Raw genomic sequence first — 113,502 nt, forward strand, 5'->3', positions numbered from 1 at the left:
CGAGGCCGTCGTCGCGCTGCAGGCCGTCATCGGGTTCGTCATGATGTTCACCTCGGACCGCGAGATACACCGGCTGACATTCGGGTCCTACCTCGTCGGGCTGCTGTTCCTTCTCCCACTCGGCACGTGGTGGTCTCTGGGCGACCGCTCCCGCGGCGGCACTGCCGTACTCCTCGTTGCCGTCCTCACCCTCGCGGCCATGGTGCTGCGCCTGAGCCAGATTTGGGCCGGATATGCCTGACAACCTCCAGCAAGCGACGCGCACCGGATTCGGGCGCTTCCTCATCGCCGTCTACGCCGTGTTCGCCGTCGCCGCGACATCACGCTCGATCGTGCAACTCACCACGCGATTCGACGACGCACCGGTGGCGTACCTGCTCTCGGCGTTCGCTGCTGTGGTCTACATCGTCGCCACGGTAGGACTGGCCCGAGCAACAGAAGCGTCTCGACGAGTGGTGACGGTCTCCTGCATCATCGAACTCGTCGGAGTCATCGGCATCGGCACGCTCAGCTACATTCAGCCCCAGGACTTCCCGGAGCCGACGGTGTGGTCGCACTTCGGGTCCGGATACGTCTTCATCCCGGTGGTGCTCCCCATCGCGGGACTGTGGTGGTTGCGAAAGACCCGACAGCTCTAGGGGTCTGTTCTGAATTTCGCCCAATTGGCGTAAGTCTCAATACTCGACATCCCGTGCCACTGACGTCGACAACTGATCTGGATGCAGTCTGGCCATGAAGGCGAGTCCTCCGATCATCGCGGCCGACCTCTCGCTTTCGATCTCCACTCAGGGCTCCCGCGACGATCGGTCTCGCCGTCGACGACATGGCGAACGGGCGAGTCGGCCATTTACGATGCAGGAGGCCGGCCGATGGGTACAAGTTGATGCACTGCTGTCCGTCGACATCGGTTGGGAAGTCGAGATATTCGACGCGTTGCTCGTGACCGGAACCTGAGCCACGGCGACCATCATCCTGAAACGCGCGCGGCCGCACCTATCACACACCACTGACAGGTTTTCGATCACGAATAGCCAAGTAGCGCAATAGTTTTCGATTCAACGAAGGTTGTCAGTCGAACGCACGTTCGATACACTTGCTCCCATGACCGCAGCGATCTGGCAACTGAGCGAGAGCGAACTCCTCGCCGACGCCGCCGCGGTCTCCCACCAGATCCAACTGCTCGAAGCCCGGCGCATCGCCCTCGTCGCAGAGATCGACACCCGCGTGAGCCGGGAGAAACTCGGCTTCCCCGGCCCCGCCGGCTGGCTGACCTCCACCACCCTGCTCTCGCCCACCAAAGCGAACAAGATCGTCGCCCTCGCCCGCGGACTGAAGAACTTCCCCGACATCGCCGACGCCGTGAACGCCGGCGTCATGACCATCGACCACGCCGCCTTGATCCTCACCTTCGCCGAAACCCCACCCAAGAACCTGCCGCAAGAAGGCCAGGACATCGCCCGTAAGGCGATGATCACCGCCGCCACCGGGACCGGAGCCCGCACCGGCCGCATCCGCGAAGCGATCACCAAACTCCACGACACCTACGGCGGCAAGACACCACCCGCCGACGACACCGACCGCAACGAACTCTTCGCCTCCAGAACCCTCAACGGGCGACTGTCGCTGAAAGGTGACTTCGACGCAATCACCGGAGAAAAACTCCTCACCGCACTCTCCCCGCTGACCGAACCCCGCCCCGACCCCAACGGCACCCAAGACGATCGCAGCCCCGCCCGGCGCAGAGCCGACGCCTTCGGACACATCCTCGACCGATACCTCGCCTCGAGTGATCGACCCATCGAAGGCGGCGAACGCCCGCACCTGAACCTGCACATCACCCTGCGCGATCTCACCGACCTCCGCGACAATGCCGACAGTGCTGACGTCGATGACATCGCCGACGACGAAACCACCCGCGCGGCAGCCGAATCCGACACAGATCCAGTTACCGCCGACCGCGGCGCATACCGGGACCTGTTCGGCGACGGCACCACCGTCGGGTGGCTACCGTGGATGGGACCGCTCTCGCGCAACACCTCCCGGCAACTCGCCTGCGACTGTCTTCTCACCGCCATCGTCATGGACGAGCACGGTTCCCCGATCAACCTTGCTCGCACCGCACGCACCGTCACCGCCAAACAACGCAAAGCCCTCATCGCGAGAGACCACACCTGCGCTTTTCCCGGCTGCGGCAAACCCGCCGCCTGGACAGAGGCGCATCACATCCGGCACTGGGCCGACGGTGGCCCCACCGACATGAACAACCTCGTCCTCCTGTGCGGATTCCACCACCGACTCCTCCACCACAGTGACTGGGAAGTGTTCATCGGCACCGACAACCACCCATGGTTCATCCCACCGGCCACCGTCGACCCGTACCGACAACCCAGACCATCCCACGCCCGAGCAGGCCCCCACATCGCCTGAGCCTTCCCACTCGAACCGCAAAAACAATCCAGCCCCGCACCGAGAACACGGTGCGGGGCTGGAAGAGGTTGTTGTGCAGCTAGTTCGACGACAATCCGTCAGCTCAACGCCGCCAGGTTCGCAACGGATTTCTTCACATCGGTATCGAGTGCTCGCGCCACCACCGATCCCACCGGACCGAACAGCACACCCCCGCCGAACTTCGCATCGAGCGTCAGCTCCGATCCACCCTCGGCCTCACGTACATGGACCGTCAGAGAGATTCGCACTCCACCCTTACCTCGGCCGGACATCTCGATCAGCTTGGGTTCGTCGTACTCCGTGAAGGTCCAGTTGATCGTGTTCTTGAAGCCCTTCACCTTCACCAGCGACTCCACTTCGGTGCCCTTGCCGACCTTCTTTGGCGGTGGGCTGCACCATCCACCGTGGATGGTCATCCACTCGTCGAACCGATCGAGTGCGGAAGCTTTGTCCCACGCACCCTGCGGATTCTCGGGCATCTGTACTGAGACACTGATCGTCGCCATAAGAAAAGAGCCTGTCACAACTCCCCCGCATCTTCAGACGGCGGCCGTTAACCTGAGACGATGGCCACCCTCGAGATCGATGGTCGCAAGGTCTCCGTCACCAACCTCGACAAAGTGCTGTTCCCCGAAACGGGGACCACCAAGGGCAACATCATCGAGTACTACGTTGCCATCGCGCCTGCGATGCTTCCTCACCTCGTGGGCCGAGCGGTGACCCGTAAGCGTTGGCCCAACGGCGTGGACCAGTCGTCGTTCTTCGAGAAGAACCTCGCCGCCTCCGCACCCGACTGGCTCGATCGGCGTTCGATGCAGCATTCCGACCGCGTCGTCACCTACCCATTGTTCTCCACTGCAGCCGATCTGGCCTGGCTCGGTCAACAGGCGGCCATCGAAGCGCACGTGCCGCAGTGGCGGTTCGACGGCACCGAAGCCGGACCTGCCACCCGCATGGTCTTCGACCTCGATCCCGGCGACGACGTGGATCTCGCGCGATGCGCCGAAGTAGCCTGCGAGATAAGGGATCTGATCGGCGATATCGGGATGACCGCATATCCGGTAACCAGCGGCAGCAAGGGAATCCACCTGTACGTGCCGCTCGAGAAACCGCTGTCGACCTCCGGCGCGTCCACGGTCGCCAAACGTGTTGCCACGCTGCTCGAAGAGCGCTCGCCGGACCGGGTCACGGCCACGATGGCAAAGGCGAAGCGAACCGGGAGGGTATTCGTGGACTGGAGCCAGAACAACGGCAAGAAGACCACGGTCGCCCCGTACTCTCTCCGTGGACGAGCGCTCCCCACGGTCGCGGCACCACGCACCTGGGACGAGCTGGAAGCATCGGGGCTGCAACAGCTTCGATTCGAAGAGGTCCTCGAGCGATTCCAGGACCTCGGCGATCTTCTCGCAGAGCTGGACCCCACCGTCGACTCGGCACCCGAAAGTAGTTCTGCCACGGACAAACTCGTCAAGTACCGCAGCATGCGTAGCGCCGACAAGACCCCCGAACCGATACCGACCGCCACCGAACCGCAGGGCAACAACGACACGTTCGTGATCCAGGAACACCATGCCCGACGGCTGCACTACGACTTCCGACTCGAGCACGACGGCGTCCTGGTCTCGTGGGCCGTCCCGAAGAACATCCCGGTGGACCCGAAGCAGAACCGGCTGGCGGTACACACCGAGGACCACCCACTCGAATACGCGTCGTTCTCCGGTCGGATACCCAAGGGCGAGTACGGCGGCGGCGACGTCTCGATCTGGGACAGCGGAACCTACGAACTCGAGAAATGGCGAGAGGACGAGGTCATCGTCGTTCTGCACGGAAAGAAGGCGACCGGGCGCTTCGCCCTGATCCGCACCAAGGGCAATCAGTGGCTCATGCATCTGATGAAGGACGCACCCGACAAGCCCGAGCCGAAGAACATCTCGCCGATGCTCGCCACCGCGGGCGACATCCTCGATCTCCCGGACGACGAGTGGTCGTTCGAGGGCAAGTGGGACGGGTTCCGCATCATCGCAGAACTGACGCACGGTTCGATGACGCTGCGCACGCGAAGCGGTAACGACTACACCAAAAAGTTCGGCGCACTCCAATCTTTCGCGGATGACCTGGCCGAGCACGACGCCATCGTCGACGGAGAAGTCGTGGTATTCGACGACGACGGGGTCAGTAGCTTCGAGAAACTGCAGAACGCCACCCGTGACCAGATCCGATTCATCGCGTTCGATCTGCTTCACCTCGACGGCACGTCACTGCTGCGCAAGAAGTACTCGGATCGACGACGGTTGCTCGAACTACTGACCACCGGACTCGACTCGGTGCTGGTGCCACCGCGGCTGACGGGGACCGCTGCGGACGCCATCGCCGAAAGCAGAGAACGAGGCTGGGAAGGCGTCGTCGCCAAACGAACCGACTCCGTCTATCAACCCGGCAAGCGCGCCCACACCTGGATCAAGCACAAGAACCGGCGGACTCAGGAGATCGTGATCGGCGGGTGGCGTCGGGGGCAGGGTCGTCGTTCCGGTGGGTTCGGCTCACTCCTGATGGGCATTCCCGACGGGGACGGATTGCGATACGTAGGGCGCGTCGGAACCGGGTTCGACGACCGTGCGCTCGACACGCTCGCTGCCCTCCTCGCGCCACTCGAGGCGTCGGACAGTCCCTTCTCCTCGGTGCTGCCCGCGGCCGATCGGAACGGAGCGGTGTGGGTCGAGCCGGTGCTCGTCGGCGAGGTGCGGTACTACGAGGCCACGGAATCCGGCCATCTGCGGCATCCGAGCTGGCGCGGTCTCCGCCCGGACAAGGAACCGAAGGCAGTGCATCGGGAATGACGAGAAATGCCTCGGGCGAAAAACTTGGACCCGGTCGGAAAAACCAGGATAGGTAACGTTCGGTTGCCATAAAATGAGCCGATGCGTACCGTTGCGCCCATCGTTTCCGGGGGGAGCGTAACAACTCGAGCATCATCAGCTATAACGGTTTGCGGGCCGGCTCTACGGGGGCTTGCCAGATCGCCGCAGCGCTCGTCGCTTCGGTTCAGGCACGGAGGGGTTTACCACATGCGGGTTCTCAAGTTGGCAGGCGCTGTCAGCATGACGGCGGTTGCAGTTCTGTGTTCGTCACTCGTCGGCGCAGGTCAAGCTGCTGCTGCGCCGCTGTACCCGACGCCGATCGCCGACGGCTTCTACGCGCCGCCAGCCGATCTCGATGCGCTCGCTCCGGGCGACGTGATCTCCAGCCGCCCGATGCCACCGCCGCCCGGATTCTTCGGCGTGGACGTGTGGCAGTTGAAATTCCGCTCCACCAATTCGGCCGGCGATCCCATCGCCGCAATCAATACCGTGTTGGTTCCACAAAACAAAGCACCGAACGGCCCTTTACTTTCTTACCAACACATCATCAATGCACTCGGTCTCGAATGTGCACCTTCACAAGCGCTCTGGACCAACGATCCCAATTTGATGATTCGTGAGGCGCCTGCTCTGAACGCAGTACTGCAGCGCGGGTGGACGGTCGTCATCGCCGATCACCTCGGACCCAACAGCGCCTACGGTGCCGCCAAGCTCGGCGGGCAGATCGTGCTCGACAGCATTCGCGCCACTCAGCGCTTCGATCCCATCCAGGTTCAGCAGAGCCCCGTTGCGTTGGCCGGCTACTCCGGCGGCGGAATGGCCACGGCATGGGCAGCCGCGCTTCAGAACGACTACGCGCCCGAGCTGAACATCGTCGGCAGCGCGAACGGTGGCGCTCCGATGAACCTCGAGCGGATGGCCCGCGATCTCGGTTTCGCCCCGCACCCCATGTTCGGTCTGGCGTTCGCTGCCGCGCTCGGTATCGAACGCGAGTACCCCACCCGCATCCCGATCAGCTCTCAGCTCAACCCGCTCGGCAAGGAGATCGAGAACAAGATCCAGAACGGGTGCACCAACGACATCATCGCCGCGGGCGCGGGTAAGAGCGCCATGGAGGTCGCAGGCACGCTGGACCTGATCAACAGTCCGGAAGCGATCGCCGCCGTCAACGACAACAGCGTCGAGCTGTATCCCGGTGTACCGAAGGCACCGTACTTCGAGTGGCACAGCCCCACCGATGCGTTGATCCCGGTCAGCGCCATCGACAACACGATCGCCCGATACTGCCGCGCCGGAGTGCTCGTGACCGAGGTGAAGGTGCCCAGCAACGATCACCTGACCGCTGCCGTACTCGGCCTGCCACAGGCCCTCGAGTGGATCGACCAGCGATTCGCGGGAGTGCCGGCCACGACCAACTGCTGATCGCGCCGCCCGACCCCCTTGCACATGATCGACGCATCGGTGGGTCGGTTAGGCTAACCTCGCTAAGTTCAGTAGCGAGGAGATCACATGAAGAAGACCGTCCAGCTCGTGGCCGCCGGTGCGTCCGTCCTGGCACTGGCAGCCGGCTGTTCGTCCGATGCCGACACCGACGCATCCGGTGGCCCCGGTAGCGCCGCCGGCTTCCCCGTCACCATCGAGCACCGTTTCGGTGACACCGTCATCGACGCCGAACCCACCCGTGTCGTGACGATCGGCTTCAACGAGCAGGACTTCGCACTCGCGCTGGGCGTCAAGCCCGTCGCGACACGCGGCAACCTGAGCTACGACTACCGACAGCGCCCGTGGGCTCGAGCAGCCCTGGGCGGAATCGAGATTCCCGAAGTCGGCAGTACCGACCTCGAGCTGGAGCAGATCGCGGCGCAAGCACCCGACCTGATCCTCGGCCCGTACTCCTTCATCGACCAGGGCCAGTACGACACCCTGTCCGGGATGGCCCCCACGATCGCCGACATCGGCGGCTACGACGACGTACCCGCCGCAACCTGGCAGCAGGAGTTCGCCGTGGTCGGCGAAGCCCTCGGCAAGTCGCAGGAAGCCCAGGATCGAACGGCCGAGCTGGAGCAGAAGTTCGCCGACACCGAAGCCGCGAACCCCCAATTCACCGGCAAGTCACTGTCTCTCGCGTTCGTCATGGACGACGGCAGCTACCTGCTTCTCGGCAAGGACGACATCCGCGCCCTGTTCTTCACCGACCTCGGATTCGAGATTCCCGACGCCTCCGAGACCATCAGTGCGGAGAACCTCGATCGACTCGACACCGACGTCCTCGTCATCGCCGGCCAGAGCCGCGAGCAGCTGCAGGCCAACCCTCTGCTCGCCGCCCTCGACGTCGTCCGGCAGGACCGGACCGCGTACATCGGCTCCTTCAGTACGGACCTACCCTCGGCCCTCGGATACTCGAGCCCACTGTCGCTGGACTACGCGATCGACGGATTCACCCCGATGCTCGCCGCCGCAACCGACGACGACCCAGCAACCGTGGTCCCGGACCCGGTTTCGTAGGGTCACTCCGCAGGCTCCGATCCCGGCTTCGCAGGCTCACTCCGCCTGTGCGAATTGCGTCCGATGCAGCTCCTCGTAGCGGCCTCCTGCTGCGAGGAGCTCGTCGTGGGTGCCGCGCTCGGCGACTCTTCCGTCCTCGATCACCAGGATCACGTCCGCAGCTCGGATGGTCGACAGCCGGTGCGCGATGACAACCGACGTCTTGCCTTCCAGCGCCTCGGCCAACGCTGCCTGCACCGCGGCCTCCGACGTCGAGTCCAACGATGCCGTTGCCTCGTCGAGGATGACCACTCGCGGCTGTGCGATCAGCAACCGCGCGATCGTCAGGCGCTGACGCTCACCACCGGAGAGTCGATACCCGCGCTCGCCGACGACGGTGTCCAGACCGTCGGGCAGGGAGCGAACGAGGTCCGCGAGCCGCGCCCTCGAGAGCGCGTCCCACAGTTCGCCGTCGGTGGCGTCGGGACGCGGCAGCAGCAGATTCGACCGAATGCTCTCGTGGAACAGGTGCCCGTCCTGAGTCACCATTCCCACTGTGCCGCGGACGGATTCGGCCGTCAGGTCCCGCACATCGACGCCGCCGAGCCGGACCGAGCCGCCGTCGACGTCGTAGAGCCGTGCGATCAACTGCGCGATCGTGGACTTGCCTGCACCGGATGTGCCGACCAGCGCAACCATCTGGCCGGGTTCGGCTCGGAACGACACACCGTGCAGAACCTCCTCTCCCCCGCGCGAATCCAAGGTGGCGACCTCCTCGAGCGAGGCGAGCGATACTTTGTCCGCGGACGGGTACGCGAACCTGACATCATCGAGTTCGACGGCCACCGGCCCGGGCGGTAGCGCTGTCGCGTCGGGCTTGTCGGCGATCAACGGAACGAGGTCGAGGACCTCGAATACTCGCTCGAAGCTCACCAACGCGCTCATGACCTCCACGCGGGCGCTGGCCAGCGCGGTCAGGGGTGAGTACAGCCGGGCCAACAGAAGTGACAGTGCCACAACCGAACCCGGGTCCAGAGTCCCACGGAGGGCGTAGAAGCCGCCCAATCCGTACACCACGGCGAGCGCCAGTGCCGAGACCAGTGTCAGCGCGGTGACGAACACCGTCTGCACCATGGCACTGCGCACTCCGATATCGCGCACCCTGGCCGCCCGGACCGCGAACTCGACCGATTCCTGTTCGGGATGCCCGAACAACTTCACCAGGGTTGCTCCCGGTGCCGAGAAACGCTCGGTCATCTGCGTACTCATCGCCGAATTGTGCGCTGCCGCTTCCCGTTGCAGCCGCGCGAGGCGTCGACCCATCCGGCGCGCAGGAAGTACGAACACCGGCAGCAGGACCAGTGCGAGAAGGGTGATCTGCCAGGAGATTCCGATCATGACCACCAACGTCAGTACCAGGGTCACGAGATTGCTGACGACACCGGACAGGGTGGTGCTGAATGCGCGCTGCGCTCCGATCACGTCGTTGTTGAGTCGACTCACCAACGCACCGGTGCGGGTTCGCGTGAAGAATGCGATCGGCATCCGTTGCACGTGGTCGAACACTGCCGTCCGCAGATCCAGGATCAGGCTCTCGCCGATGTTCGCCGAGAGCCATCGGTTGATCAGACCGACCACAGCGTCCACCAGAGCGATCCCTGCGATCGCCGATGCAAGCAGTACCACCACGCGTAGCTCTCGCCCGTCGACGATCGCATTGACCACCCGCCCCGCCAAGACCGGTGTGGCCACCGCGAGAACGGCCAGAGCCACGCTGAGCACCAGAAACCCGCCGAGTGCGCGGCGATGCGGTGCCGCGAACGTCAGGATCCTGCGGGCCGTCTCCTTCGAGAACGACGACTGGGTGTCGGGCCTGTTCATCGTGCGATACATCTGATTCCAGGCGGTCATCTCCATGCTCATCCCACCAACGTAGAACCTCGACACGACTCGAGGTCAAGCGCGGCACCCGAGACCGACGGGAGGGGCAGGCGGCCGAGCCACCTGCCCCTCTCACGACGATCACCGCGGCGCTATGCCGCAGCAGTTGCCGTCGCCGGCTCCAGTGCGAGCGCGAGAATATCCGCGACGTCGGTCATCGGACGAACATCCAACGCCTCCAACACCTCTGCGGGTACGTCGTCCAGATCCGGCTCGTTGCGCGCCGGAATGAACACGGTCTTCAGTCCCGCACGCTGCGCAGCCAGCAACTTCTGCTTCACCCCGCCGATCGGCAGCACCCGACCGTTCAACGTGACCTCACCGGTCATGCCGACATCCGAGCGCACCGGACGCCCGGTGGCCATCGACACCAGGGCGGTCACCATCGTCACACCGGCCGAAGGACCGTCCTTCGGCACCGCGCCCGCCGGAACGTGCACGTGAATTCTCCGATCCAGAGATTCCTGCGTGACGCCGAATTGCGCTGCGTGCGAGCGCACGTAGGACAGAGCGATCTGTGCGGACTCCTTCATCACGTCGCCGAGCTGGCCGGTGAGCTCGAGCCGGGAGTCGCCTTCGGTCGCCGCAGCCTCGATGAACAGCACATCTCCGCCGAGTCCGGTGACCGCGAGACCCGTTGCCACTCCTGGTACTTCGGTGCGCTCGTGCGCCTCGGGTGTGAACCGCGGGCGACCGAGGTACGGCACCAGGTCCGGCTCGTCGATCTTCAGGACACCGGTGGTGCCCACCAACTTCGTCGCCACCTTGCGAAGCGCCTTGGCCAGCAATCGCTCGAGTTGCCGCACGCCCGGCTCACGGGTGTAGTCGGCCGCGATCTTGCGCAGCGCGGCGTCGGTGACCGTCACCTCCTCGGATGTGATTGCCGCCCTGTCCATCTGACGGGGAAGCAGGTAGTTCCTGGCGATGACGACCTTGTCGTCCTCGGTGTAGCCGTCGATGGTCACCAATTCCATGCGGTCGAGCAACGGTCCGGGAATCTGGTCGATCACATTGGCGGTAGCGAGAAAGACCACGTCGGACAGGTCGAGGTCCAGATCGAGATAGTGATCACGGAACGTGTGATTCTGCGCCGGGTCCAGCACCTCGAGCAACGCAGCACTGGGGTCGCCGCGATAGTCCGAGCCGACCTTGTCGATCTCGTCCAGCAGGACAACCGGATTCATCGATCCCGCCTCGCCGATGGCCCGCACGATCCGGCCCGGCAGTGCGCCGACGTAAGTACGACGGTGCCCACGGATCTCGGCCTCGTCGCGGACGCCGCCGAGAGCGACACGTACGAACTTCCGACCGAGTGCACGTGCGACCGACTCACCGAGTGAGGTCTTGCCGACTCCGGGCGGACCTGCGAGCACCATGACGGCACCGGACCCACGCCCACCGACCGACTGCAGTCCGCGTTCGGAGCGACGGGCCCGGACGGCCAGGTATTCGACGATACGATCCTTCACGTCGTCGAGTCCGTGGTGGTCGGCATCGAGAACCGCACGCGCCGAATCGATGTCGTTGTTGTCGGTCGTGGTGTTGTTCCACGGCAGATCCAGCACGGTATCGAGCCAGGTGCGGATCCAGCCCGACTCGGGGCTCTGATCGCTGGACCGCTCGAGTTTGCCGACCTCACGCAGCGCCTGTTCGCGCACCTTCTCGGGTAGATCCGCTGCCTCGACGCGGCCACGGTAGTCGTCGGCACCGTCGGGCTCGTCCTCGCCGAGTTCCTTGCGGATGGCCGCCAACTGCTGCCGGAGCAGGAACTCCTTCTGAGTCTTCTCCATGCCCTCGCGGACGTCACCGGAGATCTTGTCGTTGACCTCGACTTCGGCGAGATGAGCCTTGGTCCACTCGATGAGTGAGGTCAGACGCGTTGCCACGTCCGGGGTTTCGAGAAGGTCCCGTTTCTGCACGTCGGTGAGGTACGACGCGTAGCCGGCCGTGTCGGCGATCGCGCCCGGGTCGGTGAGCTTGTTGACCGAGTCGATCACCTGCCACGCATCTCGGCGCTGCAGCATCGCAACGACGAGTTGCTTGTACTCGGCCGCCAGGGCTTTGAGGTCGTCACTCGGGGGCACATCTGCAACGGTCTCGGCCTCGACCCACAGGGCGGCACCGGGTCCGCTGACTCCGTGGCCGATGTGCGCGCGGCGCGTGGCCTTGATGACAGCGGCCGGGCGGCCGTCTGCGAGGCGTCCCATCTGCACGATCGTGGCGAGGACTCCGTATGCGGCGTAGCGGTCCTCGAGACGCGGCGCGACGAGCAGCGTGCCGTCGTTGCTCGCCTTTGCGGCGTCGACGGCGGCACGCGCTGCCTCGTCGAGTTCTACGGGCACCACCATGCCGGGCAGGACGATCGGGTCGGTCAGGAACAGTACGGGGACACGAACGGTTTCGGTCACTTCTCCTCCAAAGGATTGAGCTATAGGGGCTCAACTTCGAAAGCAGTAGTGATGTTCCCGCCGATGTTCCTTGTTCTCCGTGGGCAGAACGCCGACCGCCCCGCACCGGTTACTTCAGCGCGCTGACCAGCTTCTCCGCGAGGGGACGCGTCGACGCCGGGTTCTGACCGGTGTACAGGTTCCGGTCGACGACGACCTTCGGTGCCCACGCGTCGGTGGAGTCGAACTTCGCGCCGTTCTCGCGCAACCGGGACTCGAGCAACCACGGGGCCTTGTCGGCGAGACCTGCTTGGGTCTCCTCTTCGTCGGTGAATCCGGTGAGCTCGTACCCGTCGAACGCCCAGGTTCCGTCGCTGCGGACGGCGGGGAGCAGGGCGGCAGGCGCGTGGCACACCGCGGAGACCACCTTGTTGGAGTCGAGGAAGTCGATCACCAGTGCCCCGAAGCTCTCGGAGACGGCGAGGTCCTCCATCGGCCCGTGACCACCGGGCACGAAGACGACGTCGAAGTCGGACGCCTTCTGCTCCTCCAGCTTTGCGGGCGAGGACAGGATCGACTCGATGGAGGCGAGGTAGCTCTTCTGATCCGCCACCTTCTCCTCGTCGCCGCCGTTGGCATCGACGGCCAAGCTGCCCTCGTCGACGACCGGAGCCTTACCGCCCGGCGTCGCGACCGTGATGTCCCAGCCTGCGTCGACGAACGTGCGATGGGACTCGACGAGCTCCTCGGCCCAGTACCCGGTGGGGTGCTTGCTTCCGTCGTTCAGGGTCCAGTGGTCGGCAGCGGTGACTGCGAACAGCAATGTTGTCATGGTCGAACAACCTTTCGTCGTCGGTATCTGGTCCTGCATGCCACGCGGGAGCCCGATCGAAACCCTCACCGACTCGGAGTCGAACCGATCACCACGACGGCATCGAGTGCCTCGGATTTGTCGATGTGACCGGTGAAGCCGGCGTCGACTACAGCCCGTAGCGTCGAATGTGCCAGTGCTGCACTGGTTTCGATGAGGAGGTAGCCGCCGGGAGCCAGCCAGTGCGGCGCACCGACCGCGACCCGACGATGAATCCCGGCACCGTCCGAACCACCGTCGAGCGCGATGTGCGGCTCGTGGATGCGCGCCTCTCGTGGCATCATCCCGATGTCGGCCGTCGGAACGTAGGGCGCGTTGACGACGATCGCGTCGAATCTGCCGCGCATCTCCGGCGGCAGGGCGTCGTACAGGTCGCCGCGATGTACGTGACCGACCGGTGCCGTGCCCACGCCTGCGGCGACATTGCGCGATGCACACCGAACCGCCACCGCGTCGACATCGGCAGCATGCAACTCGGTGACACCGTCGACCGACAGGCCAATCGCCCCGGATCCACAGCACAGGTCCAGTAACACCGAAGGATGCAGCGCTGCAGCACATTCGACGAGAAATTCGGTTCGCCGGCGAGGTACGAACACGCCCGGTTCGACGGCGATGCGTCGACCACAGAACGCGACCCAGCCGACGACATGCTCGAGCGGTTCGCCGGCGACGCGGCGTGCGAGCATTGCGGTCAGCACCGCCGGGGTCGACGCGGACTCGACGAGAATGTCGGCTTCCTCTTCGGCGAACACACATCCGGCTCTGCGCAGCGAGGACACCACCTCGCCATACTCGAGTTCCGACATCGACCGTGCCTTCCGGAGTGCTTTCCGCCCGCCTGCCCGCCCGCTGAAATACTGTAGTCCGGTATGTCGCACGACAGGACGAACTGGGAAGCCGCTGTTCGACGGATGTGCTTGGCCCTGCCCGAGACCTACGAGGAGCAGGCATGGGTCGGGACACGCTGGCGAGTTCGCGGGCGCACCTTCGCCCACGTTCTCGAGATCCTCGACGGCGCCCCGCCTGCATCCGCCGCAGCTGCCGGCACCGACGGTCCGGCTCACGTGCTGATCTTTCGCTCCAGCGGAATCGAACTCGACGCACTGTCCGCCCGTGCCGGGTTCTTCAAGCCCGGATGGGGTCCGCAGATCATCGGAATGCTGCTCGACGAGTCCGTGGACCGGACCGAACTCGGCGAACTGATCACCGAGAGTTACTGCGATCGCGCCCCGAAGAAGCTCATCGCACTGCTGAATCGACCGGAGTGACTGCCGCGAACAAACTCGCTTGACGCTGCCTCGCGTCGGGGGACAGAGTGGCCGCATGCGCGCGCCCGAGAACTTGCTGGCCGATTGCGGCAGTTGTTTCGGACTCTGTTGCGTCGCTCTGCCCTTCGCGAAGTCGTCGGACTTCGCTGTCGACAAGGCCGCCGGCGAGCCGTGCCGGAACCTCCTCGGGGACTCGCGGTGCGGCATTCATTCGACGTTGCGGGAGAAAGGCTTTCGCGGTTGCGCGGTGTACGACTGCTTCGGTGCGGGCCAGAAGGTATCGCAGTCCACGTTCGCCGGACGCAACTGGCGGCAGCAACCGTCGAACTCGTCGGAGATGTTCGCGGTGTTCCCGATCATGCGTGATCTGCACGAACTGCTGTGGTACCTCGCGGATGTGCGTGACCGGGATTCGACTGCGCCGCTGCACAATCGGATCGGCCACGAGTACGACGAACTGGACGCGCTGACCGAGTCGGCTCCCGAGGTTCTACTGTCGGTCGACGTCTCCGGGCTGCGTTCGCAAATCAACGAGTTGCTGATCGAGGCAAGCGATCTGGTTCGAACCGAAGTGAAGGGCAAGAAGAAGAACTACCGCGGCCGCGACCTGATCGGCGCACAGCTTGCCGGCGCGGACCTGCGCGGAGCGAGCCTGCGCGGTACGTATCTCATCGGGGCCGACCTGCGCAGGGCGGACCTGCGTCTGGCCGACATGATCGGCGCGGATCTCCGGGGTGCCGACCTCCGCGGCACGGACATGCTCGGCAGCATCTATGCCACGCAGTTCCAGATCGGCGCGGCACGTGGTGACCGAGCAACACGGCTACCCGAATCCTTGGCCCGTCCCAGTCATTGGGCCTGAACGTCAGCCGAGCGAACGACCGGTCTGCTCCAACGCCGCTTGGACGACCGTCAACGCCTTGGGACCGACACCGTGCAGTTTCTTCAGCTCGGCCGCGGGCACCCCCGCAAGATCGTCCAGGCACATGTATCCCGCCGCGCGGAATGCCCGAGACGCAGGATTTCCGGTGCCCTTCGGAAATTCCGGACGTTCGTCGGCTTCTGCTCTGCTCACGGGCAAAGTGTAAAACAGACCGGTAACCTGGCGGCGTGCCCGAAAACAAGCAGAGACGCGTTGTCATCACCGGTGCGAACACCGGTATCGGCTACTACACCGCCCTGGAGTTGGCCAAGCGCGGCGACCACGTGACGCTCGCGTGCCGCAACAAGGACAAGGCCGATGCCGCCGCGGCCAAGATTTCGGCGGAGGCACCCCGCGGAACCGTCGACACCGCCACCCTGAACCTCGCGGACCTGGCCTCGGTGCGTGAATACGCCGCGTCGGCACCGGAGTCGATCGACGTGCTGATCAACAATGCGGGCGTCATGATGCCGGCAATGCGGACCGAGACGGCGGACGGCTTCGAGCTCCAGCTCGGCACCAATCACCTGGGCCACTTCGCCTTGACCGGCCTGCTGTTCCCCAAGCTCGCTGCGGACGCCAAGATCACCACGATCGCATCCGTCGCACACCGGCAGGGACCCAAGCTCGATTTCGACAATCTTCAGCTCGAGCGTGGGTACAACCCTCAGCGTGGATACGCCAATTCCAAGCTTGCGAACATCCTGTTCGCTCTGGAACTCCAGCGCCGGATCGACAAGGCCGGACTGAAGATCACCAGCAATGCCGCGCACCCCGGAATCTCGGCCACCGAGCTGTACTCGAGCCCCGACGGGCTGGGCAGCAACAAGATCCTGTCCACCCTCGCTCCGATCGGACTGAAGATCTTCTCGCAATCCGCCAGTGCCGGAGCACGTCCCACGCTCTACGCCGTCGACGTTGCGGGTGGCGGCACGTACAGCGGCCCCAAATCCCTGTTCGAGACGCGCGGCAAGCCGGGCCCGGCGAGCATGACCAAGACCGCACAGGACCCGGCTCTTGCCGCGAAGCTGTGGAACGCCAGCGAGAAATTGACGGGAGTCGGCTACCCGTTCTGACGGGGAACCGTCACCGGGCGGGTTCGGGCAGAGAAAGTCCGCGCTCGCTCATGACGGCACGAGCGAATTGGGCTCTACATCGTCTCGAGCATCGTCCGATTTCCACCGTCCGCTTTCGCTCGGTACATGAGAGAGTCCGCCGCGCGCGTCGCGTCGTTGACCACATCGACCCCTGATGACCATGCCTCCGAATCAGGAGCGATCACGACAGCGCCGGCACTGACCGTGACCGGTATCGGATCCGAGCAGTCCGTCAGCGTGCCGCTCACGTCGAGCACCAGGTCACACAACTGTTCTGCCTCGCCGACGAGGACGGCCACGAACTCCTCGCCCCCGGTTCTCGCCACCACCCCCACCTTCCCGAGGTGGTCGCGGAGTCGGTCGGCAACGAGGACGATGACGGCGTCGCCCTGGTCGTGTCCATAGCGGTCGTTGACGCTCTTGAACCGATCGATGTCGACCAGAACGAGAACGAAAGCCAACTGCTCGCGATGGGCAACCATGCGCAGATCTTCGATGGCATTCTGCAATCCGCGTCTGTTCTTCATTCGGGTCAGCGGATCGATCTCGGACTGCCGCGCATCCTCGCACACCAACGACCAGGCGATCTGGGCGAAGATCGGGACACCCGACGTCGCCCCTGCGGCCACCAGCACGGCGGCGATCGCATCCCACGGACCCCACAAGCCCTGCACATACGCGGCCGCCCCGATGTAGACGATCACCAGATTGGCGAACACCAGGTGCGCGACGAGCAGTCTCGGACCGAGGAAGAAGGTGCACATCGACCCGGTCAGCGCGAAGAGGAACGTGCCGATCAGCGCCGACGTGGGGACATCGAGAAGAATCACCGACGCAAGACCGACGTCGCCGAAAACCAGGAAAGCCACCAGTTGCCACTTGCGGTCCGGTAGCGGCCCGACCAGCAACCACAGGATCGCGGCGAACTGCAGAACCAGGATGAAGATCACGTAGGCAACCGGACCCGATCCGGTCGGCCCGTTCGGTGACGCCAGCATCAACATCGACACGGCGGCGTACAGAGCCACACAGCTCGCGAACACGACTCGGATCAGCCGGTGCAGCGGACGAGTCGACTTGTGCACGAAAATCCAGTCGAAATCGTGCGGGGCAGCGAACCAGTGGCGAAGAACCTGAGCCGCACTGGGCTGAGGTCCGAGCGGCGGAGCGGTGATACTCGAGATCGACCTCGGCGGCGAGGGCGTGCTCGACCGTTTGCGGTGCCGACTACGCGCCTGCCCGTGCGCCCGCGTCGAACGTGGTTGTACCGACGCATTCGATCGCTCGCCGTGCCGCGATGCGGGCGATCGAAAGTCTTCGTACATGAGGCTCCCTCGAGAAACGACCTGCCCAGGTCCGAAAGCGTACCGATCACCGTTTCGACTCGCCGGAAATCTTCCGATCCGGTCTCGGGCGGCGGATCTGGTGGAGCCGAGGGCATCCATCACGATGTGGACGTCTACCCACACACAAAAAGGGAGACACCCACTACTGACGGCGGTCGGGGGCGACAGCAGTAGCGGGTGTCTCATTGAGCATTCGCAGCCCCTCTCGAGGTGGATGGGTGCCGGATGAGAAATCTTTTCGAAGTTTTTCCACCACCCGGGGAATAGCCTGTGACCATGCCTTTCACCGCAGCGAATCACTACGACTTCACCGGCGACGACATCACCGGGACCGTCGATGCCCATCGATCCGCAGGCGTCTGGGCGGCGCAGCTCGTCCTGAGCGGACAGACGTTCGAGTCCACCGACGTCACCCGATCGGACCTGGGTTTCGAGATTCGCACCGTCGTCGACAATCTTTCGGACGGAAACCGGACCCACCTGCTTGTCGTATTGCCACGCGTGGCCGTCGACTCCGACGACAACCAACCCGTCACCTTCACCTCCTACGCGGTGCTCTACACGGTCCACGGTGGATCGACCGAGGTGCACGGTGCGGCCGAGTCCTACGACGTGCGGCTGCTCAGCGGAACCGCGTCCCTCGTCGGTTAGTCCGGACCGGGAACAGCCCTCGTCGCATTCGGGTTGTTCCACGTAGTCGATTCGAGCGCCAAGACTTTCGTGCCATCAGGAGCAGACGTGATCGAAATTCTCACCCCACGCGAGGTTCCTCTCGGCGGCCCGCGCGCCCTGAAGGTTCGGCGCACGCTCCCGCAGCGGCAGCGTTCACTGATCGGCGCGTGGTGCTTCGCGGACCACTACGGCCCCGACACCTCGTCGATGGACGTGCCACCCCATCCACACACCGGACTCCAGACCGTCAGCTGGTTGTTCTCCGGCGAGATCGAACACCGCGACAGCGTCGGATCACATGCCATGGTGCGGCCGGGTGAGCTGAATCTGATGACGGCCGGCTACGGCATCAGTCACTCCGAGACCTCCACCCCGGAGACCGAGATTCTGCACGGCATGCAGCTGTGGGTTGCCCTGCCGGCTCGATCGCGCTTCACCGCGCCCACTTTCGAGCACCACGTGCCACCGACCCACACGAGCCAGGGGCTGACCGCACGAGTGTTCCTCGGCTCGCTGCTCGGTGAGACCTCACCGGTGGAGACGTTCACCCCGCTCCTCGGAGCCGAACTCGTGCTCGACGCCGGAGCCCGCGTCACCCTCGACGTCGACTCGACGTTCGAGCACGGCGTCATCGTCGATCAGGGCACCGTGACGATGGACGAGACCGTCCTTGCAGCAGCCGAATTGGGCTACCGCGAACCGGGCAGTTCGACGCTCGATCTCCACAACCCGACCCGAGAGCCGGTGCGACTGCTGCTGCTCGGTGGACCGCCGTTCGGCGAGCAGATCGTCATGTGGTGGAACTTCGTCGGCCGCAGCCACGAGGACGTCGTCGAGTACCGGGCCGCCTACGAGCGCGAGAGCGAGCAGTTCGGCACCGTCGAGGGGTATCCGGGATCTCGACTGCACGCGCCACCTCTGCCCAACAGCCGGATGCAACCTCGCGGCTGAATCACATTGCTATGCAGCAGGAGCCGTGGGTAGTACCCGCTTGATGACGTCGGTGAGCGTGACGATGCCGAGGAACCGTCCACCGGTCTCCACGACCGCGAGCTGAACGCTGCGGTTGCGCATCTGCCGTAGCAACTCGTACACCGGTGTCGATCCGTCGACCGTGTAGGCCTCCCGCGCGTAGTCGGCCGCCGGCTCCCCGACGTCGGCCAGCAACGTGTCTCTCACGTGCACGACGCCGGGCGTCGCGCCGGAGCTGTCGGTGAGCAGAACCCGAAGGTGACCGGAACGCAGTGCGGCCGCCTGCACATCGGAGACGGTGGCACCGTGCGGCACCGAGGTCGCCTCGGAGTCGGGCACCGTGATCGTCACGACGGTCAGTGTCTCGAGTTCGATCACCCGGGTGATCTGGGTTTGCAGTTCCGGTTCCAGTACACCGACCTGCGACGAGTACTCGACGAGATTGCGGATGGTCTCGGCGTCGCGTCCGCCGACCGCGGCGCTCTCCACCGGCTCCACTCCCGACCGTTCGACGAGCTTGTTGGCGATCTTGTTGACCCACACCAGGAACAGCCGGAAGGGGCGGATGAACGCCCGAGACGGTAGCCCGATGATGGTGGCAGCGAGTTCGGGATGCGCGATGGCCCAGGACTTGGGGGCCATCTCACCGATCACCAGATGCAGGAACGTGACGAGCAACAGCGACAGCGCGAACGCGGCGGTTCCGGCCAACCAACCCGGCACACCCCACGAGGTGAACACCGGCCCCAGCCAGGAATCGACGGCGGGCTTGGTGACGGCACCGAGAGCGAAGGTGCAGGCAGTGATGCCCAGCTGCGCGCCCGCCAACATGATCGTCAACTCGTTCATTCCGCGCAGCGCCGCCCGCACCGATCGGCTCGTTCCGGCTTTCTCCTCCAGTCGGTGCCTTCGGGCGCCGAGCAGAGCGAACTCGATGACGACGAAGAACGCACTCAGCGCGATGAGCGCGACCGTCACGGCGACGACGACCCATGCGTTCATCGGTCCGTCTCCTCGTCCGACTCCTGCGAATCCTCGCTGCCGTCCGGCAAATTCTCGTGGAGTCTGATTCTCAGCTCACTCGGCACGTGCCGATCGACCTCGAGCACCTCCACCTCCAACGACGGACGCGGCGGCACCTCTTCCATGAGGTCGGCCCCGAACACCGCGAGGTCGATCCGCACCGTGTCTCCGACCTCGGGCAGATTTCCGCCCTCTGCGATGAGCAGGCCGGCAAGTGTCTCGTAATCGCCTCGCGGCAACAGCATGTCGCGACCGATGGTGCGTTCGACCTCGTCGACATGGACGTCGCCGTCCATGAGCCACACTCCGTCTTTCCGAACCTCCACGCCGACGATGTCCTCGTCGTGCTCGTCGGTGATCTCGCCGACCAGCTCCTCGGCGAGATCCTCGATGGTCAGCACACCGGCGAATCCGCCGTATTCATCGATCACGCATGCCAATTCGTTCTTCGTGCTCGACAACAGCTCCAAGGCATCCTCGAGCGGCATCAGCTCGGGCACGATCAGCGGTGCTCGCATGATCTCGGTGACCGAACGGCTGTCGTCGGGGGCAGCGGCCAACACCTCGGCCAGCTGCACCACACCGATCGGCTCGTCACGGTCGCCGATCACCGGGTAGCGCGTGTGCGCACGCACCATCCGCGCCCGCATCTCGCCGATGGCGGTGGCGGGGGTCACTGCGTCCACCCGACTACGCGGGATCATGGCGTGCTCGACGTCGCGTTCCGGAAAGTCCAGGATGCGGTCGAGCAGCAACGACAGATCCTCGGTGAGATCCCCGCTGGCCCGGGAATCGTCGATGATGCTCTCGAGATCCTTGGCGGTGGCACTGCTGTCCACGTCGTGCACCGGTTCGACGCGCAGCAGACGCAGCATCGCGTTGGAGGACTTGTCGAAGAAGGTGATCAGCCAACCGAACGCGGCCAGGTAGATCAGCGTCGACCGGGCGAGGCGTCGGGACAGCGGATCGGGGTTCGCAATCGCGAGATTCTTCGGATAGAGCTCGCCGAAGATCATCTGCACGACGGTCGCGAGCACGAGGGCAGCCACCGTGCCGATCGAAATACCCACCGCGATGGGAACTCCGGCGCTGCTCAGCAGCTCGCCCAGCGATTCGCCGATGAACGGCTCGGCCACGTAGCCGACCATCAGACCGGTGACCGTGATGCCCAGCTGCGCGCCCGACAGCATGAACGAGGTGCGCTTGGTGACCTTCAGTGCCCGCTCGGCCGACGCGTCGCCCTTCTCGGCTCCGGTACGGAGCGTCGCCCGGTCGACGGACATGTAAGCGAACTCCTGAGCCACGAAGTATCCGTTGGCCGCGATGATCGCGGCGGTGAGTACGAAGCCGAGGAGCAACGACAGTAGGGCGGTGATCACCATGCGATCACTCGAAAACGGACGGCCGAAGCAGTGACCTCGGATGGAGCAGCGGCCACGGGCGGCCCAGGGGGATCTATGCAGTGCACAGTGCTCTCGACGCCTCCGGTATCGGACAATCCCGAAATGAGTGGAATGTCGCGATCCTACCGAGTACCGGGGGAGGATTCCGACGTCCAGGCGAACGAGCGATCAGAACAGAGTGGGAACCGCGTCGTCGGACGTCGACGTCTCACGCGCAGCCGGGGCCTGGACCGGAGACGAGGGAACTGCATCCGCCGGGGCCGGTGTCGATTTGTCGGTCGCGTTCTCGGCCGGCGCTGTCGGACCGCCTGCGGCCACGGCGCGTGCCGCCTCCCCTGCCAAGGCGTCGGCTGCTTCGTTGAAGTGATTGCCGACGTGTCCGCGGACCCACCGGAACCGGACCGGACCTTCGCGTTCGGTGATGGCTCGCTCGATGCTCTGCACGAGCTCGAGGTTGCGTACCGGGGAACCGCCCGCAGTTTTCCAGCCCTTGCGCTTCCAGCCTGCGAGCCACTCGGACGCGCACTTGATGGCGTATTGCGAATCGGATTCGATCAACAGCGGCTCGGGGCCGGGGTGCGCCAGCACCGCCTCCAGCAGGGCCCTGAGCTCGGCGACCTGGTTGGTGCCCGAGGGCTCACCGCCGGAGTTGCTCGGCCCCGTGTGGTTGACCCACGCCCACCCGATTGCTCCGCCGGGGTTACGCAGACACGAGCCGTCCGTACTCACGATGATCACGGTCTCAGACCCTACGTCGGGGCACCGACAAAGCCCGGGTGACTCGCGCACGAACGCCGCGGGACTTGCCCGATGGGTACGAGGCACGACCGCCCCCGCGTATCAGGGCACGCGAGCGACCCGCGATTTCCTACCGTCCACGGTGAGCAACACGAACGCCAGTCCGGCCAACACGGCGATCACGGCCGAGAACAGTACCCCCGCCGCCACCAGTCCCCACTCGCTCGCCGCAGCTCCCGCGCCGATGACCGGGACCGAAATGGCGACGTAGAGCACCACGAAGAACGTCGACGTCACTTCTGCTCGACGATGCGGCGGAAGTTCCGCGTCGACGGCCGACATGCCGTTGCTGAACGTCACACCCTGCCCCACTCCGCACAGCACAGCCGCAACGATCAGCACCGTCAGCGACGCCACCAGCAACGACACTGCCAGGCACACCAGTCCGAGCATCAGGACCACGCAACCCCACCGCTGCGCCGACGTCGGGTCGGCCTTGCGCACGGTGATCTGCGCGGTCGCCGATGCGGCGAAGACTGCGAACACCACGGCACCCGTCACCGCGTGGTTGTCGATCTGCAGCACGCCGGCGATGAATCCCGGTGAGACCGCGGTGAACAGTCCGAGTACCGCGAACCCGGCGAAGCCACCGATCGAGGCGCGCAGAAACGTGCCGCGGACATCCGCCGGTACGGACAAGCGCTGCATGTGCGGCCGGGCACCGCGTGCGACCCTGACGGTCTCGGGCGCGAGGAACACCGCCACCGCTGCCACGACGAGTAGGACGATATCGACGAAGAACGTCAGGCGCAGCGGTTGGGGAAGGTACTCGGCCAACAGTCCCGCAACCAACGGACCGAGGCCGAGTCCGCCGATGTTGGCCGCGGTGGCGATGGCCGGGGCTCGGTCGCGCCACTTGTCCGGTACCACTTCGATCAAGGTCACCGTCGCGGTGCCCACGAAGATGCCTGCCGATATTCCGGACAGCAGGCGTCCGATCACCAGGGCTGTCAACGACTCGGCGAACACGAACACCACGGCGCTGACCAGTCCGAAAGCGATGGCGGCCAACAGCATCGGCCGACGCCCGAGCGAATCGGACCAGCGGCCGAAGGCCAGCAGAGCACCGAGTACACCGACCGCGTACGCCGCGAACACCAGGGTGACGACGAACACGGAGAAGCCGAACTCGATCTCGTACAGCGCATAGAGCGGCGTCGGCATCGTCGTGCCCATCATCGCCACGACGAACGCGTAGGCAACTCCGACGAACGCGGCTGCGCGCGATCGAGTCACGAAGAACCTCCTGATGGTGTCGATGGAACCGGACGCGGCGAGGGAGTCCGTGCGGTGATCCCGCGTTCCGCGGGGCACTATGTATCTTGCCGTCGGTACTGCGATCGTGCCGATCGACGCCCCGCCGAGGACCCATTCGGGCCACACGGCCACGACCCTTCGGAGGTGAAGAACCGATGCCCGACGACGCCGGTTCCGACGGGGTGGTCCGACTCGTCACCTCCGAACAAAGGATCGACGTTCGGATGTCGGTGTCGCCGCTGCGTCGGGGCCGAGGTGATCCCACGTACGAGTCGACGCCGGACGGCGGGATCTGGCGCACGTCGCGCATGAGCTCCGGTCCGGTGACGTACCGCCTGACCCAGACCTCGCCGACGAGTGCCCAGGTTCGAGCGTGGGGCCCCGGTGCACCCGACCTGTTGGACGCGGCACCCGCGCTCCTCGGAGTGGACGACGATGCCTCCACGTTCGCACCCGAGCACCCGATTCTCCAGGAAGCCCACCGGCGGCTGCCGCACCTGCGACTGGGTAGAACGGGGCTGGTGCTCGAGGCCCTGATCCCGGCGATCATCGAGCAACGAGTACACGGACTTTCGGCCTTCGGGTCGTGGCGTTACCTGGTGACCAAGTTCGGTGAGAAGGCACCGGGTCCGACGCCGAAGCCGATGTTCGTCTTCCCGACACCCGACGTGTGGCGCCGCATCCCGTCGTGGGAGTACCACCGCGCCAACGTCGACCCGGCCCGGTCCAAGACCATCGTCCGCGTTGCCTGCGCGGCCGGTCGTCTGGAGGAGGCGTCGGGAATGACATCCGAGGACGCTGCGCGCAGGCTGCGGGCCATCCCGGGCGTCGGCGTCTGGACGGCGGCCGAGACCGCGCAACGCGCCCTCGGGGATCCCGACGCATTGTCGGTGGGCGACTATCACCTGGCGTCGGTGGTGGGCTGGTCGCTGTTGGGTAGGCCGATCGACGACGCGGAGATGGTCGAGTATCTCCGGCCCCTGACACCGCACAGACATCGCGCGATCCGGCTGCTGTATCTGAGCGGCAAGGCCACCAAGCCCAAGTTCGGTCCGCGCACCGCGCTGGTGGATCACACGTGGCACTGAGCCTTCACTGCTCGTACAGTCGAGTTGTTCGCCAACGTAAGGAGTTTGTCTGTGGTTGCCATCGGTAGTTCCGATCTGGAGATCTTTCCGCTCGCTCTGGGCGGGAACACGTTCGGCTGGACCAGCGACGAGGCCGAGTCGTTCGAGATCCTCGACGCGTTCACCGCAGGCGGAGGCAACTTCGTCGACACCGCAGATTCGTACTCGGCATTCGCCGACGGCAACTCCGGCGGTGAGTCCGAAACGATCATCGGCAAGTGGACCAGAGCCCGCGGAAACCGGGACGATGTCGTCATCGCCACCAAGGTCAGCCAACATCCCGACTTCCGCGGACTGGCCCCGGAGAACATCCGTGCCGCCGCAGACGCGTCGCTGGCTCGGCTGCAGACCGACCGAATCGACGTCTACTACGCGCACTACGACGACGAGAAGACTCCGCTGGTCGAGTCCCTCGCCGCGTTCGACGCACTGGTACGGGCAGGCAAGGTGCGGTACGTGGCCATCTCGAACTACACCCCGGCGCGGGTGCGTGAATGGCTCGACCTCGCCCGAGACAACGGTTTCGCGGCACCGATCGCACTGCAGCCGCACTACAACCTGGTCGCCCGCCGTGACTACGAAGGCGAGCTGCAGAATCTGGCCGTCGAGAACGATCTCGGCGTGTTTCCCTACTTCTCCCTCGCCGCCGGATTCCTCACCGGTAAGTACCGCACCCGAGAGGACCTGGCCGGCAAGCAACGCGAACGTCTGACCACGGGCTACTTCTCGGACGCCGGTCTCGACGTGGTGCAAGGCCTACGTGAGATCGCCGAATCACGTTCGGCGGAGATTTCGAGCGTGGCCCTCGCGTGGCTGCTCGCGCGACCGGGCGTCACCGCCCCGATCGCCAGCGCGAGCAAGATCTCCCAGCTACCGGCTCTGCTCGACGCACCCGCATTGCCTCTGACCAGCCAGGAAGTGAAGAAGCTGACCGTACTGTCCGACGCCGTGGCATAGGACACGAAAGTTGTAGTCAGCAACCGGGAACAGAACGAGTACCCCGGTTGCTGAACGTCGGGTGGCCCAAGCACCGAACACGACAGCAGCCGAGACACCCGTAGCACCAGCGACGAACACCTCTCCCGAGCCGACGTCGAAGGAACGCCTGCGGGTGATCCTGGTTCTCGGCGCACTCATCGCGCTCGGTCCGCTGACCATCGACATGTATCTGCCGGCTCTTCCGGCCATCGCCGACGACCTGAACACCCCGTCGTCGGCGGTGCAGCTCACCCTCGCAGGCACGTTGATCGGCCTCGCCCTCGGTCAGCTCGTCATCGGGCCGCTCTCGGACATCGTCGGCCGACGACTACCGCTCATCGTCGGTACCGGAGTGCACATCCTGGCCTCCGTCGCCTGCATCGTGGCTCCCAACATCGCCGTTCTCGGTGGCCTACGCGTCGTGCAGGGTCTCGGTGCCGCCGCCGCTGCAGTGGTCGCGATGGCCATCGTGCGAGACCTGTTCAGCGGCCGCGCGGCCGCAACCGTGCTGTCCCGGCTGATGCTCGTCATGGGCGTCGCACCCGTGCTGGCACCCTCGCTCGGCGGTGCCGTGCTGCTGGTGGGATCGTGGCGTCTCGTGTTCGCCGCGCTGGCGATCATGGGCGTCGCCCTGATGACACTGGCAATCGTGTCGCTACGCGAGACGCTGCCGCCCGAGCGTCGTCGCGCGAGCGGAGTCATGCCGGTGTTGCGCACCTACCGCTCTCTGCTGCGCGACGCACAGTTCGTGGTGCTCGTTCTCGTCGCGGCCCTCGCGATGTCCTCGTTGTTCGCGTACATCGCCGGTTCGTCGTTCGTTCTGCAGGAGGAATTCGGCCTCGACGAGCAGCAGTTCGCCATCGTCTTCGCCGCCGGTGCGATCTCGCTCATCGGTGCATCTCAGCTCAACGTCCTCCTGCTCGGACGCTTCGCTCCGGTGCAGATCGTGCTGGCGGCACTGTCGTTCGCCGTGCTCGCGGGCGGCGTCATGGCCGTGCTGGCGATCGCCGAGATCGGTGGGATGGCCGGCTTCGTGATTCCGCTGTGGTTCGTGCTCGGTGCCGTCGGATTCGTCATGCCGAACGCACCTGCGCTCGCGCTGTCCAGGCACGGTGAGGCCGCAGGCGGTGCCGCTGCCCTTCTCGGAGCAGCTCAGTTCGGGCTCGGTGCCATCGTTGCGCCGATCGTCGGTGCCCTCGGAAACGACGCCGTTGCCGTGTCCACCACGATGGTCGCGACCTCTGCCGCCGCACTGGCAGCTCAGGGTGTCGTCACCGCACGCACGTCGTCGCGACTGTGAGCTCGGAGCGGGCCACCACCCGCTAGGGTTTCCGCCATGGCCGAACGTGAACGTGATGCGCACGGTAAGCCCCTGAACGCCAGGCCTCGGGACGGTCTCGGGCGGCCCCTCGCTCGCGGCGGCAACGGAACCCCACGCGTGCCCGACGACCTCCGGCTTCCGCCCGCCGCCGCACTCGTCGAAGCCCAGAGATTCCTCGACGCGAACATGCCGTTCCATGCGCACGAGGTACTGGAAGGCACGTGGAAGAGCTGCTCGCCCGACGAGCGTCCGTTGTGGCAGGGCCTGGCCCAACTCGCCGTCGGTTTGACCCATCTGATGCGTGGCAACCGCGTCGGTGCCGGTTCGCTGCTCCGGCAAGGACACGACCGGCTCATCGGTTTCGAGGCCGACCCTCCGCATCGTGTCGATGTCGCCGGTCTGCTGACCTGGTCCGAGGGCCTGCTCGGCGAGCTCGAGACCGGAAGGTTACCGGCCTCTCCCGGCATTCCGGCGCTGCGCACCACCGACCGAACCGATCCCGACGGGGGCGTCCTGGCGTCCGATTCCGGCTCGAGCTAACCTGAGCAAGGTTAGGTAAGGCTAGGACAATCCGATCGGAAGTGGGGTCGCCGGCATGAGCGTGTTCGGACCGCTGAGACTCGTGCACCGCGAGACGATCAGCCCGGCCCAGCTCGGACGCACTCTCTGCACCGAGGTAGCCGAACAGGTCCCGTACTGGGTCGCCGTCCTGACCCCGGCGGAGCGACCGTTGCTCACCGAACAGTTCACGAGATTCGAGCAGACGTCGATGACGTTCGCACTGCCCGACGGTCCGCATCGCCGCCGCGTTCTGCTGCTGGCCGCCCTGGGCTCGGCCGTATCCACGTGGCAGAGAAACAACCGTCGCGGCTCCTCGGCCGGCGCGCTGGTCGACCTCGATCTCGATCGCACCGGTGCCGTTCACCCGGTCCGACTCCCCGCGGTCCACACCGACGCCCTCACCGTGCCCTCCCACGCCGAACACCTTCTCGACGATGTCTCGAGGCGGCTCTCCTCGGTGCCGAACGCCGGCCGCGACTATGCGCTGACCCGCAACTATCCCGCGCTGGCCTGCCGCGCGGGAGCGCAGATCGTCGTCCGCGACTCTGCCCTGGCCGAGCCCAGCCGCGACCACGCCATCGACATCGGAATCACGGTGACGGACACAGGCATTGCCCTGGCACGAATCACCTGGGCGCACGGCCTGCGGGGAGCCGACGAGCTGATCCGACTGTGGTCGGACACCGTTCGCCAGTTGGCGACGACGACGCCCGCTGCTACAGGCTCTTCAGCAGCCTGACGTCGTCTTCGATCCCCTCGGGCGGAGTCTCGAGTATCACCGGCGCGTCGGCCGCCAGCGCGACGGCCGTCAGGATCTCGGCGTCGATCGTTCCGGTGCCCAGATTCGCGTGCCGGTCTCGCGCCGAGTCGAATTCGTCGCGTGAATTGTTCAGATGCACCAGATCGATTCGTCCGGTGATGGCCTTGATTCGGTCGACCACGTCGACCAGATCTTCGCCCCCGGCCCACGCATGGCAGGTGTCCAGACAGAATCCGGCACCGAATTCACCGATCGCGTCCCACAACCGGGCGATGTCGTCGAAGTGGCGTGCCATCGCGGAGTCTCCGCCCGCGGTGTTCTCGACGAAGATCGGCACGGCGAAGCCACCCTGCTCCGCCTGGCGCTCGAACAGCTTGCGCCAGTTGTCGATTCCCTTCGCGGTGTCCTCGCCCTCACGAACGTGGCCGCCGTGGACGACCAGACCGATGGCCCCGATCTCGGCCGCAGCAGCAGCCTGCTCGACGACGGCCTTGCGCGAGGGAATGCGGATCCGATTGTTCAAACTCGCCACGTTGAGCACGTAGGACGAGTGCACCACCACGTCGACGTCGCCGGTCAACAACGCCTCGCCCTGGGGGTGCGGGGAAAGTTTGTTCCACTTCTGCGGATCGGTGAGGAACATCTGGACGAGGTCGACGCCGAGCGCCTCGGCCGTACCGAGAGGGTCGCTGCTGTCGCGGACGTGGGCTCCGATGCGCATGACGCCCATCATAGGGGTGGTGTTCAGGGTCTCCCCTGATAGCGACGGGCGCGGAACGCTGGAACACTGGCACGCATGAGCGACATTGCCGCACGTGCGGTCGACGTATCGAAGGTCTACGGATCCGGGGACACCCAGGTTCACGCACTGTCGGGGGTGAGCGTCGACTTCGCGCGCGGCGAATTCACCGCCATCATGGGACCGTCGGGTTCGGGCAAGTCGACGCTGATGCACTGCCTGGCCGGATTGGACAACGCATCCTCGGGCACGGTGACCATCGGCGACACCGAGTTGACGGCACTCTCCGACAAGGAGATGACCGGATTGCGCAGGGACCGAATCGGATTCGTGTTCCAGGCGTTCAATCTGGTGCCGACACTGACCGCGCTGGAGAACATCACGTTGCCGCTCGACATCGCGGGCCGCGCAGCGGACCAGGCCTGGCTCGACACCGTGGTCGACAAATTGGGCCTGCGCGATCGCCTCGATCACCGTCCCAGCGAACTCTCGGGCGGGCAGCAGCAGCGAGTGGCGTGCGCGCGTGCTCTGGCGGGCAGGCCCGACATCGTGTTCGGCGACGAGCCGACCGGTAACCTGGATTCTCGCTCGTCCGGCGAGGTGCTGTCGATTCTGCGCACTGCCGCAGACGAATTCGACCAGACCGTCGTCATCGTCACGCACGATCCACGCGCGGCCAGCTACGCCGACCGCGTCGTGTTCCTCGCCGACGGTGCGGTCATCGATCAGCTGAACTCGCCCACGGCCGACGCCGTACTCGAGCGGATGAAGAAGCTGGAGACGGTCCGATAATGGCGCATTCCGTTTCCAACAAACCTCCTCGGCAAAAGCCGTCGGGCAATCCCATGCGCAAGGTGTCGTTGAGAAACCTTGCAGCACACAAGGTTCGGTTGGCGTTGACCGTGCTGTCCGTCGTGCTCGGCACGGCGTTCGTCGCGGGCTCGTTCGTCTTCACCGACACCCTCCAGCGCACCTTCTCCTCGCTGTTCGCCGACACCGCACAGGGCGCGGACGTTCGAGTGAGCCCCGAGGACGCGCGCTCTTCCGGCGTGCCGAACGAGGACATCGCAGCGATCTCGGCGTTGCCGAACGTGCGCGCCGTGTCCCCGTACGTCGGCGGACAGTTGGTACTGCTGGGCTCGGACGGTGCCGCCGTCCAGTCCGGCGGCGCACCGACCATCGGTGAGTCGTACCTCCCGGACGACCAACGACTCGGCGATCCGACCACCTTCGTCGAGGGTTCGGCTCCCACCGCTCCCGGTCAGATCGCCATCAACGCCGGTGGCGCCGAGCGCGCAGGCCTGAAAGTGGGTGACGCCACCCAGGTCCTCGTGCCGTCCAAGGGCATCACCGACGTCACCGTCAGCGGAATCTATTCCACGGCAACCGAATCCGGCGGCTACATCGGAATCCAGTTCGTGCAGAGCCAGGCGAACGAGCTGTTCACCGACGGCGCTCACGTGCAGTACATCGACGTCGCGGGCAACGATCTCGCCGCACGTGGATTGGGTCAGAGCGATCTTCGCGACGAGATCGCCGCGGCATTCCCCGATCTGAAGGTCCAGACCGCCGCGGACGTACAGGCCGAGACTCAGGCCGAGGTCGAGTCCGCGCTGTCGTTCATCAACTACTTCCTGCTCGCCTTCGGCGGGATCGCCCTTCTGGTCGGCACCTTCATCATCTACAACACGTTCTCGATGATCGTCGCGCAACGCGTCCGCGAACTGGCACTGTTGCGCGCCATCGGAGCCAGCCGAGGACAGGTCAGCCGATCGGTCGTCCTCGAAGCCCTCGTCGTGGGCGTCATCGGCAGCGTCCTGGGCTTCGTCGGCGGAGTCGGGCTCGCCTACGGCCTACGGGCACTGCTCAACGCCTTCGACCTGGGCCTGCCGTCGGGACCGCTGGCACTGGAGCCGCGCACCGTTGTCGTCGCCTTCGCCGTCGGCATCCTCGTCACCGTGCTGAGCGCGTACGCACCGGCCCGACGAGCGGCCAAGATTCCGCCGGTCGCCGCGATGCGAGAGGAGTTCGCCTCTGCGGGCGACACCCTGCGCACCCGGACGTTCGTGGGCGTCGGCCTGGGAATCGCAGGCGCAGCCGCACTGATCATCGGCGCGCAGTCGACCGGCGGGGCTGCCGCTGCCACGGTCGGCGCGGGAGCCGTCGCGCTGATCGTCGCCACCGCACTGGCCGCACCGTCGCTGTCACGGCCGGTGGTCGGCGCGCTGGGTGCCGTCATCACCCGTCCGTTCGGCGCGATCGGGCGCTTGGCCAGGACCAACTCGGTACGCAACCCGCGACGCACCGCGGCCACCGCCTTCGCCCTGATGCTCGGACTGATGCTCGTCACCGTCATCGGCGTGCTCGGATCCACCGCCAAGGCCAGTGTCGACTCACTCGTGGACACCGGCGTCGAGGCGGACTACATCCTCTCCGGTCCGCAGTCGATCGGTGTTCCGACCGGTGCCACGACTGCAGCACAGCAGGTGACCGGCGTGGACCGCACAGCGGTACTGCACCCGGTGTTCGTCACCATCGCCGGCCAGGAGGAGTACGGCGCCGCCATCGACGGCTCACCCGAGGGACTGCTCGAGCTGTCGATGGTTCAGGGCACTGCAGACCTCGACAGCGACGGATTCTCGGTGTCCGAGACCGAAGCGGCGACGCGCGGGTGGACGGTCGGAACCGAGGTCACCTTCGACACCGTGGACGGGGCGTCGGTCCCGGTGACCGTCACCGGCGTGTTCACCGACAATCCGCTCATCGGGAGTTGGATCGTCTCGGGCGACATCTACCAGGAGGTGACGCCGTCCATCACCCGGTCCGACATCCTGGTTCTGGTCAAGGCCACGCCCGGTACAGACCTGGACACGTTGCGGACCGACCTCGAGGCCGCGACCAAGCCGTTCGTCGTCGTCCAGGTCCAGGACGTGGAGGAGTTCAAGGGTAGCCAGGGTCAACAGATCGACACCCTGCTCGCCGTTCTGTACGGATTGCTGGCACTGGCCGTCGTCATCGCCGTGCTCGGCATCGTCAACACGCTGGCCCTGTCGGTCGTGGAGCGGCGTCGGGAGATCGGCATGCTGCGTGCGATAGGCATGCAGCGGCCTCAGGTCCGACGCATCATCTATCTCGAGTCGCTGCTCATCGCCCTGTTCGGCGCGATAGTGGGCGTCGTCCTCGGCATCGCGTTCGGGTGGGGATTCGTGCAGACTCTGCGCGACGAGGGCCTGGGCACCATGACCGTGCCGTGGGGCCAGGTGGTGGCGATGCTGCTCGGATCCGCTGTCGTCGGTGTGTTGGCGGCGCTGTGGCCCGCCGTCCGAGCCGCACGCACGAAGCCGCTCGAGGCCATCGCGGACCTGTAGGGGCGTACCCGAAACCGACCGGACATTCCGCAACGTCACCCGATTGTTGCGGAATGTCCGGTTTTCCGCTTGCGTAAAAAGGCTGTTCACGTCTACCTTTGGAGCGGTAAAACAGTCTCGAAGCCGGTTTAGAGGTATCAAACCGACTTCGCAATCACGGCTCGGGCTCGTGCAAGGAGAATCATGTCTATTCAGGACATCGATGCGCCGACCCGACTGTCGCTGGCCCCGCTGTGTCGGCCGGAACGTCGTGACACCCTGATGGCCCGCTACCGCGAGGTGGCCCACGCTCTGCCGCACGCCACCGCACTCGACGTGGACGGCACCTCGCTCACCTTCGACGAGCTCCTGCATCGCGCCTACTCCTCGGCACGGAAGATCGCCACGCTCTTTCCCACCGATTCTCGGCCGCTCGCCGTGGAGACCGACGCGACGACGCATTCGATCGAGCTGATGCTCGCCGTCGTCGCAGCGGGCCATCCCCTGGTTCCACTGGACCCCATGCTTCCCGCCGAGCGCCGCGCCACGATCATCGACCAGGCCGGCGCGACAGCGTTGGACCCCGCCACCGTCGCCGCAGCCATCGACTCCTGTGTTCCACTGCCGACGCTGTCGGGCGACCACACTGCGGTGATCAACTACACGTCGGGATCCACCGGCACCGCCAAGGGTGTGATCCTCAGTCACCGCATGTGTCTGACCAAGGCATACGAGGTCGCCACCGCGTTGGCACTGAGCCCACACGACCGCGTCGGAAACTCCCTTCCGGTCAGCTTCGGTGCCGGCTTGAACACCCTGTTCGCGGGCTTGCTCAGCGGTGCCGCCGTGTACTGTCGCGACCCCAGGTCCGGTGTCCCCAGCAGCACCGTCGAGTGGGCAGCCTCGCATTCCCTGACCACGCTGCACTGCTCGTCGTCGCTGCTGCGCGCAGTCTCCGGAGCCGATCACGGACCCATCGGGCGCGGGGCCGTGTCCACGCTGCGGGTGGTCGTCACGTACGGGGAATCCCTGCACTCCGACGATGCCGACGGCTTTCGGCGGCGATTCGACAGCCGCGCCACGGTGGTCAACTGGTACGCGACCACCGAAGCCGGTGCCGTCGCGTACAGCGAATACCCGCCCGAACGAGCGCTGCCGTCGGGCTTTCTGCCTGCAGGCAGGCCCATCACGGGCAAGCTCGTCGAAGTCGTGACCTCCGACGGTTCCACGTGTGCACCGGACGTGATCGGCGAAGTACGGGTGACGGCGAGCTGCCTGGCCGACGGCTACCTCGGCGGCGCCGGTCTGGACTCCCAACGATTCACCGCCCTCGGCGACGGTCTGTTCCGGTATCGCACCGGCGATCTGGGCCGACTCGACGACCACGGGACGCTGCACCTGGCCGGACGCATCGACGACGCGATCAAGGTGCGCGGATACCTGGTGGAGCCGGCCGAGGTCGAGGCAGCACTGCGCGCCATGCCGGAGATCGGCGACGCAGCGGTGATCGGTCGGACCTCCGGCACCGACACCGACCTGGTCGCCTACGTGTGCTCGGCTCGTTCCGGTCGGCGACCCTCCGTGGGCGAGATTCGAGCGTCGCTGCGCCGGACGCTGCCGGAATGGATGGTCCCCACCCACATCGTCGCGCTCGACGCGATGCCGCGAAACGAGCGCGGCAAGCTCGACCGAAGTGCACTGCCCGAGCCCGCCGATCGACGCGTCGAGCGCACGGCGGTCGGCCCGACCGAGTACATCGTGGCCGAGGCCGCGCGCACCGCGATCGGGCTGGACACCATCGGCCGGGACGAGGATTTCCTGGCGCTGGGCGGCAACTCGCTGACCACAACGGCGATGCTGGCTCACCTTCGTGAGAGCCTGAAGATCGATCTGACGCCGGAGGACGTGTTCACGGCGACCACCGTTCGAGCATTGGCCTTGACAGTCGATGCTCGCCTGGAGGAAGCAGCGACTGCGCGTCGGCGCACAACCGGCGAACACGATGTCCTCGTGCCGCTGCGCACCGAGGGCAGCAAGGCACCGATCTTCCTGATCGGCGGTGCAGGCGTCGGTGCGATGGCCTTTCTCAACCTCGTCAAGCACATCGACGATGACCGCCCGGTGTATGCGCTGCAGGCGCACGGCCGAGGCAAGCGCGGACGCCCGGACCGAACGATTCGGCGAACCGCGAAGCGCTACGTCGACGCTGTTCGGACGGTCCAACCCGAGGGCCCGTTCCATCTGGTCGGTCACTCGCTCGGCGGCTGGATCGCCATCGCGATGGCGGAGGAGATCCGAGACTCCGGCCTCGGCTCCCCGCACCTGCTGCTTCTCGACACGCGGCTGTTCCGGCATCTGCTGGACAGGTTGCCCGGTGGTACCGAGGTTCCGGCTGCGCCGCCTGCTCGTACGCGAGAAGAAGCAGGCTTTCACCTCGGTCGCATCGGCACCGCCGCCCTCTGGGTGCGGATGCAGTTCGCCGGGCTGCTGCGGTACCCGACGACAATGGAATGGTTGGTCTTCGCAAGCATCGGGTACGTGGCGTTGAACAAGCACGTGCCGACACCGTGGTCGGGTTCGATGACCGTGGTTCGCACAGCGGAGAACGTGAAGGATCTCAGGTCGTGGCAGGCGGTCGGCCGTGGTGAGCTGAGCTTCGTCGACATCCCCGGAGATCACGTCGACATGTTGCGCGAACCGATGGCCGAACACTTGGCCGAGACGATCGCGAACACCTTCGACGAGGCGGGGCTCGCGCGCTGACCGAGGGTCTGTCGCAGTGTCGGCTCAGCTTGTACGTTTGTGCCAGCGGCTCGCCGAGCCACGCGAGGACCCGGGAATCACACGACGAGGAGGTCGACCATGAGTTCATCGTACGAATTGCAGTCGGTAGAACTACACAAGGACGTCCTGCGATACGTGGACATGGGCGACGGCCCTCCCGTGATTCTGGTGCACGGCCTGCTCGGATCGCATCAGTCCTGGGGCACGCAGCTCGAGCGTCTGTCGCAGAAGTATCGGGTCGTCGCGCCCGACCTGTTCGGCCACGGTGAATCCGACAAGCCCACCGGCGACTACTCGCTGAGTTCGCACTCGGCCACCATTCGCGACCTCATGGATCACCTGAACATCGACTCGGCCCCGATGGTCGGTCACTCGCTCGGCGGCGGCATCGTCATGCAGCTGACGTACCTCTTCCCCGAGCGGGTCGATCGGCTGGCGCTGGTCAGCAGCGGCGGCCTCGGCCCGGAAGTGAGCCTGCTCCTCAAGGCCGCGACGCTGCCCGGCAGTGAGCTGGTACTGCCACTGCTCGCATCGGACTGGTTCCGCAAGAACACCGAGGGCGCGCTTGCGCAGCTGGGCAGATGGGGTCTGCCGGTCAAGCCGGGTCCCAGCATGGCCGAGACCTGGCGGTCGTTCCGGTCCGTGGCCGACCGCTCCACCCGCGGCGCATTTCTGGCATCGACGCGTGCCGTGGTGGGCCCGCGTGGTCAGACCGTCAGCGCCAAGCAACATTTCGAGAAGTTCGAGTCGATTCCGTCGCTGCTCGTCTGGGGCGGCAAGGACCGGATGATTCCAGCCAAGCACGCCGACAACATTCGACGCGAGGTCCCGAACAGTCGCGTCGAGATCTTTCCCGACGCCGGCCACTTTCCCCAGCTCGACGAGCCGGACTTCTTCTTCCGACTGCTCGACGAATTCCTGGACTCCAACCGGACCGAGAAGAGCGCAGCCGAGGCGATCGCCCCGGCGGCTGTTCCGTTGCAGCACCCGTGAGCGTGACCCCGATGTTCCCGCTCGGCAGCGTGCTGCTCCCCGGCGAACGTCTGCCACTGCACATCTTCGAGCCGCGCTACCAGGCTCTGGTGCACGACTGCCTGAAGCAAGAAGATCCGAGCTTCGGTGTGGTGCTCATCGCGCGTGGGCACGAGGCCGGCGGCGGCGACGTACGGCACGACGTGGCGACGACCGCACACATCATCGGGCACGAGTCCATCGGCAACGGCCGATATCTGCTCGAGTGCGTCGGCGGTGAACGGATCAGGATCGACGCCTGGCTGCCGGACGATCCGTACCCACTGGCCGACGTCCGAGCGTGGCCGGACGAGGACACCGACGCGGTGATCGCCGACACCGAATTCGACGCCACCTGGGCGCGGGTCGAAGATCTCTACGAGCTGATCGGTCGACTCGAATCGGCGGAAAGCGTTGTCACACCCGGTGTTCCGGACTTCCTGGGCCTGCCCATCTCGGCCGCCGAGAAAATCTGGTCGCTGGCAGCACTGATTCCGATGGGGCAATCCGATCGACTGGACATCCTGTCTGCGCCGGACGCCCGAGCACGCATGACCGCTCTCGACGACGCCATCGAGAATGTGACCGCTGTCGTGCAGTTCAGACTGCAGCCCTGATCGACGAACCCCGCGGCACCACAGACGAGGACAACACAGACGAGTCAGGCCCGACATCATCGATGTCGGGCCTGACTCGCGTAGTAGCGGGGACAGGATTTGAACCTGCGACCTCTGGGTTATGAGCCCAGCGAGCTACCGAGCTGCTCCACCCCGCGTCGGGTGTTCACCACGCTACATGCCATCTCGGCAGTCTCCCAATCGCCTGGTCAGCCGCACGCTCTACGGTTCAGGTATGCCCACCGAGCCTTCTCCTGTCCTGACCTTTCCGCACGCGGCGGTCGCCCAGATCACCTTGAGCAACCCGCCGGTGAACGCGCTGACCCGACCGGCGACGCGTCGACTGCGCGCCGTCCTTCGAGAGTTGGCCGACAGTGCCGCGGTTCGGGCGGTCGTTCTCACCGGCGACCGGGTGTTCAGCGCCGGTTCGGACATCACCGAGATGCCCGAGATGCAGAACGACGGTGACGTGCTGGCCCGCAAGAGCAATCTCGAGAACGCCACCCTGGAATTGCTCGACGATCTGCCGCTGCCCACCGTCGCGGCAATCGGCGGATTCGCGTTGGGCGGCGGTCTCGAGCTGGCGCTGTGCTGCGACCTCGTCGTCGCCGACGCGGGAGCTCGACTCGGACTCCCGGAGATCGACCTCGGTGTGATCCCCAGCAGCGGCGGCTCCATGCGTGCGCTGCGTCGGGTGGGTCAGGCCCGCGCCGCCGAGCTGGTGTTGCTCGGCGAGCCCGTATCGGCCGAGACTGCTCTGGAGTGGGGCCTGATCAATCGTGTCGCTCCGCGTGGACAGTCCTTGTCGATGGCCCTGGACTTGGCGCAGGCGCTGGCGCGAAAATCCCGCTCTGCTGTTCGGGCGAACAAGCAGGCCCTCGCGCTCACGTTCGGAGAGTCCCCCGGCCTACCGGCGCGACGGGCGTTGCCGGTGTTCGAGGAGGCGTTCGAGTCGGCGGACGGCAGGGAGGGTGTGCGCGCGTTCCTCGCCAAGGAGTCACCCGACTTCGGATAGGCGGCGCTTGGCCAGAATCGTTGCGCCGGTGACGATCTCCCATCCGATGATGGTGTAGACCGAAATGCGCTCGAATGTTCCGCCGCCGAGGATTCCGGTGTCGGCGAGGAACAGGGCCAGCCCCACCAGGCCTGCCACTCCTGCGGTTGCACTGCTCACGGTGTACCAACGCGGCGCGCCGACGCGGCCGCCGTATCGGCCCGCCGCCAGCAGTACCAGATTGCCGCCGACGATCGCCATGCCCGCACCCACCGCATGGGGCGTCGAGGCCCCGTCGACGGAGGCGTGAGCGAGCCCGACGACGATGCTGCCGACACCGTGCACAACGGAGGTGCCGGCCACGATCCACCGCGCGCGGCCCTCGAAGAGAACCGCCAGTCCCAGCCCCGCCAGGACGAACAACGTGCCGTCGACGACGAAGCCGGTGTTCATCACCGCGTGCAGCGGCGAGATGTCCGGGATACCGAGGTCGCTGATGTTGTTGCGGGCGTAGCTGTACGGCCGATCGGTCCACCCCAGCGCGGCGACGGCCTCGGCGGCCAGATAGGTCACCCCGCCGACGAGGAACGCACCAGCGGCCAGGACGGTCGTTCTCTTCACAGCTGTTCGACCCATCTCGGCTCGACCCCGATGGGTCATTTCGCAGGCTCCACTCCCGGAGCCCCGATACACCTGGCGTGTACCGATTGGTACAGTACCGGCTCATGAGCGATCGCCACAACGTGGTGCCGATACTCGCAGGGGTGTTCCGCGACCACGGATTCGACGGATCGTCCCTCGCGGTCATCAGCAAACGGACCGGCCTGGGGAAAGGCAGCCTCTACCACTACTTTCCGCGGGGAAAGCAGGAGATGGCCGAGGCCGTCCTCGACGACGTCGAACTGTGGTTCCACCACAACGTGTTCGAGCCGTTGCGACACGGCACCGATGCCGCGTCGACCACCCACGAGATGTTCGAGCAGACCGCCCGATACTTCCGGTCCAATCGACTGGTGTGCCTGTTCGGAGCGTTCACACTCGGTCTCGACCGTGCCGTGTTCTCGGGCCGCGTCGCAACGCATTTCACCCACTGGATCGACGCACTCACTCCGGTACTGAGCCGTCTGGGACACGGCGACTCGGCCGCCGAACTGGCCGAGGAGATCGTGGCCGGAATACAGGGCGCGTTGGTGCTCTCGCGCGCCTCCGACGACGCCACCCGGTTCGATCGACTGCTGGCGCGCCTGGAAGCCTCGGCGGCGCGGGTTCCTGCTGGGGTGAACGCATGACGCCCGAGCCCCTGACACCGAAGCCGGCACCCGAGCTGAGGAAGTTCGGGGTACGAGAACTGTTGCGGCTCATCGTCATCGGCTCGGTGTTGGCGTACTTCCAATTCGTCGCGATCGGCCGCTGGGTGCGCGCGCCGCGGCGCGGGTGGCCGCTGCACGCCTCGGAGGCCGTCGTCGACGCCTTCTTCGTTCTCGGTCCCACCTTCGTCAAGGTCGGGCAGTTGATGGGGTCCTCACCGGGGCTGTTTCCCAAGGTCCTCGCCGACACCTGTCTGCGCTGCCTCGACGAGGTGCCACCGTTCCCCGGGGCACAGGCGCGCGCCGTGATCGAGGCCGATCTGGGCCGCGGAATCGACGAGCTGTTCTCCTCGTTCGACGACGTGCCGCTCTCGTCCGCCTCGGTCGCTCAGGTGCATCTGTGTGTGCGCCGCGACAACGGCCGTGAAGTGGTCATGAAGGTGCAACGACGAGGCATCTACCACCGAATGAAGATCGACCTGCGTATCGCGTACCTCATCGCCCGCGGACTCGAGAAGTTCATTCCGTTCTTCGCCACGGCCAACGCGTCGGCCATCATCGTCGACCTGCACGCTGCCACGTTCGCCGAACTCGACAGCGCCGTGGAAGCCAAGCGTCAGGACAGCTTTCGCGCGGCAATCGGCGCGTTCGGCGACAACGAGCACGTCACCGCTCCCGAGGTTTTCCTCGACTACTGCGGTGGCCGTGTCATCTGCATGGAGCGCATGCACGGTTCCCCGCTCGACCGCTACGAGCCGGGGGATCAGTCCGAGCTCATCGTTCGTCGCGCAGCCAAGGTCTGGATGGAAGCCCTTGTGCTGCACGGCCTGTTCCACGGCGATGTGCATGCGGGCAACGTCTGGGTTCTGGACGACGGCAGGGTGGCGTTCCTCGACTTCGGAGTCATGGGCGAGGTGGACGAGCAGTGGCGCGCGCTACTGCTCGACCTGTTCCACGCCACCGTGATCGACGGCGACTTCACCCGGCTCGCCGGCACTGTCAAACGGCTGGGAATCGTTGCCCCCCAGATGGGTTCGGACGCCGAAGTCGGCGCGATCCTACAGTCGGTCTTCGCTCCGATGCTCTCGGCAACCCTCGCGCACTTCAGCCTGGCGGACTTCATTCGAGCGCTCGTTGGCATGGGCAAGCAGTACAAGACGTCGAGCCCGGAGGAGTTGATCCTGGTGGCCAAGCAGCTCGGCTACTTCGAGCGGTACGCAATCGAACTCGCGCCCGACTGGGCTCTGGGAACCGATCCGTTCGTGTTCAAGAACGTCTTCCCTGCCGAGATCGCAGCCCTGGCCGAGGCAAGAGGCGTCGAGCTGCCGGAGTGAACCGGCAGCCCGACCGCAACTCAGCGCGTGAAGTCGAGCACCACTTTGCCTGCGGCAGTGCGGTTCTCCAGTGACGCGATAGCGGCGGCAGCGTCGGCGGCCGGGAACACCGACGGCTCGGGTGCGCTGAGCGATCCATCGGCGAGCAGCGGTTCGATCTCGGCCCACTGCGTGGCGAGGTAGCCCGGGCGCGTCATCCACCATGCACCCCAACCGACTCCGACGACGTCGACGTTGTTGAGCAGCAATCGGTTGACCTTGACCGTGGGGATCTCGCCACCGGTGAAGCCCAGCACCAGGATTCGGCCCGACGGCGCGAGCGAGCGAATGCTGTCGGTGAACCGGTCACCGCCGACCGGGTCCACCACGACGTCGACGCCACGGCCGCCGGTCAGTTCCTTGACCGCGTCCTTCCACCCGTCGACGAGCACCACGTCGGTGGCTCCGGCGGAACGGGCGATGTCGGCCTTGGCCTGCGAGCTCACGACGGCGATGACGCGAGATGCCCCGAGTACCGGAGCCATTCGCAGTGCGGAGGTTCCGATGCCCCCTGCTGCGCCGTGCACCAGGACCGTCTCGCCCGCAGCCAGACGGCCGCGTTCACGAAGCGCGAAGTGCACCGTCAGGTCGTTGAACAACAATCCTGCCCCCGCGGACAGGGACACCGACTCGGGTAGCGCGAAGACCGTGTCGGGTGAGACCACGGCGACCTCCGCCATACCGTCGCTCAGTCCCGTCAGCGCCGCGACGCGATCCCCGGCCGAGAAGCCGGACTCCGGCGGTGCCGACCGAACGATGCCGGCGATCTCGCTGCCGGGGACGAACGGCAACTCGGGCTTGTACTGGTAGAGCCCGCGGGTGAGCAACGCGTCGGGAAAGGCGACGCCGGCGGCATGAACCTCGATGACCACCGATCCGTCGCGCGCGGCAGGCTCGTCGACGTCGACCACGGTCACCGAATCGGGTCCGTCGAGGCTGGAGATCTGTACCGCACGCATGAGTCGTCCTCTCGGTCGGGATCGTTCCCTGCACGCCACCGTACAAAACAGCGAGTCCGACCGACGCTACCGGCATGTACTACGTGCTGGCCGAATGGGTCGTTCCGCAGGCTTCACTCCTGCTGTGCTCCAATCGAGGGATGAACACCACTCCCCTGACCGTCGTTCGGCCCGATGGTGATGCCCGCGGCGGCGTCATCGTCATCCAGGAGGCCTTCGGGGTAACCGACCACATCGTCGACGTCTGCAATCGCGTCGCGGCCGCAGGGTGGGTCGCGGTCGCCCCGCACCTGTTCCACCGGCAGGACGGCGTCACCGTGCTCGACTACTCGGACATGGATTCGGCCATGGCGGCCATCGGAGAACTCGAGGCGGACGAGGTGGACGCCGACGTGGACGCAGCGGCGACCGCACTGGCCGAACTCGGCTTCGAGCCCTCGTCCATCGCGATCGTCGGCTTCTGCATGGGTGGCAGTGTGGCGTTCCAGACCGCTGTTCGACGCCCCCTCGGTGCGGCCGCGACATTCTACGGCGGCGGAATCACGCAGGGCCGCTTCGGCTATCCCGCGATGACCTCGGTGGGCGACGCACTCCAGACGCCGTGGCACGGGTTCTTCGGGGATCTGGACGAGGGCATCCCGTTCCAGGATGTGGAGACGCTGCGTGAGATCACCGCGACGGCACCGGTGGCCACCGAGATCACTCGCTACGCCCATGGCAAGCACGGATTCCACTGCGACGACCGCCCTGCCGTGTTCGACGCCGACGCCGCCGCCGATGCCTGGGGCAAGACTCTCGCGTGGTTCGACGCCCATGTCGCACGCTGAGCCGCCACGCTCCGACGCCGAACTTCTCGACGAGACCGAACGGATCGTCGCCTTCTGGACCGAGCTGTCCCTGCCCGGCCTCTTCGACGTCCACACGCACTTCATGCCGAAGAACGTGATGGACAAGGTGTGGAGCTATTTCGACAGTGCCGGCCCACTGACCGGCAGTGTCTGGCCCATCTCCTACCGGTTCGCCGAAGAACAACGGCTGGAGGTCATTCGGGGGTTCGGAGTACGGCGGTTCACGTCGATGATCTACCCTCACAAGCCGTCGATGGCGGCCTGGCTCAACTCGTGGGGTGCCGACTTCGCGGCCCGGACCCCCGACTGCCTGCAGACCGCCACCTTCTATCCCGAGGACGGGGCCACCGAGTACGTCGAGCAGGCGTTGACGAACGGTGCTCGAATCTTTAAGTCGCACATCCAGGTCGGCAACTACTCACCGAACGACCCCTTGCTCGACGGCGTCTGGGGTGCCATCTCGGATGCGCAGGTGCCCGTGGTGATCCACTGCGGTTCGGGCCCGGCACCGGGCACCCATACCGGACCGGAACCCATTGCCGCACTGCTGCAGCGGTTCCCGACGCTTCCGCTGATCATCGCGCACATGGGCATGCCGGAGTACAGCGACTTCCTCGATCTGGCCGATCGCTACCGGAACGTGCGGCTGGACACCACGATGGCGTTCACCGACTTCTCCGAGGCGGGCGCGCCGTTCCCCGAACACGAGCGGCCGCGACTGCTCGAACTGCAGGATCGCATTCTGTTCGGCAGCGACTTCCCCAACATCCCGTACCCGTATCTGCATGCGCTGCAGGCCGTGAGCCGACTCGATCTCGGTGACGACTGGGTGCGTTCGGTATGTTGGGGAAACGGCGCTGCACTGTTCGGCTAGAGGGGTCCTCTAGACCCAGAACTCGGCGATGCGTTCTGCGATGGCATTGCCCTGTGCTCGTCCGGCCACGGCTGCAGCCGATCGAACCGCGATGTCGGTGGCATCGGGGCCGATGGCGGCCGACGAATCGGCGTCGGGGGCAACGACCTCCACCTTCGAGCCACCCTTGATCAGCCGCTCTCGTTCGACGTCGAAGGGGTCGTGCTCCAGATCGAGGGCACCGACCCTGAACACCAGCACCTTCTCGAAACCGACTGCCAGATCGGCGTTCTCGCTCGCCCGGATACCGCCGTCGACATAGCGGTGATCGCCTATGGTCACCGGCGGCCACATTCCCGGGATAGCGCAGCTCGCCGCCACGGCGTCGATCAGCTGGACGCCCGAGCCACGATCGAGTACCCGATGCCGACCGGTCACGGCATCGACGGTGACGATCCGTAGATCGCGATTGGGCCACGTGTGCGACGGCAGCCGGCGTTCGATGATCGCCCTGCGCTCGCGCTCGGAGATCGTCGAGGCCGCCAGAGCTTCGGTGCCGATACGCCGACGCGTGTCGATCGCACTGCCGTCCGAGTTCTGGGCCGCCCGAGCCAGCATGGCGACCAGCTCGTCGATCGTCGCCTCGGCATGCGGTTCGTGGTCCTGCTTGGCCTCGTCCGCCTGACGCTCGAACAGCTCGGCCAACGTGGCTCCGCTCGAGATCTGGGCTGCGACCGAGGACCCCGCCGAGGTCCCCAGCAGCATCTCGGCGTCGCTGACGTCTGCTCCCGATTCGGCCAATCCCAGTAGGACACCCGTCTGCCACGCAATACCTGCGACTCCGCCGCCGCCCAATACGAGTGCTCGCCTGGTCATGGTCGTACCCCCTTCTTCGAAAGATCCGTCAGGAACTTACAGCGCCGGTGTGTACACGGGGACGTAGCCAAGCGATGAGGTCGTCGAGTACGCGCTCCTTCTCCGGTTCGTTGAACACTTCGTGGAACAGTCCGTCGTACTTCTTCAGGGTGAGGTCGTCGGATCCGGCGCGCTCGGCGATCAGTTCACTGCCCGAGACATCGGCCAATCGGTCTGCAGTTCCGTGCTGCAGCAGCACGGGAATCCTCAGCGCAGGCAGTCGCGTCGGGAAGGTCTCACCGACGCCCAGCATGGCTGCGGCCAGGCCGGCCGAAACCGCGCCGTGGTAGCCCAGCGGATCGGCGACATAGGCATCGACGACGTCGCGATCGCGGGAGACGAGAGCGGGGTCGAGCTTCAGCACGGGAACTGCCGGTAGGAAACGTCCGAGGACCTTACCCACGGCCACCAGGGCTTTCGGCTGACCGACACTGGGGGCTACCGCGGGCCCGGACAGCATCAGGCCGTCGAGGTCGTCTTGGTGGTCGAGGGCGTACGACAGTGCGATGGCGCCACCCATGCTGTGGCCGAGCAGGAAGGTGCGCTGATTCGGATGCTCGGCGGCGGCGATGCCGAACAGTGTGTGCAGGTCGTCGGTGAAGTCGGACCACTTCTCCAGCGACACCCGTTTGCCGCCGGATCGTCCGTGGCCGCGGTGGTCGGGTGCATAGACGACGAGCCCGAGGGAGCCGAGTCGTTCGATGACGTGCCGGTACCGGCCGGCGTGCTCGGCCAGGCCGTGAGCCAGCACCACGATCCCGGTCGACGTGGTCTCCGGTGTCCAGACGTCGTAGACGATTCGGGTTCCGTGAACGCCGACGAACGACGACTCGACATGCTTCATTCGGTCACCGTACAAGGGCGGCGGGGCCTTCGACGGCTCATCGGCGAACCCACAGATTTTTGCTTGGGTAACTATCATCGTGGAACGGGCGATGTAGTTGTGACACGCCACTACCGATCAGTCCTCGCACCCCGGGGGCACGGCACCGACCAGGAGTGAAGAATCAAGAATGCGTGACGAGTCCGCCACGAGCACGTCGCCGCGGTGGCGCGACCCCAAACGCTATCTGTGGCCGCTGGGGTTGATCATTCCTCTGAGCCCGTTCCTGGCCTGGGGGCTGGTATCTCTCCTCGGCCCCGGGGCGTTCTGGACCCTCGGTCTGATGATCATGGGTGTCGCCCTACCGCTGGTGGACAGGTTCGCCGGAGTGGATCGCAGCAATCCCCCGGACGAGGCGATCGCCGCGCTGGAGAACGATCCGTACTACCGCTGGTGCGTCTACCTGTTCCTGCCGCTGCAGTACGCGGGGCTCGTCGCGGCCTGTTATCTGTGGGCGCACGGGCCGTTGGGAGTTCCCGAGCGAATCGGCCTCGCGATCACCGTCGGAATCGTCGGTGGAGTGGGCATCAACGCCGCGCACGAACTGGGTCACAAGCGGGCGCGCCTCGAACGTTGGCTCTCGAAGGTGACGTTGGCGCAGACCTTGTACGGCCACTTCTACGTCGAACACAACCACGGACACCATCTGCGTGTAGCGACCCCGGAGGACCCGGCATCGGCGAAGTTCGGCGAGTCGTTCTGGAAGTTTCTGCCGCGCACCATCGTCCACGGCCTGCGCTCGGCCTGGACGCTGGAATCCCGACGCCTCGCCCGGCAGGGCCTGTCACGGTGGTCGTACCGGAACAATCTTTTCAACGCCGGGGCGATGAGCGTCGCGCTGTTCGCCGTACTGATCGCCGTCTTCGGCACCGTGATCGTTCCGTACCTGCTGATTCAGGCCGCAATCGCCATCGTGCTGTACGAGGCAGCGAACTACCTCGAGCACTACGGATTGCTGCGACAGAAACGGCCGAGCGGCCGCTACGGAAAGCCGACCCACCGGGACAGCTGGAACAGTGACCACCTGTGGAGCAACCTGTTCCTCTACCACCTGCAACGGCACAGCGACCATCATGCGAATCCGGTGCGCCGATACCAGTCGTTGCGCACCGTCGACGAATCCCCGCAGCTACCGGCCGGCTACGCGGTGATGATCTTCTGCGCGCTGGTTCCGCCGCTCTGGCGCACGGTGATGGATCAGCGTCTGGTCGACTTCTACGACGGTGACGCTGACCTCGTCAACGTCGATCGTTCCGACGCGAGGGCAGTGCGGAAGCTCGAGCAGCTGTGTGTCGAGCGAGCCGAGGCGCACTGACAGCTCACACCGCAGCAGGTTCGTCGGTCTGCGCGCGCAGGTAACGGCCGAAGTGCGGCACCGTGAACGCGATGGTTCCTCGTTCGGCCGAGTAGATCAGGCCCTTCTTGATCAGTCCGTCCCGCGCAGGCGACAGTGACGCCGGCTTGCGCCCCAGCTCGGTCGCCACGGCCGAGGTCGGTACCGAGCCGTCGTCCACCGACAGTTCGGCCATCGCACGCATGTATTCGCGCTCGGCCGGCGTTGCCCGTTCGTAGCGAGAACCGAAGAATCCGACGGCCAGTTCCTCCTCCGCCGTCGGGGCGGCGACGCGCACGTCCTCGACGGTGATCGGGCTGTCGGCCGCGAGGTCCCACGTCGCCTTGCCGTACGCCTGGACGAAGTACGGGTAGCCGTCGGCGGCCGCGTACAGCGCATCCAAAGCGTCCGGAGTGAATTCGACGTCCTCCCGGTCGGCCGGGGCGATCAGGGCCAGATCGGCCGCCGCTCGTTCGAGTCGGCCGATCCGGTGGTAACTGAACAGGCGCTCGGAGTAGCTCTTGGACGCCGAGAGCACCGCGGGCAAGTGTGGCAGCCCGGCCCCGACGATGATCAGCGGCGCGGTGTCCTGGCTGAGCTCGTGGCAGGCAGCACACAGCGCGGAGATATCGGCGGGTCCCAGATCCTGCATCTCGTCGATGAAGATGGCGATGCCCACGCCCACGTCGCCGGCCAGCGCGGAGGCGTCGAGCAGAAGTTCCACGAGGTCGATCTCGATGTCGCCGGAGTCGGCGCGGCCGGTCTTGGCCGGGACGTCGATGCCGGGTTGCCAGCGTTCTCGCATGCCCTTGTCCGCGGTGGCGCGCAGTGCGAAGGCCTTGAGCACGCCGAGGAACTCGTCGACGCGTTCGGGATCGCGGTGCGAGGCCGCAATCCCACGGACCGCCATGTGCAGCGCCGACGACAGCGGTCGACGCAATTCCTGGTCGGGGCGAGCCTCGATCTTGCCGGTGCCCCATCCGCGGGCGATCGCGGCGGAGCGGAGTTGATTGAGCAACACCGTCTTCCCGACGCCTCGCAGCCCGATGAGTACGACGCTGCGTTCGGGTCGGCCGCGGGTGATGCGTTCGAGCACGACGTCGAAGGCGTCGAGCTGCTTCTTTCGGCCTGCGAGCTCGGGTGGGCGCTGGCCGGCGCCGGGAGCGTAAGGGTTACGCACGGGGTCCATGGGGCCAAAGTTACAACGAATCGTGCAATATATGCGGACATCTAGCTCGTGTCCTAGAGATCTGTATTCGCTCGATACTTGCGCGCCAGTCCAGGTCGCGGCTAAGTTCGTCGCTGTGAAGCGCATTCTCGTAGTACGCCGCCGTAGCGGGGTCTGATTCGGACCGACCCCTCGCTGCGGGTCGTCGTGCTACCTCGGTCCTCCCTTCACATCCGGAAGACCACTCCCATGAATGCACTTGCTTCTTCTTTCGCCACAGATCCTTTCCACGGCCGTTTCGGCTGCTCTCTGCCGCGCACGATGCGGGACCAGATCGCCGAGTCCACCTGGCACTCCATGACGTGGACGGCCTTCACCGACCGCTTCTCGCCCACCACCGGGCCTCTTCGGCTCGGATCGTGGACCGGGACGAAATCCACCGGTTGCAAGATCGAGTTCGACGCCACCTTCGGCATCGGCGACACGATCATCGCCTGTGCTGCAACGACATACGGTCCGATCGAGGCGTTGACATCGATGCTCCACGACGCCGGATTCCGGATCGAGATCCTCTCGTTCCACCAGCAGATCATCGGCGACGAGACGGCAACCTTCATCCTCGCCGAGCACGACGGTCGTCGCGAATGGTCGATGGGCATGGCTGCCGACGCCGACCTGTCGTCGATCAGGGCCATCCTCGCCGGGGCGAACATCCTGCATCGGTAGCGCTTTCTTCCCCTGTCTAGCGCTCGTGCAAGACAGGGGAAGATCTCGCTAGGGCATCTCTATCGTCTCGGCTCGGTGGACTTCGGCCAGTGCACGGCGCAGGTAGGTCTCGGCGCGACCGCGACGCACCGCGAGTAGGTCCGCGACCACCAACAATGCGTGCGCAGGCCTGGGCTTCGTACGTGATTGCTGTTCGACGTCGGCGACGCCCAAGGCTCCGGTGAGCACCTCGACGAACCCGGCGATGTCCAGGTTCGGCAGCCAGTCCGCGCCGCGCACGGTCCGGCCCAGTACCTCCTGGACGTTCTCGCCGGTCAATCCATCGCTATGTACCTCTTCGAGCAACGTGCGTACCATTTCGGCATGCACGTGCCCGGCCTGCGTCGAGTCCGAGCGGCCCAGTAGTTCGACGGCGTCGTCGAACGCGATCGGATCCCGCGCCGCAACGGCGGCGAGGGCATCGTTCGTGGCATCGGCGATTCTTCGGACCTCGACGGGCCATTCGGCAGGCCAGGCGATGGGGACGCGACTCGGGGGAGCCGACGCCGGGGCAGGGGGAATCGACACGGGGGAGGAGTCGGTCATCACAGCAGTCTCTCACTCGACTCCGACACGGTTCCTTTTACCTGTAACTGGTGTTTATACTAAAGCGCGCACTGTGGCATCGGCCACACATGCGGATGTGGAGGAAGTGGCTCGATGAACGAACGGAACACCGTCGCCTCGGATCCCGGCGAAGTGATGCTGCAGGCCAGGAACGTGAAGTTCGACTGGACCGATCTGCCGATGCACTGGGTGCCGGGTGACCCGTACACCACGCACGTCCTCAACGTCCTGCACCTGTTGCTGCCTGCCGGTGAGCACTGGTTCGTCGACACGTTCAAAGAGGCCCTGCCGTACATCGACGACGAGAAGCTGCGTGACGACGTCATCGGCTTCATCGGCCAGGAGGCCGTGCACGCCGAGGCCCACACCGGCGTACTCGTTCACCTCGAGGCCAAGGGGCTCGACCCCAAGCCGTTCACCGATCAGATGGAGTGGACCTTCGGCAAGGTACTCGGAGCCGATTCGGTGACGAGCCTGCGGGCGAAGAACAACCTGGTCGAGCGCTTGGCCCTGATCGCAGCCATCGAACACGTGACGGCGTTCCTCGGCGACTGGGTGCTCAACGCGGACGGTCTCGACCGCGCGGGCATCCACCCCACCATGCTCGATCTGCTGCGCTGGCACGGTGCCGAAGAAGTCGAGCACCGCTCGGTCGCCTACGACACGCTCCGATACTTCGACAAGCGCGAGGTCCGTCGCCTCCGAACCTTCGTGCTGGTCGTGCCGTTGATGGCGTACATCTGGATGCGCGGGATCATCTTCCTGATGAAGAACGACCCGGAGCTGCAGTCCGCCCCGAGATCCGTGCGCAAGCCTCGGTCGGCTCTGTGGCGGAAGTCGGTCAGACGCGGCACCCTGCCCGCGTTGACGCACGTCGGTCGCAGCATGTCGCGCTACCTCAGGAAGTCGTACCACCCCAGCCAGGAGGGCTCGACCGCGCAGGCCGTCCGATACCTCGCGTCCTCGCCGGCCGCGCAGGCTGCGGCGAGGTGAAGCTCACCTCGCGTCGCGTCCCGCGGCTGCTTCCCAAGGATGCGCCACCCGATCTGCGCGGACGGGCACATCCCGATCGGTCGATGCAGCTTCTCGGCACGTTTCTCAACGGATACATGCGTGCGGCTGCCGGTGGGGAGTACGACGAGGCCGTCGCCGGCCACAATCCCGATTCCGCGTTGACGTTGGTCGTCACCGAACGCGAGATCGTCGCCGAGGACAACGATGTCGCGGCCATCACGCTCGCCTCGCCGACGGGGGATCAGCTGCCGATCTGGCATCCGGGCTGCCATCTCGATCTGCACCTGCCCTCCGGCCGCCGCCGCCAGTATTCGTTGTGCGGCAACCCGGCCGATCGCAGCTCGTACCGAATCGCGGTGCGTCGAATCCCCACCGGTGCAGGTGGATCCATCGAGATGCACGGGCTCGAGCCGGGCACCGAGGTGACCGTCCGCGGTCCCCGCAACGGATTCCCGTTCGTCGGTGAGGGCAATGCCCTGTTCGTCGCAGGTGGCATCGGCATCACTCCCATCATCGCGATGGTCCGAGCGGCACGGATTCTCGGCATGGACTGGCAGTTCGTGTACTGCGGTCGATCTCGCGACACGATGCCGTTCCTCGACGAGATCGAGAGCTGGGAGTCGGACCGCGTGTTCGTGCGCACCGACGACGTCTACGGTTACCCCACCGAGGGCGAACTACTCCAGCGTGCACCCGCAGGAGGTGCCGTCTACTGCTGCGGCCCGACCCCCATGCTCGACGCCGTGCGCCGCGATTTTCGCCAGTGCCCGGCCACGGCACTGCATTTCGAGCGTTTCGGCCCGCCGCCCATTCTCGACGGCACTCCGTTCGAGGTGCAGCTGATCAGCACCGGTGCCGTGCTCGACGTCGCGGCCGACGCGTCGGTACTGACCGCGGTCAAGGAACAGAAACCGAACATCGCATACTCGTGCCAGCAGGGCTTCTGCGGTACCTGCAAGGTTCGGGTGCTGTCGGGTGAGCCCGAACATCTCGAATCTCGGCTCACTCCCGAAGAACAACGTGATCACATGCTCATCTGCGTCTCCCGGGCACGCAGCGGGCGTCTCGTACTCGATCTATAGAACGGAAAACACTGTTGAGCAGCAACGCAGTTCGGACGACGGTCGTCAACGAGGGGATCAGCCTGGCGGTGTTCGAGAGCGGCAACCCCGAGGGTGATCCCATCGTCCTCGTCCACGGGTGGCCCGATACCCACGAGCTGTGGAGCCACATCGTCCCCCAGCTGGAGGACCGCTTCCGGGTGATCAGCTACGACTCCCGCGGAGCAGGCGAGAGCACGGTTCCCACCGAGCAGTCCGCCTACAAGCTGGCGCGTCTGGCCTCGGATTTCTACGCTGTCGCCGACGCCGTCAGCCCCGGCGCCCCGGTGCACGTGCTCGCCCACGACTGGGGTGCCGTGGAGGTATGGGAAGCCGCCGCTCAGCCGCGTGCGAAGGACCGAATCCGCTCGTACACATCCATTTCCGGCCCGAACCTCGATCACCTCGGCAAGTGGTCGCAGTCGCGATTGCGCACACCCACTCTCACCGGTATCAAGCAGGTGCTCGCCCAGGTACGCGCGTCGTGGTACACCGTCACCTTCCACATCCCCCTCCTCGCCAAGCTGCGGATCAAACGGCAGTTCGCCAAGGGATGGCCCGCGTTTCTCGAAGAGTTCTCGGGCGTCGATCCCTCCCTCGTCACCCAGAACCCCACGCTGTGGTCCGACGCCACCAACGGCACCAATCTGTACCGCGCGAACATCCTTCCCATTCTGGGCAATCCACGCGACCGACACATCGACATCCCGGTCCACCTCATCGTCAACACCGAGGACGTCGCCGTGCGGCCGTATCACTACGACGACACCGGCAAGTGGGTGAAAGACCTGACCCGCAACGACATTCCGGCCGGACACTGGTCGCCGATCTCCCATGCCGACGACATCGCGAGGTTGACGCGAGAATTCATCGACTCGTTGGACACTCGAGCCGGTCAGGGGACCAATATCAGTTTGTGACGGGTGAGTGGGGCTCGCTTCCACGCGCTCGCCACCTCGGCCAGCGGGACGTTCTCGTACTCCACGGTGATCTTGCCGGCCACGGCCCAGTCGGTCAGGGTTCGGTAGGCCTGCGCCGTGGCCTCGGGACCGTAGTGCAGCGGCATGAACCCGACGACGGTCGCCCCGAGCGATCGAAGGAGCTGCGCTGGAAGGGTGACCTCCGCACCGGCTCGGTCGCCGACCTGAACCAGACGAACGAGCCGATTTCCTGCGCGCAGTGCGGCCAGAGCGACTGTGCCCCAGGTGTAGTCGACCACGACGTCCGCGCCGGAGGATGCGTGCCGAATGGCGGAAGACAGTTCGTCGACGCTCTTGTCGCCGATGGCGACCGTCGCTGTGGCACCGAGCTCGCGGGTGGCGTCGAGCGCGCCCTCGTCGCGTCCGACGACCGTGATCGATCCGGCCCCGAGCAGCGTGGCGGCCTGCACTGCCAATCGTCCGACGACCCCGGTGCCACCGAGGATCACCACGTTCTCCCCGTCCTTCATCCGGCCACCGTGGGTGAGCGGCATCAGGGCTGCCAGTCCGGCGTTGCCGAGCGTTGCGGCGGTCGAGAAGTCGAGCCCGTCGGGTAGTTCCACGAGCGACGCCGCCGGCACCAACGCCTGCTGGGCCATCGAACCGTAGGGCGCGACCGGTGGGCAGAAGTACACACGGCGACCGTCCTGTGTGGTGCCCGTGCCTTCGATACCGATCACGGTCGGCAGTGACTGCGGGCTGAGGTAGTGGGTGCCCGCGGCGATGACGATATCGACGGCATTGAGAGTTGCCGCCGCCACGTCGACCACCGCCATGCCGGGTGCCGGTTCCGGGTTGCCATGGTCTGCGTACGTGGGCACTCCGAATTCGGTCAGAACTGCGGCTTTCATCCGTCCCCCTGTGAAGCGAATCGATATTCACTGAATCAATATTCAGTGAGTATCGTGACGGCAGAGGTGTCAACAGGGAGGGTGTGACGATGGCGGCCACGAGCCGGGCGCAGCAGGCCGAACAGACGCGCATCGAGCTGGAGAACGCCGCCCGCGTCGTGTTCGCCCGGTCCGGTTACCTCAACACCAAGATCGTCGACATCACCCGGCAAGCCGGCCGCGCAGCGGGGTCGTTCTACAACCATTACTCCGGCAAGGACGAACTACTGCTGGCGTTGGCCGAGCAAATCGGTGTGGATGCCGACATCATCGTCGCCACTCAGGATCCGACGGCCCGCGACCGCCCCACGATGCGGCCACACGTGGAGGTGTTCTGGCAGTTGATGACTCGACACCGTGTGGTGATCGATGCCCTCCGCGACGCCGCACTCGTCAATGCGGACTTCGCCGAGCGAGTGCACCGATTCACGCAGGTCCAGTTCGAGCCGTGGGTGAACCGCCTCGCGAATTTCGAGAAGGCGGGCGTCGAGCTACCGGCATCCCCGGCCACCACCGCGATGCTGATCGGCGGTGCGGCGGAGAACTTCGCCCGGCTGTGGCAGGGCTCGCCCGAGCAAGGACTCGACGCTCTGGTGGCGTTCGTCGATCGGGGCGTCTTCGGTCCGGCCGCTCGGTGAATCCACTCAGTGAGCCAGATTCCCACGCAGCGTCGACCCGGTGTACTCCGATCGAAAGAGACTGCGCTGCTGCAATATAGGGACCACCTGATCGACGAAGTCGACGAGCGAGTCCGGGTAGCGAGGGCACATCAGGTTGAACCCGTCGGCACCGCGACCGATCCACGACTGCATCTCGTCGGCGACCGACTCCGGTGTACCGATCATCGTGGCGTGTCCACCACCCGCCGCGAGGGTACCGAGCAACTCTCGGACCGTGGGAGCGTCCTTCTCGATGATTCGGAGGATGGTCTCGTAGCGCCCCTGCGGTCCGGTGAACTCCGCTGCCGGTGGCAGAGTCGGTACCGGAGCATCGAGTTCCCAAGCAGCGCAGTCCTGCCCGGTGAATGTCGACAGCATCGCCAACGACTGCTCGGTGGGGAGCAGCAGATCCAGTTCGGCTTTCTTGCGGCGGGCTTCGTCCATGGTCGAGCCGATATAGGTCACCAGACCTGGCATGATCCCCACCGTCGCGCTGTCGCGACCCGCATGGCGGATTCGCGTCTTCACGTCCTCGTAATAGCGTTGCGCTGCCACGAGATCGTAGGCGACGGCGTAGATCGCCTCGGCATACTTGGCCGCCAGTTCGCGGCCCGGTCCCGACGCTCCGGCCTGAAACAGGACCGGACGACCCTGCGGAGACCGCGGTACCGTCAACGGACCGTCGACGCGAAAGTGCTTGCCGTCGTGGTCGATCGAGTGCACCTTGGCCGGATCGGCGTAGTTGCCGCTCCGATCGAGTGTCAACGCGTCGGCATCCCACGAATCCCACAGCGCCAGAGCCGTGTCGACGAATTCCTCGGCGCGCGCGTAGCGCTCCTCACGAGCCGGAATGACGTCCATTCCGTGATTGCGGGCCTCGGCGTCGAACATGGAGGTGACCACGTTCCAACCGGCCCGGCCGCCGCTGATGTGATCGAGCGACGCCAGCATGCGTGCAGCATGGAACGGGGTGTAGAACGTCGACGACACCGTGGTGACGAGCCCGATGCGCGTGGTGGCCCTGGCCATGGCCGACAGCGCGGTGATCGGCTCGAGCAACCAGGTACCGGCCCCGGCAGGATCGCGAACCGAATGTCCGTCGGCGAAGAACACGGCGTCGAACTTTCCCCGTTCGGCGAGCTGCGCGAGTTCCTCGTAGTACGAGATGTCGCCCAGGTCCTCCACCCGCGAATCGGGGTGCCGCCACGCCGCACTGTGGTGCCCGCAACCGTAAAGAAAAGCGTTGAGGTGCATGTCAGTCCTTGACCAGGCCGCCGTCGACGACGAGGTTCTGACCGGTGACCGACCGCGCCCACGGCGAGGCGAAGAACAGCAGTGCGTCGGCGAATTCCTCGGGGGTGGTGACGCGTTGCAGCGGAGTCGACGCAGCGATGAAGTCGAACACCTCGGCCGGAGTGGCCGCGCTGGCGTCGGTGGTGCGCAGCAGTCCACCCGAGACCATATTGACGGTGATGTTGTCCGCGCCCAGGTCCGCGGACAACGTTCGCGTCAGCGAGAGCAGCGCCGCCTTGGACGCCGTGTAGTCGTGGTACGGCACCACGGGATTCTGGAACAAGTTGGTGCCCACGTTGACGATTCGGCCGAACCCGGCCTCGCGCATACCCGGCAGCGCAGCCTGGGTGGTGAGCAACGCCGCGCGGACGCTGCCGCGCAGTTGCGCGTCGAAACGCTCCCAGGTGATGGTGTCGGCCTTGGGGCGGGCATCGCCGTCGAAGGAGAAATCGGCCAGAGCATTGTTGACGACGGTGGTGATCGGGGTGCCGAAGTGCTCACGTGCAGTGCCGAACAGCGCGGCGACGTCCGACTCGTCGGTGACGTCACCCTGCACTGCGATCGCGTTCTCGCCGAGACGAGCTGCCAGCGCCTCGGCAGCATCTTTGCTGTTGCGGTAATCGATCACCACACGTGCACCCTGACCGGCGAACGCCGCGGCGATCGCTGCTCCCAGTCCGCGTCCACCGCCGGTTATCAACACTGTCTGCTCGTCGAATTTCATGCGCCTCGCCTCTCGTTCGAGGTCGGGACCGTCACGAGGGGACAGGAATACCGAACGTCACGACATTCCCTTCGCTGGTCCTAACCAGATCAGGTTCGACGGGTGTGTTCTCAGCCCCTGGGGGCACCCCGTGTCGCGCTCGACTGTACCCACCGGTCTCGGCAGGACGGTGCATTGCCTTCGATACGGCTCTCTAGCTCAGTTGATAGATACCCGAATACGACGATGACAAGTTACTGTGCCGCCATGGCCGAACGCGTCTACCTGGAGTATCGCCTCGACGAGAACGTCATCTTCGTTCTCGACCACCGCACCGTCGAGGTGTTCGACGCCGCCGTGAGGATCGCATCGGGCGGGCGCTGTCGGTGGCATGTGGATCAGCTCGGCGTGGACGCGAAGCCGACCCGGGACGGCACCAAGATCGTCCTCGGTCTGCGAACATCCGACGGCAGCATCGGCTACTCGGGCGACCGAATGAAGTTCACTGTCACCGACGAACAGCTGCCGCATCTGCTGGCGTTCTTCGATCGCGCGAAAGCGGCCAGGGCCCTCAACCGATGACCGCCCAGCCGTGCGGCGGAACGTTCACCCGCCCGTCGTTCAGGCCCGCTTCCCCGGCCAGCACCTCCCTGCCCTCGACCGCATAGTCGATCGCGTCGTCGCCGACATTCAGTGCCACGGTGATCGACTCGCCGTCCGCAGAAGCTCGGTAAACGAGTGCAGTGTTGGTGAGCTCGAGAGTTTCGGTGCGGGCGGAGTACAACCACGGGCTTCGGCGTCGTAACCCGATCAGCTCCTGGTGAATTCGGAACACGGGCCAGCCGTACGGGGCCAGATCGTCCGGGGATTCGGGGTACTCCGGACGCACGTCGTCGTCGCCGCCTACGCGATCCTCCTTGATGCCGCGGAAGGCCTGCTCGTCGCCGTAGTAGACCATGGGCATACCGCCCACGGTGAACAGAACCACCAACGCGTGCACCAGATGTCGCTCGTCCTCGATGACGCTGGCGATGCGATTGACGTCGTGATTTCCGACGAACGTGGCGGGCACGAAGGCGTCGAGCCACCCGTTGTGACGCTCCAGTGCGTGCGAGAGCTCGAAGAAGTTCCTCTCGCTCAGACCGCTCCAGATCGCCTTCCACAGCTCGTACTGGGTGACCGAATCCAGCGTGGACGCCGAGACGATTCGGTCGTAGTCACCGTGAATCACCTCGCCCAGAAAGTATGCCTCCGAATGCTTTTCGCGAACCTTCGGCAGTACCGCCGCCCAGAAGCGCGGCGACACCGCATAGGCCGCGTCGAGCCGCCAGGCGTCGACACCGCGTTCGAGCCAGTGCGAGAGCACATCCACGACGTACTGCTGCACATGCGGGCTCTCGTGGTTCAGCGCAACCAGCTCGTCGTGCCCCTCGAAGTTGCGATGCGTCGGCTCGTCGCCGGACCAATCCAGATGGAACCACCCTGCGGCCTCGGAGTCCGGTCCCTCGGCCAGGGCCTGATGGAACTTCGGAAAGCTCTGTGCCACATGGTTGAAGACGCCGTCGAACATGATCTTCAGGCCGCGGGAATGCGCAGCGACGATCAGCGAGTCGATGTCCTCGTCGGTGCCGAGCCTGCCGTCGACATGGTAGTAGTCGACGGTGTCGTAGCCGTGCTTCTCGGACTCGAAGATCGGACCGAGGGCGATGCCCGACGCGCCGAGCTCGAGTGCGTAGTCGAGCCACTTCTCGATTCTGTTCAGCCGGTGCAGCTCCGACTGGGACTCACCGTCCCAGCCGTGCACCGGCGCTCCGGTGAATCCGAGCGGGTACAGATGCCACCAGATGGCGTGCTTCGTCCACTCCATCAGGACTCCATGATCGAGTCGCGGCCCAGTTCGCCCGCACCGGTGTGACCCGAGAGGCTCGTCACCAGATCGAATTCGGCCAGCAAACAACGCAATACGTGCGCCACGCCCTCCTGCCCACCGAGTGCCAGGCCGTAGAGGAACGGACGGCCGAGCAGAACGGCATCGGCCCCGAGCGCCAGCGCTTTGGCCATGTCGGCACCGGTGCGCACGCCCGAGTCGAACAACACTGTCAGTTGCTCGCCCACGGCGTCGACGATGGACGGCAACGCGTCGAGAGATGCTCTGGCCCCGTCGATCTGACGACCACCGTGATTGGAGACGACGATGCCGTCGACTCCGTGTGCGGCCGCCTCCCTGGCGTCGCCCACGGTGCAGATCCCCTTGAGCACGATCGGGCCGCTCCAGTGCTCCCGCAGGAACGTCAGGTTCTTCCACGAGAGACCGGGGTTGGGGAACATCTGCGCCCAATGCATTGCCGCTGCAACAGGATTCTCCTCGACCGGCTGCCCCAGGCCGGCCTGGAACGCCGGATCGGTCAGGTAGTTCTCGATGCCGAGGTTGGCCAGGAACGGAAGGTAGCCGCGGTCCAGATCGGCGGGCCGCCAGCCCAGCAACGTCGTGTCGAGCGTCAGCACCAGTGTGGTGAACCCGGTGTCCTTCGCGCGCTGCAGGAAGCTCAGCAGCACCGATTCGTCCGTCGGCCAGTACAGCTGGTACCAGCGGGGAGCGTCGCCACCCGCCTCGGCGACCTGCTCGAACGAATGCGATGCCTGCGTCGAATGTATGTACGGCACACCGAGTTCCGCAGCTGCGCGGACGGTGGCGAGCTCGCCGTCGGGGTGGGCGAGGGTCTGGATCCCAACCGGTGCGATCAGCAACGGAGCGGGCATGTCGGTGCCGAGCACGGTGCACGCGTGGTTGCGGGCCGCTGAGCTCCGAAGCATCCGCGGCGTGATGGCCCACCTGTCGAACGCCGCCCGGTTCGCACGAGCCGTCGAGCCACTGCCCGCACTGGCGACGATGTAGCCGAGAGCCTCGGGCGAGAGCTTCTCGGCAGCCTGATCCTCCAGCCGCGCCAGGTTGGTGGTGATCGACGGTGTCTGCTGCGCGAACATCCCGGCGGCGTAGATGCCGAGTTGGTGATCGCTGAAGTTGCTGGGCCTGGCCTCGGTCATCGTTCGACCCTACCGGGGCACCGCCGAGGCTCGGGCGAGAAACGAGTCCAGCAGAGCCGAGCACCGCAACCGAGCTGCAGGTTCGGCGTCGGCGATGGCTCGGCGAATCTCGTGCACGTCCACCTCGTGTTCGACGCCGTCGCGGTCCCATGCGGCCGCCCACGCGTCGTACGTGTCGAGGTCGATTTCGGGGTGGAACTGCAGTCCGAGGTGCGGTCCGTGGACGAACGCCTGTTGTGCGGCCCCGTTGCGGGCGATCACCGTCGCCTCCGGGGGAGCGACGAAGGTGTCTCCGTGAAACTCCATCCACGGGCCGGCGGCGACGAGCTCGGGATCGGACGACTCGACGTCGACGAAACCGTACTCGGGATGCTCGGACTTGCGCACGCTTCCGCCGAGCACCCGAGCGAGCAACTGCCCGCCGAAACAGACACCCAGGATCGGAACACCTGTGTCGATCGCGTCCTGCACATACGCGATTTCCGGCGCGAGCCAGGTCAGCGTGTCGTCGTACGCAGCGTCGGGCGAGCCCATGACCACCAGCAACTGCGCCTCGGACAGCGACGGCGGCGCGGTGTCGGGACTGTGATCGAAGGAGTGCACGTCCAACTGGAAACCCCTGCTGCGCAATTCGGCGTCGAGGGTGCCGATGTCGCGTCGCGCGAGAGCCGGGTCCCGGTCGTGGACGAGTACTACGGCGCGCGGGTCGTTCGTGTATGTCACAGGGCTCCTTTACGGTGTTCGTGCACACCGTACGACAGACTGGATCCGATGCCACCTCGTAGACGCACAGCCCGATCCACCACTGCCCGCACCGTCAAGGCCGGGCAGAGCAGCGCTGCGCGAAAGTTCGCGGCCGCGAAGAACGGTGAGCCGGCACCGAAGAAGGCCGCTGCTCCGAAAAAAGCCGCACCACGCAAGCGGGCCGCTCCGCGCAAGACCTCGCCGCGCAAGACTGCTGCCCCCGATCTGCGGGTACCCGATCCCGGTGAGCGCGTCTGGGTGCTGGACGTGCCGTTCGAGGATCGGTCGGCGGCAGGCGCGGCCGGAGCGCGCTGGTATCCGGGCCCTCGGGTGTTCGCGTACTACGGCACCGAGTTGCCGGAGTATCTGCATCCGTACGAGTCGATGCCGTACAGCCTGCAGCGGTGGCTCGAGGACGACGCGAACGAGAATTGGCGTGACGAAGCTGTGCGAGAGCGGGCGATGCAGCCTCGCGACACCCAACTCGAGTCCGTCGGGCGCCATCTCGCCGCCCTCGAAGCCGGTTTCCCGTACTTCGCGCAGATGGATTCGACGGGTCTGGGCAAGACGCTCGCGGTGTGCGAGGCCGTCCGGCAGATGTCGGCGGCCGAGATCGGCACGGTGCTGGTGGTCGCACCCAAGGGCGCGCTGCCGGGGTGGCGTCGCACCATCGCAGACAGCGAGGCAGACATCGAGCCGTCCGAGCGTAAGCGTTGGCTGCTGATCACCTACCAATCGACGAAGAAGCTCCTGTCGGTTCCGCCGGAGACCAATCTGGGCAAACGCAAACGGACACAGAACAAACGGACCATCTCGCTCGGTGAATTGCGGTTCGACATGGACGTGGTGATCGCCGACGAGTCGCATGCGCTGATGAACATCGAATCCCAACAGTCGCAGATTCTCTGGCGGTATCAGGAGGCGGCCCGTTCGGTGGTGTGGATGTCTGCCACGCCCGGCTATCAGCCGCTGCACTTCGCGTACATGGCTCGGGCGGTGGAGCGCAGTCGCGGCGTCGAGATCCTGGGCGACGAGGAGTACCTCGGGTACGCGGTGACGATGAAGTGGGCCGAGTTCCTCATCGAATCCGGGTTCGCCGTGAAGGCGGGCAAGGCGACGACGGGGTTGACGACGTGGCGCTGGGAGCCCGAGGACGCCGCCCGCCGCGCACGTGACATCGCAGCCGTACACGGCTGGCTGTCGGGAGGCACTGTGCCGTGGTCGATTTCGCGTCCCTCGCCACCGACGCCCCGCGAACCGCTCGGGCAGGAACTCACTGCCGCCCAGAAGCGGCTCTACAACTCGGCATGGGTGGACTATCGCAAGGAAGTCGGGCTGCCGATCTGGAAGGCCGTCGGCGGAAAGCGCGTGCTGCAGAAGAACCCGAGTACTCGCGCGGCGACGCTGCGGTTTCGCCAGAAGTGCTCGTACTTGCGCATTCCCGCGTCCGCGGACCAGGTTCGGACGTGGGTCAAGGCCGGCAATCAGGTGTTCGTCTCGATGTTCTACCGCGAGTCGGTCGCCGCGCTCGCGCAGACTCTGCGGGACGAGGGTCTCGATGTCGCCGTGGTCGACGGCTCCATGAGCAGCCCCGAGCAGGAGGCATCGATCAGACGTTTCCAGACCGGGGCGGCGTCGGTCATCGTGTCGACCACCACCAGTGCAATCAATCTGCACACCAACGAGTTACTGCTGCCCGAGGGGACGGTCTCGACCCTCGCCCCGCGCGTGACGCTGATTCACGACCCGAGGTGGACACCGATCGACATTCGCCAGATCGAGGGGCGTGCGAACCGAATCGACAAGGACCACAACCACACCACCTCGACCTGCTACTACGGTTACGCCGAGGGCACGGTCGAGCAGGAGATGGTGCTCACCGGCATCGAGCGCATCGCGGATCTCGGATCGATCGTGGGGCAGGCGGATCTGATCGATCCGGAGGCCTTCCTCGCCGCGAAGGTGGATGCCGGAAATTAGCGACAATCGTGAGCAATCGTCGACGCGCCCGAGTAGGTTCGGTTTCATCGGCAATTCGTCGGTACCGGGCTCACTTTGGCACCAGGAGTAGTCATGATCGTTCTCGGAATCATCCTCGCTCTCATCGGCTATTTCGCCGGCATCTCCATCCTGACCACTATCGGCATCATTCTGGTGGTCGTCGGCGCGGTTCTGACGCTGCTCGGTTCGATGGGGCGCGCAGTCGGTGGCCGCAAGACGTGGTTTTGACCCACACGTTAGAACACACGTTCGATTTCTGTTAGTCTGAGCGTGCCCCCGGAGTTGGCGATGCGGCCAGCGGAGCCACTTCGGGCGGTCCAGAGCGGACTGTACGGATTCTCGAAGGCGGTCGCACGCAATGGCAGTCGAACCCGAGCCTGCGGCCGGCTCGCTCTATCGCGTCGGGGATCGATGGGCCGAGAGAGCACCGAAGCGTTGTGGCAACGGTCATCGGCTCGTCGCAGGGTCGGTTCTCGTCGGTTCGCGGGCATGTTCGTGTGAACTAGGACATCACCGGACGCATCAGTGCCAGTCCTGTGGCGTCGTGAGATTCACCCCCGAACTGGGCCCGTCGTGCAGTGATGCGAGCTTCGATTCGCGCGCCGCGCGCGCCCGACCTGCCGTCGTGGACAATCGTGTTCATGAACGAGGTCATGAAGAACAGTGAAACCGCGGTCGACCTGGGTCGACTCAGGCACGATTTCACGCGATTCATGATGAGCTACAAGTTCGGGATCGACGAGCTGATCACCAAGATCAACATCCTGAAGCAGGAATTCACCCACATTCACCGCTACAGCCCCATCGAACACGTCTCGTCGAGGTTGAAGACGCCCGAGAGCATCATCGACAAGGCCCAACGCAAGAAGTGCTCGCTCAATCTCGACGCGATCCGCGAGAACATCTTCGACGTCGCAGGTGTGCGCATCACCTGCAGCTTCATCTCCGACACCTACCGCATTGCCGACATGCTCAGCAGCCAGAGCGATGTGCGCGTAGTCGAGACCAAGGACTACATCGCGAATCCGAAACCCAACGGCTACAAGAGTTTGCACCTGATCGTCGAGATTCCGGTGTTCATGTCCGACCGCGTCCAACCGGTGCTCGTCGAGCTGCAGATCCGAACCATCGCGATGGATTTCTGGGCAAGCTTGGAACACAAGATCTTCTACAAGTACCGCGGAGAAATTCCGCCCACTCTGCTGGCCGAACTGACCGAGGCCGCCGAGAGCGCGAACAAGCTCGACGAGAAGATGGAAAGACTGCACGACGAGGTGACGGAGCTCAACGGCGATGCCGAGAACTCCATCACCCTCGGTTCGATGCCACCGTTGGCATTGCCGCCGGAGTTGTTGCACATGCTGCTCACCGCGCAGGCCGACGCGATCGACCCGGACTGAGAACCCGTTCGAAAACTCGAACCCCGCTGCTCGACGGGTGAGCAGCGGGGTTCGTCCTGCGTGACCTATCCGATGTGCACCGGGGTGTCGCCGACGGGCAGGTCGTCCTTCTTCGCACGGACGAGCACCAACACGACCGGGCACACCAGTGCGACGAGGATCGCGGCGGTCCCGAAGGCCCAGGCGTAACCCGAGACCTCGGCTGCGAAGGCGTGGTCGATGGTGGCCAGCACGAAGTTTCGGATCGGCTCCGGCAACGCGGCCAGTACTTCGTCGCTGGGGATCTCCTGGCTCGCGAGAGCTTCGGCAGGAACTCCGGCAGGCGGAGTCGGTGCGGGGTTCTCGGCCAGGTACGTGGACTTGGACGAGGTGTACACCGTGGTGAACACCGCCGCGCCGAGTGCGCCGCCGACCTGCAGAGTGGCGTTGATCAGCGCGGATGCGGCACCTGCGTCGTGATCGGGTACTCCGATGAGCGCGACGTTCTGCATCGGCACCATCAACAGACCGAGACCGAGGCCGAGCAGCACGACGCCCGGGAGGACGTGCGTCCAGTACGAGGTGTCGACACCGATCTGCGTGAGCAGCAGCAGGCCGATCGCGGAGACAACGGGACCGACGGTCATCAGCGGCTTGGGCCCGATCTTCGGCACCAGCGCGGAGGCGATCGCAGCGGTGATCAGGATTCCACCGGTCATCGGCAGCGACGCCACGCCGGCGATCACCGGGCTCATCTCGAGCACGATCTGGAAGTAGAACGTGAGGTACAACGTGCCGCCGAGCAGTGCGGCACCGATGACGGCGGATCCGATGTACGCGGCACCGCGGTCCCGATCGAGCAGCACACTGAGCGGAAGCAACGGGTTGTCCGACTTCGACTCCACCACGACGAAGGCCGCGAGAAGAGCGAGGCCGAGGGCGATGAAGGAGATGGTCGGTACCGTCGCCCAGCCGTCTTCGGCTTCGGTGAAGCCGTAGACCAGCGATGCCAGCCCGAGTGCGACGAGGATCGCGCCCGGCAGGTCGTAGCGAGTGTCTCCGTGCGCCTTGCTTTCCTTGACCAACGGCACCGCGGCAGCGATGGCAACCACGGCGACCGGGATGTTGACGAGCAGGCACCAGCGCCAGTTCGCGTATTCGGTGAGCACTCCGCCGAGGAGCAGGCCGACGGCTGCGCCGCCACCGGCGATCGCTCCGAACACGCCGAATGCCTTGGCTCGTTCCTTGGTGTCGGTGAACGTGACCGTCAGGATGGCCAGTGCTGCCGGTGCGAGCAGTGCGGCGAAGACGCCCTGGCCGGCGCGCGCGATGAACAGCTGCCAGCCCTCCTGGGCGAGTCCGCCGATTGCGGAGGCAACTGCGAAGCCTGCCATGCCGACGATGAACGAGCGCTTGCGTCCCCAGTAGTCGGCGATGCGTCCGCCGAGCAGCAGAAGTGCGCCGAACGACAACGCGTAGGCGGTGATGACCCAGGCGCGGCTGCTGTCGCTGATACCCAGGTCCAGCTGAGCCTGCGGCAGCGCGATGTTGACGATGGTGCCGTCCAGCACGATCGTGAGCTGAGTGATGGCGACGATGCAGAGCACCAGCCATCGGCGCTCGTAGTTCGGGTTGAGATCCGGCGATTCTCGCTCGGAGAGCTGCGACATGTTTCTACCCCACTCGTACTCGTCGATTCTCGGGCACGAAAATGTCCCGATCGAAAGGTAGGCGATGCCGTCCGAGGTGTCAAACGAACTAGTTGGTAGGCGGTATCGTGGCCGTCATGAAGCCTGACGCCAGCGCAACCCGCGCCCGCATCGTCGCCGCCGCTCGCGCAGAATTCTCCGAGCACGGACTGGCCGGAGCACGAGTGGATCGCATCGCCGTCTCCGCCAAGGCCAGCAAGGAACGCCTGTACGCCTACTTCGGCGACAAGCAAGCACTGTTCCGAGCCGTGATGGAGGACGGATTCACCCGATTTCTCGAATCGGTTCCGTTCACCGCCGACGATCTGGGGCGATACGCCGCCCGCGAGTATCTGCACTTCGCCGCGCACCCCGAGGAACACCGATTGCTGCTGTGGACGCAACTTCAGGGCGGCAAGGGCGCGGCAGGCGTGGAGAAGGTCCGATCGGTATTCGCCGAGCGACGAACGGCTGTGGCCGCGGTACAGAAGAAGGGAACGATCTCGGACGCGTTCACCGTCGACGACCTGTTCACCATGATCTTCGGCATCACCTCGTCGTGGATGACCGCGCCAGGCAACGACTGCGGAGCCGTCGACGACACCGAACACCAGCGTCGGGCGTCGATCATCGAGGGCGCAGTACGACGACTCTGCGCTCCGTAGCGTTGTCTATCGTTCTCTAGCTTTGGGTCGAGAGTGACGAATAGTGGGCTAGCGGGGCCGGTTTTCCCGCGCGCGCGTTTGTCAGACGCGCGCGATTTCGACACCGATCCTGTGGCAATTCCGAACGCGTCCGACGATTCCGCGCGCGTCTGCCGAGTTCACCACCCCGCCAGAATTGCCGCCTCACGCTCGGCCGAGAGTCCGACGGGCGGCCGATCGTCCCTCATCGGCGTCCGCCCGTTCAGCGACTGCAACCACATCCACGTGTCGGCGATGGTCTCCTGAATCGGACGAGTCCGGAGCCCCGCAGCGAATGCCTTCGAGACATCGGATGCATGCAACGAATCGTGATCGACCCCCGGCGGAATCCAGATCGGGAGCTCCGTCCACGGCCGCACGCCTGCAGCGCTGAGTACGTCCGGCTCCACCCAGCACAGCCGAGCATCGGAGCGGGTGGCTTGGATGCAGGCCTGCAGAACGTCGTCGATCGTGGCATGACCTGGCCGGCTCACCACGTCGTACGCGCCCCCGAGACCCCGGGCCGCTGCATCCAGACTCCAGGCAACGAGATCGCGGGCATCGACATATTGCAGTGCCAGGTCGGCGGGACCGGGCGCGAGCACATCCCCTGCTCGCTCGATTCGGTTCAGCCACCAGGGAAGTCGGCCGATATTTTCGTAGGGTCCCAGGATCAGCCCGGCGCGGACCAGCAGCGCTCGAGCGCCGAACGCTGCAGCAGCGGCCCGCTCACCGCCGAGTTTGCATCGCGCATAGTCCTCGCCAGGCCCCTGGACCGTCGGCCAGGTCTCGTTCGCTCCTGCCTCGGGCGCGTCGTACACGGATCGGCTCGAGACGTAGATGTAGCTATCGACTCGACCGACGAGCGTCGCCGATGACCGCTCGACGGCGCTCGGCTCCCATGACCAGGTGTCGAACACCATGTCCCAGTTACCTTCTCGAATCGCATTCAGCCCACCGGTCGCGCGTCTGTCTCCACGGAGTTGGTTGACCCGGGGATCCGACGGGGTCGTGCCGCGATTGAGTACCGTGACGTTCCACTGCAGATCGAGAGCATGTTCGACGGCAGTTCGCCCCACGAACTCACTGCCGCCGAGGACCAATAGCTTCATGTACCCAGTGTGCCGGTCATCCGGTCCGCGCTGCCGTCGACCAGCCTGATGGGATCGCTGCTGACAGCAGAGCAGCTCCAGCTACACAGGAAGCGTGCTGTGGCCGGTCTCCTTGATGGTCAGCACCGTCGCAACACCGATGGCGCACACGCCCATCACCCAGTACGCCGGTGACATGGCATTGCCGGTCGATTCGACCAACTGTGCGGCGACGTACGGCGCAGTTCCGCCTGCGGCGATCGTTCCGATGTTGAAGCCCAACGACACTCCGGTGTAGCGAACCGATCGCGGGAACAGTTCGGTGAACAGCGGGAACGCCGGAACCTGTACGACGCCGTTGAGCACCATGTAGACGAAGTAGACGACGCCGACGATCAGAATGCTCGACGTGGCACCGAGAATCATGAAGACCGGTAGCGCGATGATCACGTAGGCCACATAGCCGAACAGCAGTACCGGTTTGCGGCCGAATCTGTCCGTCAGCATCCCACTCAACGGAAAAGTGGCGCAGGCCAACGCAATTGCCACCGCCGACGTCCAGTACACCAAGTCCTTCGAGAACCCGAGGTCGTTGATCAGGTACACGCTGAAGTAGGTCAGTCCGATGTATCCGGATCCGTTCATCGCGATCGCGATGCCGACGACGCGGAGCACCGACCACGGTTGCTTCCTCACCACGTCACTCAACGGGCTCTTGGCTACCTCGTTCTTGGCTGCCATTTCCTCGAACTCCGGGCTGTCCTCCAGCTTCAGCCGGACACGGAGACACACGAACGCCAGGGGCAGAGCAAGCAGGAACGGGATGCGCCATCCCCAGGACGACATTTGTTCGTCGGTCGTGATCAGAGCGACGACCCCGACGACGGCGGCAGCGACGGCGAAGCCGAGTGTCGATCCCACCGGTGTGAACGAACCGAAGAATCCACGACGGTTCGGCGGTGCCGATTCGGCGATGTAGGTTGCGGCACCGCCGATCTCACCGCCCGCCGAGAATCCCTGGGCGAGCCGGACGATGACCAGCAGAACCGGGGCCAGCACGCCGACGCTCGAGTGCGTCGGCAGCAGGCCGAGAATGCCGCAGGCGACACCCATGCACACCACGGTGATGACGAGGGCGTGCCGACGACCCTTACGGTCTCCGAGTCTTCCGAAGAAGATTCCGCCGAGCGGACGGGCGACGTAGGCGACGCCGAAGACCGCCAAGGTCGCCAGTATCGATACGCCGGGGCTGGTGGATGGGAAGAACAGCGGTGCGATGACGACGGCGAGGAAGCCGTAGACCGCGAAGTCGTAATACTCGATGAGCGTGCCGACACCTCCGGCCAGCGCAGCTCGGCGCGCGGTCGTGGTGTCCGCCTTGGGCGGTGCGACTCCTGCGCGGGAGTGTTCGGTGTTCGTCATCGCGCTGATCCTTCTGTGAGTGGTTGCTTGCTTCGGTGTTCGGAGAGAAGCAGTTCGTACGACCCTCCTGCTTCGATGACGGCGACCGTGCGGGCATTCGGTGGATGACCGGTGATCGTGGTGCCGTCCGCCTTCGACACCTCGGCCCGACGCCAGTCGAGTCCGACTACGTCACCGACGGCCACCGCGTCCGATATTCCGGGGACGGTGATCAGGGGCATACCGTTGAAGGTCTCGCCGCGCCAGAATCCGGGCGAGAACGATTCCGCCACAACGGCACTGATGCCCAGGTTGCGCAACGCCACCATCGGCGGATAGTGCGGATGTCCGTAGCCGAAGTTCCGCCCACCGACGATGATGTCTCCGGGGCGAACTCGATCGACGAAATCCGGGTCGTACGCCGCCATGCAGACCGATCTGAGGTGATCGGGGTCGTAGGACTTGATGTTCGCGACACCCACCACCAGATCGATGTCGAAGTCGTCGCCGAATATCCACGCGACTGCGCCGTCGATGACGTCGGGCGGGGGCGGGTATGCGCTCATGACCCCACCTGCGCGATCGTCCCGGCCAGGGCGCTGGCCGCGACGGTGAAGGGTGAACCCATGTAGATGTTGGCGTCGGAGCTACCCATTCGTCCGGAAATGTTCAGCACCCCGGTGGAAATGCAGTTCTCGCCTGCCGCGAGGGGCTTCTGGTATCCGAAGCAGAAGTCGCAGCTCGACACCGCGATATGCGCGCCCGCCGAACGCAGGATGTCCAGCAGCCCTTCGCTTTCGGCTTGATCGTGCACCTTCTGCGAGGTCGGCACCACGTTCAACTCGACCCCGGGTGCGACCGTCCGCCCGTCGAGCACCAGAGCCGCCGCGCGCAAGTCTTCGATGCGGCCGCTGGCACAGGACCCGATGAACGCCTTCGTGATCGGTATTCCGGCCAGATCGGCGGCGGTATGCGTGTTGGCGGCACGGGCCGAGCCGGGCTGCACCACCTGCGGAACGATGGTGGACAGGTCGATGGTGTGGCGGGCCGCGTAGGTGGCGCCCTCGTCGGGGAGCACGGGGCTGAACGCGTGCCGGGCGACGTCGTGGGCGTAGGCGAGCGACAGCTCGTCGGGTTCGAAGATCGCCGAGACCGCTCCGGTGAACATCGCCATCCCGCACAGTCCCTGGCGGTGGTCGATCTTCATCGACCGCGCTCCGGGACCACCGAACTCCATGACCTGGTGGGCGCACCCGTCCGCACCGACCAGGTCGATGATCGTGTGGACGAGATCGCGACTGTCGACGCCGGGGCCGAACTCACCCATGAGGTCGAACCGGGTGGTGGCCGGGATGTCGACGTACAGCTGTCCTGTCACCCATGCCTCGATCAGATCGCGCCGGATGCCCCAACCGAGTGCGCCGAACGCACCGATTCCGCTGATGTGCCCGTCGAAGTGGACGAGAAAGTCTCCTGGCGTTGCGAGTCCGAGTTCGGCGGTGAGTTGATGACCGATGCCGCGACCCTCGTGCAGTTCGATGCCGTAGAACTCGCACCAATCTCGCGTGATCTGATGCACCTCTTGTTCTTTGGCGTTCTTCTTGGTGAGCATGTGGTCGATGAAGACGACGTAGCGCGCCGGGTCGTCGAGTTCGGTGATGCCGAAGTCCTCGCGCATCTGCCGGAACATCACGTCGGTGTAGCCCGGGAAGTCGTAGGCGATCATCCGTGCGGGTCGCACGGCATGATTCTCTCCGGCGTGCACCACATCGGCATCACAGGTTCGGCCGAGGATCTTCTCGACCATCGTCAGTGCGTCGGAACTCATACCGATCACACCTTCGAGTCGGTGGGAAGGTACTTGCGTTGCGCTGCTTCGACTTCCGGAAAACCGATGAGATCGACGAACTCGTGGTGCTGCAGCGCGTCGGCACTCACCTCCGCCGGGGCTTCTCCGCCTGCGAGTCGGCGCAGAGCCTCACGAGCAGCTCCGGTGGCAGCCATCAGCACCTGGGTCGGCAGTAGAGCGAGTCGAACGCCGATCTGCTGCAACACCTCCGGGGTGAACTCGCGCTCGGTCCACGTAGACGCGGTCAATGTCGCCATCAGTGGGACACCGACGGCGTCGTGACAGCGAGCCCACTCGTCGGCGGTCTCGAAGGTCTTCGTGACCGGCATGATCATGTCGGCACCGGCGTCGACGTATGCAGTCGCGCGTCGGATCGCGTCGTCGCCACGCGCATCGGTGCGGGCAATCATCAGGACGTGGTCCGGCAGCGAATCCCGCACTGCCCTGACCTTTCCCGACGCTTCCTCGATGCTGATGAGGTCCACGGGCTCGCCCACGCAGATGGGGCACTTCTTGGGCGAGAGCTGATCTTCCATGAAGACGCCCTGCACACCTGCGACGGCGAATCGACCTGCGGTCCGCGCCGCGTTGACGGCGTTTCCATAGCCGGTATCGATATCCGCGACCAACGGTAGTGACGACGCCTCGCCGATGGTGCGCACCGCCTGGAGGTTCTCGGTCATCGTGTACAGCTCGGCGTCGGGGAGTCCGAGTGCGGCCGACACGGCGAAGCCGGAGGCACACAGGGCCGAGAACCCGGCCTGTTCGGCCAGCTTTGCCGTCAGTCCGTCCCATACGCCCGGGGCGTACACCAGGCCCTGTTCGGTCAGATCTCTGAGTGTCGCGGTCATGAGCACCATCCATTTCGTAATGCGGAACGTATTCCGAATTTAGAGTGGCTCGGATCACAAGTCAACACCGGTCGGTGCACTCACCGGTTCCGATTGCTTCGTAGGATGGCGTCGACGCTTCAGCCGACCGGAAGGAACAACACGTGGACGTTCCCACCGAGTCCGATACCCACGCCGGCCGCGACATCGTCGGCGCCGTCGTCAAAGCCTGCACATTGCTCGATCACTTCGATACGACGCATCCGGTGTGGACGCTCAACGACCTGACGACTGCAAGTCGAATGAACAAGACGACCGTGCACAGACTGATGACCACGCTGATCCATGCCGGTTGGGTGGATCGAACGGCCGAAGGCTCGTATCGAATCGCCATGCCCGTGTTCGAGATCGGGTCGTCGGCACTGACCCAACTCGACATCCGCGGTGCGGCGCAACCATACCTGTCGGAGATTGCCGAAAAGTTCGGCGACACTGCATATCTCATGGTCCCAGCGGACGAGGGAGCCGTCTGCATCGATCGCCACGAAGGAAGCAATCCCCTGGTGGTTGCGGGCATTTCGATCGGTTCGGTACTGCCGTATCACGCCACTGCAGGCCCGATGGCCATGCTGGCGTTCTCCGCCCGGATACGCGACCGGTGGCTCGCCGATGACCTACCTGCGTTCACGGATCGAACACCGACCGCGCCGGAAGAGTTGCTCACCCGTCTCGAACAGATCCGATCTCAGGGGTACGCACTGAGCAACTCGGATTACCTCACCGGTGTCGCGGCCGTCGGAGCACCGATCCTCGGACGAGACGGTGCGGTCGTTGCATCGATCAGCGTGGGCGGCCGAGCGGAGACCTTCGAGGGCGATGCCCTGCGAGAGAAGGTGGCGACGGTTCTGGCCTCCACACAGAGCTTGTCCCGTGTGGCAGAAGCGCTACCTGCGCCAGGACGAGAACATTGAGTTATTCGTACATCTACCCGATCAGCTAGAGAGCCGAATACTCATCTACCGATTCGCTCGATCAGTCTCATGGCATCGAAGGGTGCGTGTCCCTTGATGTCGTTGTCGAAATACACGTGGACGTCTCGGCCCGTGGCCGTCCAGTCCGAGATCCTCGCAGCCCATCGGTCGAGAGCATCATCGGTGTAGCCGCTGGCGTACAGCTCCTGGTCGCCGTGCAGGCGGGCGTACATGAAATCGGCCGTCGGAGTGTCGACGTACGGATACTTACCGGCAGTATCGGCGACGACGAACGCAATATCGTTCTCTCGCAACAACTCCACGGCTTCATCGGTGGCGAAACTCTGATGCCGTGCTTCCACGCAGTGCCGAAGCGGCCGAGACGACGGCGGAGGCAGCAACACTCGATCCTCGGCGAGTTTGTCGTCGCGAGAATGGGCCAGAGTGACTGCAGCAGACACTGTTCGGGGCAACACGGCGAAGAAGTCCGCCATCTTCTGCGCGTCGAATTCGAGGTTCGGTGGCAACTGCCACAGGAACGGTCCGAGCTTGTCGCCCAGCGTCAACACGCCGGTGGCGAAGAAGTTCGCGAGCGCTGCCTCGACCCCGACGAGCCGTTTGATATGGGTGACGTAGCGACCGCCTTTGATGGAGAACACGAAGTCGTCCGGGGTCTCGTCGTGCCATTTGGTGAAGCTCGACGGCTTCTGCATCGCATAGAAGGTGCCGTTGATCTCGATCGACGTCAGTTTCTCCGACGCGTACCCGAGCTCCTTGCGATGGGCCAAGCCCGCCGGATAGAAATCACCTCGCCACGGCGCGTACGTCCACCCGGAGATACCGATCAGAACTCGAGGTCGATGCGACGCGGGCATGAGCAGACTGTAGACGGGCAGTTCCCAGACGTTCGGCGCAACCAGCTGGCACCACCATCACCGTCGGACCATAATCGGTTCCTATGCGGTCGGGTGGACGAGCGGTGGTGCTGACGCTGGTCGCTGCCGGCGTGTGGCTCTTCGCGACGCCGCAACTCGATCCAGGAACCGCAGACTTCGTGGCCACGCCGGAGCCCATCGCGCCGGCTGCTCCCGTCGTCGAACCGCCGCCGCTGACGCTCGACGAGCTCTCGGCTCGGGTCGATCCCACCGTTGTCACACTGTCGGCATCGGCCGGCTTCACCGGGGTCGCGGGCACCGGCTTCGTCGTCGCGCCGGATGGAATCGTGGTCACCAACTTCCACGTCGTCGAGAACGCCACCGAGATCAGCGCAGTGCACATGGGCAACGGACTGATCTACGACGCAACCGTGCTGGGTTACGACAAGTCCCGTGACGTGGCGGTCGTGCAGTTGATCACCGCGGCCGACCTGCCGGTGGTCGAGCTTGCCCCGGACCCACTTCCCGAGGTGGGTGATGCGGTGACAGCCGTCGGGAATGCCTCGGGTGCAGGGGTATTGGTGCCTGCGCCGGGGGCGGTGACCGCCCTCGATCAGCAGGTGCGTACGCGCAGTTCGGTGGACGGCTCACGAAATACGTTGGAGCGGATGATTCGCGTCGATGCCGATGTGCGAGCAGGGGATTCGGGTGGGCCTCTGTTCGACGCCTGGGGCCGTGTGGTGGGCGTGAACACCGCCGGGTTGTCCGACGAGGCCCGCAACGGCACCGAATTCTCGCCCCCACAGGCACCCGAGGCGTATGCCGTCCCCATCGCCGAGGCGGTCTCGGTACTCGATCAGGTACTCGCCGGGCAATCGGGCGGCACGGTCCACGTAGGCCCCACACCGTATTTCGGTGTCTCGGTACGCGATGTGTCGGTCTTCGAGAACAGGCCGGCGATCGGAGCGGCCGTCGTCTCGGTGACCTCGGATTCCCCGGCCGAGTCCCTGGGGTTGTCCGCCGCGGACGTGATCGTGACGTTCGACGGCACGCAGATCGAATCCTCGTCGGACCTGTCGCAGGCACTCATCGGACGACGACCGGGCGATTCCGCCGTCGTCGAATGGGTCGACGATGCGGGTGTGACCAGCTCCGGCACAGTCACTCTCGACGCCGGATTGCCGACGGCGTGAGGTCGTTCCGCAGGCTCCACTCCCGACAGCCCGAGTTCAGCCCTGCAGCACCGACAACACATTGCCCGCCGGGTCGGTGAACCATGCGATGAGCGGGCCGCCGTGTCGAAAGATTCCTTTCTCGTCGGTGCCCATGTCCGGATACTGCTCGAACACAATCCCTTTGGCGATCAGTGTGTCGACCGCACTGTCGATGTCGGCAACCGGGAAGTTCAGAATCGTGTACCGAGCGGGCACGTGCCCGGGACGTGGATAGATCAGCACGATCGCCCCGGCGGCGAGGTGCAACTCGAGCATGCCCATCTCGTTCTCGGTGACCGTCAGTCCGAGGGTCTCGCCGTAGAACGCGCGCGCCGCCTGTAGGTCGTCCACCGCGAACCCGGAGAACGGCTGCCTGGTCAATTCCAAGATTGTCATCGTCGAATTATCGCGCTCTCACGCGTGCCAGGGGCCGATATCCGAGTAGCGTGGATCTCGTGACTATTCGCCTCGGTTACCAGATGCCCAACTTCAGCTACGACGGTTCGGTCGCAGAGCTCTTTCCCCAGGTCATCGCGCAGGCGCGCGAGGCCGAAGCGGCCGGGTTCGACACCGCATTCGTGATGGATCACTTCTACCAACTTCCCGGAATCGGCAAGCCCGACGAGCCGATGCTCGAGGCCTACTCCGCGCTGTCCGCCCTCGCGACGGCCACCGACACCATCCAGCTCTCCGCGCTGGTCACCGGAAACACCTATCGCAATCCCGCGATCCTGGCCAAGACCGTCACCACACTGGATGTCGTCAGTGGCGGCCGCGCGATCCTCGGTATCGGTGCCGGCTGGTACGAGCTCGAACACCAGAGCTTCGGACTCGAGTTCGGCACCTTCACCGACCGTTTCGAGCGACTCGACGAGGCCCTGCAGATCATCGAGCCGATGCTTCGCGGCCAGCGCCCCACGTTCGACGGCCTCTGGTACCAGGTGGAGGACGCGATCAACGAGCCTCGCATCCGCGACGATCTGCCGATCATGCTCGGTGGCGGCGGCGAGAAGAAGACGTTCGGACTGGCCGCACAATTCGCCGACCATCTCAACATCATCTGCGACGCCAACGAATTGCCCCGCAAGATCGCTGCCGTCCAAGCGCGCTGCGAGGAGGTCGACCGCGACCCGAAGGACCTCGAAACGAGCTTCCTCGCGTTCGTCATCGTCGACGAGGACGGCGACAAGGCCAAGGAACTGCAGCGAGAGTTCGTGCTGAAGCAGGGCCTCGACCTGACGAACCTGTCGGAGGAGGACGCGGCGAAGGCCACCGATCGCCACTTCTGCGGAACCCCCGACGACGTCGCCGAGCAGGTGCAGAAGCGCGTGCTCGATCACGGCATCGACGGCATCATCATCAACCTGATCACCAACGGACACCAGCCGGGAGCCGTCGAACTGGCAGGTAAGGCCCTGAAGCCGCTCGTCTAGATTTTTCTCCAGCGGTAGCCGCGGGGGCGCGTGCAGTGGCATAGTTCCCCCGTGGCTCAGCTGAGGATGAACGGGCACCGTGTCTTGGTCGCCGACCTGACCGGCGATTCCCTGCGCGCGATGTCGGGTTCCATGGTGGCGTACGAGGGCGACGTCACCTTCAAGAACGCAGGCATGGGCGGCGGCGGCGGATTTCGCGCCGCACTCAAACAGAAGGTGACCGGCGAGTCGCTGTCGCTGATGGACGTGTCGGGCAAGGGCACCGTCTACTTCGCCGTCGACGCTCAGGACATCACTCTCGTCGAGGTCCAGGGCGACAACCTCCACGTCGAATCCTCCCAGTTGCTCGCTCTCACAGGGCAACTGCGCACCGACGTCAAGTTCTCCGGCCTTCGCGGCGCATCGTCGGGGCAGGGTTTGTTCACCACCGTCGTCAGCGGATCGGGAACGGTGGCATTGCTGTCGAAGGGTGGGCCGATCATCGCCCTCGCCGTCGACCCCCAGTATCCCTTGGTCGTCGATCCCGACGCGTTCGTTGCCCACCGCGGCCAACTGAATCAGAGCTTCGTCACCGACGTCACGTGGCGCTCCGCCATCGGCGGCGGCAGCGGCGAGGCGTTCTCCCTCCGTTTCGACGGCCAGGGCGTCGTCTACATCCAACCCGAGGAGCGCTGACGTGCCGCTCGAACTCGTCAACAGCAAAGTCGTGAAATCCGTTCTGGCACCCAATCAGAGCGTGCTCGCGCGTCGTGGATCGATGCTCTACTACACCGGCGACGTACGGTTCGTTCCGCACTCGATGGGCGGTTCGGCCGGAGCCATGCCGGGCATGGGCGGCATGGCGGGGATGGCAGGCCGGATGATGGCAGGCGAGCACGTGGCGATGATGGCCGCCGAGGGTCAGGGTGAGGTCTTCTACGGCCACGCCGGGCTGTACATCGAGGTGATCCATCTCGACGGGTCCTCGATGCTCACCGTCGAAGCCGATCGACTTCTGGTGCACGACGGCTACCTTCAGAGTTCCATCGTGGCCCTGACCTCACAGGGCGGTGTTCGCGGAGCGGTGCGCGGCGCGATGACCGGGCAGGGTTTGTTCACGACCCAACTGACCGGTCAGGGCAGCGTCGCGGTTCTCTCGCACGGTGGCGCGACTCCGCTGCAGGTCGGACCGAATCACCCTCAGGTCGTGGTGGATCCGCAGGCGTACGTCTGCCACATCGGCAACATCAACGTCGACATCTCGGCGAACGTCGGGTGGCGAGACGCCGTCGGCAAGGGCAGCGGTGAGGCGATTCAGCTGAAGATGACCGGTATGGGCACCGTGTGGGTGCAGGCGTCCGAGCAGAAGTTCTGAGGAGCAATCTCATGGGTCTCGACATCCACACCCCGTACACGCTGCCGGTCAACGACAACGTCCCCGGCAACGACTACGCGTTCTGCGTCGAACTGGCAGGCCAGCCGTGGTTCACCTCGAAGGGCGCGATGATCGCGTACTACGGCAACGTTCGCTTCGAGCCGCTCGGGCAGACCTCCATGCCCGCCATCGTCGCCGCACGGTTCTCGTCTCCGCTGTACTCGAACGACTGGGTACTGGCGCAGGGCCAAGGCAAGCTCATCCTCGGCGACCGCGGATTCAACATCAACAGCTACGACCTCGACGACGGCAACCTCACCATCCGGGCGTCGAATCTCCTTGCGTTCGAGCCGACTCTGGATCTCAAGCAGTCCATCGTCCCGGGATTTCTCACTCTGCTCGGAACCGGCAAGTTCCTGGCCTCGTCCAACGGCACCGTCATGTTCGCCGAGCCGCCGCTGCGCATCGACCCGGAAGCGCTTGTGGGATGGGCTGATTGCCCGTCACCGTCGCATCACTTCGACGCCGACTGGATGCAGAACTTCCTCGGCGCGGCGCGTGGATTTCTCGGTGCCAACAGCGGTGAGGAGCGCCAGTTCGACTTCACCGGTGCCGGCACGGTTCTGATCCAATCGAGTGAGAAGGTTCTCGACGATTCACATCTGTTGCGGTACGTCGAGTCGCAGACGGTCTCGCTCGGCCAGAACTCCCTGAGATCTCTGCACAACTCGATCGGAGCACGACTACAGCAGGGCGGCGCGTAGTACCTCGACCACACCGGCAGGGTTGTCGGCCATCATGACGTGCCCGGCATCGGCGACTCGTACGACCTCGACTCCAGCGCTGATCAGTTCGGCCTCCCGACTCGGCGGGCCCGTGCGATCTCCGTACACGAATACCCTCGGGACAGTTGCCGACTCGAGCATGGACCGAATCGTCGGCTCCGGTCCCACACACAGCCCGACCGCAGTGCGGTGAAGGGCGACCGGATCGGCAACGCGCAGGGTGGACGCCCACTCCGGATCGGCGTCGGCGATCAGCTCGGCCACACCGGTGTCGACGAACTCGCTCTCCGACTGCCGGGCGATCTCCACGCTCGCGGTGCCGTCCCACGGCAGCAGATTGGGTTCGAGCACGATCAGTCGGCCCACCAGATCCGGCCTCCGGTACGCGAGCACGGTGGCGATCGATCCACCCAGGCTGTGGCCGACGAGGTCGACCGAGGTCAGATTCCGCTGATCGAGCAGGCCGGCAACGGCAGCAGCATGGTCGTCGAGCGAGTAACCGATGTCGTGCGGACGGTCGCTGAATCCGAACCCGAGCAGATCCGGCAGTACCCGTTCCCTGCCCTCGAGGGCAGTGTCCGCGGCGATCGCCCCGAACGCCGGGACGCCCGCCGAGCCGAGCCCGTGCAGGAACACCATGGCCGGATCGGTGCTGCCCGGCAAGGTGAACGTTCGGACGCTCGGCGGCTGTTCGGGAAAAACGCTCATACTGGAGTATCACCTGAGGAGGTACAGCCATGGCCAACCAAGGACCCTTCGGATTCGGATCCGACGACTTCGACAAGTTCGCCCGTGAGGCAACCGAGGGCCTGCGTGAGGTGGTCGGCTCGCTGTTCGCCTCCGGCACCGGGGCACCCAAAGCTCCGCCGGAGCCCGAAACCACAGGTCAGAAGGGTGACGGAGTCTGGGCGATCTACAGCGTCGACGACGCCGGCTCACCGCAGATCGATCAGCTCTACGCCACCGAACTCGATGCCCTCCGTGCACACAAGGACAACACCGACCCGCGTCGACGCGTCCGATTCCTGCCGTACGGCGTGAGCGTCAGCGTTCTCGAGGACTGAATCGGGTGCATCGGGCCGCGCTAGGCGCGGCTGGCTGCACCGGATTCACGCAGGCTCGACTCCAGCGAAGCCAACGACGCTTCGAGGAACTCGGCTGGTACCGCCGGCAGTCCACCGACATGGGCTCGGACGGCCTCCGGGGTGTCGGTCCAGTCGTAGGTGAGAGTCACCGTCGTTCCTTCGTCCGCCGCCGCCAGGTCGTAGCGCCACCACCACCCGCCATGGTCGACGGACCCATCCTCCCTCCGCGCTCCCGGCAACCACGCGATGGTTCGATCCTGCACGTACGCGATCACCAGGTTGTGCACCACGTAGTGGCCACCCGCAATCTCGTGAAACATATTGACCGCGAAGAGTTGCCCCATTGCCGTGATGCGATCGGCATCCACCGCCGACCGCACCCAGTCGCCCGGTTCGGTGTCCTGATGTCGGTTGGGGTCGGTCAGCACGGCGAAGATCTCGGCGGGGCTCGCGGCCATCGTTCGGCTCACGACAAGACACTCCCGGACGGCGTTCATGCGAGCACCTCGCGCAACGCCCTCGCGAATTCGGCGGGATTCTCACCCGTGAAGGCGGAGTGGTCGCCAGGAAGCACCGCCGCTTCGATGCCGAGGAGTGCCGCGACGGCGTAGGCGGCGCGAGCAGCGATCTCCTCGTTCGATTCCGCACCGACCGCGATGACGACGCGGGTGTTCGCGGCCTTCACAGCGTCGACGTCGGGCACGAAATTCACGACCCCGCCGCGCATGTTCGCCATCAGCGGGTCGGTACGGTGGCCGTCGTCCTCGGTGGGCAACCCGAACTCCGACGGATCGGGCGCAGGGCGCTCGAGGTACTGCGAGTCCAGTTCTCCTCGGTGCATCACCAGTGCGATGAACTGGGCCATCGCCGGTCCGATGCCGGAGGCATCGTAGGTGGCGACGATCCTCGTACACACCGCGTGCAGTGCATCGTGGTCCGGAAGTGCTCCTCCCGCAGGCGGTTCGTGCGCGATCAACGTGCGCAGATCTCTCGGGTAGCGCGCGACCAGGGCAAGTGCGTTGACCGCCCCTCCGCTGGAGGCGAACATATCGACCGGCCCCACTCCCAGGTTCTGCAGAAGGACGTGGAGATCGTCGGCGTGCTGCGCCGGTGTCACCGCCGACGTGGGATCGTCCCGAGTGCTTCGACCGGTGTTGCGCGGGTCGTACGTCACCACCGTTCGATCCTGGAACTGCGCGGCGAGAGCGGCGAAGCCCCCGGCGTCCATCGGCGACCCGATCAACACCAGTGGAACCGAACCGGCAGACAGGTCTCCGTGAACGTCGTAGGTGACGGTTGCCCCGGGAACATCGATTGTGAATGTGTTCATGCAAAGACAGACCACTCCCGGGCCCGAATCTCATCGGTACCGATCGATCACCAACACATCGGGCACGGTGATCGGTTGCGGAACATCCTTGGCTCCCGCCCCGAACGGCATACTGCCTCCGGTCGGCGAGGTGATCGGAAACGGTCAGTCGCTGTACACCAACGGGGACACTCAGCCGGGCACGACGGTTCAGACGATCGCCGATGTTCCGGCGGGCTCGTATGTCGCCCTCGCATCCTGCACGTCCACCGAGGGCGAGACCACAACCGCATGGATCTCCGACTACCCCGGGCTCGACGAATTCTTGACTCCGCTCCCGTGGACCTCGTACAAGGTGCAACAGGAATCCACCGTGGTCACCGTCGAGACCGCCTCGTCGTTCCCCGGCAGCGGCAGCGCGTTCGACTGAGGTCAGCCGAGAAAGGCCTCTACCGCATCCGCGGCCTGGTCGACGCCTCCGTGTGATCGCACCTCCGCACTGATCTCGGCTGCGCGCGAGGTCAATTCGCGCGCGCCCGCGACAGCGCCTGCGAGGCTCGCGGCGGTCACCTTCTCGAATTCGAGGTGTACGCCGACGCCGAGTTCGGCGAGCATCGCCGCGTTGCCGAATTGATCGACCGCCTGCGGGACCGCCACGGTCGGTACGCCGAACCACAGGGCCTCGGTGCACCCACCCATGCCGGCGTGGGTGATGAACACCGTGGCCGAATCGAGCACGGCGAGCTGCGGAAGATGTTCGTGCAGTTCCACATTGGCAGGAATCTCGCCGAGCGCGGCCGGATCGACGCGTCGGCCGATGGAGATCACCACGTGCCAGTCGGTGTCGGCGAAGGTCTCGATACACAGTCGGTAGAAGTCGGGTCGCTCGTTGTAGCCCGTACCGAAGGAGATGTACAGGATCGGTCCTTCGGGCGCGGTCCAGCTGCGGTCGTTCAGGCGTACCGGATCGAGGCACGGTCCGACGAACTGCACCGAGTCGGCCACCCGATCCGCGTTGGGTTGCATCACTCGTGGAGTCAGTGACAGGCAGTGCGTCGGATAGGTGATCCACTCCCAGGGATCGGCGTCGATGTCGTTGTCTCGCAACCACGATGCGTAGGTGTCGCGATACGCAACGCCCGTTGTCGACTCCCGAACAGAAGTCATCGCATCACCGAGATCCGCGACGTATCCGTCCCACGCCACGTAGGTCGGCGAGAGTTGTACGGCCGTCACGCCGTAACGCACGCCGAGTACGGGTGCCGTCATTCCGCCGATGTCGTAGAGGAACAGATCCGGCTGATCGTCGTCGTAGAACGCGGTGAGCACGGGATACGCCGCAATGGCCTCGTCGAGGAAGACCTGCATCGCCGCCGCCGGATCGTCCGGCCACGAGCCCTCTCCGTCGGGAAGTATCGAGGAGAACGGCACCACCTCGACGCCCGCGGGTTCGACCACATGCCGCAGAGAGTCACCGACGGCATAGGTGACGCGATGCCCTCGCCGGACCAGCTCGGCAATCACGGCCAGCGATGGGTAGATGTGACTGGGGGCAGTCGTGCCGATCATGGCGATGTGCATGATTGCCACCGTAGAGCCCACTCGGGGCAGCGAGCTAGTGGATTTCGTTGGCGATCAGATCCAGCAGGCCGGGGAATCGATCGTTGAGCTCCTGGCGTCGCAGCGTCACCTTGCGACTGTTGCCGCGGTCGACCTGGAACACCAGACCCGCTTCGCGCAGCACGCGAAAGTGATGCGTCAGAGTCGATTTCGTGACGCCGAGCTCGAACGACATGCAGGTGCGCTCGGCACCGTCGTCGTCGCCGACGAGTTCGGTGACCACCTTGCGGCGCAGTGGATCCGCCAGTGCAGACATCACTGCACCGAGTTGCATCTCGTCGGGTTCGGGGTGCCCGTTCTCGTCCGCCATCGACGCCACCTTTCGCTAGGTACGACTTGCGTCGTACCTTCAAACCTGTTCTAGTACGAAAGTCATCGTACCTACGTCAGCGCAGGGGGATCCATGAGAGCGGTTCTGCCGGTCGTACTCGCGGCACAGTTCGTCGTACCGATGTCCATCTCGGGCACAGCCATCGCGATCCCGGTGATCGCTGCCGATCTCGGCTCCGACCCGACGCAGCTCCAGTGGGTCGTCAACGGCTTCAACGTCGCGTTCGCGCTGTTCACCGTCGTCTGGGGTGCGGTCTCGGATCGCATCGGACACCGCACGTCGTTTCGCATCGGCGTCGTGCTGACTGCCGTCGCCAGCCTGGTCAGCGCTCTGGCGTCCTCGCTGCTGCTGCTCGACGCCGCGAGGGTCCTCGCCGGCACGGGTGCCGCGGCAGTCCTGGTGGGCTCGACGTCGATTCTCTCGCTCCATTTCCAGGGGACCGAACGAGCAACCGCGTTCGCCCTGTTCGGCACCGTGAACGGACTGGGGTTGGCACTCGGGCCGACCATTTCCGGACTGCTGATCGCCGTGCTCGATTGGCGAGGAGTGTTCGCAGCTCAGGCCCTCGTTCTGCTCGTCGCGGCCGTCGGGACGCTGGCTCTTCCTGCCGTGCGAAGCACATCCACACCATCGAAACTGCCGGATTTCGGCCTGCTGCGAAACCGCCGCTTCCTCGCGCTGTGCCTGGTCCCGGTCGCCGGAGCCATCGGATTCGTCACCCTGCTCACCTACTTGCCCACCGCGCTCGGTGCCGTCGCGTCCCTGACTCCCGGACGAGCCGGACTGCTCATGCTGGCGATGACGATTCCGGTGCTGATCGCCCCGCTGGCGGTCGCCAGGTCCATCGTCGTCTTCGAGGCCGTCACCCCCGACCGTGTGATCCTGACGAGCCTCGGCTTCCTGGTTCTCGGGAATCTCGGCATGTTGGCCCTGCAACCCGGCCTGTCGCTGGCCGCCGTCGTGGTCCCGATGATCGTGTTGGGGCTCGGTTTCGGGCTGCCGATCGGTCTGGTCGACGGCGAAGCGCTTGCGGCAGTTCCGCCGCACAGCAGCGGCACCGCAGCGGGAGTACTCAATCTCTTCCGCATCGGTGGCGAGGCCGTGATGGTCGCCGGCTACGCCTGGCTGCTGGCGATCTTCGTCCGGGACCGGGTGCCCGACGAAGCCGACGCCGAGGCAGCGGCGGCCGGGCGGCAAGGGTTCGCCGACGCCTACGCCCATGCCTTCACCGAAGTGATCGCCCTCGTCGCGGTGGCCGTTGCCGTCACGGCAGCACTGATCATCGCGCTTTCCCGGACGGCCAGATCCGACGTATCGTCGGCGAATGTCCTTTCTGCAGCCGGTGACCCTCACTGACGATCTCGTGACCCTCGAGCCGCTGAGCCACGATCACCTCGAAGGTCTGTGCGACGCCGCGCGCGACGGCGAGCTGTGGAACCTCTGGTACACCAGCGTCCCGAAGCCCGAGGAGATGGCGGCCGAGATCGACCGTCGACTCGGGCTGCTCGACGCGGGCACGATGCTTCCGTTCACACTGCGCCGCAACGACACCGGGCAGATCATCGGAGCGACGACATTCTGCAACGCCGACGCCACCAACCGTCGCGTCGAAATCGGATACACCTGGAATGCCCGCTCCGCGCACGGAACCGGCACCAATCCCGCGAGCAAACTGCTGCTGTTGACGCATGCGTTCGAGGAACTGGGATGCATAGCCGTCGAATTTCGTACCCACTGGATGAACCTGCAATCGCGGACGGCGATCGCGAAACTGGGTGCCAAGCAGGACGGGATTCTGCGCAATCATCAACGCATGTCCGACGGTTCGTTGCGTGACACCGTCGTGTTCTCGATCATCGAATCCGAATGGCCAACCGTCCGCAACGAACTCCGCAGGCGTACCGCACGGTAGGTTGACCCCATGCGTGTGGATGGGCGGGACATTCCCGTAGCGGGGAGCCTGCTTCAGCCGCTGGTGCGAAGAACCAGCGACATCATTCGGGTCGTGTCGGCCTCGGCTCTGCTGGGCGTGGTGATCGCCGGTTCGCTGATCACCAGAAATCAGTGGGATGCGCTCGAGCAATCGGTATCGAACATCGTCGGTGTGCTCAGCCCCGACCAATCCAATGCGGTCTACATCGTCTACGGAGTCGCCATTCTCGCGCTTCCGTTCGGCGTCCTGATCGGACTGGTCGCGGGCCGCAAATGGAAACTGCTCGCCGGGTACGCGGCCGCGGCACTGCTGGCCGCGCTGGCGCTGTCGATCACCGGAACCGGGATCTCCACTCCCACCTGGGACCTCGACGTTCCCGAGCGGCTCGACACGTTCCTCGCGCAGTTCCTCGACGATTCGCGCTGGATCGCGATGTTGGCTGCGGCGCTGACGGTCTCCGGCCCCGGTCTCCCCGCGAAGTGGCGTCGGGCATGGTGGACGCTGTTGCTCGCGTTCGTACCGATCCACCTGGTCGTCTCCACCGTGGTTCCGGCTCGCTCGATGCTCGGACTCGCGGTCGGCTGGCTCGTCGGAGCCGTCATCGTGTTGCTCGTCGGCACACCGGCGCTGGAGGTTCCGCTCGACGCGGCGGTTCGTCTGTTCCACAGCCGCGGTGTCACCGTTCGCAGCTTCACCGTCGTCCGTCCGGCCGGCCCCGGCCCGTTGGTGTTGAACGCGCACACTCCCGACGCCGATGTGGTGGTCGAGTTGTACGGGCAGAATCAGCGCAGCGGTGGTGCCCTGCGCCAGTCCTGGCGGTGGATCACGCTGCGCGGCAGCGAGACTGCGCCGTTGCACGCGTCGATGCGTCGGGCAGTCGAGCATCGCGCCCTGATGGGTCTGGCCATCAAGGGGTTGGGAGCGGCAGGCAGTCACCCGTTGGCGGTGGCAGCGCTCGACAGAGGATGGACCCTGTACGCGCACAGTCTGCCCATCGGTGATCCGGTCGAGGCCGAGCACGACGACGCCACCCTCGGCGCTCTCTGGTCGGCCCTGAACACCCTGCACGAGAATCAGATCTCCCACGGCGACCTGCACCGTGGCGAGCTGAGGATCCACGACGGCAAGGCCCTCTTCTGCGGTTTCGGCCACGCCGAACTGGGTGCGTCGGATTCCCAGATGCAGTCCGACGTCGCGCAGTTGTTGCTCACCACGGCAGACCTCTTCGGTTCTCAGCGCGCCGTCGCCACCGCCGTCGACGTACTCGGCTTCGACACCGTGATCGCGGCCTCGGGTCGATTGACCAAGTCCGCCATCCCGCCTCGTATTCGCCAATCGGTGCGCGACGCCGACAAGACGATGAAGGCGGTTCGGCTCGAGGTCCTCGAACAGACCGGCACCGCCAAGATCGAGGCCGAACAGGTCACCCGATTCAGCCGCAATCAGATCATCTCGCTCGTGTTGTTGATCGGATTGGTCTACGTCGCATATCCGTTCATCAGTGCGGTTCCCGCGTTCGTCACCGAACTCGGTTCGGCCAACTGGTGGTGGGCTCTGCTCGGTCTGTCGGTGTCGGCCCTGACGTACGTCGGTGCCGGAGCCGCGTTGTGGGCGTGCGCACTGGGCAAGGTCAGCTTCTGGAATCTGACGGTGATGCAGGTCGCCAACACGTTTGCGGCAACCACGACTCCCGCGGGTGTCGGCGGACTGGCCCTGAGTGTTCGGTTCCTGCAGAAGGGCGGGCTGGGAACGGTCCGCGCGACGGCTGCCGTGGCGTTGCAGCAGTCCGTCCAGGTGATCACGCACGTGAGCCTGTTGATCTTCTTCAGCGTCGTCGCAGGCACGTCGTCCGGGCTCTCGAACATGGTGCCGGGCAACACCGTGCTGTATCTCCTCGCGGGTGCGGCCTTCGGTGTCGTCGGTACGTTCATGTTCGTACCCAAGCTGCGCCGCTGGCTGAAAGTGGCCGTCCGACCGCAGATCAAAGAGGTCCTCGGTGAACTGGGCGAGCTCGCCCGCGACCCCAAACGCTTCTCGATCATCATCCTCGGCTGCGCGGCGACGACGTTGGGTGCCGCGCTCGCCTTGTGGGCGAGCATCGAGGCCTTCGGCGGCGGCACCACGTTCGTCACGGTCACGGTCGTCACCATGATCGGCGGGACTCTGGCTTCCGCGGCGCCGACGCCGGGCGGTGTGGGTGCCGTGGAGGCAGCGCTCATCGGCGGTCTCGCGGCCTTCGGCGTTCCCGCCTCCATCGCCGTCCCGTCGGTCCTGCTCTATCGCGTCCTGACCTGCTGGTTGCCGGTGTTTCTCGGGTGGCCGACCTTGCGGTGGCTCACCAAGCGAGACATGGTCTGATTGGTCCGATTCGGGGTGCGTGAACACCGCGAGTGCTAGCGTTCATGCAGGTGGGGGGCCTTATTCGACGGAGGGCGTTGCGATTTCCGATCTGGGACAGTTCATACCCACCGCCGAGGAGCGTTGGGTTCGTCTTTTCATCAGCGGAATGACGCTGACGTTCGGACTGGCCGGGGTGCTGATGATCCCGGCGGGGCAGTTCTCCGGTTCGGCCTCGATCGCGGTTCTTCTCGCGTCGGCCACCACGGTGCCCGTGGCCATCGCCTGGTACCTCCGTCCCTGGACATCCCCACGCCTGGCCATGGCCTATATCCTGTACGCCGATGTCGGCATCGTCTCGGTTCTGTTCGCCTTTCGGACTCACTTCGACGCGATGCCGGGTTGCGCGATGTTCGCGATCGTCGCCGCCTTCATCGTCGTCGGAAGTTCCTACCGGATGATGATGCTGCACCTCGCCGTCGCGACCGTCACTCTGCTGACACTCGGTGTCCTGGCCGTACTCGATGGTGCCGATCCGTGGTCGGCTGCGTCCCGCATCGTCACCATCGGTTCCCTGTACGCCGCCCCCTTCATGATCAAGGCCTACATCGGGCAGCTCCGACTCAAGGCCGCACGGGCGCTGCGCGACCCGTTGACCGGCCTGTGGAATCGCCGCGGTCTGCTGGACACCGTGGACACCCTCGGCGTCTCGCCTTCCGAGGCAGGCGACGCCGTGGGGGTGACGGTCCTCGACATCGACCGTTTCAAGCAGATCAACGACAGATTCGGGCACCCCTCGGGCGACGCCGTCCTGATCGAGGTCGCCCGACGCCTGTCCGAGGCCGTGGGCGATCGGTCGGCGGTCGCACGACTGGGCGGCGACGAGTTCGTGGTTGTCCGAGCCGGAACTCGTGAGGAGATCATCCAGTCGGACAACAGGATTCGAGCCGCCCTGGAGGAGACGTTCGACGGACCTCGGTTCACCACCAGCCTCGGATCCGCGGTCGAAGCACTCGACTCGGAGACCAGCATTCACGTCCTTGTCAGACGATTGATCGCACTGGCCGACATAGAGATGTACCGATTCAAGTCGCGAACCTCCGGGAACGCGGCCTCGTCCGATCGTCTTCCCGAAACGAACTCGCACGAGCAGACGCGGATCCGGATCGACGAACTCATCGCATCCGGCGGCCCCGATATCTTCTTTCAGCCCATCTGCGAGACCGTCACCGGATCCGTAGTCGGCTTCGAGGCGCTCTCGCGCTTTCCCTTCGGTGCCGGATCTCCGCTGTCGTGGTACCGCGACGCCACCGAGGCCGGCATCGGCCCCCGCCTCGAACGAGCCGCACTCGACAGGGCGCTCGACGCGATGCACGAGCTGCCGCCGGGATCGTTCGTCTCGCTCAACGCATCGGCCGACACCATCCGGACGACGAACCTGCTCGATCGACTACGTCCGCACCTGGCGTCCCGGACGTTCTATCTCGAGATCACCGAGCACGAGCGTGTCGACGACTACCTCGCGGTCACCCGAGCCATCGACACCCTCCGCGCTGCGGGAGTGCAGATTTCCATCGACGACGTCGGTGCCGGATTCGCCGGTCTACGTCACGTGATCGAACTGCGCCCGGACATCCTCAAAGTGGACTACGCGCTGGTCCACGGAATCGACCGTGATCCCCTGCGGCGAGCGGCCGCGGCCGCGATCATCGACTTGGCCCGGAAGATCGACGCCGCCGTCATCCTGGAAGGCGTCGAGACCGAAGGGGAACTGCAGGTGGCGAACGAACTCGGGGCCGAGATGGTTCAGGGCTTCCTCACCGGCCGACCGGAACCGGCGTCCGCGCACTCCCACCGACGAGTGGCGACGTGACCGAACCTTCCGGGATCAGATCGACGAATCGACGGTGAACTTGGTCAACGACGGCGCTGCGGCGAGCAGCGGCGGCAATTCGACGATCTTGCCCGGACCCGCGCGGAACTCGCGGTACTTCGCATCGGCCTCGACCGACTCCCACGTCTCGTAGGCAATCACGTGCGCCTCGTTCTCCTCGTCGACCCACACCTCGACTCCGAGGCAGCCCTCGAATGCGCGAGTATCGGCGAGTACCGTCCGCAACAACGAACGGGCCTCGGCGACGGACTCGGGCTTGAACGTCAGATCCAACAATGCAATGAGAGCCATGGCCCCAGTCTATGGGTCGTTCCCCAGGCTCCACTCCCGCCCACACTGGTCATCTCAGCCGAAGTGCCAAGTAGAACTCGATTCTGTCCTCCAGCCGCGACAGATCACGACCGGTGAGTTCCTCGATGCGCTGGATGCGATATCGGACGGAATTGACGTGCATGTGCAGCTGTTCGGCACAACGCGTCCAGGCACCGTTGGTGTCGAGGTACACCGACAGTGTCTCGACGAGATCGCTGTTGTGCAGGTCGTCGTAGTCCACCAGGGGAGTCAGCAGCCGCGAGGTGAACATGCGTCGCACGTCACCCGGAACGTTGGCGAGAAGAATTGTCAGCGTTGCCAATTCGTCGTGGCCGACGACGCTGCAGTCCGAGCCACGGCGCTCGGCGAGCCGGCGGGCGTAGCGCGCTTCCTCTATCGCACTTCGGATGTCGGCGGGCGCGGTCGGTGCGCTGACACCGATCGAGGTGCCGCTACCGATCAGTCCGGGCGCCAGCGTGTGGACGGCTCGCCGAACGGAATCGGTTCGGTCGGTTCGCGCCTCCACCAACGCGATGGCCTCGTCGTCGACGATCCCGACCGTGATCTCCAACGGTGCCAACACTTCTCGCAGCAACGGACGTAACTCACCGAGCCGCAACGGCTCGCCGGATGTGGCCACAGCCACTGCAGCGTAGCGTGTTTCGGTGTCGAGTCCGATGACGTCCATCTGGGCGAGGACGTCGGCGGGCGTCGCGCCCCCGACGATCGCGCGCACGAACTCCTGGGCCAGAATTCCCGACCCCGAGAGACGGTCGTCGACGCGACCGCGCTCCACGGCCACGATCGACGCCAGCTGCCCGGCCAGAGACAGCCTCGGTGCATCCCATGTCTGCCAATCGCTTTCGAATGCCACGAACCAATCCACGACCCGCGGTGCAGACTCTCCATCGACAGCGAACACCGACACACGCTGCTCTCGGCAGTACCGCGGCAGCCGCACCGACGTCATGAATTCCTGCGCCACGGCCTCGGTGTCCGGCGGGTTGTCGGATCCGGCGAGTACCCGTCCCGACGCAGTGACCACCCAGCAGTTCATGCCCAGATCGGAGCTGACCATCTCCAGCAGCGGGCCCAGTCCGCCGCCCGGGCCTGCGCTCGCCACGAGGCGTCGATGCCGGTCGAGCACGAGACTCAGGTCCGATGCTCTCGCCGTCGACAGTTGTCGGACGACACTCTCGGTGACCGTGGCGAAAGCGATGTCGGCCGGAACACGAAAGAGCGGTAGCCCGTGTTCGAGGCACGCGTCCACCAGATCGTCGGGTACCACGCCGTCGTCGGATGCCGCGAGCGCTGCGATGCCGGCCTTGGACACCGCCCGCACGAACGTCATCGAGTCCTCGGGGCCCGTCCGCCACATCAGACCGGTCAGCACCAGCTCGCCGCCGCTGAGATAGCGGCTCGGATCGAGCATGTCGGTGGTCACGACCCATCTGATCGTCGGATCGAAGTGCTCGGGAGTGACGATCGGCTGCAGTTCCAGATCGGGGAGATCAGCCAGATCACGCAGCCGCACGGTGAATCGACCTCCTCTTCGTAGGATCCTCCAAAACCTACACTGTGATCGGCGTCATACTTCGTCGTTCCTGTCTCTCGTTCGCATCGCACGCGGCGGCTGTACTGGGTGAACTTGATATGCAGACAGCGAGCGGAGAGCAAAGATATGCAATTCCTGCGACCACAGACCTGGAGCGACGCCTTGGCCGCAAAGGCCGACGATGTCGACGTGGTGCCCATCCAGGGCGGCACCGACGTCATGGTCGAGATGAACTTCGATCTGCATCGTCCGGGGGGCTTGCTGGACCTGAACCCGATCACCGAGCTGACCGAGTGGGAGCAGCTTCCCGACGGCACCCTGCGGGTGGGAGCCGGTGTGCCGTACGTACGGATCATCGCCGAGCTGGGAGACAGGCTTCCCGGCATCGCCCAGGCGTCCCGCACGGTCGGCTCGCCGCAGATCCGCAATCGCGGCACCGTCGGCGGCAACCTCGGTGGCGCGTCCCCCGCAGGCGATCTGCATGCGCCGCTGCTTGCGGCGGGCGCGACCGTCGAGGTCGAATCGGCCGAGCGCGGCGTGCGCATGATTCCCGCGACCGAGTTCTACCTCGGCGTCAAACGTAATTCCTGCCTGCCCGACGAACTCATTCGCGCCTTCCACGTGGCACCGGCAGCAGGGCCGCAGTACTTCTCGAAGATCGGCACCCGCAACGCCATGGTCATCGCCGTCTGCTCGTTCTCGATCGCACTGTTTCCGCACGAGGGTCGCGTCGGTACCGGTCTCGGCTCCGCTGCGCCGACGCCGCGTCGGGCTTACGATGCCGAGAACTACCTCGCGGCCGAACTCGAGTGGGACGGTGCTCTCGATCCTCGGGTGTCGGAGGAGTTCGGCCGATTGGTCAGTGCGGCAGCAAGTCCCATCGACGACGTACGTGGCACTGCCGATTACCGCAAGCACGCCCTGTCCGTGATGGCCCGGCGAACACTGGGTTGGGCATGGCGGGACCTCACAGCCGCACGGAAGGTGGCCTGAAACATGCGAGTCAATTGCACCATCAACGGTAAAGACATGGAAGCCGACGACGTCTGGGAGGGCGAAAGTCTGCTGTACCTGCTCCGCGAGCGCATGGGACTACCCGGGTCCAAGAACGCGTGCGAACAAGGCGAATGCGGTTCGTGCACCGTCTATCTCGACGGCATTCCGGCCTGCGCCTGCCTGGTGGCGGCCGGTCAGGTAGAGGGCCGCGAGATCCGTACCGTCGAGGGCCTCGCCGAGGGCGACAAGCTCGACCCGATGCAAGAGGCGTTCGTCGAGTGCGGAGCCGTTCAGTGCGGATTCTGCACCCCGGGACTGGTGGTCCAGGCGCACGACCTGATCGAGCGCGTTCCCAACCCGTCGGACGTCGAAATTCGCGAATCTCTCGCTGGAAACCTCTGCCGCTGTACCGGATACGAGAAAATCCTGGATGCAGTTCGGCTCGCTGCTACACGAAAGGCCGAAGCCGAATGACCACGGTGATCTCGGATGCGTACATCGCACCCATCGTCGGGGACGAAATCCCCTCCGGATATCTCGTGGTCGAGGGCACCACGATCAGCGCCATCGGCTCGGGCCCCGCACCGGTGATCGCCGGGGCCGAGACGATCGACGCGACGGGTTGCCTCGTCACCCCCGGCCTGGTCAACACCCACCACCACCTGTACCAGTGGGCTTCCCAGGGCCTGGCCAAGGACAACACGCTCTTCGAATGGCTTGTCGCCCTGTACAAGCCGTGGTCGAAGATGGACGCCGAGGTGGTCGGGGGAGCCGCAGCCGCCGGTCTCGGTTGGCTCGCCAAGTCGGGCTGCACCACCAGCACCGATCACCACTACATCTTCCCCAAGGGCCGAGGCGATCTGTTCGCCGCCGAGATCGATGCCGCACGACGCATCGGCGTCCGATTCCAGCCGTGCCGCGGCTCGATGGACCGAGGCGTGTCCGACGGCGGGTTGCCGCCGGACGAGGTGGTCGAATCGCTCGACGACATCCTCACCGCGACGGCCGAGGCCATCGACACCTACCACGACGCGTCCTTCGGTTCGATGCTCCGCATCGCGGTCGCACCGTGCTCGCCGTTCTCCATCAGCAAAGAATTGCTCGTGGAGTCCGCGGGGCTTGCCCGCGCCAAAGGTGTTCGCCTGCATACGCATCTGGCCGAGACCCTCGACGAGGAAGAGCACTGCCTCGCTCAGATGAACTGCACCCCGGTCGAGTACATGGAGCAGGTCGGCTGGCTGGGTGACGACGTGTGGTTCGCCCACGCGGTACACCTGCACGATTCCGATATCGCGAAGATGGCGGCCACCGGCACCGGTACCGCCCACTGCCCGAGTTCCAATGCACGGCTGGGCGCAGGTATCGCCCGAATCTCCGATCTGCTCGCGGCCTGCGCACCCGTCGGCCTCGGAGTCGACGGTTCGGCCTCGGCCGAAATGGTGCCGCTGGCCGGCGAAGTGCGACAGGCGATGTACATGCAACGAGCCAAGTACGGACCGACCGCACTGACGGCGCGTCAGGCACTCGAGATCGGAACACTGGGCGGAGCAACGGTACTGGGACGGCAGAGCGAGATCGGTTCGCTCGAGGTCGGCAAGCTGGCCGACATCGCGATCTGGCGCACGGACGGCTTCTACTCGGCCGTGGACGACCCCGTCGTTGCGTTCGCGTACGGGCAGACACCACCGCTCGCGCGGTTGATGGTGGGCGGTCGAACGATCGTCGAGAACGACGTGTTGACCAGCGCACCGCAGGACGAAATAGGCCGCGCCGGAGCCGATGCGCACCGTCGCCTGATGAAACTCGCGGAGGACGTGCTGTGAGCGCCCCGACCACCACACCCCGTCAAGCTCCCGCCGACATCCCCGCACCGGGACGCGGTCGCGTCGGAGACAGCCCACTGCGACCCGACGGCACCCTGAAGGTCAAGGGCGAGTTCGCATATTCGTCGGACCTGTTCATCGACGGCATGCTCTGGGGCGCAACGCTTCGCAGCCCTCATCCCCGGGCGAAGATCGTCTCGGTCGACATCTCCCAGGCTCTGGCGACTCCCGGCGTCGAGGCCGTGCTCACCCACGACGACGTGCCGGGACGCAAATGCTTCGGACTCGACCACACGTGGGACCAGCCGGTGCTGGCCTTCGACGAGGTGCGGCACGAAGGCGAACCGATCGCACTCATCGCCGCCGATCATCCCGAAACTGCCAGGCGTGCAATGGAAAAGATCGTCGTGGTCTACGACGTGCTCGAACCCCTGACCGATGCCCGACGCGCAGCCCTCGACCCGGACTACCCGAAGGTGCAGGAACGCGGCGGAGTGGCCCGCCATCAGCCGGTTCGCGTCGGCAACGTCGCAGCCGCGCGGGCGACCGCGGACGTGATCGTCAGCAGCGACTTCGCCGTCGGCATTCAAGATCAGGCGTTCCTGGGACCCGAATCGGGACTGGCTGTTCCGGCCGAGGACGGCGGCGTCGACCTGTACGTGGCGACCCAGTGGATGCACAACGACCTCGCGCAGATCGGGCCCTGCCTCGGACTGCCCGAGGAGAAGATCCGGATGACGCTCGCCGGCGTCGGTGGGGCATTCGGTGGTCGCGAGGACCTGTCGATGCAGATCCACGCGGCGATGCTCGCCATGCACACCGGCAAGCCCGTCAAGATCGTCTACAACCGCTACGAATCGTTCTTCGGACACGTGCACCGCCACCCCGCGCAGATGCACTACGAGTACGGTGCGACTCGCGACGGCAAGCTCGTGTTCGCCGATGTCGAGATCATCCTCGACGGCGGCGCGTACACCTCCGCCACCCTCAATGTGGTCGGCAACGCTGCCTCTCTGGGCGTGGGACCGTACGTCATCCCCAACATCGAGATCGATGCGTACGGGGTGTACACCAACAACCCGCCGTGCGGCGCTATGCGTGGATTCGGCGCAGTACAAGCATGTTTCGCGTACGAGTCGATGATGGACAAGCTCGGCGAGGCCTGCGGCATCGGTCCGGTGGCGATCCGGCAGATCAACGCCGTCAGCCAGGGATCGATCCTGGCGACCGGCCAGGTCATCGAAGCGCCCGCGCCGCTCGCCGAGATGCTCGCCCGAGCCGAGGCGATGGAACTGCCTGCTCCCGTGGACGCGTCGGACATCCGTAATCTGCCGGGTGGGGCATCGCAGACCACCCACGGCGAAGGCGTCGTACGCGGGATCGGTTACGGCGTCGGCATCAAGAACATCTGCTTCTCCGAGAACTACGACGACTACTCCACCGCGCGCGTTCGACTGGAGGTGATCGGTGGCGAGGCAACAGCATTGGTGCACACCGCTGCCGCCGAGGTCGGGCAGGGACTGGTGACGTTGGAGGCCCAAATCGCACGCACCGAGCTCGGTGTCACCAAGGTCGTCATTCATCCCGCCGACACCAAGGTCGGCAATGCCGGATCTTCCTCGGCGTCACGGCAGTCGTACATGACCGGCGGGGCGGTCAAGACCGCCTGCGAGGCCGTGCGCGAGGCGGTATTCGTCCTGGCCGGCCTGTACCTGGGTCGCGCGGTGGCAGACCTGAGCCTCGACGGCGGCAAGATCGTCTCGGCCACCGACGGTGTGCTGGCGACGATCGAGGATGTGCTCGGCGACCGAGTCATCGAGCAGACCCGCGAATTCCACCATCGCCCCACCAGCGGAATGGATCCGGTTACCGGACAGGGCGCGAGCCACACCCAGCTCGCACTGTGTGTCCATCGCGCCGTGGTGGACGTCGACGTCGAACTCGGCCTGGTCAAGGTCGTCGAGATGGCGGCCGTGCAGGACGTCGGCAAGATACTCAACCGGCTCTCGCTCGAGGGCCAGATCCACGGCGGCACAGCGCAGGGCCTCGGTCTGGCGGTGATGGAGGAAATAGTCGTCGTGGACGGTCTGGTGAAGAACCCGTCGTTCACCGACTACCTGATTCCGACCATTCTGGACATGCCGCCCATGAAGCTGGACATCCTCGAGAACCCGGATCCCCTGGCACCGTACGGTCTTCGCGGTGCGGGTGAGCCACCCACCCTCTCGTCGACGCCCGCAGTGGTCGCAGCCATCCGCAATGCCACCGGGCTCGCGTTGACCCGCGTGCCCGTTCGACCCGAACACATCATCAACAGCTGATCCGAGTTCCATCACCATTCGACGAAACCTTATCCGGCACAACCGCACCGACGCCAACTCCCCCGGCTCGTCGGCCCGGCCCCACGCTCGACGAGGTTGATCACGCCCTGGGAGGGCCGATCATGACCGACGTACGCACATCCAGCACTCGCCAGAGTGGACGAGGTCGATCCCAGATCGACAAGTTCTTCGACATCACCGGCCGCGGTTCGACGCTCTCACGCGAAGTTCGCGGTGGCGTCACCACATTCGTGGCCATGGCCTACCTGATCGTCCTCATTCCGCTGATCATCGGTGATGCCCGCGATGTCACCGGTGCCACGCTCGATCCGGCTCAACTGTCGACCATGGTGGCATTGTCGGCCGGTCTGACGACCATCCTGATGGGGGTCGTCGGAAACGCGCCCCTCGCCATGGCGGCCGGCCTCGGGGTGACGCCCATCGTGGTGTTCCAGGCAGCCCCGTACATGACCTGGCCGCAGGCGATGGGACTGGTGGTTCTCGAGGGCGTCGTCATCGTGGTCTTCGCTCTCACCGGCGTGCGGCAACTCATCATGGATGCCATACCTCTGGTCCTCAAACAGGCGATCGGTGTCGGAATCGGCGCGTTCATCGCGCTCATCGGACTGGTCGACGCCGGGTTCGTCGGGCACCACGAGTCAGCAGCCACCGCGGTCACCCTCGGCACGTTCGGCAAGCTCGCCGGCTGGCCCGTGTTCGTCTTCTGTGTCGGCCTGATCCTGATGATCATGCTGTTCGTGCGGAAGGTGCCGGGTGCGATGCTCATCGGAATCTTCGTGGCCACCAATCTGGCGATCGTCTTGAACTCGGTGTTCGACATCGCACCGGAGGCCTGGGGACCGGTTGTTCCGAAGGTGCCCGATTCCATCGTCGCCACACCACAATTCGACCTGATGTTCAACGTCGACCTGTTCGGCGGGTTCGCTCGGGCCGGAATCGTCACCGCGTCGGTCGTTCTGTTCACTCTCGTTCTCTCGGGCTTCTTCGACGCGATGGGTACCATCCTCGGAGTCGGTGAAGAGGCCGGACTGGTCGACAAGCAGGGCAGGATGCCCGGCCTGAGCCGCATCCTCACCGTCGACGGCATCGGTGCCATCGTCGGTGGTGCGATCAACGGATCTGCGAACACGGCCGTCGTGGAGTCCGCGGCGGGGGTCACCGAGGGTGCGCGAACGGGTCTCGCCAGCGTCGTCACCGGCGGATTGTTGACGAGCCTGATCTTCTTCACTCCGCTGGCCGGCGTGGTTCCGGTCGGTGCCGCGGCCCCGGCCCTGGTTCTGGTCGGTGCACTGATGATGACGCACGTACGCAAGATCGATTGGGAGAACACCGAAATCGCGATCCCGGCCTTCCTGACCATCGTGCTGATGCCCTTCACGTACTCGATCACCGTCGGAGTCGCGGCGGGTGTCATCGCGTACACCCTCGTCCGCCTCGCCAAAGGTAAAGCGCGTCAGACGCATTGGCTGCTGTACCTGATGTCGGGCATCTTCCTGATCTACTTCGCCCTGCACCCGATCGAAGAAGCGTTGGGAATCTCGTAACGTGAAAGAGATCGTCGATCGTCTGACCGCCTGGGACCACGCGGGTGTTCCCTACGCGGTGGCGACAGTCATCGCGGTGTCCGGAAGTGCTCCACGACTTCCGGGTGCCGCGATGGCGGTCTGCGCCGACGGTGAGGCCGTCGGCAGCGTCTCCGGCGGCTGCGTCGAAGGAGCCGTGTACGAATTGTGCCAGCAGGTTCTCGAGACCGGCGAGTCCAAGCGAGAGTCGTTCGGCTACAGCGGTATCGACGCCTTTGTGGTCGGCCTGACATGCGGGGGTGTGATCGAGGTCTTCGTCCGCCTCGGGCCGCCGCGGTCCGTACTCGCGGCCATCGCATCGGATACTGCGGTCGCCACGGTGACGATGCTCGACGGCTCCGGACAGTCACTTGCGGTCTCGTCTTCGGCAACAATGGGCACGACCGGTTTCGCCGACGTCGACGCGGTGGTCGTCGGTGAGGCGCTGGCGATGTTGGACTCCGGCGGTACCGGCATTCGGTCGGTGCGGTGTCGGCCGGATCTCGACGTGTTCGTGCAGTCCTACGCAACCGCCCCGCGGCTACTGATCTTCGGAGCCATCGACTACGCCGGAGCACTCGCTCGGGTGGGCAAGTTTCTCGGCTACCACGTCACGGTGTGCGATGCCCGGCCCGTATTTGCCACTGCTGCACGGTTTCCCGATGCCGACGAGGTGGTGACCGAATGGCCGCACAGCTATCTGGCGCGGACGGCAGTCGATGCCCGGACAGTGATCTGCGTGCTCACCCACGACGCCAAGTTCGATGTGCCGCTGCTCGAAGTAGCGTTGCGACTGCCCGTCGCATTCGTGGGGGCTATGGGATCGCGCCGGACTCACGACGATCGCGCGGCCCGGTTGCGTGACGTCGGATTGACCGAGCAGGAGCTCGCACGCTTGAAGTCGCCGATCGGCTTGGACCTGGGTGCGAGAACTCCGGAGGAAACTGCGCTGGCTATCGCGGCGGAATTCGTGGCCGTGCGACGCGGGGGTAGTGCGCTGCCACTGACACGTACGGCCGGTCCGATTCACCACGACGGGGCGAATGCGAAATACGCTTGAACCTTGGTTGTGCTGTTTCGTCGTCGCCCTCCTGCCTATGAAAGACCCACTCCGGAACGGATAGTCTCTGCGCGGGGGGCCCGAATCGAGTGTTTTCATTTCTTGTCGGTGGCACGGGTTAGTCTTCTTTCAGTTCGAACGCACGTTCTGAAATGTTGCTCACCGGGGGGTGAAAAGATGGGTGCACTGCCAGCTGTGTCACTGGAGGCGTTGACCGCTGCCGCGTGTGAGGAGAATCGGCAGGCCGCCCGCAAGATCTCCGCCTGCTACGACGTCCATCGGAGCTGGATCACCCTCGACACCAAACACAAGCATTACAGCCGATACGGACGCACCGAGATGGCAGTCGCGTTGGGATGTTCGGCGACGGTCGCCGAATCGTACGTCTCGATCGCCGTCGCTTTGCACACCCGATTGCCACTGTTGCGCGCGGCGTTCGAGACCGGTGAGGTCGACCTTGCGCGGGTACGGACGGTATGCCGGATCCTCGACAACCTGAGCGACGACATCGTGAAGAAGGTCGAGGACGAGATCGTCGAAGCGGCTCGGCGGTCGTCGCCGGGTCCGCTGGAGAAGGAGATCTGGGACATCCTCCTGCGGGTCGCCCCGGAAGAAGCAGCAGCACTACGCGAGTTCGCGAAGAGGTTCCGCACCGTCACTTACACCCCGGCCGGGGAACTGGCCCGCATTCGGGCGGAGTTGACCGCACCCGAAGCCGCCGCCGCATGGCAGCTGCTCGAGGAGATGGCCGACACCCTCTGCCCGAAAGACCCGCGTGGGAAGAAGGAACGCCTGTGCGATGCGTTCATGGCCCGCATGCACGGCGAACCCCGCCTGGAATGCTTGTGCCAACGGGAGAACTGCCCGAAGAAGGATGCGGTGCTGCCCGATCGGCGGGTGCCGCTCACGATGATCACCGTCGACATCGCCACCCTGATCGGCCTGCTCTCGAACCCTGCGTATCTGGCCGGTCATGGTTCCATCGACCCCGACCTCGCCCGGGAACTCGCACGCAACAGTCAGTGGCAGGTCCTGCTGACCGAAGCGATCACCCTCGCCGAATCCCTCGGGCTGGCTGTCCAGAACCCGGAGACCGGGGATTGGGAACGAATCCCCGACAGAGAAAAGACCGAGCCTGCAACAGAAACCGGCACGGCAACGGCAGCGGGTACGGACACCGACACGTCAGCGTCAGCGGGCACCGTTCCGGGCACGGCAGCAACGGCAGCGGGTACGGACACCGACACGTCAGCGCCAGCGGGCGCCGTTCCGGGCACGGCGGCAGGGGCGGTACCGGATTCGGATGCGGATGCCTCTGCGGGCACCGACACGACTGCCGAGACACCCACGGACGCGAACGCAGGTGCAGGTGCAGGTGCAGGTGCAGGTGCACAGAATGCATCGACGGCTGATTCGAGTGCGGAGACAGCTTCGGCGTCGGAACAAACCGGGCCCAGTTCTCCTGCACCCGAACACAGCTCGCCGGCAGGAGATAGGGTCGACCAGGTCGACAATCCGGTGCCTATCACCGAGCCCGCGACCGACCCGGCAGCAGCTACCACCCCAGGCTCAGGCCCAGCCCACAAGCACGCAGCAACAACCGCTTCGGCGGCTATAACCAAGCCGCTACCGGAGCCGTGTAAGGCGACCGGCCCAGAGCCAGTGGCGTCACCAGAACCCGCACCGACTTCGTCGACACCTGTCCAACAGAGGCCGACCGCTGATCCAGCGCCAGATACGAGCGAAAACCAATCTCCCACTGCACCATCCGATACCACCAGGAACCACGAAACCGGCAGTGACGAGGAAACTATCAGTGGATCCGAGCCCACATCGATCGGTAGTCCGGCACCGAGTACTCGCCCAGGTGCGGGTACCGATACCGAGGATCGACCTCCGCGCCGCCTGCAATCGTTGACCTCAGCCGCAGCCCTGTTCTGCACCCACACCCCTGTCGGCCGGGGCACACGGCACAGCTCTGCCCTTCAACTGCCCTCTGCGATCCGGCGCAACAACCGAACGATCCCCACTGCAAGCCACACTCCCTCGGGCATCTACCTCGGCACCGCCTCCCTCGCCGCCGCACTCGAAGCCGCCATCGCCGCCGACCCCACCCTCGGAAAGTCGGTCTCCCGCGACCCCCTCACAGACCGGGCCCTGATCTACCGCCCCGACACTCTCACCAGCGCAGCGGTCCGATTCCGCGACAAACACTGCCGCTTCCCCGGCTGCCACCGCCCCGCCGCCCGCTGCCAACTCGACCACATCACCCCGTTCGACCACACCAACCCTCTCGGCGGCGGCTGGACCACCGTCAACAATCTGCAATGCCTCTGCGAATACCACCACACCGTCAAAACCGCCGGCTACTGGAAAGCCACCATGCTCCCCGGCGGAGCCATCCTGTGGACCTCGACCTCGAAGACCACCCGAATCACCCTGCCCGCCAACGGCACCGCCGTCCCCATCCTCGGAAACGACCTCAGACCACACATCCCCACCAAACCGAAACGATCCGGCATCATCGCCTACCCCAACCCACCCGACAACCAGGAGCAGGAGACAGAAGACACGGCAGCACCGCCGTTCTAGGCGCGCGCCAACAAACGCCCGGTCGAGGATTCCGATCCCGCGATCCAGGACCGCCGCACCACACCCGACAACCCGAGTCGGTCGTACGCCGTCACCGGATTACGGTGGTACAGCTGCGCGACGTCGACGGTGAACCGTTCGGCGGGTGCGAACACCACAAGATCTGCAGCGCAACCGATATCGATGCGTCCGCGATCGGCCATACCGACCTGATCGGCAGTATTCGTGGCCATCCACCGCACGATGTCGGTCAGTGCGAACCCACGGGCACGCGCCTCCGTCCACACCGCAGCGAGCGAGACCTGCAACGACGCGATCCCGCCCCACGCATCACCGAAGTCTCCGGTGTCGAACCTCTTCAGATCCGGCGTGCAGGGGGAGTGGTCGGTGACGATGGTATCGATTGTGCCGTCGGACAAACCCTGCCACAACAACTCTCGATTGCCGGCCTCGCGGATCGGCGGGCAACACTTGAACTGGGTGGCGCCCGCCGGTACTGCTTCCGCATCGAAACACAGGTAATGCGGGCAGGTCTCGACGGTCACCCGCACCCCGTCGCGCTTCGCCGCCGCAATCATCGGCAACGCATCGGCACTCGACAGATGCAGAATATGCACCCGGCACCCGGTCCTCCGCGACAACTCGATCACCTGCTCGATGGCCCGGTTCTCGGCGGCACGCGGACGCGATTCCAAGAATCCCGAGTACTCACGACCCGTCGCCGACGGTGCCTCGGCGATCACCTCGGCGTTCTCGGCGTGCACGATCATCAACCCGTCGAACGACGCGATCTCGATCAGAGCCTTCTCGAGCTCCGGAATCGTCAGCGGCGGAAATTCGTCCACGCCCGACGCGAGCAGAAAGCACTTGAAGCCGAACACCCCCGCCTCGTGCAGTGGCCGCAGCTGATCGACATTGCCTGGAACGGCACCACCCCAGAAGCCGACGTTGACGACCGACTGATCCGCCGCCACCCGCCGCTTGATCTCCAACGCCGCGACGTCCACTGTCGGCGGGATGCTGTTGAGTGGCATATCGACGATGGTCGTGATGCCTCCCGCGGCCGCGGCTCGGGTCGCGCTGGCGAACCCTTCCCATTCGGTGCGCCCCGGCTCGTTGACGTGCACATGGGTGTCCACCAAACCCGGCAGCAGCACCTCATCCGGCCCCAGCTCGACCGCCACCTCCGCGGACACGCGGGCATCCACGGAGTCGATGGCCACGATTCGGCCGTCACGAACGGAGATCGAGGCCGCAACCTCCCGTCCGCCGATCACCGCCCGCGACGCGCGAACAACCAGATCAGACTGCACTGGAGACACTCTGGAGCTCCGAGGACTTCCAGGCGATGTCGGCGGCATCGAGAGCTTCGGCGTCGAGCTCACCGAACAATCGCAATCGGGACAGTCCGCCATCGGGGTACACGTCCAGTCGCAGGTGTGTGTACGCGTCGGCCTCGTTCAACAGGAAGCGATGGCGGGTGTCCGGCTGGACGGCGGTGCGGGGCAGAATCTCGGTCCATGCCGTCGGGTCCGTGATGTGTCGGCGACGAGAATCGATGGCGCTGAGTCGAATCCACCCCGGTGCGTTACCGACGTAGTAGCTGGTATCGACCTCCACGTGGCGCGGGGCACCGGGCGATGCGAGAGCGAACACTGCGAAATCGTTGCCGCCGTTGCGTCGTCGAGAGTTCTCCCAGCCTTCGCCCATGTTGCGAGCACGCCCGGGCAGGATGATGTTGGCCGGCGAGGAGTAGAAGGCGTCGGAGCAATCGGTGAGCCGAGCGCCGTTCTCCGCGGCCAGCAGGTCGACGGTGCCTGCGAGGAACCGCGGATCCTGCACCACCTGGCCGTGCACACGGAACCGGGCGACGCCGCCGTCGGGGTAGATCGACAGACGCACATGCGTCCACCGGTGCCGATCGGCCACCTCGTACCTGTTCGCGGTGTCTCCGGTTGCGGGAGACTTGTCGACGATGCTGTGCCACTCCGCATTCTGCACATCCTCGATGGACGGATAGCCCTCGATCGACGCAGCCTCGACGGACACGAACGGCGGGTAGTTGCCGGTGAAGTGAGCGGTGTCGACCACGACGCCATGCACGATGCCCGGTGCTCCCAACCGTACGATGGCCCAGTCGTGACCGCCCTCGTCACGACGACGCCGAGTTTCCCACCCGTCGTACACCTTTCCCTTGTGGCCGAAGTCTGCTGGATCGAACAGCGGGGCATCGGGCTTGATCAGGTTCTCGCGCTGGGCGAACAGTTCGTCGTTCGCTGCGGAGACGCTGCCGCCGAGCGCCCGAGATGCCAGATCGGTCAGAGTGGTGAAATCGGTTCCGGTCATGAAGTTCCTTCCAAAATGTGTGTGGTGGCCAAGGTTCGGCCCACCTCGTGCAACAGCCGGGCCGCGTCACGCATCGAGATCCGAGGGTCCGGCTCCAGCTCGGTCAGTGCATAGGAGGCGGTGATTCCGTAGGGACGCAATCGATCCAAACCGACGGTGCTCCGTCCGGCGACGGTGATCACCGGGACACCGGCTGCACGTGCGGTGTTCGCGACACCGATCGGTGCCTTGCCGTGCAGGCTCTGCTCGTCCAGCGAGCCCTCACCGGTGACGACCAGATCGGCCGACGCCAGAGCGCTACCGAAGTCGATCAGTTCGAGCACCGTCTCGATCCCCGGCTTGGCCGCGGCACCGAGTACGGCCATGGCACCGAAGGCGGTTCCGCCGGCCGCCCCTGCGCCCGCCAGGCCGCTGAGGTCACGGCCGATTGCGTTGCGCACCAGATGCGACCACTGCCGCATCCCGTGTTCCAGATACAGCAACTCCTGCGGTCCGGCACCCTTCTGCGGGCCGTAGACCGCCGCGGCTCCGGTGACACCGAGCAACGGATTGTCGACGTCACACGCCAGCTCGAACACCGCGTTCCGAGCCGACGGCAGCAATCCGCTCAGATCGAGGTGGACTGCACCGCGCAGCGGACCACCACCGCGCGCCACCTCGCCTCCGCCGGCATCGAGGATGCGCGCACCGAGCGCGACGAGCATGCCCGCGCCGCCGTCGGTGGAGGCACTGCCCCCGAGCCCGACGACGATACGCCGCGCTCCCGAACCGTACCCGGCACCTGACTCGAGTGCGTGCGCGATTACGGTACCGAGACCGAATGTGCTCGCTCCCAACGCATCCGGCTCACCGCCGGGCAGGAGCTCGAGCCCGACCGCCGACGCCAGCTCGACAACAGCGGTGTCACCGCGACGGGCATACGACGTCTTTACCGGCTCACCCGTCGGCCCCGCACACGTGACGGCCACTCGATCCCACCCGGCGGTGACGGCAGCGTCGACGGTGCCGTCACCCCCATCGGCGACGGGCAGGCACACCGTCTCGAGGGACGAGTCGACCGAGAGCATCCCCGACGCCAACGCCCGCGCGACCTCGGCCGCCGACAGCGAGCCCTTGAACTTGTCCGGAGCGAGCAGAATGCGCGTCATCTCTAGTCCAGCAGAAGCAACGCGGTCGGCGCGTCGGACGAGGTGGTTGCCAGCTCCTCGAACTCGCCGACGTTGTCGATCTCGGTGCCCATCGAGATGTTGGTGACCCGCTCGAGGATGATCTCCACGACGACGGGAACCTTGTGCTCGTTGGCCAGAGTCCTGGCCCGCACCAGCGTCTCGCCGATGAGGTCGGGATCGGTGACGCGAAGCGCTTTGCAGCCCAATCCTTCTGCCACCCGAACATGGTCGACGCCGTAGCCCTTGGGGATACCGGGCTGCGTGTCCTGTGATTCCTGGGTGTTGATGTTGTCGAATCCCAGCTGCACGCAGAAGTCCATGTCGAAGGCGCGCTGCGCCTGCCGGATCAGCCCGAGGTACGAGTTGTTCACCACCACGTGCACGTACGGCAGGTTGAACTGCGCGCCGACAGCGAGTTCTTCGATCATGAACTGGAAGTCGTAATCTCCCGACAGTGCAACGACATTCGCCTTGGGGTCGGCTGCCACCGCACCCAGTGCCGCGGGAATGGTCCAGCCGAGCGGGCCGGCCTGCCCGCAGTTGATCCAGTTGCGAGGGGAGTAGACGTGCAGGAACTGACCGCCCGCGATCTGCGAGAGCCCGATGGTGCTGACGTAGCGGGTGTCTCGGTCGAAGACCTTGTTCATCTCCTCGTACACGCGCTGCGGCTTGATCGGCACGTTGTCGAAGTGGGTGCGGCGATGCATCGTGCGCTTCCTTGTCGCACAGTCCTCGACCCAGCCCGAGAGATCACGCACCGTGCCTGCCGCCCGACGTTCTTCGGCAACGGCGACGAACTGCTCGAGGGCGGCCTTGGCGTCGGAGATGATGCCGTAGTCCGGTGCGAAGACGCGTCCGATCTGGGTCGGCTCGATGTCGACGTGGACGAACTTGCGGCCCTTGCGGTACGTGTCCAGTCCGCCGGTATGCCGATTGGCCCAGCGGTTTCCGATCCCGAGCACGAAGTCCGAGGCGAGCAGGGTCGCGTTGCCGTACCGGTGCGCGGTCTGCAGCCCGACCATGCCTGCGGCGAGACGGTGGTCGTCCGGGATCGTGCCCCAGCCCATCAGGGTCGGGATGACCGGGACGTCGAGTATCTCGGCGAGCTGGACGAGCAGGTCCGAGGCATCGGCGTTGATGATGCCGCCGCCGGCCACGATCAACGGGCGCTCGGCCGCGAGGAGCATGTCGATGGCCTTCTCGGCCTGTGCGCGCGAGGCGACGGGCTTGTGCACGGGCAGCGATTGGTAGGTTTCGGGATCGAAGTCGATCTCGGCCAGCTGCACGTCGATGGGCAGGTCGATCAACACCGGTCCCGGACGGCCGGATCGCATCAGGTGGAACGCCTGAGCGAACGCACCGGGAACCTGCGCCGGTTCGAGCACGGTCATCGCCATCTTGGTCACCGGTGCGGCGATCGCCGCGATGTCGACGGCCTGGAAGTCCTCCTTGTGCAGCCGCGCAACCGGGGCCTGGCCGGTGATGGCGAGGATCGGAATCGAGTCGGCCATGGCCGAATACAGCCCGGTGATCATGTCGGTACCGGCCGGGCCGGAGGTTCCGATGCAGATGCCGATATTGCCCGGTGCCGCTCTGGTGAACCCCTCCGCCATGTGCGAGGCACCCTCGACGTGGCGGGCCAGCACGTGGCGGATCCCACCGTGATCGCGCATCGCCGCGTAGAAGGGATTGATGGCCGCACCGGGGAGACCGAATGCGGTTGTGGCATTTTCGAGTTCGAGTATCTTCACTGCGGCATCGGCCGCGCGCATCCTGGGCATATCAGTTTCCCTTACCGGAGAGCCGAGCGACGCCGCGGTACAGCGCCGAATGATCCAGTCCACCATCACCATTGGCGCGGGCCGAGGCCATCAGCTGCGCCAGCACCGCGCCCATCGGGATCACGACCCCCGCCTCACGCGCAGCCGAGGTGACGATGCCGAGATCCTTGTGGTGCAGGTCGATGCGGAACCCGGGCTCGAACGAGCGGTCCAGCATCTTCTGTGCCTTCTGGTTCAGCACTGCCGAGCCGGCGAGGCCGCCGCCGAGAACCTCGACCGACGCTGCCAGGTCGACGCCGTACGCCTCCAGGAACGCGATCGCCTCCGCGAGCACCTGAATGTTGCCTGCCACGATCAGCTGGTTGGCCGCCTTGACGGTCTGACCGGACCCACTCGGACCCACGTGCACGACGGTCTTGCCGACGACGTCGAGAATCGGCTTGGCCGTGGCGAAGTCGTCCGCGCTGCCTCCGACCATGATCGACAGGGTCGCGTTTTCGGCACCGGCCTGGCCTCCGGAGACCGGGGCATCGAGGATCCGGAAGCCGCGCGAGATCGCGTCGGCAGCCAAGGTGGCGGTGACGTCGGGACGGATGCTGGAGAAGTCGATGATCAGCGCGTCGCGTCGAGCATTGTCGAACACACCACCCTCACCGACCAGGACGTCCTGCACATCGGGGGAGTCGGGAACCATGATCGCGATGACATCCGCGTCGTGGACGGCCTTGGCGATGGAGTCGGCGGCCGTGCCGCCCGCTTCGACCAGGGGCCCGGTGCGATCGGGAGTCAGGTTGTAGCCGACCACCTGGTGGCCCGCCTTGGCGAGATGAACGGACATGGGGCTGCCCATGATCCCGAGGCCGATGAATGCGATGGTGCTCATATCAATCCCTACTTGGTAGTGGTGCCGGTGGAAAGAGCCAGCTCCAGCCAGTCGAACGTGTCCTGGCGGGTGGCTTTGTATTCGAGTCCGACGTAGCCGTCGTAACCACGTTCGGCGAGGCCGGCGAGCTGTCCGCCGAGGTCGAGCGATCCGGTGCCCGGTTCTCCGCGGCCGGGGGAGTCGGCGATCTGCACGTGCCCGATCAGGTCGTGGTGGGCCTCGAGCGCTGCGGGCACGTCGTCTCCGTTGACGGCGAGGTGGTACAGGTCGGCAAGCAGGCGCAGATTGTGGACGTCCTGTTCACGGGCAACTCGACGGATGGTGGCGACGGCTCCGGCAGCGGACTTCAGCGGGTAGGCGGGTGCGCCGCTGACGGGTTCGACCAGTACGACCGCACCGATTTTCGCTGCGGCCTTCCCGGCTGCGGCCAGGTTCTCGATCGCGACCTCGTCCTGGTCGAGCGGGTCGACTCCGTCGATGCGGTTTCCGTAGAGGGCGTTGAACGCCTTGGTGCCGAGTTGTTCGCCGATTCCGACGGTGGCGTCGATGTTGTCGCGGAAGGCCTGCACCTGCGCTGGATCGGACAGAATCCCGCGGTCGCCTGCCGGCATGTCGCCGGCGGCGAAGTTCAGTCCGGTCAGCTGTACCCCGGCATCGCGGATCGAGGACACGAACGCAGAGACATCGGCGTCCGACGGCACCGGGCCCCCGAACGGCCACCAGAATTCGACGGCGTCGAAGCCGGCATCTCGGGCGCGCTGCGGTCGATCGAGCAGAGGCACGTCGGTGAAGAGAATGGAACAGTTGACGGTGTAGTGAAGCCTGGAATCAGCGAAGGTGTTCATGCACAGTGCCTTTCAGTTCTGAGGTTGCGGCAGGCCGCGGTACCTGCGCCAGCTGCCGGTGTAGGTGATGTCGGTCAGCTCGTCCGGTTGTGCATCGAGCACCCCGGGGCGGAGGCCGACGCCGAGGACCGAGCGCCCGTCCTCGAGCGCGACCACGGTGAGTTCGAGCTCCGGCGGTTCGTCCGGCAGGAACGCCGTGCGGATGTCGTCGAGCGGAATGTCGTAGAGCTCGCCCTCGATGGCCGCACCTGCGGTGTGGTCGAGCAGCAGCGCGGGGAATTCGTCTCGTACCGAGAAGAAGCGGTAGTTCGGTGTGGTGCGCACTGTCCCGACGAACGGGTGGGACGAGACGTTGTGGTGCAGGCTGCCGCCCCGCATCGCACCACCGTTGCAGAAAAGCTCCGTCATGAAGTCGTTCCTCTCGGGCTCGATCGGATCGGACTCAAAGTCCGTAATACGGAATAGTGATTCCGTTTTGTGATTCGAGTGTGGCGTGCACCACGTGGATCTGTCAAGACCCGCTCACCCGGACTGCCCGACCGAAGCGCCGAATGCCGCAGTGCGGCAACACCGAAAGACTCGACGCAGACAGTCCGAGATCAACCCTTGACAGTGGATGTGATCGGTGTCACGCTCGTTTGGTGGAATCAACATTTCGTATAGCGGAATCAGGAACCGACGCTGCAGTCGTCGAGCTGAACGCGGCCTCCGACGCCGATGCGGCACGCAGGCTGTCACTGTGCCTGGACGTACCCCGCTGGGTAGAGGGGGTTCTGAGCGCCCGCCCGTTCACCGACACACAGGCCCTGCGTCACGCCATCCGTCACGCTGCCCGACCATTGACGGCCGAGGAGGTGGGGCGAGCACTCGCCGTGCATCCGCGTATCGGGGAAAGACCCGACGGCCGCGACGCAAGTTCGGAGTACGCGAGCGCCGAGCAATCCGGCGTCGACATCTCCGACGCGAGCATCGAACAACGGCTACGAGCAGGAAACGTGGCCTACGAGAACCGATTCGGACAGGTGTTTCTGATCAGGGCCGCAGGCCGGGATGCCCACGCGGTTCTCGACGCTCTACACGGCAGGCTCGGCAACGACTCCGAGACCGAGGCCGCCGTCGTCGAACACGAGCTTCGCGAGATAGCCGAGATTCGCGCGACAGGAGGCCTCGGCGATGCCTGAGTCGACGAGCCACGTGACCGCTCACGTGCTCGATGCAGCGAGAGGCATTCCTGCGCAGGGTGTCTCGATCGTACTGTCCGATGTCCACGGCACCCCCGTCGCCGACGCGGTCACCGACGAGCAAGGACGCGTCGCCGCGCTCGGTCCCAGCGAACTCGAACCGGGCGTCTACCGCCTGACTTTTGCAACCGGCGCGTACTTCGCCGCCCAGCACTTCGAGTGCTTCCACCCCGAGGTTCTCGTCACTTTCGAGATCACCGCATCCGACCAGCACTACCACATCCCACTTCTGTTGAGCCCGTTCGCTTTCACCACCTATCGAGGGAGCTAGAACCCATGACCATCGTGCTCGGAGCAAACCAGTACGGCAAAGCCGAATGCAGACTCGTCCGCATCGACCGCGAGACGCCCCGCCACCGGATCACCGACGTCAGCGTCACCTCGCAGCTGCGCGGAGATCTCGAGGCCGTCCACACCGAGGGCGACAACGCCCACGTCGTCGCGACCGACACCCAGAAGAACACCGTCTATGCCTTCGCCCGCGACGGCATCGGGGCGATCGAGAACTTCGCTCTGCGCCTCGGCGCGCACTTCACCGACAGCTTCGACTGGATCACCGGCGGCCGCTGGGAGATCGAGCAGTACTCCTGGTCGCGAATCGCCGACGGTGAAGACGGATACGACCACTCGTTCGTCAAGGCCGGCGACGAGAAGCGGAACACGATCGTGACGGTCGATGGCGACAACATCTCCATCGTCTCCGGAATCAGCGATCTCGTGGTCCTCAACTCGACGGCGTCGGAGTTCTGGGGGTACCCGAAGGACCGCTACACGACGCTGAAGGAAACCACCGACCGCATTCTGGCCACCTCGGTCAGCGCCCGCTGGCGGTATCTCACCACCGAGCTCGATTTCGACAAGACCTTCGACGACGTCCGCTCGATCATGCTCGACGCCTTCGCCTCCACTCACTCTCTTGCGTTGCAGCAGAGCCTGTTCCAGATGGGCAAGCAGGTTCTCGAGGCACACCCGGAGATCGGCGAGATCAAGTTCTCGATGCCCAACATCCATCACTTCCTCGTCGACCTCGAGCCGTTCGGACTCGACAACCCCGGTGAGGTCTTCTACGTCGCGGATCGCCCCTACGGTCTGATCGAGGCCACGGTGCAGCGCGACGATGCCCCGGACGCAGGCCGCGCCTGGGATACCGTGCCCGGATTCTGCTAGGAGCGAGCCGACATGAAGCTGACGAAACGCACTGCGGCCAAGACCCATGCACCGCACGACCCCGCCCGTCCCGAGGACGAGCGGTTGTCGATCGGTAGGTCGTATCTCTACGGATTGCAGCACATCCTGACGATGTACGGCGGCGTGATAGCACCACCTCTGATCGTCGGCGGCGCAGCGGGGTTGACCGGCACCGAGATCGCGCTGTTGGTCTCGGCCGCGTTGTTCGTCAGCGGAGCGGCCACCCTGCTGCAGACCTTGGGAGTGCCGTACTTCGGCGCAAAACTCCCTCTGGTGCAGGGCATTTCGTTCGCCTCGGTGTCGACGATGGTGGCCATCGCAAGTGGGCCGGGCGGATTGAACTCGGTGTTCGGAGCCATCATCGCCGCCGGTGCCATCGGCATCCTCATCACCCCGTTCTTCAGCAAGATCGTTCGCTTCTTCCCACCGGTGGTGACCGGCACGATCATCACCGTCATCGGTATCTCGCTACTGCCCGTTGCTGTTCGGTGGGCGATGGGCGGTGATCAGCAGGCCACCGACTGGGGCTCGATGTCCAACATCGGTCTCGCGGCGTTCAGCCTCGTGGTGGTTCTGCTCGTCAGCCGACTGGTGCAGGGCACACTGTCGCGGCTGTCGATCCTCATCGGCATCATCGTCGGCACGGTGTTCGCGGTCCTGGTCGGCAAGGCCGACTTCTCCGGTGTCGGTGACGGTGCCATCTTCAGCCTCCCCGAGCCGTTCGCGTTCGGAGCACCGACCTTCCAGATCGCGGCGATCCTGTCGATGGTGGTCGTCATCCTCGTCATCATGACCGAGACCACCGCGGACATCCTGGCCGTCGGCGAGATCGTCGGCACCGACGTCGATGCCCGACGCGTCGGCGACGGGTTGCGTGCGGATATGGTGGCCACCACCATCGCTCCCGTCTTCGGCACGTTCCCCGCCAGTGCGTTCGCCCAGAATGTCGGTCTGGTGGCGGTCACCGGAATCAAGAGTCGCTACGTCGTCGCCGCCGGCGGCTCGGTGCTGCTGTTCCTCGGACTCTTTCCCATCCTCGGTCTGGTCGTCGCATCGGTTCCGTTGCCGGTACTCGGCGGCGCGGGCATCGTGTTGTTCGGCTCGGTGGCCGCCAGCGGCATCAGGACTCTGTCCAAGGTGGAGTTCGACGGCAATCTCAACCTCGTCATCGTGGCCGTCGCCATCGGCTTCGGCGTCATCCCCATCGCGGTACCGGGCTTCTATGCAGCCTTCCCCGACTGGGTCCACGTGGTACTCGACTCGGGCATCAGTGCCGCGAGCATCGTCGCGGTCCTGCTGAACATCGCCTTCAACGTCGTCACGATCGGCCAGAAGGCCTCACCCTCGGTGGTGACCGCGGCTCCACCGGTGGCGACGCGGCATCACCAGTAGTGTTCTACCGAGATCGGTGGAAGCTACGAGCATGCGAGGTGGGACTGTGGCGGCAGGTGGCGGGGTGCAGTCCGTGGAGCGCGCATTCGAGCTGCTCGACATCATGGCCGCCTCGGGCGGATCCATCGGGATCAGCGAACTCGCCGAGGGAACCGATCTGCCGATGCCGACCGTGCATCGACTGATCGGGACCCTCGTCTCGCTCGGCTACGTCAGGCGGCTGCCGTCCCGTCGATACGCATTGGGCACCAAGCTCATTCGGCTCGGTGACAGCGCCTCCAAACTGATCGGCGGATGGGCCAAGCCGTACCTGGCCGAGCTGGTCCGGATCACGCACGAGACGTCGAACATGGCGTTCCTCGAAGACGACATGGCGGTCTACGTAGCGCAGGTGCCGTCCGAACACGCCATGAGAATGTTCAACGAGGTGGGACAGCGGGTGCTGCCGCACTCCACCGGCGTCGGCAAAGCTCTCCTCGCGCAGTTGGACGACGACGCCGTCCGCGCGATCGTCGGCCGCCTCGGTATGGCACCCCGCACCGTCAACACCATCACCACGCTGGACGCGTTACTCGAAGATCTTGCGGTGATTCGCCAACGCGGCTACGCGATCGACGACGGCGAGCAGGAAGTGGGCGTGCGCTGCTTCGCCGTACCGGTGATCGGTGCACCCACGCTGACGGCGATGTCCATCGCCGGACCCACCGCGCGAGTCACGCTCGAATCGGCCGAACAGTTCGTACCCCTGCTGATCTCGGCCGCCGAGCGACTGGCGAAAGATCTCGCGGGCAACAACCCCGCACCCTAGTCTTTCAGAATTCTCGCATCGCGAGCGAAGGACTCGACCTGCTCGGTCAGCCACACATGAGCCGGAACCGCGCCGCCGAGCAGTTCGCGAGCCAACGAGGGGGAATCCCCGATCGGCACATCGCTGCCCGCGATGATGATGTTGCCGTAGCGCCTGCCCTTGAGCATCGCCGGATCGGCGACGATCGCCAGATGCGGAAAGACACTGCGAAGAGTCGACGCCTCCTGCTTCGCGAGCGAAAGATCGCGTCGATCACCGCAATTGACGACGTACATGCCGCCGGGTGCGAGGACGCGTCGAACCTGGGCGGTGAACTCGGCGGTCAGCAGCGGGGCCGGAGTGACCGCCCCGGCGAACACATCTCGCACGATCAGGTCGCGACTGTTCTCGCTCAAGGTCTCGGTGACCGCCCTCGCCTCACCGACTCGGATGCGAAGGAGAGGTGCCCGCGGCAGATCGAACCATTCGCGTACCAGCTCCGAGAGCTTGCCGTCGAGTTCCACGACCACCTGACGCGCACCGGGGAATTCGGCGGTGAAGGAACGCGCCAGTGTGCACGCCCCACCCCCGAGGTGCAGCGCTCGTAGCGGGAAGGTCGAATCCCACTGAGCGCGAACCAGTCCGGAGATCCATCGCATGTACTCGAATTCGAGGACGGTGGGGTCGTTCATGTCGATGTGCGAACTCGGGACGTCGTTGACATTGACGACCCAGCCGTCGTCGGAGAAGGCGTCGCGGACCAGTTCACAGGTGCCCGAATCGATCTCGAACACTCCGGGTTGCAAAGAGCCGGACGGTGCCGACGCGCGCTTCCTACCCATTCGCGGACCCCTGGAGCCGAAAGTCCTCGAAATCGAATCCCGGCGTGACGGTACAGCTGACCAGACTCGGCTCGTCGCCCACCGGACGCGCCCGCTGCCACACCGAGGGCGGCACGATCTGCTGCGGCGCGTCCGGTGCGACCAGCAGCGAAGTCACGGTTCCCGGCTCGTCCCCTGCGCCGCCGAGGTCGAGCTGCACCGGACTACCGCGGTGATACAGCCACATCTCGGTCCCGCGGACGGTGTGCCACGCCGACTGCTGGCCGGGCATGAGCAGGAACAGGATCGCCGTGCCTGCCGCGCGCGGACCGGGATAGCCGTCGGGCAGGAACTCCTGCGGGATGGTGACCTCGCTGCGCCAGGTCTCGCGGAACCAACCACCCTCGGGATGGGGTGCGAGGTCCAGGCCGAGAGCCCAGTGAGGCAGCGACGTCATGGACGCAACCCTAATCCGTAGCGATCTGAACCCGGAACGTGTCGCGCCCGGTGTGCAGGCTCCACAGCTGCTCGGCGAGAGCCTCGGGGCTCTTCCTCGGGTCGCTGCCGTCGATGGCACCACCGATGATCAACTGCGACACCTGGATTCCCTCTTCGGCCAGCTCCTCGTTGAGCAGCTGCGCGTAGGCTGCCTGGCCGGCGAACGCGATGGACGTGCCGGTGACGGTGCGACCCGGCTTGACTGCGGAGCCGCCGTTGACGAACAGGATCGTGCCCTTGTTCTCGCCGAGAAACCGCATGCCCGGGAGCACCTGGTGGACGGCGGCGATCGGTCCGTAGATCGAGAACTCGACCGGGCCGACCATGTCGGCCGGGGTGGTCTCGAGCACCGGCCGCATGAAGTCCTTCTGCGGAAGCGGGCTGTACTGCAGCACCTCGATGGGCCCGAGCGTTTCGGTGACCTGCTCGAGCGCTGCGGCGATCGAGGCCGGGTCACGCACGTCGGCGACGAAGCCCTTCGCGGAGATACCGTCGGCGGCGAGCTGATCGGCCAGAGCGTCGACACGGGCCTGGTTTCGGGAGATGAGGCCGACCGAGAAACCCTGCGCGCCGAACTTGCGCGCCACCGCTGCTCCGAGACCTGCACCTGCTCCGACAATTGCTATGGAAGTCATGACCTGTGCAAGGCGAGTCCATCCTCGACTATTCCGACGACCGACTCGAGCAGGGCCTCTGCGCTCTCGTGCAGCGCCGTGACATCGCCGGCCCAGCCGAGCACGCGCAGTGCGGCCGCGGCGATACCGGCGGCATCGGCTGTCGGGTCGCTCCGGCCGTTCTCACGATCGGCCCGCGCGTTCACCACGGTCTCCACCAGTCGAAACGGCAGGTCCTCCGTCC

Annotated in this window: 112 protein-coding genes, 1 tRNA gene and 1 riboswitch (2 of these 114 running past the window's edge); of the genes, 61 read left to right on the top strand and 52 right to left on the bottom strand. The window is 65.4% G+C overall.

Going from position 1 to position 113,502, the window contains the following annotated elements:
* The 3 genes from NY08_RS16120 to NY08_RS16130 all read left to right on the top strand — a co-directional run.
* Positions 1-241, top strand: partial view of a hypothetical protein gene (locus NY08_RS16120; protein ID WP_045197472.1) — the 3' portion only. It extends 140 nt beyond the left edge of the window; the window shows 241 of its 381 coding nt (coding positions 141-381); its start codon lies beyond the left edge, outside the window; the stop codon is at positions 239-241.
* Complete coding sequence (locus tag NY08_RS16125; RefSeq protein ID WP_032396780.1) at positions 234-638, top strand: hypothetical protein; 405 nt, start codon at positions 234-236, stop codon at positions 636-638. Before NY08_RS16120 ends, NY08_RS16125 begins: the two co-directional genes overlap by 8 nt.
* Positions 639-1,101: 463 nt before the next feature.
* Positions 1,102-2,427, top strand: coding sequence for an HNH endonuclease signature motif containing protein (locus tag NY08_RS16130; protein ID WP_045197474.1), 1,326 nt, complete (start codon positions 1,102-1,104; stop codon positions 2,425-2,427).
* Between the two features lie 98 nt (positions 2,428-2,525).
* On the opposite strand, the gene NY08_RS16135 is transcribed toward NY08_RS16130, so the two are convergent.
* A complete protein-coding gene (locus tag NY08_RS16135; RefSeq protein ID WP_032396781.1) occupies positions 2,526-2,954 on the bottom strand; it encodes a type II toxin-antitoxin system Rv0910 family toxin in 429 nt (142 codons plus the stop codon).
* A 60-nt stretch (positions 2,955-3,014) separates the two neighbouring features.
* Here NY08_RS16135 and NY08_RS16140 point away from each other — a divergent pair, with 60 nt between their 5' ends.
* The 3 genes from NY08_RS16140 (at position 3,015) to NY08_RS16150 (ending at position 7,811) form a co-directional block, all read left to right on the top strand.
* Positions 3,015-5,285 (top strand): ATP-dependent DNA ligase, encoded by a 2,271-nt coding sequence (locus NY08_RS16140; RefSeq protein WP_045197476.1) that lies wholly within the window; start codon positions 3,015-3,017, stop codon positions 5,283-5,285.
* Positions 5,286-5,513: 228 nt separating this feature from the next.
* Positions 5,514-6,728, top strand: a complete 1,215-nt coding sequence (locus NY08_RS16145; RefSeq protein WP_032396783.1) for a lipase family protein — start codon at positions 5,514-5,516, stop codon at positions 6,726-6,728.
* 87 nt (positions 6,729-6,815) lie between these two features.
* Positions 6,816-7,811, top strand: coding sequence for an iron-siderophore ABC transporter substrate-binding protein (locus NY08_RS16150; RefSeq protein WP_045197478.1), 996 nt, complete (start codon positions 6,816-6,818; stop codon positions 7,809-7,811).
* Between the two features lie 36 nt (positions 7,812-7,847).
* Here the strand turns inward: NY08_RS16150 and NY08_RS16155 are convergent, their stop codons facing one another.
* From NY08_RS16155 to NY08_RS16170, 4 genes are all read right to left on the bottom strand, one after another.
* Positions 7,848-9,713 carry an ABC transporter ATP-binding protein gene (locus NY08_RS16155; protein ID WP_045197480.1) on the bottom strand — a complete coding sequence of 622 codons (1,866 nt, stop codon included), beginning with the start codon at positions 9,711-9,713 and terminating at the stop codon, positions 7,848-7,850.
* A 110-nt stretch (positions 9,714-9,823) separates the two neighbouring features.
* Positions 9,824-12,139, bottom strand: a complete 2,316-nt coding sequence (gene lon / locus NY08_RS16160; protein WP_045197481.1) for an endopeptidase La — start codon at positions 12,137-12,139, stop codon at positions 9,824-9,826.
* A gap of 109 nt (positions 12,140-12,248) precedes the next feature.
* Positions 12,249-12,950, bottom strand: a complete 702-nt coding sequence (locus NY08_RS16165) for a type 1 glutamine amidotransferase domain-containing protein (protein ID WP_032396787.1) — start codon at positions 12,948-12,950, stop codon at positions 12,249-12,251.
* Between the two features lie 65 nt (positions 12,951-13,015).
* Positions 13,016-13,798: a putative protein N(5)-glutamine methyltransferase gene (locus NY08_RS16170; protein ID WP_045197483.1), complete on the bottom strand. Its 783-nt coding sequence runs from the start codon at positions 13,796-13,798 to the stop codon at positions 13,016-13,018.
* A gap of 63 nt (positions 13,799-13,861) precedes the next feature.
* Between NY08_RS16170 and NY08_RS16175 the strand changes: the two genes are divergently transcribed.
* Positions 13,862-14,260 (top strand): MmcQ/YjbR family DNA-binding protein, encoded by a 399-nt coding sequence (locus NY08_RS16175; protein ID WP_045197485.1) that lies wholly within the window; start codon positions 13,862-13,864, stop codon positions 14,258-14,260.
* 55 nt (positions 14,261-14,315) lie between these two features.
* Positions 14,316-15,122: a pentapeptide repeat-containing protein gene (locus tag NY08_RS16180; protein ID WP_045197487.1), complete on the top strand. Its 807-nt coding sequence runs from the start codon at positions 14,316-14,318 to the stop codon at positions 15,120-15,122.
* A 3-nt stretch (positions 15,123-15,125) separates the two neighbouring features.
* On the opposite strand, the gene NY08_RS16185 is transcribed toward NY08_RS16180, so the two are convergent.
* Positions 15,126-15,335 carry a DNA-binding protein gene (locus NY08_RS16185; protein WP_045197489.1) on the bottom strand — a complete coding sequence of 70 codons (210 nt, stop codon included), beginning with the start codon at positions 15,333-15,335 and terminating at the stop codon, positions 15,126-15,128.
* Between the two features lie 35 nt (positions 15,336-15,370).
* On the opposite strand from NY08_RS16185, the gene NY08_RS16190 reads away from it, so the two are divergent.
* Positions 15,371-16,258, top strand: coding sequence for an oxidoreductase (locus NY08_RS16190; RefSeq protein ID WP_045197490.1), 888 nt, complete (start codon positions 15,371-15,373; stop codon positions 16,256-16,258).
* A 74-nt stretch (positions 16,259-16,332) separates the two neighbouring features.
* On the opposite strand, the gene NY08_RS26115 is transcribed toward NY08_RS16190, so the two are convergent.
* Complete coding sequence (locus NY08_RS26115; protein ID WP_158462578.1) at positions 16,333-17,364, bottom strand: GGDEF domain-containing protein; 1,032 nt, start codon at positions 17,362-17,364, stop codon at positions 16,333-16,335.
* Positions 17,365-17,901: 537 nt separating this feature from the next.
* Between NY08_RS26115 and NY08_RS25880 the strand changes: the two genes are divergently transcribed.
* Together NY08_RS25880 and NY08_RS16205 are read left to right on the top strand one after the other, a co-directional pair.
* On the top strand, positions 17,902-18,276 hold the full coding sequence (locus NY08_RS25880; RefSeq protein ID WP_143544362.1) for a hypothetical protein: 375 nt from the start codon (positions 17,902-17,904) through the stop codon (positions 18,274-18,276).
* Positions 18,277-18,363: 87 nt separating this feature from the next.
* Positions 18,364-19,248, top strand: a complete 885-nt coding sequence (locus NY08_RS16205; protein WP_052683842.1) for a pirin family protein — start codon at positions 18,364-18,366, stop codon at positions 19,246-19,248.
* A gap of 9 nt (positions 19,249-19,257) precedes the next feature.
* On the opposite strand, the gene NY08_RS16210 is transcribed toward NY08_RS16205, so the two are convergent.
* The 4 genes from NY08_RS16210 to NY08_RS16225 all read right to left on the bottom strand — a co-directional run bounded on the left by NY08_RS16210 (position 19,258) and on the right by NY08_RS16225 (position 23,729).
* A complete protein-coding gene (locus tag NY08_RS16210) occupies positions 19,258-20,271 on the bottom strand; it encodes a hemolysin family protein (RefSeq protein WP_045197496.1) in 1,014 nt (337 codons plus the stop codon).
* Positions 20,268-21,671, bottom strand: a complete 1,404-nt coding sequence (locus NY08_RS16215) for a hemolysin family protein (protein WP_045200585.1) — start codon at positions 21,669-21,671, stop codon at positions 20,268-20,270. The genes NY08_RS16210 and NY08_RS16215 overlap by 4 nt, the downstream gene beginning before the upstream one ends.
* A 192-nt stretch (positions 21,672-21,863) precedes the next feature.
* Positions 21,864-22,433, bottom strand: coding sequence for a ribonuclease H family protein (locus NY08_RS16220; protein WP_045197498.1), 570 nt, complete (start codon positions 22,431-22,433; stop codon positions 21,864-21,866).
* Positions 22,434-22,535: 102 nt separating this feature from the next.
* Positions 22,536-23,729 (bottom strand): MFS transporter, encoded by a 1,194-nt coding sequence (locus tag NY08_RS16225; RefSeq protein ID WP_045200586.1) that lies wholly within the window; start codon positions 23,727-23,729, stop codon positions 22,536-22,538.
* A 176-nt stretch (positions 23,730-23,905) separates the two neighbouring features.
* Here NY08_RS16225 and NY08_RS16230 point away from each other — a divergent pair, with 176 nt between their 5' ends.
* The 5 genes from NY08_RS16230 (at position 23,906) to NY08_RS26120 (ending at position 28,476) form a co-directional block, all read left to right on the top strand.
* Entirely contained in the window at positions 23,906-24,838 is a 933-nt protein-coding gene (locus tag NY08_RS16230) for a DNA-3-methyladenine glycosylase family protein (protein WP_045197499.1), read from the top strand.
* Positions 24,839-24,889: 51 nt separating this feature from the next.
* A complete protein-coding gene (locus NY08_RS16235) occupies positions 24,890-25,834 on the top strand; it encodes an aldo/keto reductase (protein ID WP_045197502.1) in 945 nt (314 codons plus the stop codon).
* Between the two features lie 61 nt (positions 25,835-25,895).
* Positions 25,896-27,155, top strand: coding sequence for a multidrug effflux MFS transporter (locus NY08_RS16240; protein WP_045197504.1), 1,260 nt, complete (start codon positions 25,896-25,898; stop codon positions 27,153-27,155).
* A 36-nt stretch (positions 27,156-27,191) separates the two neighbouring features.
* Positions 27,192-27,716 (top strand): DUF309 domain-containing protein, encoded by a 525-nt coding sequence (locus NY08_RS16245; protein ID WP_045197506.1) that lies wholly within the window; start codon positions 27,192-27,194, stop codon positions 27,714-27,716.
* A gap of 55 nt (positions 27,717-27,771) precedes the next feature.
* The gene (locus tag NY08_RS26120; protein WP_052683843.1) at positions 27,772-28,476 is read left to right on the top strand and encodes a hypothetical protein; all 705 of its coding nucleotides are present in this window, start codon (positions 27,772-27,774) and stop codon (positions 28,474-28,476) included.
* Here NY08_RS26120 and NY08_RS16255 read toward each other — a convergent pair.
* Entirely contained in the window at positions 28,454-29,218 is a 765-nt protein-coding gene (locus tag NY08_RS16255) for a deoxyribonuclease IV (RefSeq protein WP_045200588.1), read from the bottom strand. The genes NY08_RS26120 and NY08_RS16255 overlap by 23 nt on opposite strands.
* 75 nt (positions 29,219-29,293) lie before the next feature.
* On the opposite strand from NY08_RS16255, the gene NY08_RS16260 reads away from it, so the two are divergent.
* From NY08_RS16260 to NY08_RS16280, 5 genes are all read left to right on the top strand, one after another.
* On the top strand, positions 29,294-30,028 hold the full coding sequence (locus NY08_RS16260) for an ABC transporter ATP-binding protein (RefSeq protein WP_032396800.1): 735 nt from the start codon (positions 29,294-29,296) through the stop codon (positions 30,026-30,028).
* A gap of 53 nt (positions 30,029-30,081) precedes the next feature.
* Positions 30,082-32,604: an ABC transporter permease gene (locus tag NY08_RS16265; RefSeq protein WP_045197508.1), complete on the top strand. Its 2,523-nt coding sequence runs from the start codon at positions 30,082-30,084 to the stop codon at positions 32,602-32,604.
* A 183-nt stretch (positions 32,605-32,787) separates the two neighbouring features.
* Complete coding sequence (locus NY08_RS16270) at positions 32,788-35,346, top strand: alpha/beta fold hydrolase (RefSeq protein ID WP_045197510.1); 2,559 nt, start codon at positions 32,788-32,790, stop codon at positions 35,344-35,346.
* 99 nt (positions 35,347-35,445) lie between these two features.
* On the top strand, positions 35,446-36,360 hold the full coding sequence (locus NY08_RS16275; RefSeq protein ID WP_045197511.1) for an alpha/beta fold hydrolase: 915 nt from the start codon (positions 35,446-35,448) through the stop codon (positions 36,358-36,360).
* Positions 36,357-36,995, top strand: coding sequence for an LON peptidase substrate-binding domain-containing protein (locus NY08_RS16280; protein ID WP_032396804.1), 639 nt, complete (start codon positions 36,357-36,359; stop codon positions 36,993-36,995). Before NY08_RS16275 ends, NY08_RS16280 begins: the two co-directional genes overlap by 4 nt.
* A gap of 84 nt (positions 36,996-37,079) precedes the next feature.
* Here the strand turns inward: NY08_RS16280 and NY08_RS16285 are convergent.
* Positions 37,080-37,153: transfer RNA gene (locus NY08_RS16285), tRNA-Met, on the bottom strand.
* 77 nt (positions 37,154-37,230) lie between these two features.
* Here NY08_RS16285 and NY08_RS16290 point away from each other — a divergent pair.
* Positions 37,231-38,010 carry an enoyl-CoA hydratase/isomerase family protein gene (locus NY08_RS16290; RefSeq protein ID WP_045197513.1) on the top strand — a complete coding sequence of 260 codons (780 nt, stop codon included), beginning with the start codon at positions 37,231-37,233 and terminating at the stop codon, positions 38,008-38,010.
* On the opposite strand, the gene NY08_RS16295 is transcribed toward NY08_RS16290, so the two are convergent.
* Positions 37,993-38,610 carry a DUF998 domain-containing protein gene (locus NY08_RS16295; RefSeq protein WP_052683844.1) on the bottom strand — a complete coding sequence of 206 codons (618 nt, stop codon included), beginning with the start codon at positions 38,608-38,610 and terminating at the stop codon, positions 37,993-37,995. The genes NY08_RS16290 and NY08_RS16295 overlap by 18 nt on opposite strands.
* Before the next feature lie 104 nt (positions 38,611-38,714).
* On the opposite strand from NY08_RS16295, the gene NY08_RS16300 reads away from it, so the two are divergent.
* Positions 38,715-39,278 carry a TetR/AcrR family transcriptional regulator gene (locus NY08_RS16300; RefSeq protein WP_176459200.1) on the top strand — a complete coding sequence of 188 codons (564 nt, stop codon included), beginning with the start codon at positions 38,715-38,717 and terminating at the stop codon, positions 39,276-39,278.
* Entirely contained in the window at positions 39,275-40,630 is a 1,356-nt protein-coding gene (locus NY08_RS16305; RefSeq protein WP_032396806.1) for an ABC1 kinase family protein, read from the top strand. Before NY08_RS16300 ends, NY08_RS16305 begins: the two co-directional genes overlap by 4 nt.
* 20 nt (positions 40,631-40,650) lie before the next feature.
* Here NY08_RS16305 and NY08_RS16310 read toward each other — a convergent pair whose 3' ends face one another.
* A complete protein-coding gene (locus NY08_RS16310; protein ID WP_032396807.1) occupies positions 40,651-41,628 on the bottom strand; it encodes an NADPH:quinone oxidoreductase family protein in 978 nt (325 codons plus the stop codon).
* Between the two features lie 140 nt (positions 41,629-41,768).
* Here NY08_RS16310 and NY08_RS16315 point away from each other — a divergent pair, with 140 nt between their 5' ends.
* The gene (locus NY08_RS16315; RefSeq protein ID WP_032397293.1) at positions 41,769-42,455 is read left to right on the top strand and encodes a dienelactone hydrolase family protein; all 687 of its coding nucleotides are present in this window, start codon (positions 41,769-41,771) and stop codon (positions 42,453-42,455) included.
* Entirely contained in the window at positions 42,442-43,350 is a 909-nt protein-coding gene (locus NY08_RS16320) for an amidohydrolase family protein (RefSeq protein WP_045197515.1), read from the top strand. The genes NY08_RS16315 and NY08_RS16320 overlap by 14 nt, the downstream gene beginning before the upstream one ends.
* A gap of 9 nt (positions 43,351-43,359) precedes the next feature.
* Here NY08_RS16320 and NY08_RS16325 read toward each other — a convergent pair whose 3' ends face one another.
* Entirely contained in the window at positions 43,360-44,205 is an 846-nt protein-coding gene (locus NY08_RS16325; protein ID WP_032396808.1) for a patatin-like phospholipase family protein, read from the bottom strand.
* Positions 44,206-44,233: 28 nt separating this feature from the next.
* The gene (locus NY08_RS16330; protein WP_045197517.1) at positions 44,234-45,088 is read right to left on the bottom strand and encodes an alpha/beta hydrolase; all 855 of its coding nucleotides are present in this window, start codon (positions 45,086-45,088) and stop codon (positions 44,234-44,236) included.
* Between the two features lie 169 nt (positions 45,089-45,257).
* On the opposite strand from NY08_RS16330, the gene NY08_RS16335 reads away from it, so the two are divergent.
* Positions 45,258-46,442 (top strand): alkane 1-monooxygenase, encoded by a 1,185-nt coding sequence (locus NY08_RS16335; RefSeq protein WP_032396810.1) that lies wholly within the window; start codon positions 45,258-45,260, stop codon positions 46,440-46,442.
* 4 nt (positions 46,443-46,446) lie between these two features.
* Here the strand turns inward: NY08_RS16335 and NY08_RS16340 are convergent, their stop codons facing one another.
* Positions 46,447-47,649, bottom strand: a complete 1,203-nt coding sequence (locus tag NY08_RS16340) for an ATP-binding protein (RefSeq protein WP_045197519.1) — start codon at positions 47,647-47,649, stop codon at positions 46,447-46,449.
* A 228-nt stretch (positions 47,650-47,877) separates the two neighbouring features.
* Between NY08_RS16340 and NY08_RS16345 the strand changes: the two genes are divergently transcribed.
* Positions 47,878-48,354, top strand: a complete 477-nt coding sequence (locus NY08_RS16345) for a 2-isopropylmalate synthase (protein ID WP_045197521.1) — start codon at positions 47,878-47,880, stop codon at positions 48,352-48,354.
* A gap of 48 nt (positions 48,355-48,402) precedes the next feature.
* Here NY08_RS16345 and NY08_RS16350 read toward each other — a convergent pair whose 3' ends face one another.
* Complete coding sequence (locus NY08_RS16350; RefSeq protein ID WP_235386929.1) at positions 48,403-48,939, bottom strand: hypothetical protein; 537 nt, start codon at positions 48,937-48,939, stop codon at positions 48,403-48,405.
* Between the two features lie 114 nt (positions 48,940-49,053).
* On the opposite strand from NY08_RS16350, the gene NY08_RS16355 reads away from it, so the two are divergent.
* From NY08_RS16355 to NY08_RS16365, 3 genes are read left to right on the top strand one after another with little or no spacing between them, the layout of a single operon-like run.
* Complete coding sequence (locus tag NY08_RS16355) at positions 49,054-49,953, top strand: metal-dependent hydrolase (protein ID WP_032396813.1); 900 nt, start codon at positions 49,054-49,056, stop codon at positions 49,951-49,953.
* Complete coding sequence (locus NY08_RS16360; protein ID WP_045197522.1) at positions 49,950-51,056, top strand: PDR/VanB family oxidoreductase; 1,107 nt, start codon at positions 49,950-49,952, stop codon at positions 51,054-51,056. Before NY08_RS16355 ends, NY08_RS16360 begins: the two co-directional genes overlap by 4 nt.
* Before the next feature lie 14 nt (positions 51,057-51,070).
* Positions 51,071-51,994 carry an alpha/beta fold hydrolase gene (locus tag NY08_RS16365; RefSeq protein WP_045197523.1) on the top strand — a complete coding sequence of 308 codons (924 nt, stop codon included), beginning with the start codon at positions 51,071-51,073 and terminating at the stop codon, positions 51,992-51,994.
* Here NY08_RS16365 and NY08_RS16370 read toward each other — a convergent pair.
* The gene (locus tag NY08_RS16370) at positions 51,970-52,905 is read right to left on the bottom strand and encodes a quinone oxidoreductase family protein (protein ID WP_045197524.1); all 936 of its coding nucleotides are present in this window, start codon (positions 52,903-52,905) and stop codon (positions 51,970-51,972) included. The genes NY08_RS16365 and NY08_RS16370 overlap by 25 nt on opposite strands.
* An 89-nt stretch (positions 52,906-52,994) precedes the next feature.
* Between NY08_RS16370 and NY08_RS16375 the strand changes: the two genes are divergently transcribed.
* Positions 52,995-53,582, top strand: coding sequence for a TetR/AcrR family transcriptional regulator (locus NY08_RS16375; RefSeq protein WP_032396816.1), 588 nt, complete (start codon positions 52,995-52,997; stop codon positions 53,580-53,582).
* 6 nt (positions 53,583-53,588) lie between these two features.
* Here NY08_RS16375 and NY08_RS16380 read toward each other — a convergent pair whose 3' ends face one another.
* Both NY08_RS16380 and NY08_RS16385 read right to left on the bottom strand, forming a co-directional pair.
* The gene (locus NY08_RS16380) at positions 53,589-54,857 is read right to left on the bottom strand and encodes an LLM class flavin-dependent oxidoreductase (protein WP_045197525.1); all 1,269 of its coding nucleotides are present in this window, start codon (positions 54,855-54,857) and stop codon (positions 53,589-53,591) included.
* A 1-nt stretch (position 54,858) separates the two neighbouring features.
* A complete protein-coding gene (locus tag NY08_RS16385; protein ID WP_045197526.1) occupies positions 54,859-55,620 on the bottom strand; it encodes a 3-oxoacyl-ACP reductase in 762 nt (253 codons plus the stop codon).
* Between the two features lie 48 nt (positions 55,621-55,668).
* Positions 55,669-55,761, bottom strand: a riboswitch (TPP riboswitch).
* 105 nt (positions 55,762-55,866) lie between these two features.
* Between NY08_RS16385 and NY08_RS16390 the strand changes: the two genes are divergently transcribed.
* Positions 55,867-56,181, top strand: coding sequence for a hypothetical protein (locus tag NY08_RS16390; protein WP_032396819.1), 315 nt, complete (start codon positions 55,867-55,869; stop codon positions 56,179-56,181).
* Here NY08_RS16390 and NY08_RS16395 read toward each other — a convergent pair.
* Genes NY08_RS16395 through NY08_RS16405 form a run of 3 tightly spaced genes read right to left on the bottom strand, consistent with a single transcriptional unit; the run spans position 56,171 to position 59,367 of the window.
* Positions 56,171-57,466 (bottom strand): alpha-amylase family glycosyl hydrolase, encoded by a 1,296-nt coding sequence (locus NY08_RS16395; protein ID WP_045197528.1) that lies wholly within the window; start codon positions 57,464-57,466, stop codon positions 56,171-56,173. The genes NY08_RS16390 and NY08_RS16395 overlap by 11 nt on opposite strands.
* Positions 57,466-58,644 (bottom strand): alpha-hydroxy-acid oxidizing protein, encoded by a 1,179-nt coding sequence (locus NY08_RS16400; protein ID WP_045197530.1) that lies wholly within the window; start codon positions 58,642-58,644, stop codon positions 57,466-57,468. Before NY08_RS16400 ends, NY08_RS16395 begins: the two co-directional genes overlap by 1 nt.
* A gap of 9 nt (positions 58,645-58,653) precedes the next feature.
* Positions 58,654-59,367 carry a type 1 glutamine amidotransferase gene (locus tag NY08_RS16405; RefSeq protein WP_045197532.1) on the bottom strand — a complete coding sequence of 238 codons (714 nt, stop codon included), beginning with the start codon at positions 59,365-59,367 and terminating at the stop codon, positions 58,654-58,656.
* Between the two features lie 48 nt (positions 59,368-59,415).
* Between NY08_RS16405 and NY08_RS16410 the strand changes: the two genes are divergently transcribed.
* The gene (locus NY08_RS16410) at positions 59,416-61,368 is read left to right on the top strand and encodes a helicase-related protein (RefSeq protein ID WP_045197534.1); all 1,953 of its coding nucleotides are present in this window, start codon (positions 59,416-59,418) and stop codon (positions 61,366-61,368) included.
* Positions 61,369-61,461: 93 nt separating this feature from the next.
* Complete coding sequence (locus NY08_RS26290; RefSeq protein WP_094611554.1) at positions 61,462-61,617, top strand: DUF6131 family protein; 156 nt, start codon at positions 61,462-61,464, stop codon at positions 61,615-61,617.
* 274 nt (positions 61,618-61,891) lie between these two features.
* Here NY08_RS26290 and NY08_RS26125 read toward each other — a convergent pair whose 3' ends face one another.
* Positions 61,892-62,032 (bottom strand): hypothetical protein, encoded by a 141-nt coding sequence (locus NY08_RS26125; RefSeq protein ID WP_158462580.1) that lies wholly within the window; start codon positions 62,030-62,032, stop codon positions 61,892-61,894.
* Between NY08_RS26125 and NY08_RS16420 the strand changes: the two genes are divergently transcribed.
* Positions 62,031-62,789 carry a GTP pyrophosphokinase gene (locus NY08_RS16420; protein ID WP_052683845.1) on the top strand — a complete coding sequence of 253 codons (759 nt, stop codon included), beginning with the start codon at positions 62,031-62,033 and terminating at the stop codon, positions 62,787-62,789. The two genes, NY08_RS26125 and NY08_RS16420, sit on opposite strands and share 2 nt — an antisense overlap.
* 65 nt (positions 62,790-62,854) lie before the next feature.
* Here the strand turns inward: NY08_RS16420 and NY08_RS16425 are convergent, their stop codons facing one another.
* On the bottom strand, positions 62,855-64,438 hold the full coding sequence (locus NY08_RS16425) for an MFS transporter (RefSeq protein WP_032396824.1): 1,584 nt from the start codon (positions 64,436-64,438) through the stop codon (positions 62,855-62,857).
* Between the two features lie 116 nt (positions 64,439-64,554).
* On the opposite strand from NY08_RS16425, the gene NY08_RS16430 reads away from it, so the two are divergent.
* On the top strand, positions 64,555-65,121 hold the full coding sequence (locus NY08_RS16430; RefSeq protein WP_032397298.1) for a TetR family transcriptional regulator: 567 nt from the start codon (positions 64,555-64,557) through the stop codon (positions 65,119-65,121).
* 158 nt (positions 65,122-65,279) lie between these two features.
* On the opposite strand, the gene NY08_RS16435 is transcribed toward NY08_RS16430, so the two are convergent.
* From NY08_RS16435 to NY08_RS16455, 5 genes are all read right to left on the bottom strand, one after another.
* On the bottom strand, positions 65,280-66,251 hold the full coding sequence (locus NY08_RS16435) for an NAD-dependent epimerase/dehydratase family protein (protein ID WP_045197537.1): 972 nt from the start codon (positions 66,249-66,251) through the stop codon (positions 65,280-65,282).
* Positions 66,252-66,332: 81 nt separating this feature from the next.
* Positions 66,333-67,652, bottom strand: coding sequence for an MFS transporter (locus NY08_RS16440; protein ID WP_045197539.1), 1,320 nt, complete (start codon positions 67,650-67,652; stop codon positions 66,333-66,335).
* On the bottom strand, positions 67,649-68,197 hold the full coding sequence (locus NY08_RS16445; RefSeq protein WP_045197542.1) for a 3-isopropylmalate dehydratase: 549 nt from the start codon (positions 68,195-68,197) through the stop codon (positions 67,649-67,651). Before NY08_RS16445 ends, NY08_RS16440 begins: the two co-directional genes overlap by 4 nt.
* Positions 68,194-69,459: a 3-isopropylmalate dehydratase large subunit gene (locus NY08_RS16450; protein WP_442970758.1), complete on the bottom strand. Its 1,266-nt coding sequence runs from the start codon at positions 69,457-69,459 to the stop codon at positions 68,194-68,196. The genes NY08_RS16445 and NY08_RS16450 overlap by 4 nt, the downstream gene beginning before the upstream one ends.
* A 5-nt stretch (positions 69,460-69,464) precedes the next feature.
* On the bottom strand, positions 69,465-70,340 hold the full coding sequence (locus NY08_RS16455; protein WP_045197543.1) for an isocitrate lyase/PEP mutase family protein: 876 nt from the start codon (positions 70,338-70,340) through the stop codon (positions 69,465-69,467).
* Between the two features lie 134 nt (positions 70,341-70,474).
* On the opposite strand from NY08_RS16455, the gene NY08_RS16460 reads away from it, so the two are divergent.
* Positions 70,475-71,281, top strand: coding sequence for an IclR family transcriptional regulator (locus tag NY08_RS16460; RefSeq protein ID WP_045197545.1), 807 nt, complete (start codon positions 70,475-70,477; stop codon positions 71,279-71,281).
* A gap of 41 nt (positions 71,282-71,322) precedes the next feature.
* Here the strand turns inward: NY08_RS16460 and NY08_RS16465 are convergent, their stop codons facing one another.
* A complete protein-coding gene (locus tag NY08_RS16465; RefSeq protein WP_045197547.1) occupies positions 71,323-72,156 on the bottom strand; it encodes a DUF72 domain-containing protein in 834 nt (277 codons plus the stop codon).
* An 83-nt stretch (positions 72,157-72,239) separates the two neighbouring features.
* Here NY08_RS16465 and NY08_RS16470 point away from each other — a divergent pair, with 83 nt between their 5' ends.
* Positions 72,240-73,349 (top strand): S1C family serine protease, encoded by a 1,110-nt coding sequence (locus NY08_RS16470; protein ID WP_045197549.1) that lies wholly within the window; start codon positions 72,240-72,242, stop codon positions 73,347-73,349.
* Between the two features lie 36 nt (positions 73,350-73,385).
* Here NY08_RS16470 and NY08_RS16475 read toward each other — a convergent pair whose 3' ends face one another.
* The gene (locus NY08_RS16475) at positions 73,386-73,766 is read right to left on the bottom strand and encodes a VOC family protein (RefSeq protein ID WP_045197551.1); all 381 of its coding nucleotides are present in this window, start codon (positions 73,764-73,766) and stop codon (positions 73,386-73,388) included.
* A gap of 59 nt (positions 73,767-73,825) precedes the next feature.
* On the opposite strand from NY08_RS16475, the gene NY08_RS16480 reads away from it, so the two are divergent.
* The 4 genes from NY08_RS16480 (at position 73,826) to NY08_RS16495 (ending at position 76,921) form a co-directional block, all read left to right on the top strand.
* Entirely contained in the window at positions 73,826-74,803 is a 978-nt protein-coding gene (locus tag NY08_RS16480; RefSeq protein ID WP_032397300.1) for an LLM class F420-dependent oxidoreductase, read from the top strand.
* 66 nt (positions 74,804-74,869) lie between these two features.
* A complete protein-coding gene (locus NY08_RS16485; protein ID WP_032396833.1) occupies positions 74,870-75,478 on the top strand; it encodes an AIM24 family protein in 609 nt (202 codons plus the stop codon).
* Between the two features lies 1 nt (position 75,479).
* Entirely contained in the window at positions 75,480-76,157 is a 678-nt protein-coding gene (locus NY08_RS16490) for an AIM24 family protein (RefSeq protein ID WP_032396834.1), read from the top strand.
* Between the two features lie 11 nt (positions 76,158-76,168).
* Complete coding sequence (locus NY08_RS16495) at positions 76,169-76,921, top strand: AIM24 family protein (RefSeq protein ID WP_045197553.1); 753 nt, start codon at positions 76,169-76,171, stop codon at positions 76,919-76,921.
* Here the strand turns inward: NY08_RS16495 and NY08_RS16500 are convergent.
* Positions 76,901-77,650: an alpha/beta fold hydrolase gene (locus NY08_RS16500; RefSeq protein ID WP_045197555.1), complete on the bottom strand. Its 750-nt coding sequence runs from the start codon at positions 77,648-77,650 to the stop codon at positions 76,901-76,903. The two genes, NY08_RS16495 and NY08_RS16500, sit on opposite strands and share 21 nt — an antisense overlap.
* A gap of 29 nt (positions 77,651-77,679) precedes the next feature.
* On the opposite strand from NY08_RS16500, the gene NY08_RS16505 reads away from it, so the two are divergent.
* On the top strand, positions 77,680-78,006 hold the full coding sequence (locus NY08_RS16505; protein WP_032396836.1) for a hypothetical protein: 327 nt from the start codon (positions 77,680-77,682) through the stop codon (positions 78,004-78,006).
* 20 nt (positions 78,007-78,026) lie between these two features.
* Here the strand turns inward: NY08_RS16505 and NY08_RS16510 are convergent, their stop codons facing one another.
* Positions 78,027-78,524 (bottom strand): ATPase, encoded by a 498-nt coding sequence (locus tag NY08_RS16510; RefSeq protein WP_045197557.1) that lies wholly within the window; start codon positions 78,522-78,524, stop codon positions 78,027-78,029.
* On the bottom strand, positions 78,521-79,357 hold the full coding sequence (locus NY08_RS16515; RefSeq protein WP_045197559.1) for an alpha/beta fold hydrolase: 837 nt from the start codon (positions 79,355-79,357) through the stop codon (positions 78,521-78,523). Before NY08_RS16515 ends, NY08_RS16510 begins: the two co-directional genes overlap by 4 nt.
* On the opposite strand from NY08_RS16515, the gene NY08_RS16520 reads away from it, so the two are divergent.
* A complete protein-coding gene (locus NY08_RS16520) occupies positions 79,356-79,766 on the top strand; it encodes a hypothetical protein (RefSeq protein WP_045197561.1) in 411 nt (136 codons plus the stop codon). The genes NY08_RS16515 and NY08_RS16520 overlap by 2 nt on opposite strands.
* A gap of 2 nt (positions 79,767-79,768) precedes the next feature.
* Here the strand turns inward: NY08_RS16520 and NY08_RS16525 are convergent, their stop codons facing one another.
* Both NY08_RS16525 and NY08_RS16530 read right to left on the bottom strand, forming a co-directional pair.
* Entirely contained in the window at positions 79,769-80,917 is a 1,149-nt protein-coding gene (locus NY08_RS16525) for a macrolide family glycosyltransferase (RefSeq protein WP_045200599.1), read from the bottom strand.
* Between the two features lie 34 nt (positions 80,918-80,951).
* Complete coding sequence (locus NY08_RS16530) at positions 80,952-81,266, bottom strand: ArsR/SmtB family transcription factor (protein WP_032396840.1); 315 nt, start codon at positions 81,264-81,266, stop codon at positions 80,952-80,954.
* 93 nt (positions 81,267-81,359) lie between these two features.
* Between NY08_RS16530 and NY08_RS16535 the strand changes: the two genes are divergently transcribed.
* The 4 genes from NY08_RS16535 (at position 81,360) to NY08_RS16550 (ending at position 87,430) form a co-directional block, all read left to right on the top strand.
* On the top strand, positions 81,360-82,643 hold the full coding sequence (locus tag NY08_RS16535; RefSeq protein WP_045197563.1) for an MFS transporter: 1,284 nt from the start codon (positions 81,360-81,362) through the stop codon (positions 82,641-82,643).
* Complete coding sequence (locus NY08_RS16540) at positions 82,612-83,199, top strand: GNAT family N-acetyltransferase (protein WP_032397303.1); 588 nt, start codon at positions 82,612-82,614, stop codon at positions 83,197-83,199. The genes NY08_RS16535 and NY08_RS16540 overlap by 32 nt, the downstream gene beginning before the upstream one ends.
* A gap of 9 nt (positions 83,200-83,208) precedes the next feature.
* Positions 83,209-85,578, top strand: coding sequence for a lysylphosphatidylglycerol synthase transmembrane domain-containing protein (locus NY08_RS16545; RefSeq protein WP_045197565.1), 2,370 nt, complete (start codon positions 83,209-83,211; stop codon positions 85,576-85,578).
* 148 nt (positions 85,579-85,726) lie between these two features.
* Entirely contained in the window at positions 85,727-87,430 is a 1,704-nt protein-coding gene (locus NY08_RS16550) for an EAL domain-containing protein (protein WP_045197567.1), read from the top strand.
* A gap of 15 nt (positions 87,431-87,445) precedes the next feature.
* Here the strand turns inward: NY08_RS16550 and NY08_RS16555 are convergent, their stop codons facing one another.
* Together NY08_RS16555 and NY08_RS16560 are read right to left on the bottom strand one after the other, a co-directional pair.
* Positions 87,446-87,742: a putative quinol monooxygenase gene (locus NY08_RS16555; protein ID WP_032396844.1), complete on the bottom strand. Its 297-nt coding sequence runs from the start codon at positions 87,740-87,742 to the stop codon at positions 87,446-87,448.
* A 49-nt stretch (positions 87,743-87,791) separates the two neighbouring features.
* Positions 87,792-89,297: a PucR family transcriptional regulator gene (locus tag NY08_RS16560; RefSeq protein WP_045197569.1), complete on the bottom strand. Its 1,506-nt coding sequence runs from the start codon at positions 89,295-89,297 to the stop codon at positions 87,792-87,794.
* Between the two features lie 147 nt (positions 89,298-89,444).
* On the opposite strand from NY08_RS16560, the gene NY08_RS16565 reads away from it, so the two are divergent.
* From NY08_RS16565 to NY08_RS25260, 7 genes are all read left to right on the top strand, one after another.
* Positions 89,445-90,311, top strand: coding sequence for an FAD binding domain-containing protein (locus NY08_RS16565; protein WP_045197571.1), 867 nt, complete (start codon positions 89,445-89,447; stop codon positions 90,309-90,311).
* A gap of 3 nt (positions 90,312-90,314) precedes the next feature.
* A complete protein-coding gene (locus tag NY08_RS16570) occupies positions 90,315-90,788 on the top strand; it encodes a (2Fe-2S)-binding protein (protein ID WP_032396847.1) in 474 nt (157 codons plus the stop codon).
* Positions 90,785-92,137, top strand: a complete 1,353-nt coding sequence (locus tag NY08_RS16575) for an 8-oxoguanine deaminase (protein WP_200893123.1) — start codon at positions 90,785-90,787, stop codon at positions 92,135-92,137. Before NY08_RS16570 ends, NY08_RS16575 begins: the two co-directional genes overlap by 4 nt.
* Positions 92,134-94,458, top strand: a complete 2,325-nt coding sequence (locus tag NY08_RS16580) for a xanthine dehydrogenase family protein molybdopterin-binding subunit (protein WP_235386934.1) — start codon at positions 92,134-92,136, stop codon at positions 94,456-94,458. The genes NY08_RS16575 and NY08_RS16580 overlap by 4 nt, the downstream gene beginning before the upstream one ends.
* Positions 94,459-94,580: 122 nt before the next feature.
* Positions 94,581-96,023, top strand: coding sequence for an NCS2 family permease (locus NY08_RS16585; protein WP_045197573.1), 1,443 nt, complete (start codon positions 94,581-94,583; stop codon positions 96,021-96,023).
* Position 96,024: 1 nt separating this feature from the next.
* Positions 96,025-97,101 carry an XdhC family protein gene (locus tag NY08_RS16590; protein ID WP_045197574.1) on the top strand — a complete coding sequence of 359 codons (1,077 nt, stop codon included), beginning with the start codon at positions 96,025-96,027 and terminating at the stop codon, positions 97,099-97,101.
* Positions 97,102-97,278: 177 nt separating this feature from the next.
* Complete coding sequence (locus NY08_RS25260; protein WP_052683847.1) at positions 97,279-99,693, top strand: DUF222 domain-containing protein; 2,415 nt, start codon at positions 97,279-97,281, stop codon at positions 99,691-99,693.
* On the opposite strand, the gene allB is transcribed toward NY08_RS25260, so the two are convergent.
* From allB to NY08_RS16635, 7 genes are read right to left on the bottom strand one after another with little or no spacing between them, the layout of a single operon-like run.
* Positions 99,690-101,054: an allantoinase AllB gene (gene allB / locus NY08_RS16605; RefSeq protein WP_045197576.1), complete on the bottom strand. Its 1,365-nt coding sequence runs from the start codon at positions 101,052-101,054 to the stop codon at positions 99,690-99,692. The genes NY08_RS25260 and allB overlap by 4 nt on opposite strands.
* Positions 100,996-102,039, bottom strand: coding sequence for an allantoicase (gene alc, locus NY08_RS16610; protein WP_045197578.1), 1,044 nt, complete (start codon positions 102,037-102,039; stop codon positions 100,996-100,998). Before alc ends, allB begins: the two co-directional genes overlap by 59 nt.
* Positions 102,036-103,187: a glycerate kinase gene (locus NY08_RS16615; RefSeq protein WP_045197580.1), complete on the bottom strand. Its 1,152-nt coding sequence runs from the start codon at positions 103,185-103,187 to the stop codon at positions 102,036-102,038. Before NY08_RS16615 ends, alc begins: the two co-directional genes overlap by 4 nt.
* Before the next feature lie 2 nt (positions 103,188-103,189).
* Positions 103,190-104,989, bottom strand: coding sequence for a glyoxylate carboligase (gene gcl / locus NY08_RS16620; RefSeq protein WP_045197582.1), 1,800 nt, complete (start codon positions 104,987-104,989; stop codon positions 103,190-103,192).
* Between the two features lies 1 nt (position 104,990).
* Positions 104,991-105,872, bottom strand: coding sequence for a 2-hydroxy-3-oxopropionate reductase (locus tag NY08_RS16625; protein ID WP_032396854.1), 882 nt, complete (start codon positions 105,870-105,872; stop codon positions 104,991-104,993).
* 8 nt (positions 105,873-105,880) lie between these two features.
* Positions 105,881-106,717, bottom strand: coding sequence for a hydroxypyruvate isomerase family protein (locus tag NY08_RS16630; RefSeq protein WP_045197584.1), 837 nt, complete (start codon positions 106,715-106,717; stop codon positions 105,881-105,883).
* 12 nt (positions 106,718-106,729) lie between these two features.
* Positions 106,730-107,125 (bottom strand): allophanate hydrolase-related protein, encoded by a 396-nt coding sequence (locus NY08_RS16635; protein ID WP_032396855.1) that lies wholly within the window; start codon positions 107,123-107,125, stop codon positions 106,730-106,732.
* A gap of 233 nt (positions 107,126-107,358) precedes the next feature.
* Between NY08_RS16635 and uraD the strand changes: the two genes are divergently transcribed.
* Genes uraD through NY08_RS16660 form a run of 5 tightly spaced genes read left to right on the top strand, consistent with a single transcriptional unit; the run spans position 107,359 to position 111,346 of the window.
* Positions 107,359-107,898, top strand: a complete 540-nt coding sequence (gene uraD / locus NY08_RS16640; protein WP_200893124.1) for a 2-oxo-4-hydroxy-4-carboxy-5-ureidoimidazoline decarboxylase — start codon at positions 107,359-107,361, stop codon at positions 107,896-107,898.
* Positions 107,891-108,229: a hydroxyisourate hydrolase gene (uraH, locus tag NY08_RS16645; RefSeq protein WP_045197586.1), complete on the top strand. Its 339-nt coding sequence runs from the start codon at positions 107,891-107,893 to the stop codon at positions 108,227-108,229. Before uraD ends, uraH begins: the two co-directional genes overlap by 8 nt.
* Before the next feature lie 5 nt (positions 108,230-108,234).
* Positions 108,235-109,125 carry a factor-independent urate hydroxylase gene (pucL, locus tag NY08_RS16650; protein ID WP_032396857.1) on the top strand — a complete coding sequence of 297 codons (891 nt, stop codon included), beginning with the start codon at positions 108,235-108,237 and terminating at the stop codon, positions 109,123-109,125.
* A 12-nt stretch (positions 109,126-109,137) separates the two neighbouring features.
* Positions 109,138-110,538 (top strand): nucleobase:cation symporter-2 family protein, encoded by a 1,401-nt coding sequence (locus tag NY08_RS16655; RefSeq protein WP_082073850.1) that lies wholly within the window; start codon positions 109,138-109,140, stop codon positions 110,536-110,538.
* Positions 110,539-110,569: 31 nt separating this feature from the next.
* Positions 110,570-111,346: an IclR family transcriptional regulator gene (locus tag NY08_RS16660; protein WP_045197588.1), complete on the top strand. Its 777-nt coding sequence runs from the start codon at positions 110,570-110,572 to the stop codon at positions 111,344-111,346.
* Here the strand turns inward: NY08_RS16660 and NY08_RS16665 are convergent.
* The 4 genes in view from NY08_RS16665 to NY08_RS16680 are tightly spaced (at most 10 nt apart) and all read right to left on the bottom strand, a layout consistent with a single transcriptional unit that may run on beyond the window.
* Positions 111,343-112,167: a spermidine synthase gene (locus NY08_RS16665; RefSeq protein WP_045197590.1), complete on the bottom strand. Its 825-nt coding sequence runs from the start codon at positions 112,165-112,167 to the stop codon at positions 111,343-111,345. The two genes, NY08_RS16660 and NY08_RS16665, sit on opposite strands and share 4 nt — an antisense overlap.
* Positions 112,160-112,603 (bottom strand): cupin domain-containing protein, encoded by a 444-nt coding sequence (locus tag NY08_RS16670; RefSeq protein ID WP_045197591.1) that lies wholly within the window; start codon positions 112,601-112,603, stop codon positions 112,160-112,162. Before NY08_RS16670 ends, NY08_RS16665 begins: the two co-directional genes overlap by 8 nt.
* A 10-nt stretch (positions 112,604-112,613) precedes the next feature.
* Positions 112,614-113,279, bottom strand: coding sequence for an SDR family NAD(P)-dependent oxidoreductase (locus NY08_RS16675; RefSeq protein ID WP_045197593.1), 666 nt, complete (start codon positions 113,277-113,279; stop codon positions 112,614-112,616).
* On the bottom strand, positions 113,276-113,502 hold the 3' portion of the coding sequence (locus NY08_RS16680) for a TetR/AcrR family transcriptional regulator (RefSeq protein WP_045197594.1). Its footprint extends 475 nt past the window's final position; only the last 227 of its 702 coding nucleotides appear in the window; its start codon lies beyond the right edge, outside the window; it ends in the stop codon at positions 113,276-113,278. The genes NY08_RS16675 and NY08_RS16680 overlap by 4 nt, the downstream gene beginning before the upstream one ends.

This window comes from Rhodococcus sp. B7740, assembly GCF_000954115.1.
GTDB lineage: Bacteria > Actinomycetota > Actinomycetes > Mycobacteriales > Mycobacteriaceae > Rhodococcoides.

Coding starts and splice junctions, on each gene's coding strand:
- NY08_RS16125 (WP_032396780.1), top strand. CDS start 234: ATGCCTGACAACCTCCAGCAAGCGACGCGCACCGGATTCGGGCGCTTC.
- NY08_RS16130 (WP_045197474.1), top strand. CDS start 1,102: ATGACCGCAGCGATCTGGCAACTGAGCGAGAGCGAACTCCTCGCCGAC.
- NY08_RS16135 (WP_032396781.1), bottom strand. CDS start 2,954: ATGGCGACGATCAGTGTCTCAGTACAGATGCCCGAGAATCCGCAGGGT.
- NY08_RS16140 (WP_045197476.1), top strand. CDS start 3,015: ATGGCCACCCTCGAGATCGATGGTCGCAAGGTCTCCGTCACCAACCTC.
- NY08_RS16145 (WP_032396783.1), top strand. CDS start 5,514: ATGCGGGTTCTCAAGTTGGCAGGCGCTGTCAGCATGACGGCGGTTGCA.
- NY08_RS16150 (WP_045197478.1), top strand. CDS start 6,816: ATGAAGAAGACCGTCCAGCTCGTGGCCGCCGGTGCGTCCGTCCTGGCA.
- NY08_RS16155 (WP_045197480.1), bottom strand. CDS start 9,713: ATGAGCATGGAGATGACCGCCTGGAATCAGATGTATCGCACGATGAAC.
- NY08_RS16165 (WP_032396787.1), bottom strand. CDS start 12,950: ATGACAACATTGCTGTTCGCAGTCACCGCTGCCGACCACTGGACCCTG.
- NY08_RS16170 (WP_045197483.1), bottom strand. CDS start 13,798: ATGTCGGAACTCGAGTATGGCGAGGTGGTGTCCTCGCTGCGCAGAGCC.
- NY08_RS16175 (WP_045197485.1), top strand. CDS start 13,862: ATGTCGCACGACAGGACGAACTGGGAAGCCGCTGTTCGACGGATGTGC.
- NY08_RS16180 (WP_045197487.1), top strand. CDS start 14,316: ATGCGCGCGCCCGAGAACTTGCTGGCCGATTGCGGCAGTTGTTTCGGA.
- NY08_RS25880 (WP_143544362.1), top strand. CDS start 17,902: ATGCCTTTCACCGCAGCGAATCACTACGACTTCACCGGCGACGACATC.
- NY08_RS16210 (WP_045197496.1), bottom strand. CDS start 20,271: ATGAACGCATGGGTCGTCGTCGCCGTGACGGTCGCGCTCATCGCGCTG.
- NY08_RS16230 (WP_045197499.1), top strand. CDS start 23,906: ATGCCCGACGACGCCGGTTCCGACGGGGTGGTCCGACTCGTCACCTCC.
- NY08_RS16245 (WP_045197506.1), top strand. CDS start 27,192: ATGGCCGAACGTGAACGTGATGCGCACGGTAAGCCCCTGAACGCCAGG.
- NY08_RS26120 (WP_052683843.1), top strand. CDS start 27,772: ATGAGCGTGTTCGGACCGCTGAGACTCGTGCACCGCGAGACGATCAGC.
- NY08_RS16255 (WP_045200588.1), bottom strand. CDS start 29,218: ATGCGCATCGGAGCCCACGTCCGCGACAGCAGCGACCCTCTCGGTACG.
- NY08_RS16260 (WP_032396800.1), top strand. CDS start 29,294: ATGAGCGACATTGCCGCACGTGCGGTCGACGTATCGAAGGTCTACGGA.
- NY08_RS16265 (WP_045197508.1), top strand. CDS start 30,082: ATGCGCAAGGTGTCGTTGAGAAACCTTGCAGCACACAAGGTTCGGTTG.
- NY08_RS16270 (WP_045197510.1), top strand. CDS start 32,788: ATGTCTATTCAGGACATCGATGCGCCGACCCGACTGTCGCTGGCCCCG.
- NY08_RS16275 (WP_045197511.1), top strand. CDS start 35,446: ATGAGTTCATCGTACGAATTGCAGTCGGTAGAACTACACAAGGACGTC.
- NY08_RS16290 (WP_045197513.1), top strand. CDS start 37,231: ATGCCCACCGAGCCTTCTCCTGTCCTGACCTTTCCGCACGCGGCGGTC.
- NY08_RS16300 (WP_176459200.1), top strand. CDS start 38,715: ATGAGCGATCGCCACAACGTGGTGCCGATACTCGCAGGGGTGTTCCGC.
- NY08_RS16305 (WP_032396806.1), top strand. CDS start 39,275: ATGACGCCCGAGCCCCTGACACCGAAGCCGGCACCCGAGCTGAGGAAG.
- NY08_RS16310 (WP_032396807.1), bottom strand. CDS start 41,628: ATGCGTGCGGTACAGATCTCCAGCCTCGACGGACCCGATTCGGTGACC.
- NY08_RS16315 (WP_032397293.1), top strand. CDS start 41,769: ATGAACACCACTCCCCTGACCGTCGTTCGGCCCGATGGTGATGCCCGC.
- NY08_RS16320 (WP_045197515.1), top strand. CDS start 42,442: ATGTCGCACGCTGAGCCGCCACGCTCCGACGCCGAACTTCTCGACGAG.
- NY08_RS16325 (WP_032396808.1), bottom strand. CDS start 44,205: ATGACCAGGCGAGCACTCGTATTGGGCGGCGGCGGAGTCGCAGGTATT.
- NY08_RS16330 (WP_045197517.1), bottom strand. CDS start 45,088: ATGAAGCATGTCGAGTCGTCGTTCGTCGGCGTTCACGGAACCCGAATC.
- NY08_RS16335 (WP_032396810.1), top strand. CDS start 45,258: ATGCGTGACGAGTCCGCCACGAGCACGTCGCCGCGGTGGCGCGACCCC.
- NY08_RS16340 (WP_045197519.1), bottom strand. CDS start 47,649: ATGGACCCCGTGCGTAACCCTTACGCTCCCGGCGCCGGCCAGCGCCCA.
- NY08_RS16345 (WP_045197521.1), top strand. CDS start 47,878: ATGAATGCACTTGCTTCTTCTTTCGCCACAGATCCTTTCCACGGCCGT.
- NY08_RS16350 (WP_235386929.1), bottom strand. CDS start 48,939: ATGACCGACTCCTCCCCCGTGTCGATTCCCCCTGCCCCGGCGTCGGCT.
- NY08_RS16355 (WP_032396813.1), top strand. CDS start 49,054: ATGAACGAACGGAACACCGTCGCCTCGGATCCCGGCGAAGTGATGCTG.
- NY08_RS16370 (WP_045197524.1), bottom strand. CDS start 52,905: ATGAAAGCCGCAGTTCTGACCGAATTCGGAGTGCCCACGTACGCAGAC.
- NY08_RS16375 (WP_032396816.1), top strand. CDS start 52,995: ATGGCGGCCACGAGCCGGGCGCAGCAGGCCGAACAGACGCGCATCGAG.
- NY08_RS16380 (WP_045197525.1), bottom strand. CDS start 54,857: ATGCACCTCAACGCTTTTCTTTACGGTTGCGGGCACCACAGTGCGGCG.
- NY08_RS16385 (WP_045197526.1), bottom strand. CDS start 55,620: ATGAAATTCGACGAGCAGACAGTGTTGATAACCGGCGGTGGACGCGGA.
- NY08_RS16390 (WP_032396819.1), top strand. CDS start 55,867: ATGGCCGAACGCGTCTACCTGGAGTATCGCCTCGACGAGAACGTCATC.
- NY08_RS16395 (WP_045197528.1), bottom strand. CDS start 57,466: ATGGAGTGGACGAAGCACGCCATCTGGTGGCATCTGTACCCGCTCGGA.
- NY08_RS16400 (WP_045197530.1), bottom strand. CDS start 58,644: ATGACCGAGGCCAGGCCCAGCAACTTCAGCGATCACCAACTCGGCATC.
- NY08_RS16410 (WP_045197534.1), top strand. CDS start 59,416: ATGCCACCTCGTAGACGCACAGCCCGATCCACCACTGCCCGCACCGTC.
- NY08_RS26290 (WP_094611554.1), top strand. CDS start 61,462: ATGATCGTTCTCGGAATCATCCTCGCTCTCATCGGCTATTTCGCCGGC.
- NY08_RS16420 (WP_052683845.1), top strand. CDS start 62,031: ATGAACGAGGTCATGAAGAACAGTGAAACCGCGGTCGACCTGGGTCGA.
- NY08_RS26125 (WP_158462580.1), bottom strand. CDS start 62,032: ATGAACACGATTGTCCACGACGGCAGGTCGGGCGCGCGCGGCGCGCGA.
- NY08_RS16425 (WP_032396824.1), bottom strand. CDS start 64,438: ATGTCGCAGCTCTCCGAGCGAGAATCGCCGGATCTCAACCCGAACTAC.
- NY08_RS16430 (WP_032397298.1), top strand. CDS start 64,555: ATGAAGCCTGACGCCAGCGCAACCCGCGCCCGCATCGTCGCCGCCGCT.
- NY08_RS16435 (WP_045197537.1), bottom strand. CDS start 66,251: ATGAAGCTATTGGTCCTCGGCGGCAGTGAGTTCGTGGGGCGAACTGCC.
- NY08_RS16440 (WP_045197539.1), bottom strand. CDS start 67,652: ATGACGAACACCGAACACTCCCGCGCAGGAGTCGCACCGCCCAAGGCG.
- NY08_RS16445 (WP_045197542.1), bottom strand. CDS start 68,197: ATGAGCGCATACCCGCCCCCGCCCGACGTCATCGACGGCGCAGTCGCG.
- NY08_RS16450 (WP_442970758.1), bottom strand. CDS start 69,459: ATGAGTTCCGACGCACTGACGATGGTCGAGAAGATCCTCGGCCGAACC.
- NY08_RS16455 (WP_045197543.1), bottom strand. CDS start 70,340: ATGGTGCTCATGACCGCGACACTCAGAGATCTGACCGAACAGGGCCTG.
- NY08_RS16465 (WP_045197547.1), bottom strand. CDS start 72,156: ATGCCCGCGTCGCATCGACCTCGAGTTCTGATCGGTATCTCCGGGTGG.
- NY08_RS16470 (WP_045197549.1), top strand. CDS start 72,240: ATGCGGTCGGGTGGACGAGCGGTGGTGCTGACGCTGGTCGCTGCCGGC.
- NY08_RS16475 (WP_045197551.1), bottom strand. CDS start 73,766: ATGACAATCTTGGAATTGACCAGGCAGCCGTTCTCCGGGTTCGCGGTG.
- NY08_RS16485 (WP_032396833.1), top strand. CDS start 74,870: ATGAACGGGCACCGTGTCTTGGTCGCCGACCTGACCGGCGATTCCCTG.
- NY08_RS16495 (WP_045197553.1), top strand. CDS start 76,169: ATGGGTCTCGACATCCACACCCCGTACACGCTGCCGGTCAACGACAAC.
- NY08_RS16500 (WP_045197555.1), bottom strand. CDS start 77,650: ATGAGCGTTTTTCCCGAACAGCCGCCGAGCGTCCGAACGTTCACCTTG.
- NY08_RS16505 (WP_032396836.1), top strand. CDS start 77,680: ATGGCCAACCAAGGACCCTTCGGATTCGGATCCGACGACTTCGACAAG.
- NY08_RS16510 (WP_045197557.1), bottom strand. CDS start 78,524: ATGAACGCCGTCCGGGAGTGTCTTGTCGTGAGCCGAACGATGGCCGCG.
- NY08_RS16520 (WP_045197561.1), top strand. CDS start 79,356: ATGCAAAGACAGACCACTCCCGGGCCCGAATCTCATCGGTACCGATCG.
- NY08_RS16515 (WP_045197559.1), bottom strand. CDS start 79,357: ATGAACACATTCACAATCGATGTTCCCGGGGCAACCGTCACCTACGAC.
- NY08_RS16525 (WP_045200599.1), bottom strand. CDS start 80,917: ATGCACATCGCCATGATCGGCACGACTGCCCCCAGTCACATCTACCCA.
- NY08_RS16530 (WP_032396840.1), bottom strand. CDS start 81,266: ATGGCGGACGAGAACGGGCACCCCGAACCCGACGAGATGCAACTCGGT.
- NY08_RS16535 (WP_045197563.1), top strand. CDS start 81,360: ATGAGAGCGGTTCTGCCGGTCGTACTCGCGGCACAGTTCGTCGTACCG.
- NY08_RS16540 (WP_032397303.1), top strand. CDS start 82,612: ATGTCCTTTCTGCAGCCGGTGACCCTCACTGACGATCTCGTGACCCTC.
- NY08_RS16545 (WP_045197565.1), top strand. CDS start 83,209: ATGCGTGTGGATGGGCGGGACATTCCCGTAGCGGGGAGCCTGCTTCAG.
- NY08_RS16550 (WP_045197567.1), top strand. CDS start 85,727: ATGACGCTGACGTTCGGACTGGCCGGGGTGCTGATGATCCCGGCGGGG.
- NY08_RS16555 (WP_032396844.1), bottom strand. CDS start 87,742: ATGGCTCTCATTGCATTGTTGGATCTGACGTTCAAGCCCGAGTCCGTC.
- NY08_RS16565 (WP_045197571.1), top strand. CDS start 89,445: ATGCAATTCCTGCGACCACAGACCTGGAGCGACGCCTTGGCCGCAAAG.
- NY08_RS16570 (WP_032396847.1), top strand. CDS start 90,315: ATGCGAGTCAATTGCACCATCAACGGTAAAGACATGGAAGCCGACGAC.
- NY08_RS16575 (WP_200893123.1), top strand. CDS start 90,785: ATGACCACGGTGATCTCGGATGCGTACATCGCACCCATCGTCGGGGAC.
- NY08_RS16585 (WP_045197573.1), top strand. CDS start 94,581: ATGACCGACGTACGCACATCCAGCACTCGCCAGAGTGGACGAGGTCGA.
- NY08_RS25260 (WP_052683847.1), top strand. CDS start 97,279: ATGGGTGCACTGCCAGCTGTGTCACTGGAGGCGTTGACCGCTGCCGCG.
- allB (WP_045197576.1), bottom strand. CDS start 101,054: ATGCCGCCGACATCGCCTGGAAGTCCTCGGAGCTCCAGAGTGTCTCCA.
- alc (WP_045197578.1), bottom strand. CDS start 102,039: ATGACCGGAACCGATTTCACCACTCTGACCGATCTGGCATCTCGGGCG.
- NY08_RS16615 (WP_045197580.1), bottom strand. CDS start 103,187: ATGACGCGCATTCTGCTCGCTCCGGACAAGTTCAAGGGCTCGCTGTCG.
- gcl (WP_045197582.1), bottom strand. CDS start 104,989: ATGCCCAGGATGCGCGCGGCCGATGCCGCAGTGAAGATACTCGAACTC.
- NY08_RS16625 (WP_032396854.1), bottom strand. CDS start 105,872: ATGAGCACCATCGCATTCATCGGCCTCGGGATCATGGGCAGCCCCATG.
- NY08_RS16630 (WP_045197584.1), bottom strand. CDS start 106,717: ATGAACACCTTCGCTGATTCCAGGCTTCACTACACCGTCAACTGTTCC.
- NY08_RS16635 (WP_032396855.1), bottom strand. CDS start 107,125: ATGACGGAGCTTTTCTGCAACGGTGGTGCGATGCGGGGCGGCAGCCTG.
- uraH (WP_045197586.1), top strand. CDS start 107,891: ATGCCTGAGTCGACGAGCCACGTGACCGCTCACGTGCTCGATGCAGCG.
- pucL (WP_032396857.1), top strand. CDS start 108,235: ATGACCATCGTGCTCGGAGCAAACCAGTACGGCAAAGCCGAATGCAGA.
- NY08_RS16655 (WP_082073850.1), top strand. CDS start 109,138: ATGAAGCTGACGAAACGCACTGCGGCCAAGACCCATGCACCGCACGAC.
- NY08_RS16660 (WP_045197588.1), top strand. CDS start 110,570: ATGCGAGGTGGGACTGTGGCGGCAGGTGGCGGGGTGCAGTCCGTGGAG.
- NY08_RS16665 (WP_045197590.1), bottom strand. CDS start 112,167: ATGGGTAGGAAGCGCGCGTCGGCACCGTCCGGCTCTTTGCAACCCGGA.
- NY08_RS16670 (WP_045197591.1), bottom strand. CDS start 112,603: ATGACGTCGCTGCCTCACTGGGCTCTCGGCCTGGACCTCGCACCCCAT.
- NY08_RS16675 (WP_045197593.1), bottom strand. CDS start 113,279: ATGACTTCCATAGCAATTGTCGGAGCAGGTGCAGGTCTCGGAGCAGCG.